Raw genomic sequence first — 115343 nt, 5'->3', positions numbered from 1 at the left:
ACGCATCCGCACCTCCATCGTCGGCGCGCAGGATCAGATCAAGGAAGAACTCTCCATCGTTGGAGAAGAGCTTTCCATGCGTCTCGCGACCAGCGGCGAAGCCTTTGCCTCGATGATCGACACGCGGTCTGCCGCCCTGCTGGAAAAATCGCGCATTTCTTCAGAAGCGATGGGCAGCCTCATCGCCGCCAAGACGGACAACCTTCTCAAGGCTCTGAACACGTCAGGCGCATCCATTTCCAACGAATTCGATCTGCGCCTGCACGATCTTAGCACGACGCTGGATGAGCGCGGCCGCCTGCTTCTGGACCAGTTCGCAACCCAGGCTTCCACCCTGAGCAGCGGAACGGAAAACCTCAATAAGTCGCTCGAAGAACGCACGCGTCTTCTCAATGATGTCCTGTCCAAGCGGACGCTGGAAATCGGCCAGAACATCGAGCGCGGTCAGGAAATCATCGGCGGTTCTCTCGACAACGTTCTCGATAAGCTCTCGGAAACGCTGGAACAGAAGGGCCTGTCCTTCCGCCAGAGCCTGCAGAGTTCTACCGACGATGCCATCATGGATCTCGATCTGCGCTCCGGCCTGTTCGAGGAAAAGCTGCAAACAACTGTTGGCCTCGTTAACTCGGCCTTCGATGAGCACGTTGCCGAATTCGCCACTGCATTCGATCAGCGCGCTGGCAGTCTCGATAGCAAGTTGATGGAAAGCCTCGCCCGGATCAATGAAACGGTTTCAGGCGGCACTGAGTCCATCGACGGCGTGCTGAACTCGGGTATCGATCGCCTCAACACCACTCTCACCGACCAGTCATTCGCTCTCGCCACCACACTTGGCACCGGCCAGGAAATGCTGGAAAGCTCGTTCGAAGGCCACACGCGTGAACTGAGCGACGCAATCGGCAAGCGCACGGCTGAAATCACCGGCGCATTCAACACGACACATGAGCAGATCGATACCGTTCTGGCCGAACGCAGCGCCGCCCTGTTTGGTGCGCTTTCCGCCAGCCAGGATCGTTTCGACACTGCCCTTGCCAGCCGCACCGAAGCCATCACGGGTTCTGTATCCGGCACGGCGCAACATCTTGCAGCCCTTCTGGAAGAGCGCGCCGCCGCCATCAACAACATTGTGGCCGATGTCGAACGCCGTCTGGCCGAGACCCTCGACAGCCGTGCAGCAGCCATCACGGGCGCCGTTTCTGGTGTTGAAGAGCGCCTGGCAGATACGCTCGACGTGCGCACCGCAGCCATCCAGCAGGCTGTTGCGGGCGTTGAAGACCGCATCGCGGACACGCTCGAAAGCCGTACCGCCGCCCTCGCCCATGTTGTGTCCGGCGCCGAAGAGCGGATCGCGGATGCTCTCGACAGCCGCACGATGGCGCTCGACATGGCGTTTTCGACCGCCGAAGAGCGCCTGTCGGAGACATTGGATAGCCGCACCACCACATTGACAAGCGCGGTTTCCGGCGTCGAAACCCGCATCGCGGAATCGATTGATAGCCGTACTGCAGCTCTGAGCAACGTCGTAGCCGGTGTCGAAGACCGCATCGCCGACGCACTCGACAGCCGCACCATGGCGCTCGATATGGCGTTTTCCACTGCCGAAGAACGCCTGTCAGAGACCCTGGATAGCCGTACAGTGGCATTGACCGGCGCGGTTTCGGGCGTAGAAACACGTATTGCAGAAACGCTTGATAGCCGCACGGCAGCTCTCAGCAGCGTCGTATCCGGTGTAGAAGACCGCATCGCGGACGCTCTCGATAGCCGCACCATGGCACTCGATATGGCGTTCTCCACAGCCGAAGAGCGTCTATCCGAAACATTGGACAGCCGCACCAACGCGCTGAATTCTGCGGTCGCTGGCGCAGAAGAACGCATTGCCGATACGCTTGACAGCCGTACCATGGCAATCGACATGGCGTTTTCGGGTGCCGAGGAGCGCATCGCAGAATCTCTCGACATCAGAACTGCGGCGCTGAACACGATCGTGTCCGGCGTTGAAAGCAGAATTTCCAATACGATTCAGACCGGAACAACCGCACTTTCCAACGCCGTCACAGGCGTGGAAGATCGCATCGCTGAAACGCTCGATAGCCGCACAGCCGCCTTGAGCAGCGTTGTCGCCGGTGTTGAAGAGCGGATTGCCGACACGCTCGACAGCCGAACCATGGCGATCGACATGGCATTCTCCGGCGCGCAAGAGCGCCTTGCAGAGACACTGGATGCGCGCACGACGTCGCTGTCCGGCATTGTCTCCGGTATGGAAACTCGCATCGCCGACACGCTTGACGGCCGCACCGCTGCCTTGTCCAGCGTCGTATCTGGTGTCGAGGAGCGTCTTGCCGATACGTTGGATAGCCGCACAATGGCTATCGACATGGCATTTTCTGGTGCAGAAGAGCGTATCGCAGCCTCTCTCGACAGCCGCACAGCCGCTTTGAACACCGTCGTTTCCAGCGCTGAAGAGCGCATTGCAGATACGCTCGATAGCCGGGCGATGTCCTTCGATATGGCATTTTCTGGCGCCGAGGAGCGTATCGCAGCCTCTCTCGATAGCCGCACTGCCGCTTTGAATACCGTCGTTTCCAGCGCTGAAGAGCGCATTGCAGATACGCTCGACAGCCGCGCGATGTCCTTCGATATGGCATTCTCGAGTGCAGAAGAGCGGCTTGCCGAAACCCTTGATGCCCGCGCATCTTCTCTCAGCAGCGTTGTTGCTGGCGTCGAAGGACGCATCGCCGACACGCTGGAAAGCCGCACATCTGCGCTTGCAAACGCAGTATCCGGCGTCGAGGACCGCATTGCCGACGCACTCGACAGCCGTGCTATGGCAATCGACATGGCGATTTCAGGTGCGGAAGAGCGCATCACGGAAACGCTCGATAATCGCACCGAGACCCTCACCCGGTCTGTCGCAAATGCGGAACAGCGTCTTTCGTCTACAGCCTCTACCATCGAGGAAGCGCTTTCCGTCGGACATCTTCGTCTTGACACCATGCTTGGCATCCAGGCCGATGCGATCACCAGAACGGTGGCGCGCAACAGTGGGCTGATCGAGGAAACCGTTGGATCAGCGGCAACGCGGATCGAAACCGCAGTAGAAGGCGGTGTGGGCCGCTTTGCGGGCACCATGGAAACCGGCGTTTCCCGCATCGAGAACAACCTTGTTTCATCGCACGACCTGCTGCGCGGCACACTCGACCAGCATCACTCCGCACTCAGCGAAACGCTTGGCTCTGCGCGGGAGCGCATCAGCGACCTGCTATCCGAGCAGTCCATGTCGATTGGCACAACAATCGCATCGAGCGCGAGCATGCTGGAAATGTCGCTTGAGAACCAGCAGGAGGCCATTCAGCGCACGATAGACGCCAGTGGCGCGACGCTTGAAGAGCGCATGCGCAACAGTGCGGGTGCCGTCGTCGAAAAAATCGATGAAGCCACCAGGGAAATTGGTGGCGCGGCTGACGCCCTCACCGCCCGCGTCGAGGAAACCGTCGGTCAAGTCGCAGTTCGTCTGGATCAGACTGGTGCGCGCCTCGAAAGCAACATCGACAGCTTGCAGACCCGTATCCAGACCGATCTCGGTAACGTCAACGCAACGATTGAAGATGCCGGTCGCAAGATTTCCGAAACGTTTGACGGTAAAACCGCAGAGCTTGTCCGCTCCAGCGACGATGCAACACAGCGCATCGCCGGCGTATTGGATAGCGGGACAGCCCGCATTGACGAGCGCCTCGGCACCATGGACCGCGCCCTGAATATCGGCCTCGAGAACGTCAACCGCACCATCGAAGGCAAGGCGACCAACCTCGCTGTCAGCCTGCGCGATGCGGTCGTGAATGCTGCCGAGACAATGGGTAGCGAAGCCCTTCGCTCTACCGAATTGCTGGCGAAAACAGGCAATGAATTTGCCGATCAGATTAAATCGCGCAACGATGAATTTGCCCGCGCCATCGAGCAGCGTTCCGATGAAATCGTTGGCCGTATGTCTGATGCCCAGGTTCGCATGTCGGGTCAGGCAGTTGCTGTCGCCCAGACCTTCTCCGAAGCTGGCAATGCCATCGTCAACAAGGTCGCAGAAGCTGAAGCCATTGTTCGCACACAGGTCGGCGCCATCTCAGAGACTTTGGCGGGCGTGGAAAGCTCTCTCGATGCACGTGGCGAATCCATCCGCTCGACACTCGATTCGCGGACACGTGAACTCAACTCCATGCTTGCCAGCCGCTCCGCCGAGCTGTCGCGTCTCATCGAAGAGAAGGCCAAGCCTATCGTCAATGAGTTCTCGACAATCGGTAACAATGCGGCTGAAAAGATCGTGACCGCCGCACAGCAGAGCGCGAACCTTCTGGTCGAAAGCAACAGCGGTATGGCTCAACTGGTCGAGCAGGCCATTGATGACTATTCCAAGGCGAGCAGCGATGCGGCAAACCGCTTGGTTGCCGCTACTCGTCAGAGCACGACGATGCTGAAAGAAACGCATTCCGGCATGACGAATGTCGTGACGGGCGCCGTTGATAACCTCAACGTTGCCGTTGCGCGTGCCTCTCAGGAATTCAAGGCGGCGGATCAGTCGCTCAGCACAGCGACCTCCAGCTTCTCGGATTCCGCTTCACGTGCCGCCGATATGGTGTCCAGCTCCAGCCGCCTGCTGGAAGGGAAGATCGACCGCCTCTCCAACATTTCGGGCCAGACTCTTACGCAGGTTGCAGGGATCGTCGATCGCTTCGAGGAACATTCATCCGTTCTGTCGCAGGCCTCGGAGCTCCTCAACGCCGCACAGACAAGCCTGGTCGGTACGCTGGAAGAACGTCAGGAAGCCCTGCGGACGTTGTCTGTTGGCTTGCTGACCCGTTCGGAAGAAATCGAAAACTCGATGCGCGATGTGATGGGCGTCGTTGAACAGACCCTCGCACAGGCTGAACAGCGTTCTGCCAACGTGGCAGGCAATCTGCGAAACAACCTCAGCACTTCATTCGATGACATTGGCCGCTCGCTCGACGAGACTGAACAGCGGGCAAAGTCTGCAGCCGAGAACATGCGCGGCGCACTTCAGTCTGCGGGCGAAGATGCAAGCCGCTCTATCGAAGGCACAATGGCTGAAGCCCAGAAATATTCTGACGCTTTGGTGAACCGTCTTCGCGGTGGCGTTGCAGCGTCCCTGTCCGACGTGGACAAGCTGCTCGGAAACGCAACTGACAAATCCAACGCTGCGGCTGAATCGATGCGCGAAACACTGCGTGAAGCGGTGGAAGAAGCGGTTCAGCGCTTTGCTGGTGCCACGGACGAGATCCGTCGCTCGAGCCTCGATATTCGGACTGAACTGGATTCGACTCGTGCCGAACTGAAGCGTGGTGCCTTCGACCTGCCAGAAGAAGCCAAGGAAAGCGCTGCCGCCATGCGCCGCGCCGTATCCGAGCAGATCAAGGCGCTGCAGGACATTTCGCAGCTGGTCGGTCGCTCGACGCAACAGCTTGAAATTTCCGAGCCCGCTGCGCGTGCGATTGCCGCAACAAAGACGGTCGCACCCGCCCAGCCACAGCAGCCACGTGTGGAACAACGGCGCCCAGAGGCCCCAACACCGTCTTCACCTGTCATATCTCGCCCTGCGCTTCAGCAGCCGGTTGCACAGCAGCCACGTCCAAGCGCGCCAGCTGAAGCCCGCGCCGTACCGCAGCAGCCAAGCATTTCTTCTGCGCCAGTTCAACGCCGGGAAGATGGCGGCGGCTGGATCAGCGATCTGCTGCGTGGCGCCTCCCGTGATGGTCAGGATGGCCAGACACAGCCTGCAACTGCCCCGCGTCAACAGGCAGAGCCACAGACAAGAGCTGCCGATGCCAGAAACCCGCGCCATGTGGTCGAGTCCCTGAACTCTCTGTCGGTGGACATTGCCCGTGCCATCGACCACGATGCGTCTGTCGAATTGTGGGGCCGCTATCAGCGCGGCGAACGGGACGTATTCACACGCCGTCTCTACACGCTGAAGGGCCAGCAGACCTTCGACGAGATCAAGCGCAAATACGATCGTGAGGTGGAATTCCGCACCGCAGTGGACCGCTACATTTCCGATTTCGAAAAACTGCTTGCTGATGTGGCACGCACAGACCGCGACAGGACAATCACGCAGTCATACCTCACCTCCGATACCGGCAAGGTCTATACGATGCTTGCACATGCGGCGGGTCGCTTTAGCTAAGTCGCTGGTATACGAATATAAAAAGCCCCTCTGGTCCGTCCAGAGGGGCTTTTTCTTTTGGAGCCTCATGCTGTCTTGAAGAAATACGCTCAGGGTTTTATATTGGCACTACGAGGACGACCTCGGCCATGATGGTGATAGCAGTCGGGACGGCCCGGAAAAATACGGGAGTTATCGATGCGCACGATCAAGGATCGTATCCGTCACGCCCTCAGCTTCGAAATCATCGGCCTAATCCTCATGATACCGCTCGGCGCTATCGTCTTCAGCATGCCCGCGGAAGATATCGGCGTGGTCGGCGTGGTCAGCGCCACGATCGCAACGGCTTGGAACTATATCTACAATCTAGGTTTCGACCATGCCATGCAGCGCGTGAAGGGTACGACACAGAAAACCACGCTTATTCGCGTTGTGCACTCCGTCTTGTTTGAGCTCGGCCTGCTTATTGTCCTCATGCCATTTATTGCATGGTACCTCGGGATCAGCCTACTGCACGCGCTGGTGATGGACATATCCTTCGCGCTTTTCTACGTCGTCTACGCCTTCGTTTTCAACTGGTGCTACGACAGGCTCTTTCCGCTCCCAGAATGGAATACAGCCTCCTCTGCAGAGCAGATCTAGCTGCTATCGGAACACCAATAGAAAACGCCGCGTACAGCTTCTGTACGCGGCGTTTTGTTTTCGAGCTGGCTTACACAAGAGCAGTAGAAGTGACGGACACTCCGACCGGCTCCTCTGCCATTTACAGTGACTTGAGCGTCCAGGCGACGATGTCACGGGTAGCGCCAGCAAACGCGCTGTCGATACCCTTGACCAGATTGGCGTTGCCGGAACCGTTGATACGCGCGCTGGAGCGGAACACTTCCTGCGCCCGAACAGTGCCGTTCTTGTCGTTCAGCAACTTAACCGAGATCTCGATATTGGCGACGTTCTTCGTCGTATCGACTTCGAATGCGCGAATATCCGTCACGACCTGATAGTCGATGGCGAGGCCCTGGCCAGGACGACCGACGCCGCCGAGTTTGCCTGTGTCTTCGAACGCTTCAACAAGCTTCGACTGCACCATGCGCGGCAAGCGGTCACTCCACTGCGACCCAGCGAGATACTGCATCTCGGATCCGGACAGACGCACCACAATGTTTTCACTGTCCAATGCCTTCAACGCGGTCGGATCCGCGATCAGCAACTGCCTTGAGCGCAGCGTTGGACCTTGCGTCACGGAAGTCGACGTCACGGAAAGATCGAATGTGTCATTCTTTGCACTGCCACCACAGCCTGCCAGCAAAGCTGCAAGCACAGGTAACATGACGATTGCTTTGCTGCCCGACCGGTAGGACGCCTGCCCGCGCATCAACGAAATTTTCAAAGTCGTACCTCCCGTCAACGCCTTGTACGGCCGTCATATTGTTTTACGTTTTCGCCACCGAAAATCAGGCGCTGCGGATCGCGATCGAAATTCGAAATGGTGTTGTTCAGATTGTCGACGGTCTGGCGAGTGCTGCCAATCAGCGCCTGGAAATCCTTCAAGCCGGAACCTGAGAAGCGCGCGAGATTGTCTGCAATCGGACCGATACGTGCGTTGAGATTATCAGCAACGGCTTTAAACGACGCCAATGTCTCACGAGCCTTGGAGAATAGCGAATTGGCATCATCGGTTCCAAGCAGTCCGTCAACTTTCGCCAAAATTCCATCGACGCGGCTGGAAGCGAGGTTCAGCTTGCGCGACATATCGGTGAAATCAGCAATTGCCTGATCGATATCCGGGCGGCGAGTGCCGACATCGTCCGCAATCTGGCGGAATGTCGACATCGCCTGACGCGCATCGGCCGTCGCCGTTGACACGTCATCGACCACGTTACCAATCTTCGACGGGTCAACCGAGGCCAGCAACTCGTCAGCCCTCTTCACCACGACCTGAACCTCGGAACTAGCCTGTTCGAAATTGCGCGAAGTGCGCTGCACCGTTTCCATCACGTCCTGAATGCCGCCAGATGAGGCCGCCACGTCCGACGTTACCTTATCGACATTGGTCAGAATCGAGTCGATCTTCTGTGAATCGACAGCCTTCACAAGGTCTTCAACCGCTGTGAGTGTGCTGTCGAGACGGACGGAGACCGACTGAACTGTCGTGGACAGTGAGCTGAGGCTGGAAATGAAATTCTCGATACCATCGGAATTGGAAGCCAGCGCATTGGAAAACTTCTCCGCATTGCGCACCGTCTGCGTCAAAGGCCCTCGCGCATCCTGCACAAAGCCCTGCAACTCACCGATAGCGCCATCGGCCCGGCGCAGAATCTTGTCTGCCGTTGCCAAAAGGTTCGTCACGCTGGAAAGGTCAGCCGTCAGTTCTGCAGGCACGCCGGTATCGAACGACTTCTGCAGGATACGCTCTTCATTGTTGCGGCCACCTGATAGTTCGATATAGGCAGCACCCGTCAGGCCCTGAATTTCAAGCACGGCGCGGGTAGATGGAAACACAGGCGCATCGGCCTGCACTTCTGTAAACGCAATCGAATAGGCCGGATCGTCGCGGTCAATCGAAAGGCCACGCACTGTGCCCACGGGAATACCGTTGAAGCGAACCGGCGAGCCAACGGACAGGCCGTTAGCGGAGCCCGGAATACGGATCGTCAATTGTGCAGTTGGACCGCCGCGTCCGAATTCCGCCATCCAGTACACGAAGCCGAAGGCGGCTGCGATGATGATCAGCGTGAAAATTCCGACGATGGTGTAATTTGCCTTGGTTTCCATGGCTATCCGTCACTCCCCGGAATGTGTTGCGTGCCGTCGGGAAGAACAACGGCGCGTGCCCGCTTTCCGCGGAAATATGATTGAACCCAAGGATCGTCGCTTTCGAACATTTCCTCAAGTGTGCCTTCAACAGCGACCTTCTTATCGCCAAGAACGGCAATGCGGTCGCAGACCGAGAACAGACTGTCCAGGTCGTGGGTGACCATGTAAACGGTCAAACCCAGCGAATCGCGCAGACGCGCAATCAGCATATCGAATTCCGCTGCACCAATAGGATCAAGTCCAGAGGTCGGCTCATCCAAAAACACCAGATCGGGATCCAGCGACAGAGCGCGCGCCAATGCAGCGCGCTTGATCATGCCGCCCGAAAGCTCTGACGGGTATTTGTCAGCCGCATCTGGAGCCAAACCGACCATCTCGATCTTGATGGCGGCAAGCTCATCCATCAGTTGCTGCGGCAAATCCAGATATTCGCGCATGGGAAGCTGAATGTTTTCTTTCACGGTCAACCCGGAAAACAACGCGCCCTGCTGGAACAGAACGCCCAGACGCGTGTCGAGCCCCATGCGCTCTTCGTCCGTCGCCTTGTCGTAATCCGTCCCGAGTATCTTGATGGTTCCGCCCTGACGCGGAAGAAGCCGCAACACGGCCCGCATCAGCACGGATTTACCGGCACCGGAGGGGCCGATGAACCCGAGTATTTCACCGCGGTAAACATCGAGATCAAGGTTATCGAGAACAACCTTGTCGCCAAACGCAACAGTCACGCCCTCAACCGAGAGAATGACTTCCCGGTCTGTTTTTTTCTTTTCGGTTTTCAATGCCTGCTCTTGCACAGCCTCTCCCTCAAAAATCGATGGCTGCGTAGAAGATGGCGAAGACGCCATCCACCAGGATTACAACGAAAATGGATTTGACCACGGAAGATGTCACGTGCTGGCCAAGCGACTCGGCACTTCCGCCAACCTTCATGCCTTCCACTGCCGCGACAATGCCGATGATAAGCGCCATGAACGGCGCTTTGATCATGCCGGAAGCAATTGTCGAAGCCTCAACGGCGGAATGCAGGCGAGATACGAATACTTCGAACGTGATGCCGGAATAAAGGAGCGAGACGACGGCTGCACCGAACAATGCGGCGAAGTTGGCGATGATCGTCAACAGCGGCAGTGCGATTGTTAGCGCTACCAGCCTTGGAAAAACCAAAACGCCTACTGGATTGAGCCCGATTACTTTTAGCGCATCGATTTCCTCGCGCATTTTCATGGAGCCGATTTCAGCGGTAATCGCGCTACCGGACCGGCCAGCAATCATAATGGCGGTCAAAAGCACGCCAATTTCACGCAATTGCAGAATGCCGACGAGATCGACAACGAAAACTTCAGCGCCGAAATATCTGAGCTGGAACGCACCCTGCTGGGCGATGATCGCGCCAATCAGGAACGACATCAAGAGGATGATCGGAACAGCGCGAACGCCCATGTGATCGATCTGGTTGACGATGGCCGCAGGAGAAACCCCGCGCCCGCGCCCCAGCTTCATCTGCGCACCGCGCACGGCCGAGCCGAGAATATACATGCCCGCCAGAAAGTCCGCACCAGCCTGAACCACGTTCTTGCCGATAGGATCGAATATGCGCTGAACGACACCGATCTTGTTGGTGTTCTTTGGCGGCAGTGGTGCCTGGTCCGGCAGGCCTGCAATGATCGCTTCGAAACGCTCATTTCCTTCAAACGCAACTTCTGTACCGGACTTGTCCATCCGGTTGCGCAGCCGCCGCAGAAGCCACGCACCCGTAGTGTCGATGTCTTCAACACCCGAAAGGTCAATCGTTACAGGTCCAGAGGGTTTTGAAGTCTCGATCTTCTCAATGTCTGCCAAAACCGGTGAGACATTGGCGTTGCGCCAGGAACCGCTCAGAACATAGCGCGCAGCGCCACGATCCGCGTTGTCATCCGCCGCGATCGCTGCCGGTTGCGCCTTTTGCTGTGCCTCAAGTTCTTGCATCTTGCTCCAAGCGAATGCAGCCTATTAATAAATGAGTAACGACTCATATCCATTGACGGATCACCAAGCCACAGGGATCACGTCAGATTCCGATCATTTGTTGTTGGCAACCGGGTTTTACATCAGACGAAAGGTTAATTTCGATGAGCCGTTACCTTGAAGCCACAGCAGAGGCCTTTCCCGTTGCCGGCAGTTTCACCATTTCTCGCGGAAGTCGGACAGAAGTGGTGGTCGTGGCGTGCACCATCACGGAAAACGGCTTCATCGGACGGGGCGAATGCGTACCTTACGCCCGCTACGGCGAATCAGTCGAGGGTGTCCTGGCGGATTTAAACGCCGTGTCAGGCGCGATCTCGAGCGGCATCGACCGCATAGAACTCCAGCGCCTCATGAAGCCAGGTGCCGCCCGCAATGCGGTGGATTGCGCCTCATGGGACCTTGAAGCCAAACAATCCGGCAAATCCGTTTCCGCATCGCTGCTTTCCGTAGAGCCGCAAGCCATTATCACAGCGTTTACGATATCGCTGGGCGATGCGGACACGATGGCGGCCAAGGCAGCGGAGAATGCATCGCGCCCGCTTCTGAAAATCAAGACCGGAACAGAGGATGACGCCTCGCGCCTTCGCGCTGTCAGGGCAGCGGCTCCCCACGCAAGCATCATCGTCGACGCAAATGAGGGATGGACGGAACACAATATTGAGCACCATCTTTCCGTCGCAGAGGAATTGGACATCGCGCTCATCGAGCAGCCCTTGCCTGTCGGCAAGGATTCTATCCTTTCGCGCATCAAGCGCCGGGTACCGATCTGTGCGGATGAAAGCGTTCACCACACGGATGATCTCGCGTCCTTAAGAGATCGATATGACGCCATCAACATCAAGCTCGACAAGACAGGTGGCCTGACCGAAGCGCTTGCTATGAAGCAGGAGGCAGAACGGCTTGGCTACACCATCATGGTTGGCTGCATGCTGGGCACCTCGCTCGGCATGGCGCCTGCCCTCATGCTTGCGCAGGACACGGCCTTTGCCGATCTGGACGGTCCGCTCCTGCTAGCGCGGGACCGCGTTCCGGGCCTTCGCTATGAAGGATCGCTGGTGTTCCCGCCAGAGCCGGAGCTCTGGGGCTGAACCTCACGCTGCCCGTTGGCCGATCAGCCCAGCGATGTTGACGGGCTCCAGCTCATGGACCGTCGTCTCAAGCTGCTCGTCGGACTTCATCCACGTAATTAGCTCAAAGGTTCCGTCGGCATTCTCGGCAACGGCTGTGCAGCTCTCCACCCAGTCGCCGGTGTTGATGTAGCGGATACCGTCTATGTCCTCCATCACCGCGTGGTGAATATGGCCGCAGATAACACCATCGACATTGTTGCGGCGGGCTTCATCTGCCACCACACGCTGAAACTCGCCAATGAAATTGACCGCATGTTTCACCTGAAGCTTGGCCCAGGCTGAGAAGGACCAGTATGGAAGGCCAACGCGGCGGCGCACGGCGGCGAGCAGAACATTTATGGCAATTGCCGCGTCGTAGGCCCAATCGCCCAGATAGGCTAACAGACGGGCATTGCGAACCACCACGTCGAACTCATCACCATGGATGACGAGGTACTTCTTGCCATCAGCTGCTTCGTGGATCATTCGCTCGGCAACTTCAATTCCGCCGAAATGGGTGCCGGGAAACTCACGGAGAAATTCATCATGGTTCCCCGGAATATATACGATGCGGGTACCCTTGCGCGCCTTGCGCAGAAGCTTCTGCACCACATCGTTGCAGCCCTGCGGCCAGTACCAGTTGCGGCGCAGGCGCCAGCCATCAATGATATCACCAACAAGGATTATCGTATCAGCCTCGTGATGGCGCAGGAAATCCAGAAGGAAATCTGTCTTGGCCGCCTTGGAGCCAAGATGCACATCTGAGATGAAAAGCGTTCTGAACTGCCTGGCTTCGGTTTGCGCGGCCATGGAATTGTTCCCTCTGTCTCGGCAACTTCTCCCTCTGCAAAACCAGACTCGTGTTTCAGCAAGATGACAAAGCGCCATTTCCGCTGATCGACGTGCTTTTTACGCAACTTCGAATGTACGGATTTTGCGCAGCCCAGATGAAATAAACGGCTGTACGCACTGCCTGATTGTTGTATGCAAAGGCCTCCCAGAAACTTGAAATAGAGCGGTGATAGAATGAGTTCTCAGGACACGGGCAAGACGCAAGACAAGAACCCCAATGCGGATCTGGAAGAACAGGCGCTTTTCTATCACCGTTATCCTCGCCCCGGAAAACTCGAAATCCAGGCATCCAAGCCGCTTGGCAACCAGCGCGATCTGGCTCTGGCCTATTCTCCGGGCGTTGCTGCCCCTTGCCTCGCCATTCACGAAAACCCTGAAATGGCTGCCGAATATACGGCACGCGCCAATCTGGTTGCTGTGATTTCCAATGGTACCGCGGTGCTGGGCCTTGGCAATATCGGTCCACTGGCCTCCAAACCAGTCATGGAAGGCAAGGCCGTCCTGTTCAAGAAATTCGCAGGCATCGACGTTTTCGATATCGAAATCGACGCACCCGGCGTCAATGACATGGTGTCGACCATTTCGGCGCTCGAGCCCACCTTCGGCGGCATCAACCTAGAAGACATCAAGGCACCGGAGTGTTTCGAAGTCGAGCGCCAGCTTCGCGCCAAGATGAACATTCCCGTGTTCCACGATGACCAGCACGGCACAGCCATCATCGTTGCGGCTGCCGTGACGAACGCGCTGGAGCTGGCTGGCAAATCAATAGGTGACGTTAAGATCGTTGCGTCGGGCGCGGGTGCCGCAGCCCTCGCCTGCCTCAACCTGCTAGTCGTGCTAGGCGCAAAGCGCGAAAACATCTGGGTGCACGACATTGAAGGCCTCGTCTATGAGGGCCGCAACACCTTGATGGATGAGTGGAAAGAGATCTACGCGCAGAAGACCGATAAGCGCGTCCTGAACGAAACCATTGATGGCGCCGATGTGTTTCTCGGCCTGTCTGCCGCTGGCGTTCTGAAGCCGGAGCTTCTGGCTCGAATGGCTGAAAAGCCTCTCATTCTGGCACTCGCCAATCCCAACCCCGAGATCATGCCGGAACTGGCACGCAGCGCGCGCCCGGATGCGATGATCTGCACCGGTCGTTCTGACTTCCCTAACCAGGTCAACAACGTTCTCTGCTTCCCTTATATCTTCAGGGGTGCGCTGGATTGCGGCGCGACGACCATCAATGAAGAAATGAAGATGGCAGCCGTTCACGCGATTGCGGAACTGGCGCGTGAGGAAGTTTCGGAAGTCGCCGCGAAAGCCTATAGCGACGAGACGCCAATCTTCGGACCGAACTATCTCATCCCCTCACCCTTCGATCCGCGCCTGATCCTGCGCATCGCTCCTGCGGTGGCACGCGCTGCTGCGGCAAGCGGCGTAGCGGCACGTCCTATCACCGACTTCGACGCCTATCTCGATCAGCTGAACCGCTTTGTCTGGCGCTCCGGCTTCATCATGAAGCCAATTTTCAATCTGGCGAAGACGGCAGAAAAGAAGCGCATCATTTTCGCAGAAGGTGAAGATGAACGCGTTCTGCGCGCCGCACAGGTGCTGCTGGAAGAAGGCACAGGCGTCCCTATCCTCATCGGCCGTCCGCAAATCATCGAGGCGCGCCTGAAGCGTTTCGGCCTTCGTATTCGCCCGAACGCAGACTTTGCCGTGGTCAATCCGGAAGACGATCCACGTTACCGTGACTATGTGGATGACTACTTTGCGCTGGTCGGTCGTGCCGGCATCAACCCGGAAGCGGCGCGCACGATTGTTCGTACCAACAGCACCGTCATCGGCGCTCTCTCGGTCAAGCGTGGCGAAGCGGATGCCCTGATATGCGGTCTCGAAGGTCGCTTCGACCGCCATTTGAAGGATGTGAACCAGATCATCGGCAAGAGCGAGGGTGCCCACACATTTGGCGGCCTCAGCCTGCTCATTACCCAGCAAGGCGCGATCTTCCTCACCGACACTTTCGTGAATTACGAACCTGCGGCTGAAGATCTGGCGGAGCTTGCAATCCTTGCAGCCAAGGAGATCAAACGCTTCGGCATCACGCCAAAGATCGCTCTCGTCAGCCATTCGAATTTCGGATCTCGCGATTCCGAAAGCGCACGCAAGATGCGCCGTGCCTTGCAAATGGTGCGCAGTGCAGCGCCAGAACTTGAGATTGATGGTGAAATGCAGGGCGGTTCCGCGCTTTCGGAATCGCTGCGCAAGCGTGCAATGCCCAACAGCTCCCTTTCTGGTGAGGCAAATCTGCTGGTCTTCCCGAACCTGGATTCGGCTAACATCACGCTCGGTGTTGTCAGGACGATGACCGAAGGCCTGCACGTTGGGCCAATCCTGCTGGGCTCGGCACTTCCCGTTCACATCCTGTCACCAACGGTGACATCGCGTGGCGTTGTCAATATGGCAGCGCTGGCTGCTGTGCAGGCTTCCCACCCCTCCGTGTAATCGGGGGTTAACATAATTTTGAACACGGCCTTGCCGCTTTGCGGTGGAGCCTTATGTTATCCTGAACTAAAGCACGTCATCCGCATCCTGCGGGTGACGATTACAGGATATGACCTGCACCATGGCAGGACAGGAAACGGACGGACCATTGATCCCGCGCCGACACCGCATGATCGGCACACTTGCCTTGCTCCTGCTGGCTGCGCCCGCAACGGTGCAGGCAAACGATGTGTGCGAGACGCTTCGCTCGCAGCTGGAACAGCCGCCAAGGCAGACATTTGGCAACACCGCTGAGGTACGGCGGATCGCCAATGCGCTGGCCCAACAGAACATCCTGATCCGCCGCATCAAGAACGACATGCGTGGCTACGGCTGCACATCGGGCAGCATCATCACCTATGGCAATCCCAATGCTGAGCTGTGTGGCGAGATTGGCTATGCGCTGGAGCAGGCAGAAGCCGAGCGGGACATGATCGCGCAAGATCGCGACCGTATGCTTGCCGAGCGGCGGAGCGAAAACGCGCAAGGCTCGCGAGACCGCATTCTGGCCGCTCTCAATGCGGAGGGATGCTACGACGAACAGCCGTCCTATAGCGCCACGGATCCATCTGAAAATCCCGACATGCAAGAGCCCATTGGCGGCTATGGCGCGGCAGACAATCAGGACTACGCACCAACGCCCGATATGCCGATGCAAGGAGGCTTGAGGACGCTCTGCGTTCGCACCTGCGACGGCGCGTTCTTTCCGATTTCATCAGATGCGACGCCGCTCGATTTCAAAGATCAGGCCGCGCAATGCGAAAGAATGTGCCCGGGCACCCAGACCGAGCTTTTTTATCATGAGCTTCAGGGCCAGGAGAGCGCGGATATGGTTTCTGCCAAAACCGGCCAGCCCTATGCTTCCATGCCAACTGCATTCGCTTATCGAAACAGCACCACGGCCAATCGTTCCCCCTCCTGCAGCTGCAATATGACCGCCAATGGCGACCCGATGAAGAAGCAGGATGGCGAGGAAAGCGGCCCGCAATCGACGCATGCGCAAAGCTCTGCCAGCATCACCACCATCCCGTCACCGAAAGGTGACACGGCGTCAAAACCAGCGGAGACCAAACCGGTCGAAAAGGCTGAGCCGATCCCTGAGCGCGATTATGATCCTGCTAAAAACAAGGTTCGAATTGTCGGACCCCAGTTCATGCAAGAAGAAGCCAGCCGGATTGATCTTAAGAACCCGGCTCTCCAAGGTGCCCAACCGCAGCAGCAGTAATTGGCAGAGCCCTGCCTTTACCTCTGGCCCCATCGGTCCTGAAAGACGAGGTCTTCAAGCGGCAGCCTTTGCCGCCAACCCTTCACGGCCAGTTCCGGCTCGGTGTACAGTTCATCAACCCGGCCAAGACAGAGCCACGCGACGATTTCGATGTAATCCGGGATCGTCAGAATCTCGCGAATATCGGCATCATGAAATATGCTGACCCAGCCCACGCCAACACCTTCTGCTCGCGCGGCGAGCCATAGGTTCTGTATGGCGCAGACGGTAGAGTATACATCCATACGTGGATTGTGGGTCCGGCCCAAAACAACGTCACCACCCCGCGTCGGATCGCAGGTCACACAGATGGAAAGCGGGGCTTTGCGAATGCCCTCAAGCTTGAGGCTACGGTAAAGATCCTGCTTCTCCCCGGCAAACATCTCAGCCGCTTCCGCATTGGCGCGGGAGAATGCCTCATAGGCCCGCTGGCGGGTGGCAGGGTTCGTTACGAGTGTGAAATTCCAAGGCTGCATGAAGCCGACCGAGGGCGCCGCGTGGGCAGCAGCGAGTAATTTCGCTACGAGATCATCCGGCAGTGGCTCCGGCAGAAACTGGTCGCGAACGTCGCGTCTGGTTTCAATCGCTCGGTATACCGCCGCCTTGTCTATGTCTGAAAATGCCTGTGCCTTCCGCACCGCATGTTGAAAATCATCATCCTGCATCGTCAATCCCCAACAATACAGGGCTTATGCCGCTTATCAATAAAACGCGCAAGCAAGCACTGCTTTTCCCGGATTGGTCGGAACCGCGACCCCGCCTCTCGCATTCTAGACGAAAAGGAGAATGCAGATGGATTGCTACACGGAATTGCGTCAACAGATCGGCCAGGACCTAGACACACTCAAAAGCTCCGAGGGGCCAAAGTCGATTTTCGAGCTGGCAGACGCCTATCTTCTGGCCGACGCAGACCTGACACGGCAGGTGGTGGAAGACATAATCAAACAGGAAGCCGACAAGCGCTCCATTGAAATTCACTGATCGAAACCAGATATCTAGGCGGGGACGGGCTGACAATTGGAGAGTATGCGGGTGATGTCATAACTGAGAATTCGCTCATCCTTATATGTATCAGCGTCGTTCTCGCCATTCTTGCGAGTATCATTCTCGCGTCGCGCCATCGCGACAAACTCATCATTAAAATCGCAACGACCGCTCTTCCGAAGAGCGATGACGCGACACCTCTCGACAGACACTGGACGGATATACGGCGCGGACAGAGCCAAGGAAATGCACTGTCACTGATCCAGTCGAATATGGCCGCCTTTGCAGCACGGGTGAATTCTGCACGCGCAGCAGGCCGAAGCCTCGATCTCATGTATTATATGTGGAATGCCGATCTCACCGGTCAGCTCATGATGCGTGAGGTTATTGCCGCAGCAGATCGTGGTGTTCGGGTCCGGTTGTTGCTGGATGATCTTGGCGTGTCTATTTCAGACCGCGCTTTCCAAGCCATAGATAGCCACCCCAATATCGAGCTCAGGCTCTTCAATCCAACAAAGGCTCGGGAAAATGTGTTCCGCCGAGGATTGGAAATGGTGCTGCGGTTTCGCAGCGTCAACCGGCGCATGCACAACAAGGCGTGGATTGCCGATGGCCGCATTCTGATCGTCGGTGGTCGCAACATTGGTGATGCCTATTTCGATGCTGCGGAACAGGCCAACTTCCGCGACTTCGACGTCATAGCGCGTGGTGACTGCATCTCCGATGCGGAGGAGATTTTCGACGATTACTGGAACAGCTCCGTTTCCGTGCCGGTCCGCTCACTTCTCGCCCGCCGCCCTTCCAAGCTCGCCAAGCTCAGACGCAAGATGGACATGCTGGCGTCAGGCGCTGCCGCTCGCCCCTATCTGGCGAAAGTTGAAAGCCAGCATCATTCCGGCAGTTTTTTGATGTCGGATAGTTTGCACTGGGTCGATAACGCCAAGGTGGTCGCCGATCCGCCAGAGAAGGCCGCCGGCAAGCGCCGCAGTGGCCACAATTTCCTGATGGAAACACTTCTGCCTGTCATGGAAGATACGGCACAGCAATTGAATATCACATCGCCCTATTTTATCCCCGGGCAGAAGGGCGTTGAAACCTTCTCTCGCCTCTCCGCCTCCGGCGCATCCGTTTGCATCCTAACAAATTCCTTAGCAGCAACAGATGTGGCAGCGGTTCACGCTGGATATTCGCGTTATCGCAGGCCGCTGCTCATCAACGGTATCAAGATCCACGAACTCCGCTCGTTGGCTGACCAGAACAAGTCCTTCTCCCTGCGCGGCTCAGGGCAAGCCAGCCTTCATACAAAGGCGTTTACACGCGACAGTGAGATCGGCTTCATCGGCTCGCTCAACTTCGACCCGCGGTCCATGTCGCTCAACACGGAAATGGGAATGCTGTTTTCCTCTCCTGAGCTCGTCGAAGAGATGGACGTGATTTTCAAAGAAGAAACCAGCCGTCAGATGAGCTTCGAACTGACGTTGTACGAGCGCAGAAATGTCACCTGGACAGGCATGGTCAAAGGCGTTCCCAAGCGATACCGCCGTGAGCCCTACGCCAGTTTCAGCCGGCGCCTCCTGGTCGGCGTTATGGGGCTTCTGCCACTCGAATCTCAACTCTGAACAAAACATGCAAAGTGAACTGATCGATTTTCCCTCTCAGGCATTTTAGCTCTATGGAAATTCAGGAGAAATCGATGTTCATCGCGCCGCCCGACCCCAAAACGAGCATTAAAATAGCGGAAATGTACCGCAGTGCCGAAAGCACTCACGGTTACCTGCCCAATATGTATCGCGCTTTTGGCCACCGTCCGGAAGTGATGGAAAGCTGGAGTGCGCTTCTCTCAAGCCTGCGAGGAAACATTGAACCACGCAGATATGAACTTGTGACGCTGGCCGCAGCACGAGAACTGAAATCATCCTACTGCATGCTAGCGCACGCCTCTGTGCTGGCGACAGAGGGGCTGGGTGCTGACGAGCTCGCAAGCATTGTAGACAACACAGAAAACGCGCCGCTGAATGAACAGGAGCGCGCAATCATGTTCTTTGCAACAAAAGTCGTGCGTGATGCGACGTCGATCACGCAAGCGGACATTGACGCGTTGAAAACCCATGCGCTGACTGACGCCGAAATTTTCGACATCGTGGCAGCAGCGGCTGCGAGATGCTTTTTCTCAAAAACACTTGATGCCTTGGGCACATCGCCGGATCAGGCCTACGTCGATAAGCTTGGGCCAGAGCTTTCTGAAAAGCTTGCGCTCGGGCGTCCGATTGAACGAGACGCCTGAGCGGATTTCGCTTTCGTCAGGCAGCAGCCTTTTTGCCGAGCAATTTTGCCGCCTGGATCTGAACCAGCGTATCGAGGTTCTGATTGACGCGGCAATAGAATTCCTCGTCGATGAAGGGGCGCAGCATGAAGTCATTGCCGCCGGCTTTCAGGAAACGGGCTGACAAGAGCCGGTTGTTCGATGAAGAAACGCCAATGATGCGCAATTCGTGCGAGCCACGCATTGTGCGAATGCGCCGCGTCAATTCAAAGCCATCGATATCAGGCATGTTGTAGTCAGTCACAACAAGGCCGATGTCAGGATTCTTTCGCAGGATTTCAAGCGCTTTTGCACCGTTTTCAGCAAGGCTGACGCGGAAATTGTAACGCTTCAGGCGGCTGGACAACAATGCGCGCGCGGTTGGGCTGTCATCAACGATCAACACGTGGTGGCGATGGTTCGTCAGGAACCGGCAAACGGATTCCGTCAACATATCGACGGCGAACACATTGTCCTTGAGAATATAATCGACCACTTCCTTGGTGATCAGCTTTTCGCGCGTATCTTCATGGAAGGTGCTCGTAAAAACGATTGTGGGAATGGATAGATCAACGAGGTATTCAAGAGCTTCGCCGTTTTCTGCGCCGGGCAGATTGATGTTGGACACAGCAAGTGTGACCTCTTCCGAAGAATGCTCATAGCATTCCTGCAGTTCTTCGAAGTTCCGGCAGATCTCTACAGTTAGACCAAGCAATTCATGCAGCCGTCCGCCGATCATTTGGGTGAAAACGTTTGAGTCTTCAGCAAGCAATATTCTTGTGTTTTCAAATGCGACGCCGGCATACTGCATGCCTGTTATACCTAGAAAATTCATAGTGCCCCCAAAGACCAAACCAGCTTTGAGATAGACAATACACTCTGATATTTTCAGAATAATTAATCCACAGCCGACTTGCGAACTATGGTTACCTATTCGCAAACCATTTTTTCTACCGATAAGCAGAAACTTCAGACCGTCATTAGCTTCAACGTGTCGACAACTTTCTGGAAATCGTAAGGCTTAGGAAAGAAAACGCTGCGGGCCGGAAGCGACTCGTCGGATGGTGTGTTATGCCCAGATGTGACGACAATACCAAGAGGTGTGTTGCCAGCCCTTGCCCAGTGCGCAAGTCCCACGCCATTCATGCAGCCTGGCATATCAACATCGGTAAACAGAACGTCGATGTCGGTGCGGCTTTCCATAATTTCTATTGCCTGATCGGCTCCGGTTGCCTCGACAGCGTCGAAGCCCGCATCCTCCACCAGATCAACCGCCATCATTCGTAAGAGCGGGTCGTCCTCCACGACAAGCACCACTTGTCTGGCATATGCGTTGCGCTGTCCCATGGCTACTACCACCTGTTTTTACATCCAAGCGTCGTATCGTCGAGAGTTCGTGACCTTGGATAGAACAACGCCCACCTGAGCCGCCTGTTCCTTCAGGTCCGGCTGAATCAGGCCTGATCGATCTCCAATATGGGACAGCAACGGCGAAATTCGCCCTATTTCATTCCTGTCAAAGCTCAGACTGAACGGGTGTGTCCTCCATCGACGCGCAAATTCTGACCCGTGATGTAACCCGCACTTCTCGATGCAAAAAAAACCAGTAACAGCGATTTTTTAGCTTTTCGCAGGACGCTGCTTCGGCGTTACCGCGCTACTTGAGCCACCCGGCAATGCGGCCCACCGCTTCGGCAATGTCGGACACCGAACCGGCATAGGAAAACCGCAATGCGCGGTGGCCTTCCAGCGGGTCAAAATCCATGCCGGGAGTAGCTGCTACGTCGATTTCCGCCAGCATGCGTTTGGCAAACTCCATGCTGTCATTGGAGTATCGGCTGGTATCGACATAGGCGTAAAAAGCGCCGTCCATCGGAGATGCCAGTGGTAGCCCAAGCTCCGGCAGGCGGGTCAACAGAAAGTCACGGTTGGTGCGATAGCTTTCCTTGTAGACATCCAGCTCCTCCTCTGCGGAAAAAGCCGCAGTGGCAGCCAACTGCGACAATTCGGGAGCGGAAATGTACAAGCTCTGCGCCAGACATTCGACGGGACGGATCAGCTTTTCCGGCAAAACCATCCAGCCGATGCGCCAGCCGGTCATGCAATAATATTTGGAAAACGAATTGATGACGATCGCATTGTCGCTCACCTCCACCGCACTCGTCTCGTCGCCAACAAACGTCAGGCCATGATAGATTTCATCTGAAATGAACGCGATATCGCGGCTGTCGCAATAGGACATCAGGCGCTTGAGTGCTTCGCGTCCGGTCACGGTTCCTGTCGGGTTTGCGGGGCTGGCCAGCAGCACACCCTTGAGCTTGCATCCAGCCTTGGTTTCGGCACGCTCTAGGCTGGCGGGCGTCAATGTATAACCCGTCTCGGCCGTTACCGGCACTTCAACGACCTTAAGCCCCAGCGCTTTGAGAATGTTACGATAGGCCGGATAACCCGGACGCGCGATGGCGACAGCGTCGCCGGGATCAAACAGAGCCAGAAAAGCAAGATTGAATCCAGCCGAGGAGCCGGTGGTCACCGCAATCCGTGCAGGATCCACGATCGCACCATGGCGCAGCCTGTAGCTGGCGGCGATGGCCTCACGAAGCTCGCGAAGGCCCAGAGCATCCGTATAACCAATGCGTCCATGCTTGAGAGCGGCCTCGGCGGCCTCCAGCGAAGCGCGTGGCGCGGAATGTGAAGGCTGCCCCACAGCCATGGAAATAACCGGGCGTCCTGCTTGTCTTCGCCTGTTTGCTTCCGCCAGAATATCCATGGCGTGAAATGGCTCGACAGCGCTTCGCTTGGACAACGTTATCAATGCATGCTCTTTCTTCGAAAACCGTCGGACATTTGCCGCATTATTGCGGTCTTCACAATGGCGGGATCGCAACGGATCGATTTAATTTGCGATGTCTGAATCGCAGCTAATAGGGTAGATGCGTGGGACTACAGAATCACCATTTTGCAACAAAACGATGAGGACCGACATGGCACCCTTCTTAAAATCCACGGCTTTTGCCTGCATGACGGCCCTTTCAACTGTTTTCATATCCCTGCCCGCGCACGCGCTAGATGAGCAGCAGAAAAAAGAATTCGGCGCTTTCATCAAGGAATACCTGATCGAGAACCCCGAAATTATGCTGGAGGTTCAGGAAGCGCTCGAGCGCAAGCAATATGAGACACGTAATGCCAAAGCTGCGGACGCCGTCGCTGGCAACGAGAAGGCATTGTTCCAATCGAAATATGACTTGTCCATTGGCAACCCGAACGGCGATGTCACATTGGTCGAGTTCTTCGACTACAATTGTGGCTATTGCAAACGCGCCATGGCTGACGTGGATACGATTTTGAAAACCGACAAGAATGTTCGTTTCGTCCTCAAGGAATTCCCGATCCTCGGGCCTGAATCGGTAGAGGCCCATAAAGTCTCCAACGCCGTCAAGTTAATCGCGCCGGAAAAATACCCTGAGTTCCAGCGCACCCTGCTTGGAAGCTCTGGCCGCGCCAATGAAGAAAGTGCCATTGAAGTCGCAACATCGCTTGGCCTGAAGGAAGCGGACATCCGTAAATCCATGGCTGAAAACAAAAATGATGCGCAGGTCAAAGAAGCCTATCAGCTTGCGACAGAGCTCGGCATCACCGGCACACCTTCTTACGTCATTGGTAATGAGGCCGTATTTGGTGCAGTCGGCGCGGCGCCGCTCAGCGAGAAAATTGCTAACATGCGGACATGTGGCAAGGCGACCTGCTCGTAATTCGGTGTAATTCGACGCGTAAGGCCCCGAAAATTAAGGACAACAAGTGGTTTGAGCGCTTCGGGGCTTTTCCTTCGCCGTTGCTCGGTCTATAGGTGGCGCTGATTTTTTGGCGGAACGACAAATGAGCAACACAATCTTCGTCCTCAATGGACCCAATCTCAACATGTTGGGAAAACGGGAACCTGGTATTTATGGCGGCAAGACGCTGAAGGACATTGAGAACGACTGTGTGAGAGCTGGCGAAGAGCTTGGCTTCTCCGTCGAGTGCCATCAGTCAAACCACGAAGGCGCACTGGTCGACCTGCTGCATGAGGCTGGCGAACGTGCGGCAGGTGTCATCATCAATCCCGGTGCCTATGGGCACACGTCAATTGCCTTGCACGACGCCATTCGCGCCATATCGGTTCCGGTCGTGGAAGTTCACATTTCCAACATACACGCACGTGAAGAATTCCGTCATAAATCGATGATAGCGCCAGCCGCCAAAGGCATGGTCTGTGGCTTCGGACCTTACGGCTACATCATGGCTCTCAACGCTTTGAAGAATATCACGGCATAAAAGAAACAATCAGAATAGGGTTTGTCATGTCAGAAAAGAAACACGGTATCGACAAGGAACTGATCCGCGACCTCGCGAACATTCTCAACGACACCGACCTTTCCGAGATCGAAGTCGAGCAGGACGATCTGCGCATTCGCGTCTCCCGTGCAGCACCTGCGCCGATTTACGCAACAGCACCCACACAGTACGCACCTGCTCCTGCCGCCGCACCAGTTGCTGCAGCACCCGCAGTCGCACCTGGCATGGCCGCTCCTGCTGCCCCTGCCCGCAACCCGGCCAACACGGTCACGTCGCCCATGGTTGGCACCGTCTACCTGTCGTCCGCTCCTGGCGCACGCCCGTTCGTTGAAGTCGGTGCCACCGTCAAGGAAGGCCAGACGCTTCTGATCGTTGAAGCCATGAAGACCATGAACCAGATCCCGGCTCCAAAGTCTGGCAAGGTGACAGAAATCATCGTGAACGACTCGCAGCCAGTGGAGTATGGTGAAGCCCTCGTGGTCATCGAATAAGGGCTCATTTCATGGTATCCAAGATCCTCATCGCCAATCGCGGCGAAATCGCCCTTCGCGTTCTGCGCGCTGCAAAGGAGCTCGGCATTCCAACTGTTGCCGTGCACTCCACGGCTGACGCAGATGCCATGCATGTGCGCCTTGCCGACGAAAGCGTCTGCATCGGCCCACCGCCTTCGCGTGACAGCTACCTGAACATCCACCAGATCGTTGCCGCCTGCGAAATCACAGGCGCTGACGCCGTTCACCCCGGTTACGGCTTCCTCTCTGAAAACGCGAAGTTTGCGGATATCCTGGATGCGCACGGCATCACCTTCATCGGGCCGACCGCCGACCACATCCGCATCATGGGCGACAAAATCACTGCCAAGCAGACCGCTCTTGAACTCGGAATTCCCGTGGTTCCCGGCTCTGATGGCGAAGTGAAGCCTGAGAACGCCCTGGAAATCGCCCGTAAGATCGGCTTCCCCGTTCTCATCAAGGCAACAGCCGGTGGTGGCGGACGCGGCATGAAGGTTGCGAAAGACGAATCGGAAGTCGAAGAAGCCGTTTCCACGGCACGTTCCGAAGCGCTTGCCGCTTTCGGTAACGACGCCGTCTACATGGAAAAATATCTCGGCAAGCCGCGCCATATCGAGGTGCAGGTTTTCGGTGACGGAGAAGGCAAGGCCATTCACCTGGGTGAACGCGATTGCTCGCTTCAGCGCCGCCACCAGAAGGTTCTCGAAGAAGCCAATTCACCCGCGTTGACGGTTGAGCAGCGCATGAAAATCGGCGAGATTTGCGCTGATGCCATGCGCAAGCTGAAATATCGCGGTGCCGGCACCATCGAGTTCCTCTATGAAAACGGCGAATTCTATTTCATCGAAATGAACACCCGTCTTCAGGTGGAGCATCCGGTCACGGAAGCCATTACCGGTATGGATCTTGTGCAGGAGCAGATTCGCGTTGCGTCCGGCCAGGGCCTTTCGGTCACGCAGGATGAGGTCAAGTTCAATGGCCATGCCATCGAATGCCGCATCAACGCTGAAGACCCACGTACTTTCGTGCCATCTCCGGGTACGCTAACCTATTTCCACACGCCCGGCGGTCTCGGCGTTCGTGTCGATTCAGGCGCTTATCAGGGCTACAAGATCCCGCCCTACTACGACAGCATGATCGGCAAGTTGATCGTCCACGGTCGCACCCGTGACGAGTGCATTCGCAGACTGCGTCGCGCGCTTGACGAGTTCGTCGTTGACGGCATCAAGACGACATTACCGCTGTTTCAGGATCTTCTACAAAACGAAGACATTCTGAAGGGCGACTACGACATTCACTGGCTGGAAAAATATCTGGCCGGCGACGCGAAGTAAGAGATGGGAAGGCGCAGCAGAAATAACGATATAGACGTCGATATTCTGCTGCGCGCCTACTCTATCGGCCTATTTCCCATGGCCGATTCGGCAGATGACCCGGAACTGTTCTGGGTCGAGCCGGAAATGCGGGGCATCATCCCGCTTGATAATTTTCATGTTTCCAAGAGCTTGGCCAAAGCCATTCGCAAAAGCCAATTTGAAATCCGCTTCGATACGAATTTCGAAGGCGTGATGGCCTCATGCGCTCAGGAAGCGCCCGACCGCCCGAGCACCTGGATCAACAAAACAATCCGTCGCCTTTACACCGAACTTCATGAGATCGGCCACGCCCACAGCGTGGAAGCATGGGACGGCGATGAGCTAGTCGGCGGTCTTTATGGGGTGTCTCTGGGCTCTGCATTTTTTGGCGAGAGCATGTTTTCCAGACGCACGAACGCATCGAAAATCTGCCTCGTACATCTGGTCGAGCATTTGAACAAAAAAGGCTTCACGCTGCTCGACACGCAGTTCACGACAGATCATCTGAAAACGTTTGGCGCCATCGATGTTCCCAAAGCGGAATATGCGAAAATGCTGGAACCAGCGGTTAACCGCCCAGATCTCGACTTTTAAGATGTCAGATTATTTGCTCGCGGCCGCCGGTGCGGGCACATCCGATTCTTGCTTGCAGTTGGTCAGCCACACGTCATAGATCGGGTGCTCAACGGCATTGAGGCCGGGGCTGTCTGCAAACATCCAGCCCGTGAATATCCGCTTTATCTTGCGATCAAGCGTGATCTCATCGACTTCGATAAATGCATCGATCTTCTGCGCTTCGGTGTCGTCACGCGAATAGCAGACTTTGGGCGTAACCTGAAGCGCGCCGAACTGCACCGTCTCATTCAGATAAACGTCAAACGACGTGATGCGACCTGTGATTTTGTCGATACCGGAAAAAACCGCAACGCGATTTTCAATTCGGGCGGCGGAAGCGGGAAATGCAAAGCCAGCGATTGCCGAGAGCGTCAGAACCGACATAGCCAGTGCACGCAAAGAACCATCTCGCGTGAATTTTCCCATATGGATCCGTCTCCAGAAATATTGCCCCCGCGACGTTAGCGGAAGTTCAACGCCTACAGGCGGAATGTGGCAAAAACGGGTGACAATGACGCGCTGAGATCAGAGACAGGCGCGCCACGCACCAAGGCAATCAGTTACCGGGTGTCCAGGCGTCGTAGTCGCCCGTTACGCGTGGACGCTCGCCTGCGACGGCCAGAGAACCCTGGGGGCGATAGGCCTGCGACGTGCCAGTCATGTTCGGCTGGTGCGGCTTCTGCCATTCGCGCGCCGTGTAGTTTTCCTGGCTTGGCGGAACATCCGTGCGGTAATGCATCCAGCCATGCCAGCCGGGCGTGATTGCAGACGCGTCGGCATAACCGTTATAGATCACCCAGCGGCGCGGCATGCCCCAAGACGTCGTGCCGCCCTCATAGTAGGTATTGCCCAACTCATCCTGTCCCACCTTCTTACCGAAACGCCAAGTGTGAAAGCGTGTTCCGATTGTCTGGCCGTTCCACCAGGTGAAGATTTGCGTCAGGAGAGTCTTCATTGTCAATTCCTCGGCTGTGAGTGCACCGCAGCGATCAAATGTGCGCAGCACAGCACAAGCTTATGCCGCTCCACGCATCAATTGTCCAGTATTTCCAACATTCAGTGTCGCTATTTCAGCAGGATCCTGACGCCAGACTGGTCGATCTTTGCGGTTATCTTGTCAGCGTCTTTTCCATGGCAATACCGGGCAAACCTGCTACCCCTGCCATCCGCTCGACTCGATCAACCTCCGTGAAGCCCAGGCCCTCGTAGAAAGCTATCGCGACCGAATTTTTTGGCTCGACCTCAAGACGCATGATCTCTGCATCCGGAAAACATGTTTCCAGTTCTGCAAAGATATCGCGCCCGACACCCTGCTGCTGGAAATGGGGATCGACATAGAGCTGATGCAGCAGCGCGGTCTTCGACATGTTGCTCGACATGGCGGCATAACCCATTCCGCCAATGCGCTTTCCATCGTCAGCGACCAGAAACTCGCCACCCTTTTTCTGAACGCGCTCTTTCATCGCGGCTGGCGAGTGCCACTCGGTAATCAATTGACTAACCCGCGGCGCGCCATAAATCGCATCATAAGTGGCATGCCAAGTACGAGCCAGAAGCGCCCTCACCGGCTCGATATCGCGCTCACTGGCGGTGCGTATGAAAAACACCATGAACCTCCGTCGCAGAATGAAAACGCCGGGAATACTCCCGGCGCAAAGAATGTTTTTGACTGCTTTGTTCCCTCGCCGTCATCACCGGGAAAAGTCCCGGCACAACGGCTAGGGCACGTTCTATTCCTCGATACCCAGCTTGGCCTTCACCAGATCCTGAACGGCCTGCGGGTTAGCCTTGCCACCTGTGGCCTTCATCACCTGCCCAACGAACCAGCCGGCCAGCGTCGGCTTTGCCTTGACCTTCTCAACCTGATCTGGGTTCGCCGCAATGATTTCATCCACGGCCTTCTCAATGGCGCCCGTGTCCGTGACCTGCTTCATGCCTCTGGTATCAACGATCTCAGCCGGGTTGCCGCCTTCGTTCCAGACGATTTCAAACAGATCCTTGGCAATCTTGCCAGAGATAGTGTTCGCCTTGATGAGATCGATAATGCCACCAAGCTGATCGGCAGAAATCGGTGTTTCTTCAATGCTCTTGCTGGACTTGTTCAACGCGCCCAGAAGATCGTTGATGACCCAGTTTGCAGCGATCTTGCCATCGCGTCCTTCGGCCACCAACTCGTAATAATCAGCAATAGCCTTTTCAGAAACCAGGATCGATGCGTCATAGACGGACAGGCCAAGCTCACGCACGAAACGCGCCTTCTTGTCATCGGGCAGTTCCGGCAGGTCTTTGCCCATCTTTTCGATGAAGGCATCGTCGAATTCCAGAGGCAGCAGGTCCGGGTCCGGGAAATAGCGGTAGTCATGCGCGTCTTCTTTTGAGCGCATCGAGCGTGTCTCACCCTTGCCGGGATCGAACAGGCGGGTTTCCTGATCGATAGAACCGTCATCTTCGAGAATCGCAATCTGGCGGCGTGCCTCGTATTCAATGGCCTGACCGATGAAGCGGATGGAATTGACGTTCTTGATTTCGCAACGCGTACCGAACTCGCCGCCCGGCTTGCGGACAGAGACGTTCACGTCGGCACGCATGGAGCCTTCGTCCATGTTGCCATCGCAGGTGCCGAGGTAACGCACGATGGACCGCAGCTTCGTCATATAGGCTTTGGCCTCGTCAGATGAGCGCATGTCAGGCTTCGACACGATTTCCATCAGTGCAACGCCGGAGCGGTTCAAATCCACGTAGGACATTGTCGGATGCTGGTCGTGCATGGACTTGCCCGCATCCTGCTCCAGATGGAGGCGCTCGATGCCGATCTCGATATCTTCGAAGTTGCCCTGACGGTCAGGACCCAGCGAGATGATAATCTTGCCTTCGCCAACGATGGGGTCCTTGAACTGCGAAATCTGATAGCCCTGCGGCAAATCGGGGTAGAAATAGTTCTTGCGATCGAAGATGGAGCGCTTGTTGATCTGCGCCTTGAGCCCGAGGCCGGTACGCACGGCTTGCGCCACACATTCCTCGTTGATGACGGGCAGCATGCCGGGCATGGCGGCATCAACCAGAGACACGTTGGAATTCGGTGCATTCCCGAATGTCGTGGACGCGCCGGAAAACAGCTTGGAATTGGAAAGAACCTGAGCGTGAACTTCCATGCCGATGACGATTTCCCAATCGCCGGTCGCGCCGGGAATGAAGCGTTTTGGGTCTGGTGTGCGCACGTCTACAAGGGTCATATCAAGCTCATAAAATACGGAATTTCTGTCTATGCTGAGGTAGAACAATTGGCACCGAGGCGCAAGGCTTGTCGCGCCGCACAGGCCGAGGCCTCCCGATTTCGACACACCGGGCACCAATTTTTTACAATTTTCACGTCCATTGCCAGCATGATGACCCTCGCATTGGCACTCGCCACCTACCTTGCTTTCAACATCCTAGTCTTCATCACCTATTGGTGGGACAAGCAGGCAGCCAGAAATGGCGGCTGGCGCGTGCGCGAAAGCACGTTACTGTGGCTTGCTTTTCTGGGTGGAAGTGTGGGCGCGGTGCTGGCGCAGAGATTGCTGCGTCATAAAACCCACAAGGAGCCGTTTCGCAGTTACCTGCTCGCAATCATCGTGCTTCAGATCGGACTCATCCTGTCCCTGCTGACTGCTGCGAACTGGAAGAACTGAAGGCAATGGCTCAAAAGCCGAAGCCATAACCCGTCACATTCATGTCAATGAGTTGTTTTTGCAAACCGACAGACTGAACTTCACGATCAAGCTTGGTTGAATACTTCATCGAGAACCAGTTGACACTGTAACCGTGTTTTCTGAAGAAAGAGACTGCCTGAACGTTCTGTGCATGACTTTCAAGCTCGGCAACGGGCAAGCCGCGCTCCACGATCTGCTGTTCGAGTTTGGCCAGTAACGCTGTGCCAACACCTTGACGTTGGTGGGCCGGATCAACCCAGAAATCGCTGATCATCTCATCGAAATGTTCGCGGGCAGCCCAACCGACAACGACACCCCGCACCTCTGCGAGCGTTATCGCCTGCCAAGTTGAAAATGCGAAACTCTCGAATGCTGCGCGCGCATTGTCACGCAATGCTTCCGTCACGCCAATTGCCGAAGTGGCGTTTACCCAGGCACGCAGCCCAATATTTGCCAGCAGGACTGCATCCGCTTCCTTGGCCGAACGAATAAGGATCACAAGCTATCTCCATCTGTGGTTCGGAAGCCGCGCAGATAAAGCTTGGGTGAAAGCCGCCGCCTTGCAGCGACAGCCTTCGCTTTCAAATCAAGCAAAACGCCGATCAGGTCCGCTCGATGCGGATGACCTGCGGCTCATTGACCAGATACTTCTCGCTCTTGATGGCTTTGACGGCCTTGCGGATCGCATCTTCCATCGTCGCATGAGTCACGAGGATGATGGTTTGCGAGCCACCTTCGCTTTGAACGCGCGAATGCTGCACGATGGATTCCAGCGATATGTTGTTTTCCGCCATGCGTGTCGCGATGCTTGCAAAAACGCCGGCCCTGTCTTTCACCGTCAAGCGAATGAAATAGCCGCCCTCATGGCTCTTCATCTTGGCGCGGCGGTATTCCGTCAAGGATTTGGCAGGGCGACCGAGAACCGGCACCTGCTGCGCGCCAGGGCGGCTCTTGGCAATATCGGCGATATCACCGAGCACGGCAGATGCCGTCGCGCTACCGCCTGCGCCGGGACCGACCATCAGCAACTCACCGAGAATATCCGATTCGACGGCAACGGCATTGGTCACGCCATCAACCTGCGCAATGACAGAATCCAATGGCACCATGGTGGGGTGAACGCGCTGCTCGATACCGGATTCGGTCACCTGCGCCACGCCAAGCAGCTTGATGCGATAACCGAGATCGGCAGCAGCCTGAATATCCTCGATGGAGATATTCGAAATGCCTTCGAGATAGATATCGTCAGCCGAAATCTGGCAGCCAAAGGCCAGTGTCGTGAGGATTGCAAGTTTGTGGGCAGTATCGTTGCCCTCGATATCGAATGCAGGATCGGCCTCAGCATAACCCAGGCGCTGCGCTTCCTTCAGGCAGGCCTCAAAGGACAGCCCTTCCTTTTCCATCTTGGTCAGGATGTAATTGCAGGTGCCGTTCATGATGCCGTAGATGCGCGACACATTGTTGCCGGTCAGTGATTCGCGCAAAGCCTTGATGATAGGAATGCCGCCAGCCACTGCCGCTTCGAAGTTCAGCAGCGCACCTCTCTCTTCCGCGAGAATGGCCAGCTCGACACCATGTTTGGCAAGCAGCGCCTTGTTGGCCGTAACAACGTGAATACCGCGAGACAATGCTGCGCGCACTGCCTTTTCAGCAGCACCGGAAGCGCCACCAACGAGTTCAACCAGAACATCGATTTCGGCATTTTTAGCCATGTCTTCGGGCGTATCGAACCAAGTAATACCGGCAAGATCCAGACCGCGATCACGCGAACGATCACGTGCGCTGACTGCAATAATCTCGATTGCGCGTCCGCAGGTAATCGCAAGTTCGTTGCTTCTCTGCTGGAGGATGCGCACGAGCGAAGAGCCGACAGTGCCGAGTCCCGCTATGCCGATTCTCAATGAATCTGCCATTGGTATATTCCTGATTTGCTGACATGGAGAGGCGGCCAGAAGCGGCCACCCGGTTGGTGCCCTTAACGGTGGGCGTTAAGCGAAACGACGTTATGCAATGTGTCGTCCGCGGTCGCCAGAAAGCGCTTCAAATTCCGCGCTGCCTGGCGAATTCGGTGCTCGTTCTCAACCAGAGCCAAGCGAACGTAATCGTCGCCCATTTCACCGAAGCCCACACCGGGAGCAACGGCGATATCGGCCTTCTCGACCAGAAGCTTGGAAAACTCCAGCGATCCCAAATGGCGGAACTTCTCTGGAATTTTAGCCCATGCGAACATGGTGGCGGCTGGCGGCGGAACCTCGAAGCCTGCCTTGCCAAATGTATCGACCATCACATCACGGCGACGGCGATAAACGCTGCGTACTTCTGCGATATCGGAACCATCACCGTTCAGTGCATGGGTCGCAGCAACCTGAATTGGCGTGAATGCGCCATAGTCCAGATAGGATTTCACACGCGTTAGCGCGCTAATCAGCCGCTCATTGCCAACGGCAAAGCCCATGCGCCAGCCGGGCATGGAGAATGTCTTGGACATGGAGGTGAATTCGACAGCGACGTCCATGGCTCCGGGCACTTCCAGAACCGAAGGCGGCGGGTTGTTGTCGTCGAAATAGATCTCGGAATAGGCAAGGTCCGAAAGCACGATCAGATCATGCTTCTTGGCGAAGGCAATGATATCCCGATAGAAATCCAGCGACGCAACATGCGCCGTTGGGTTGGACGGATAGTTGATGATGAGCGCAAGCGGCTTCGGGATGGAGTGACGCACAGCGCGCTCCAGGGGGCCGAAAAAGGTTTCATCCGGCTCTACATTCATGGAGCGAATAACGCCGCCTGCCATCAGAAAGCCGAACGCATGGATCGGATAGGTCGGGTTTGGACACAGAATGACATCGCCCGGCGCGGTAATGGCCTGCGCCATGTTGGCGAAGCCTTCCTTTGAACCAAGGGTGGCAACAACCTGTGTATCGGGATTGAGCTTCACGCCAAAGCGGCGAGCGTAATAGCCGGCCTGCGCGCGGCGAAGGCCAGGAATGCCCTTGGACGAAGAATAGCGATGCGTGCGCGGGTCCTGAACCACTTCGCACAGCTTGTCGACAATGGCCTTTGGCGTCGGAAGATCGGGATTGCCCATGCCAAGGTCAATGATGTCAGCACCACCCGCTCGCGCGCTCGCTTTCAAACGGTTGACCTGTTCGAACACGTATTGCGGCAGACGCTTGACCTTGTGAAACTCTTCCATCTTTTCCTCGTGGACATGAACCGAACGACCGGCTCACAAAAGCATTCGTTTTTTGATTCCAGATACAGCCGACACGAACAAATCGGGCCTGTAAAACTGAGTGTAACGTATGTGCTGGAAAACACGAATTTGTTTTCGCAGCAACCGGCTTGTTTGCAGGCTTGGCGCCACCGCGCCAAAACCTGCATAACGCGAGTTTTTTCCAAATTGCAAGGCAAGCCACCGCGTTTGGCGGCGCAACCTGCCAATCAGCCGCGCTCACCATTCACAATTACAGATCGGATCACAGAAAGCACCCGCTCCGGCTCAATGTTGGTGCAAACCTGCTGGCTTGGATATCCATCCCAGTTACCGGGTGGAAAGCCCACGCCATCCGGCTTCTGGATGGTCTGGCCATCAGCAATACCGCCGCACACGACGCGGACAGCACCACTGCGCGTCTCGAATAGTTCAGGATTGGTCAGATAGACGCAAGCGCATGAGTCGTGAACGACCATGCCATCACCGGTGCGCTGGCTGTAAAACTCGATGTAGAATTGCGATAGATCAGACAGAAGCTGGACATGGGCACCGCCCTCTTTCGCCATATCAGCCATGAATTTCGATGTCATCACAGTGCGTGTGGTCACATCGAGGCCGACGATGGTCACAGGCCATGGCGCTGTAAACACCACATCTGCGGCTTCCGGATCCCCGTGAATATTGGCCTCGGCGGCAGGGCTGACATTGCCATTGATATCAAACGCGCCACCCATGATGATGACGCTCTTCACCAGAGATGCAAAGTCAGGTTCTTCACGCAAAGCCAAAGCGAGGTTCGTCATGCGCCCCACAGCAATAAGCGTCACTTCACCCGGATTTGCCCTGACCGTATCAATGATAAATCTGTGCGCCGGACGGGGATCGAGTGGCAGGTCGATGGAGGCAGGCACGCCAATATTGCCAAGTCCGTCGTCGCCGTGAATGAATGTTGGCCAGTGGCCTTCAGGACGCTCGGGATTGAATGTCACGCCTGCGCCTTTTGCCACAGGTGCCGTCATCTCCCAATGCTGCTTCAGAAACAGCGCGTTGCGCGTCGTAATATCGAGCGGCGCGTTGCCGAAAACAGTCGTCACGCCGACAAGGTCAATATCGGGATGCCGATGCAGAAAAAGCAATGCCATTGCGTCATCGATGCCGGGGTCCGTGTCGAAAATAACCTTGTGCATGGGGTAATCCTTGAAATCGCCTAGAGTAGAATCGCCCAATAAAAGACGACACAGGGCCAGCACCATAAACGGCGATACGGATGACGCAATGCCCACGACGTATCAGAGGAAAAGCATTGCAAGGCTGACGATTAGGTGACAGAAGCGAGCAGCCTCATCGCCCTTTCGGAATACTTACCGTGCACGAATTAGCTCTCAATGTTTTGGTGATTCTCTTTTTCGTCGCGATCTTTGCAGGCTTTGTGGATTCTATTGCTGGTGGCGGCGGTCTGATTGCCATTCCGGCAATGCTGATTCTGGGTATTCCACCGCTGGAAGCCCTGGGAACCAACAAGCTTCAAGCGCAATTCGGCTCTGCCTCGGCAACCATTGCCTATGCCCGCCGGGGGCATGTCGATCTGAAAAAACAGTTCCCGATGGCGCTGATGGCATTCATTGGCGGCATATTTGGCGCGATGACGGCCTCTTTCGTGCCGCCGGATACGCTTCGCATGATCATGCCGTTTCTTCTGATCATCATTGCGCTCTACTTTGCCTTCAAACCGAACCTCAGCGATCTCGATAGCCACCAGAAAATCGCGCCATTCGTTTTCGGCGTGACGATTGTTCCGCTGATCGGTTTCTATGATGGTGTGTTTGGCCCAGGCGCTGGCTCGTTCTACATGCTTGCATTCGTCGGCGTCGCCGGGTTCGGCATGCTGAAAGCCACCGCCCACACAAAGCTTCTGAACTTTGGCTCGAATTTCGGCAGCTTCCTCGTCTTCACCTTCAGCGGCGCGATTTTATGGAAGCTCGGCCTTGTCATGGGGTTCGGACAATTCCTGGGCGCTCAGATGGGATCGCGTCTTGCCATGAGTAATGGTGCGAAGATCATCCGGCCTTTGCTCGTCATCTCGTGCCTTGCAATGGCGTCAAAGTTGCTGTTCGACGCTGGCGCAGCGTCCTTTATCAGCCAGTTTTTTCAGAGCCTGTTCGGGGCTTGACCGCCTCAACTGTTTTCCATGACGACCATTGCATGGACTTCTTGAAGAACGACCACGGCACCTATGATTTCATTGTTGGCGGCCCGCAATGGGCTCATGCGACAACGGGTCTTGTACTCGTCCTGATCGCGCCTTCCGAGATGAAGGTAATCCACGAGTTGACCTGAAAAACACCGGTCGAATGCGGGTTTCGCCATAGCTTCAAAGCTTTTTTCGCCAATAAACTCAGAAACGTGCCGACCAACGACAGAGAGCTGTGAATAGCCAAGAAACTCAGCATTGATGCGATTGGCATAGAGATAGCGATAATCTCTCGTAATAACGGCGATACGGTCGGGCAAGCTGTCCAGTATGGCTTCATTGAACAGCGGCTGAGCCTGCGCATTGAACGCAAGGCAGTTTTCCTTTTGAACAAGCAACTGATCGCAGCTGTCGTAACCTTCGTTCGCGCCGCGGAAATAACGATCAATCAGCATCGACATCGCTGCACTGCGACGCGTCACGCTGGATCTGTCATCTGCTTCATCGCGGATGAGACCATTCAGGAACTGCAATTGCCTGTAGGCATCCTCACGCGTGCGCGCACGATAGGAAAGGATATCCGCAATCATGGGCTCCAGCTCACGATCAAGCAGCCGGACCAGATCATCATGGCCGTTGGCAACGGCCTGTTTAAGCTGAACACATTTCAGCGAAAACGCATCGAAGAGCTCAATCAATGGAGTCTCCATCCTATAACAGACATTTCCTGCAACTGCCCAAAGTTCAGCAAAATGGCACCGCCGATCTCAGACATAGGGAGCAGAACGCATTCTCCTCAAAAACAGTTCCATTGAAAAACCGATTTATTTTATATACCACTTGGCAAATAAATTTGAGTGGACTTTCCCGATCAACTTTAAAGCGCGAAACAAAGATAAAGATTAGCGGCATTTATAAACCAGTTGTATTTGCAGCATCAACACTAACGTATCATGATGCGTCAATACACTATTTTTTACCTGTTGATGGGCGGAATCGATATCGATACCGCAGCATTTTCCTACGCTACGCGAGGCACGGGAATGCGATAGTCATCGCAATAACCTCACGTCACGCAACATCTTGCAGGCAAATAAGTTCGAACGCGGTCTATACGACCGAAGGATTACGCGACCACCCTGTTTCGGCGATCCGCAAGTTCCTTGACGGTGATGATTGCGCCGACGAGTTTGTAGGAAGGGGAAAAGCAGGGAGACATTTCGTAGGAGCGCACGACAGTACGTCCGTCAATCGTTTCTGCATAAGTGTATTTTGCGGGCTGACCTTTGAAGCAAGCGTCCAGCTTTTCCCGCAGGGCTTGCTGGAAATGATGTACCCCGATGAATTCGGCAATATGCCGCCCAACGAGATCGTTTGTTGTCGCGTCATAGCAATTCGCATTGATGGCGTTGGTGTAATTGATGCGATAACCGGGCGAAACAACGAAAACACGCGCATCCAGATCGTCGAGCTTGTCCTCGTCCAGAATGACGTAGGGGCTCCATGTTGTCGATTCGCCATCCGGCGCCACGCCATCGTACGGAAGTCCGGCACCGATATAGCGATCGACCAGCTTGCGCAGAAGTTCCGAGTTGCGCTGCACGCAGCCAGTGTCTTCCGCTTCTTCATTCAATAGATCGATAGCAAAGCGAAACTGCTCCAGCACCTCAGCAGAGCTCATGGTTTGACGGCTCGTAATGCCTTCAAGCAAAGTATCGAGTTCACGATCAAGATTCGTTATAGTCTGAGCATCATTACGACCAACGGCGCCTTTCAGCTCCGAATATCGTTGCCAGAACAAGTCAATCAACGCTTTCAACTCGATACTCCCCCGGCTGATCCAATGCCATTCGCATGTTCAATACGCTCAGGCCCAGCGGTACAAGACTGGTATAATGCGCCACTGTTAAAAAAAGACGTAACGAGAATGCCGCACTGCACATAGAATAAATAACACACGCATGGCGGTTTTAACAAATCCTAGAAATTGTGACGAATAAGGTGCAGTCACAACTTACAGAACTTTGCTCGCGTGCCTCGATATGCGGCGGTCTTGTTAAATGCTATTCTTGATATGCCACCGGTCGTGATACCACAACCATTGGCCTGGGTATTCACGCACCCAGCTCTCAACCTTGTCGTTAAGAAGCTGCGCAGTCTTCTGAACGTCGACACTGCCGTTTTCGTTCAACGGTATCTCGACTTTAGGTTCGATTTCCAACCGATAACGGTTATCGGGAAGGCGAACACAGCGGGCGGGAAACACATCACAACCGAACTGCCGAACAAGCTTTGCAAGCAATGGGTTGGTCAACACGTCGTTGCCGAAGAATTTCGTGGGCAATCCCTTTCGGAATTTCTGGTCCACCAGGACACCGATCCCACCGCCCTTTTCCAGCTGACGCGCCAGCGCAAAGGATGAACCGGCGTGGGATGGTACGAGGTTGCCCATGCGCTCTTTGCGAAAATCAAAGATACGTTTCGCAACATAGGGATTGTTGGGTGGGCGGAACAACACCGTCACATCTAGCCCGAAGGCGGAACCTGCGACAGGAAGAAGTTCGAAATTGCCGGAATGCGCCGTAAAGACGATGAACGGACGCGGGTTGTCGCGCAGTTCCAGAAACGTTTCGGTGCCGATAACCTCAACCCTGCCCGGCTTTGGATTGGCCGGATCAAAGTCGAAGAGGCGATCGAGAAACACATATTCTGCCGCCAGGCGACCCATATTGCCCCAGCTGTCGAGCGCAATCTCGACCCGCTCTTCTTCCGACTTCTCCGGATAAGCGCGCTTCAGGTTCACCAGCATCAGCTTGTGACGAGAGGTTTTGGGACCAATCTTACGCGCAAGCCTATCTGCGAACCGGATGGCCGGATCGGCAGGAGCAAGTTTCAGGAGGTTCAGAGCGCTGAATGCAAGCGTCGCATTCAGCCACTGACGAAAGTTTTCGAGCGCCAGAACAGCGCGCGTTATCAACATTTTCAAAAGAATCAATCCATCCGTAGGACGATTTTGCCGAAGACCTGACGGCTTTCCATCCGCTCCAGCGCCATCTCGATAGTATCGAAGGTTACTTCGGTATCGATGACCGGATGCACAAGGCCACGCGCCATCTTTTGCATCGCATCTGCCATGTTTTCCATACGGCAGCCAAAGGAACCCAGCAATTTCAACTGCTGTTGGAACAGCATCATCAAATTGATTTCCGAGGAAACGCCTGATGTCGAGCCACACGTGACAAGGCGTCCACCGCGCTTGAGGCAGAACATCGAACCGGCCCAGGTGTCTTTGCCGACATGTTCGAAGACGACATCGACGCCCTTCTTCTTGGTCAACTTGCGCACCACGCCTTCAAAACGATCAACGCGGTAGTTGATAACGTGATCGGCGCCAAGTGCTTTGGCGCGTTCGATCTTGTCATCAGAACCCACCGTGGTGATGACGGTGCAGCCCATCTTCTTGGCAAGCTGGATCGCAGCGGAACCAATACCGGAACCGCCAGCATGGATCAGGATCGTTTCACCGGGCTGAAGCTTGGCGTTGTCGAACAGCATGTGTTCGACAGTCCCGAACGTTACGGGTGCAAGAGCCGCAGCCACAGCGTCGATGCCGGGCGGTGCAAGTACGAGCTGCCGGGCGGGAATGTTGATCTTCTCCTGCGCAAAGCCATCTAGGTGAAAGCCGTGCACACCCGCCACGTTTTCGCAGAGGTTATCCCGACCGGCCACACAGTGATGGCAGCGCCCGCAGGTACGAGCTCCGTAAATGGATACCAATTGCCCAGGCAAGACATTGGACACGCCGGGGCCGATAGCCTCGACAACGCCCGATGCTTCCGCACCGATTGTCAGCGGCATCTTGCGTTTGGCAAATGCCATGCCGCGCCAGCCCCATACATCGATATGGTTGAGCGCAACAGCCTTGACCCGAAGCGTTACTTCGCCAGGAGCCGGTGCTTCAGGCTCGGGCAATTCCACTCTCTCAAGCTTACGATCATCAACGAGTTGCAAAGCGCGCATAGTAAAAAGTCCTTCGCCCGAAGGCGCTAAAGATTTGGATGTGAGAGACCGATTAAGCCGGTTCCCGCGTCATGACAAGGCTTGCGTTCTGGCCACCGAAGCCAAATGAATTGGAAAGCACAGCAGTTACCTGAGCATCGCGCTTCACATTCGGCACCACGTCCAGCGCAATCGTCGGGTCAGGGTTGGTGTAGTTGATCGTCGGCGGAACAGTGCCGGTCAGCATCGTCTGCAACGAAAATACGGCTTCGACCGCACCCGCCGCTGTCAGCGTATGGCCAATCATCGATTTGTTGGAGGACACCGGGATCGACTTCAGCCCCTCGCCAAAAACAGCCAGCATGGAACCATATTCCATCTTGTCGTTTTCGGGTGTGGAGGTGCCGTGCGCGTTGATATAGTTGATATCGCCCTCTGCCACACCAGCATCGGCAAGAGCCGCGCGAATGGTGGCGATGGCGGGGCCGCCATCTGGTGAGGAACGCGTGCGGTGGAAGCTGTCAGCCTTTTCGCCAGCGCCCTTGATGATGCCGAGAACCTTCGCACCGCGAGCAATAGAGGATTCCAGCGATTCCAGAACAAGCGTTGCAGCGCCTTCCGCGATCACGAAACCATCCCGGTCCTTGCTGAAGGGCTTGGATGCCTTTTCCGGTGGATCATTCTGCGTAGAGAGAGCCGACAGCAGCGAAAAGCGGATAAGAGCTTCAGCACTCACCGAACCATCCGTCGCAACGGTCAAGGCACGCTCGGTGCGGCCCTGCCGGATGGCCTCGACGCCAAGCTGTATCGCGGTTGCACCTGATGCGCAGGCGGTGGACAGTGTCACTGGCAATCCACGCGTACCGAAGCGATCTGCCAGACGCTCGGAGATGGCGCCAAACAGAGCCGCCTCCTGAAATTCGGGATCTGGACGCTCTCGCAACGCAGCCATAAAGCGATCATAGGCATCGCCCGGCTTGTCAGCAGGCGGAGAACGGTCGCCCAGCTCGAAGCGGGCGCTCCATTCCGGCTCAATCGGCGGTGCAGCCAGAAACAATGGGCCGTTGAAATCGCCAGAAAGCCCAGCCTGCGCCAACGCTTCGATGGTGGTTTCACGGGCAAACGCATAGGAGCGCTCGACGGAGTTGGGCTTGGGGATCTCGATGAAATCCACCGTGCCGCAAATCTTCGTGGACAGATTGTCCGTGGGGAAGCGAGTGATTTTATGGATGCCGGATTTGCCTGACGTCAGCGCATCCCAATTGTCTTTCAGCCCTTGGCCAAGAGATGTGAGGATGCCCATGCCGGTAACGGCAACGATGGGGCGACCGAGGTGATCCTTGAAATTGCTGGATGCCATGGTGTCTACTCCTCAAATATCTTTGGAAAGAACGGCAACGCCTTCGCCGCGAACATGGCCAACCGTCGTTACCACCGCCTGAAACGCGGCAGACGCCATTGGCTTCTCAGCGGAACTATCGAAAGCGGGAACCTTCGCATCGGTGTTGAGCGCAAGTGCTGCGAGCGCAAGGCCCAGCGGAAACTGGGCTTCAAGCCCATGGCCTGTAAACCCGCCAAAACCACGGATGGCGGCGTGCGGTAGAAGCTGCGCAAGCACATGGCTTTCGCTTGTCGTAACAGCGCCGTAGCCGCTGGCACCCGAAAAGACGACGGTGTCGGCAGCATCCTTAGCAGGTGCCAAAAGCCGCTCGAACCTCTGTTCGAACTTCCCATCTTCGCGAGAACCACGATCCCCTTCGATGGCGTCGATTCGGGCATAGATCTTTGCGCCACGGGCCTCTGCGCGTTTGCGCGATTCCAGCACGAGGAATGCACCGACAGAGCCAGTGATCATGCCACCGCCCTCACCCTCAGCCCGCGACCAGAGCGGCTGCCATTCGCCTTGCGCATGGGCACCGATGGCCTCGAACAGCAACGTCATGTCAGGACGCTCGGCGGCAAAAGCGCCACCCACCAGCGCGTGGCTCGATTCGCCGGAACGGATCCGGTAGAATGCGGTTTCAACAGCAGAAATGCCCGCCGCTTCTTCACCCATAAATGTGCGCGAGGAACCTGTGACCTTGTGGACGATGGAAATGTTACCGGCCATAAGGTTTGAAAGCTGCGCAAGAAACAGGGTTGGACGAAGCTCGGTTGTGAGCTTCTCGTTCAACATGACTTCGCGATCGTTGCGCTTCATGCCCTCGTCAATGATGAGCGTATCGACATTGATATCGCGCTCGCCACCGCCAGCCGCCACGATCATATCCATCGTGCCACATGCTTCTGCGTCGTCTTTCAGACCCGCATCATCTAGCGCCAGACCGGCCGCGAATACGCCGAGACGCTGCCAGTTTTCCATCTGGCGCTGATCTTTGCGTCCAATCTGGCTGGACCAATCGATCTCTGGCAGGGGATGGATCGGGTAAGGCGCGAACTTTTCGGTTTCGACAATCGCTTCCGGGGCAGCACTTGCGCAGAGCAAGGCGATATGGGCATCGATACCGACGCCATGACAGGTCACGATACCGACCCCGGTGATCACCACATCATTGTCAGACTTCATTATCCGTCATCCTTCGTCGCTTGCCGGTCATCAAAAACAGGCCAGCCTACCAAAGCGGTGAAAACCGCACGTGCCATGCGGAATAATGCTCACGATGAAGCTTTGCAATGGCGAAGGCCCAAAGAGCCCCAGCTATGCATCAATTTTCACCTGTTGAATGTTATGAATCGAGCAGTTTGCCCGCTCAGACAGACGTATCCGCCGCAATCGCCGCCATCAGGCCGACTTCTTCGGCGCGCTTTTTCACGATTGGGCCCAGCGGAATTTCGCTGAATGGCATTGTGCGCAGCTTCAATTGCGCGTCGCACACCTTCTTGCCGTCAGATGTGATTTTGGCTTTTGTCACCGCAAAGCCGGATCCGTCGTGTTCGAGATAGGCCTCGATATCGAGCACTGCATTTGGCTCGACGAAAGTGCGCATCTTCGCACCATCAACGGTCATCAGAAACGGCATCGCGGCAAAATCGGTCATCGCCAGAACCAGCATTCCGGAGGCCTGGGCCATGGTCTCGATCAGGAGAACACCGGGAACAAGCGGCATTCCGGGAAAATGCCCCTCAAAGACAGGGCTGTTCTGCGGCACGACGGAGCGAGCCTTCAGTATACGCGCAGAACGATCGATGGATTCGATACGGTCCACCATCTGGAAATATTCTAGAAGCATGTTCCGTCCGTAGAATGTTTGAGTTGCGGATAGCGCGCAGAACCACCGCTATGGTGGTCAAGACTGCACGCCCGCTTTGCAGAAAGGCCCGCCTCATGGACGGGCCATCCACAATCAGCCCTTGGCTGCTTTCAACTCGTCAATCTTTGCGCAGAGGTTCTTCAGAACGAAGTATTCCTCGGTCGAAACCTTGCCTTCGTTAACTTCCTGCGTCCACTGTTCCAACGGGATCTTGATGCCGAATTCCTTGTCGATCGCAAAGACGATGTCGAGGAAGTCGAGGCTATCGATGCCCAGATCGTCAATCGTGTGGCTTTCAGGCGTAATGGTTTCGCGTTCGATTTCGCTTGTGTCAGCGATAATATCTGCAACCTTATCGAATGTAGCTGTCACGCCAATATTCCTTCGTGTCTCTTTATGTATGACGCTCCACATAGGGAACTTGCGCAAAAAAGCCAATGGTTTCGTGGAGTATCCTCGAATTTTCAGAGCAAAGTGTTGCTTAAACAGCAACCGAATGCCGCCCGCGACCGTTCGAAAGATAGGTATCGAACGTGGCCGCGATGCTTCTGGCAAAGGGCTTGCCCGCATCTGACAATCTGAAAATGCCGTCTTCGATGACAACAAGACCATCGCGATCTCGCATTGCGAAGTCTCTGGCCTCAGTTGCCACACCATATCCCACGGCGCCATACATTTCACAAAGAGCTGTCAGGTCGAGAGCGAAATCACACATGATCTTCTCAATGACGAAGCCACGCACCCGGTCCTCGTCTGATAGCGCAATGCCGCGCACCACGCAAAGACCATCACCATCCGCCATACGCTCATATTCACCGGTGGCCGGCATGTTCTGCACATAGCCCTGCGGCAATTTGCCAATGGCGGATGCGCCAAGCCCGATCAGCGCATCTGCGCAATCATCCGTATAGCCCTGAAAGTTTCGCTTGAGAGCACCGTCCTTCAGCGCCACCGCAAGCTTGTCATCTGGCTTTGCAAAATGGTCGATACCAACTGCAAGATATCCTGCTGCAACAAGCATATCTGCCGCCATCGTCATTTGCCGGTATCGCTCCATAACATCCGGTAGCGCGTCCTCTGGGATCATCGTCTGGTGTTTCTTCATCCATGGCACGTGGGCGTAGCCGAAGAGCGCGATACGGTCGGCGTCAAGCGAGATGATCTGCTCAACTGTGTCGCGCAGCGTATCAAGCGTCTGATGCGGAAGGCCGTAGAGAATATCGCAGTTGACCGAATGAACGCCCCTCGCCCGCACTGCGTCCACGACCGATTTCGTCTGATCGAAGGTCTGGATGCGGTTGATTGTCTGCTGCACCTTCTCGTCAAAATCCTGCACGCCCAGACTGGCCCGCGTCATGCCGATGGCGGCCAAGGCGTCGTAACGCCCCTCGTCCAGATCATTGGGATCCATCTCGACGCTGATTTCGACATCGGGCGCAAAATGGAATGAGTCGCGCAGACAATCCATCAATGCCTTGAGGTCATCAGGCTTGACCATGGTCGGCGAGCCGCCGCCAAAATGCACAGCCGCTACCCTGGCGTCTCGCGATAAATGCGCGCCAACCTTTAAAACCTCCCGATGCAAGGATTTCAGGTAGGTCGCAATCGGCTCATATTTCAATGTGTGCTTGGTGTGACAGGCACAAAACCAGCACAATCGGTCACAATAGGGAATATGAACATAGAGGGAAATACTGTTCGATTTATCTAATTTTCCAAGCCACGAAGTATAGATGGACGAATCAACCCCATCATGGAAGTGTGGTGAAGTAGGATAGCTCGTATAGCGCGGAACAGCGGCACCATATTTGTGAATGAGATGCTCGGTCAAAACGCAATTCCCTCTTAGCATATATCAATTCTGCGACTATAAATTACAGGCTGCGACAGTTTGAAACTTTGACTTCGATCAATTCGAGGCGTAAAGATTGTCATCTCAAAGCCGTGGGGGATTACGGCTTGTCGGGGTGGGACGAATGCATACCAAGCGATTGGTATCACAGCTTTGCCGCGACCTTCAGGATCGGGAAGCACTATGGACACGTTACAGCGAAGCATACACAACTCCGACCTTCCAGTGGTATGTCGGTCCTGTGAAGCACGGCATGGCGGTCTCTGCGGCGTCTTGCTTCCGCAACAACTCGTCGAGTTGAACAGGCATTCCAGCCGCAGGAAAATTGAACTCGGCCACGAAATGCTCGGCCAGGGCGAGCAGGTGGAATATTACGCCAACATTCTCAAAGGCGTGGTGAAACTATCCAGAGTCATGGCCGATGGCCGCCAGCAGATCGTCGGCCTGCAGTTTGCACCCGATTTCCTCGGACGCCCTTTCATTCACGAAAGCAGCATGACGGCAGAAGCCGCGACCGAAGTGGAAATCTGCAGCTTTCCACGCCGCATTATCGACCGCATGGTTGGCGAGATTCCAAGCATGGAGCGGAAGCTTCACAGCCAGTCTCTGAAAGAACTCGATGAGGCGCGCGACTGGATGCTGACACTGGGCCGCAAGTCGGCGCAGGAAAAAGTCGCCAGCTTTCTCTACCTGATCGCGACTCACATAGACCCGGAAAACGAGGACAAATCCTGCTTTGATTTGCCATTGTCACGCGCCGATATCGCAGACTTCTTGGGCCTGACTATCGAGACCGTCAGCCGCCAAATGACGAAGCTGCGCAAAGAGGGTCTGATCAAGATCGAGAACAATCGCCATATCACCGTGCCCGATATGCTTTCGCTCAACATGGCTGCGGGAAATGACTGACAGCCAGAATGTGCCTAGAGCAAAACTGGTAACGGGCTTTCCGTCGGGAATTGTGTAGAAACAATGAGTTATTGTGTTGTCGGTGAACCCGCGTTCACCGGAACCAAACTAGCGAATCTGCATGGTGTAGCTAGACATCATGGACGGTGCCTTGGCTGGTTCGGGGTGGAATAATGACGCCCCGACGATCAAACCGACAATGATACACTTCATGGTTACGCCCCCCAGCGCTTGCGATGTTTTTTACCTCGCTTGGCTGAAACTATAACCCGGAAGTTGCATATGCCCGTTTAAAAAAAGCGGTTAGCGGCTGGCTTATACAAAGCGTAGAATCATAAGCGGGACGATAACGTCCCGTTAAGATTTGTCTTATTGCGAAGCTGCGGGGGTCGCCACAGGCTTTTGCTGCTCCGAGAGCGCACGCAACTCGGCAACCCGGCGTTTGTATTCCTTCTCGGAAATCTGGCCCTTGCTCCGGGCGTTTCCAAGCCGCGTCATGGTTGTTTCCATCGAGGTGGCTTCGTCGTCCTGCATCTGCGGCAGAGCGGCTGTCATAGGCGTGGCGAAGGTTGGATAGGTTCCCGTGTCACGCTTTTGCGAAACGGGAGAAGCATCAACCTTGCGCGGCCCAACGACCTCAGCCGCCGGACGCTTCATGTTGGCGGGTGCAACAACGGGTTCAAGGTTTTGGCAACCGGCCAGAAGCGGCAGCGCAAGGCCAAAAACGGAAAAGACAGTTGCCGCTCTTACGCTCACCATATGCTTGCCCATGCCTTGTCCCGCCTGTAACGAATTATTCAAATACACAACGCCGTGATCCATAGCGTCTCTGTCGCTGGAACTTGTATTCGTTTTCATGCAGAATGTGCAAACACAAAAATGCACCGGAGTACAATGTATGGCAGGCACTGACGGCGGGGGGAGAGACGAAGGAGACAAGCGAAAGGGCTTTGATCCTAAATCCGCCGAAGCCTACGTGGTGCGGGATCCGCAGGCCTTTGCCATGAACGTGGCCAAGGCACTGGAAAATCTGGGAAAAGCCGCTTCGGAATGGATTGCTCCGCGCGAGCGTGGAGAAATTCCCCAAACCAGCGCCAGCCCCATGAGCGATCTGTTTCAAACATTATCCGATGTCGCTGAATATTGGATGGCAGAGCCAAAGCGCTCTGTCGAAGCCCAAACACATCTGCTCTCCAGCTACTTCGACATCTGGCAAAAGTCCGTCTCTCAACTCTCTGGCGACGATGCAAACTCGCAAGAAAAGCCCGACACACAGCCACGGCACAAGCGTTTTGCAGATGAGGAATGGCAATCGAACCCGTTCTTTGACGCGTTGCAGAAAGTGTACCTCGTAACCGCCGCATGGGCAGAGCGCATGGTAACGGATGCGGAGGGGTTGGACGACAAGACCCGCCAGAAAGCGCGGTTCTATATGCGGCAGGTGACGGAAGCGATTTCGCCGGCCAACTTCGCATTTACCAACCCCCAGGTCTTTCGTGAGACGGTGGCGACAAGCGGCGCAAACCTGGTCAAAGGCATGGCCCAACTGGCCGAAGACATGGCGGCGGGCAATGGCAACATCAAACTGCGCCAGACCGATTACAGCAAATTCGTCATCGGCCAGAATATTGCCGTCACCCCCGGCAAGGTCATTGCCCGCAGCGATCTCTGCGAAATCATCCAATACGCACCTTCAACCGAAAAGGTTCTGAAGCGGCCCCTTTTGATCATTCCGCCATGGATCAACAAGTTCTACATTCTCGATCTCAACGCCCGCAAATCCTTCGTCAAATGGTGCGTCGACCAGGGTCATACCGTGTTCATGATCTCCTGGGTAAACCCGGATGCGCGCCATGCGGAAAAAGGGTGGGACGACTACACAAGGCAAGGAATCGAATTCGCGCTGGACGCGATAGAACAGGCAACCGGCGAAAAGCAGATCAATGCGGTCGGCTATTGCATCGGCGGAACGCTGCTTGCCTCCACGCTTGCGCTGCATGCCCAGCAGAAGAACAAGCGCATTCGTTCGGCCACGCTGCTCGCAGCACAAACGGATTTCACCAATGCCGGCGATCTGAAGGTCTTCATAGACGAGCAGCAATTGGCCGCACTCGACGCCCATATGAAGGCCGTGGGGTATCTGGATGGTACGATTATGGCCAGCGTCTTCAATATGCTAAGGGCATCCGACCTGATCTGGCCCTATGTCGTCGATAATTATCTGCGCGGGGCGCAGCCCCCACCCTTTGACCTTCTCTACTGGAATTCCGATTCGAGCCGCGTGGCTGCTGCCATTCACTCGTTTTATCTGCGCAACTGCTATCTGGAAAACAATCTGGCAGAAGGGCGCATGCAGGTGGCAGGCAAGGTGGTCAATCTCAAGGATATCGAAATACCGATCTACGACCTCGCCGCCCGGGACGACCATATCGCGCCCGCCAAATCCGTGTTCGCAGGTGCGGATCTTTTCGGCGGTCCGGTCGAGTTTGTGCTCAGCGGCTCCGGCCATATCGCAGGTGTCGTCAATCCGCCTGAGATGGCCAAATATCAATATTGGACAGGCGCATCACCATCCGGTGACTTTGATGCCTGGCACCAGGCAGCCGAGACCCGCAAAGGCTCTTGGTGGCCGCATTGGCAAATGTGGATTGAGGCACGTGACAAACGCAGGGTCGCCGCCCGCATACCCGGCGATGGCGCCCTGCCCGCCCTTTGCGATGCGCCTGGCACTTATGTCCTTGAATAAGCGCGAAGCGCGCACAACACTGCGCCATGATCTTTGATTCTCCGCTCATTCCAGCGACGCTCATCTCACGCTACAAGCGTTTCCTCTTCGATGCCGTGCTGGAAGACGGCACCCCGATTACCGGCTCCTGCCCCAACACCGGTTCCATGCGCGGTTTGACAGCGCTGGGTTCTCGCGTGTGGCTGTCGCAACATGACAGCCCGACCCGCAAATACAGGCACTGTCTGGAACTGGTGGAAGCGGATGGCACAATCGTCGGCATCAACACAGGCATGCCAAACAAGCTGGCAGAAGAAGCCATAAGTGAGAACCGAATCCCATCATTAGCCGGCTATTCAACCTTCAGGCGCGAGCAAAAATACGGCATCAACTCGCGAATAGATTTTCTGCTGTCAGCGCCGGGCAGGCCGGACGCTTATGTGGAAGTGAAGAACGTTCATTTCATGCGCCAGCAGGGCCTTGCAGAATTTCCAGATACCGCCACCAAGCGTGGTGCAAAACACCTTGAAGAACTGGGCGATGCGGCACAGGCGGGCTATCGCGCAGTCATGCTCTACCTCATCCAGCGCGGAGATTGCGACCGCTTGCGCATCTGTGGCGATCTCGATCCGGTCTATTCCTCCGCTTTTCAGAGGGCCATGCAGCGCGGCGTGGAAGCTTACGCCATAAAATGCAGCATCTCATCGCGGGAAATCATTGCAAATGAGATGGTGGCAATAGACGACGGGCACCAAGCTGCTTTATAAAACAAAGCATTAAAAGACAAGAAAGCTTAACCATGGTCACTTACATCGACGCAGCAGCGGCCCCATCCCGGAACACCGGCGTCATCCGGTTGTACAATGCCGAAGACTTCAAAGGCATGCACAAAGCCAGCCAGTTGACGGCACGCTGCCTCGATGAACTGGCCGCTATTGTCAAACCCGGCATCACAACGAACGCCATTGACCACTTCGTTTTCGAATTCGGCATGGACAACAACGCCCTGCCCGCAACGCTGAACTATCGCGGCTATACAAAATCCGTCTGCACATCCATCAACCATGTGGTCTGTCACGGTATCCCAGATGACAAACCTCTGCGCGAAGGAGACATCGTCAATATCGATGTGACCTATGTTCTGGATGGCTGGTACGGCGATTCCAGCCGCATGTATCCCGTCGGCCAGATCAAGCGCGCTTCCGAACGTCTCCTTGAAGTGACATATGAATGCCTGATGCGCGGCATTGCAGCCGTCAGGCCCGGTGCCCGCACAGGTGCCATCGGCGCTGCAATTCAGGCCTATGCGGAATCGGAGCGCTGCTCTGTCGTGACGGATTTCTGCGGCCATGGCGTCGGTCGCCTGTTCCACGATACGCCCAATATTCTGCACTATGGCAAGGAGACGGATGGGCCGGAAATGCGCGAAGGCATGATCTTCACCATCGAACCGATGATCAATCTGGGCAAAGCAAATGTAAAGGTGCTGTCGGATGGCTGGACGGCTGTTACGCGCGACCGTTCGCTTTCCGCGCAGTATGAACACGCGGTGGGCGTGACGGCCACGGGGTGTGAGATTTTCACCCTCTCGCCAGGCGGCTTGCATCGCCCCGGCCTGCCCCCGCTCTGAACGCAAGAGAGACGATGCCGATGGCAAAACGCCCCGCTGATCAGAAAACGATAGTCGAGACCAGAGACGGCGCAACCGGCGGCTTTGCCGAAACCAGTGATGAACGGGGCTTTTTTTCCGAAGCCCGGCAGTCACCGAGAAAAATGAGAGTGGAGCCAGCACCGGCGGTTCATGCAGATGCCGCGCACTACCTCGGCCATCGCGAGCGACTTCGCGCGAAATACCGCGACCATGGCGATGCGGCGCTTGCCGACTATGAATTGCTGGAGCTCTTGCTGTTTCGCCTCATTCCCCGCCGGGACACAAAGCCAATCGCCAAGGCACTGATTAGCCGCTTTGGTACCTTTGGAGGCGTGCTTGGCGCGCCCATACCGCTGCTGCTGGAGGTCAAAGGCGTCGGTGAGGCTGTCGCGCTTGACCTCAAACTCATCGCTTCTGTTTCCCAGCGCATGCTGAAAAGCGAAATCCGCAACAAGCAAGTGCTCGGCTCATGGTCTTCCGTCATTGATTATTGCCATGCCGTCATGGCGCATGAAGCCCGCGAGCAATTCCGCATTTTGTTTCTCGACAAGCGCAATGTGCTGATCGCAGACGAGGTTCAGGGGCAAGGCACCGTGGATCACACGCCGGTCTATCCCCGCGAGGTCGTGCGGCGGGCGCTGGAACTATCCTCCACCGCTATCATTCTCGTTCACAATCACCCCAGTGGCGACCCTACCCCATCCCGTGCTGACATCGATATGACCAAGACCATCATCGATACGGCAAAACCTCTCGGCATCTCCGTGCATGATCATATCATCATCGGCAAGGATGGGCATGTCAGCTTCAAGGGCCTGCGCCTGATCTGATCATTTGAGGGTCGTAAAAAAATCGGCCCCCGACGCTGGATCTCCAACATTCGGGGGCCGGTTCAAGCTTAAAAAGCTTTCGTGCTGAAATCAGCCGTTGACTACCGCCAGACGCTTTTCATCCCGACCACTTTTCATACGCTCGGACAGAAGGAACGCCAGTTCCAGAGCCTGATCGGCGTTGAGGCGTGGGTCGCAATGGGTGTGGTAACGGTCAGACAGCGAGTCTGCCGTAACAGTGCGCGCACCGCCGGTGCATTCCGTCACATCCTTGCCGGTCATCTCGATATGGATGCCGCCTGGATGCGTGCCTTCGGCGCGGTGAATCTGGAAGAAGCTCTCGACCTCAGACAAAATGCGCTCGAACGGACGCGTCTTGTAATGGTTGAGCGTGATCGTGTTGCCATGCATAGGATCGCAGGACCAGACGACCTTCCGGCCTTCTTTTTCGACGGCGCGGATCAGCTTTGGCAGGCTCTCGGCAACCTTGTCATGACCGAAACGGCAGATCAGCGTCAGGCGGCCCGCTTCATTGGAAGGGTTCAGCGCGTCGATCAGCTCGATCAGATTATCCGGCTGCAAGGACGGGCCGCACTTCAGACCAATCGGGTTCTTGATGCCGCGGAAATATTCCACATGGGCATGGTCCAGCTGGCGCGTACGGTCGCCAATCCAGAGCATGTGGCCCGATGTTGCATACCAGTCGCCGGAGGTCGAATCGATGCGGGTCAGCGCTTCTTCATAACCAAGCAGCAGCGCTTCGTGGCTAGTGAAGAAATCTGTTTCGCGCAGGCTTGGCTGGTTTTCAGACGTGATACCAATGGCCTTCATGAAGTCCATTGTTTCAGAAATGCGGCTGGCCAGCTTGCGGTAACGATCTGCCTGTGGGCTATCCTTGACGAAACCGAGCATCCACTGGTGCACATTTTCAAGGTTGGCATAGCCACCCATGGCAAAGGCACGCAGAAGGTTCAGCGTCGCGGCAGACTGGCGGTAAGCGTCCAGCTGACGCTCTGGGTTCGGAACGCGCGAAGCTTCGTTGAACTCGATGCCATTGATGATGTCACCGCGATAGGACGGCAGGTTGACGCCATCCTGGGTCTCCATGTTGGACGAGCGCGGCTTGGCGAACTGACCGGCGATGCGGCCAACCTTCACGACAGGAAGCTGCGCGCCATAGGTCAGAACGACGGCCATTTGCAGAAACGCACGGAAGAAGTCGCGGATGTTATCAGCGCCATGCTCCAGAAAGCTCTCAGCGCAATCGCCACCCTGCAACAGGAATGCTTCGCCTTCGGCAACACTGGCAAGCTGCTTCTTCAAGCGGCGCGCTTCACCGGCAAACACCAGTGGCGGATAGGTTGCCAACGTTGCTTCCGTCGCAGCAACTGCCGCCGCATTCGGATATTCGGGAACCTGCTGGATCGGCTTGTGCCTCCAACTGCTCGGTGTCCAATTCTGTGCCATGTTCTTCTCGCCTGTGACGCCACCAAATAAAGGAGGCAGCAACTACCCCTGTTAATCGCGCGCTTATAAACATTTTCACCCCAGCTTGCAAAGGCCAAGTTCGCCGCGATTCGTCCAGTTTGCCATCACCTTTCGGCCCACAATGCCCTTCTAGGCAGGAGGAAAGTCTAGGTAGCTTTCAAAACACCTTCTCCAGCCGCACTTTCTGCAGTTCAACCTGCATGGTCTCAGACCATTGCGGGCCCCGCCATACAATATGAAAGCCGCAACGTTCGTAGAGCCGGATAGCATTGATGTTTTGGGCATGCGTCGCGATCTTGGCGACAGGAATGTGAGAGCTGCGCATCTGGTCTAGGAAATGGTCAACGATTGCGCGTCCGATGCCCCTGCCCTGAAAGTCGGGATCGATCCAGATATCGGAAATGTAGTCGGCGTCCCCTTCGCATGCACCCCAGCCAACGAGTATGCCATCGATTTCAACAATGGCCACATCGCACTGGGTCTGTAGGGCAAAGGTCTCAACTTCACCGCTAACACGCTCGATGACAACAGGATCGAGATAGGCGCCTTCGAACGCACTGCTGGATTTCCAGGCACCAAAACCAACAAGGCCGACCGCAATGCGATCGGCCTCTGTCATGGCTCGAATTTTTAGCTCGCTTACCACCACTTCGCAGGGGTGAACTTGCCTGCTGCCTGCTCGATTGCGTAGGCCGTCTTGAAGAGGGTTTCTTCCTCGAACGGCTTGCCGATGAGCTGGAGGCCGAGGGGGAGGCCTTTGCCGTCCAGGCCGGCAGGGACGGACATGGCGGGGAGACCGGCCATGTTGACGGTGATGGTGAAGACGTCCTGAAGGTACATCTTGACGGGATCTGCCGCCAGTTCCTTGTCGCCGATTTCGAAGGCCGAGGATGGGGTGATAGGGGCCAGAACGGCATCGACGCCTTCATGGAAGACGGTTTCGAAGTCGCGCTTGATGAGCGTGCGCACCTTCTGGGCTTTCAGGTAATAGGCATCGTAATAACCGGCCGAGAGCACGTAGGTGCCGACCATGATGCGGCGTTTGACTTCCGAGCCGAAACCTGCGGCGCGGGTCTTTTCATACATGTCGGCAATGTCCTTGCCATCGACGCGCAGGCCGTAGCGAACGCCGTCATAACGGGCAAGGTTGGACGAGGCTTCAGCAGGCGCTACGATATAATAGGCAGGCAACGCATATTTGGTGTGCGGCAGCGAGATATCGACAATCTCTGCACCGGCATCCTTCAGCCAAGCAATGCCCTGCGCCCAAAGCTTTTCGATTTCTTCCGGCATGCCATCAACGCGGTATTCCTTGGGAATACCGATCTTGAGGCCCTTCAGCGACTGACCGATGGCCTGTTCGTAATCCGGCACAGGCAGATCCACCGAGGTCGTGTCCTTGGCGTCAACGCTCGCCATGGATTTCAGCAGAATGGCGGCATCGCGCACATCGCGGGCAATGGGGCCAGCCTGATCGAGCGAGGACGCGTAAGCGGCAATGCCCCAGCGCGAAACGCGGCCATAGGTTGGCTTGATGCCGACAGTGCCGGTAAAGGCTGCGGGCTGGCGAATGGAGCCGCCGGTATCTGTGGCAGTGGCACCGGCGCACAGATGCGCGGCAACGGCTGCTGCAGAACCACCGGAGGAACCGCCAGGCACGAGGTTCTTATCCGAACCATTGGCGCGCCACGGGTTGACGGTTGGGCCGTAATAGGAGCTTTCGTTGGACGAGCCCATGGCAAACTCATCCATGTTGAGCTTGCCGAGCATGACGGCACCGGCATCCCACAAGTTCTGGGTGACGGTGGATTCGTATTTCGGCTTGAAGCCATCCAGAACATGCGAGCAGGCCTGCGTGTGCACGTCACGAACGGCAAAAAGGTCCTTCACGCCAAGCGGAATACCTTCCAATGCGCCAGCCGCGCCAGCAGCACGCTTGTCATCGGAGGCCTTAGCCATGTCGCGCGCCATATCGGGCGTCAGCGCCACATATGCGTTCAGCTTTTCATTGGCCGTTTCGATGGCGGACAAATAGGCATTCGTCAGTTCAACTGAGGTGAATTCCTTGGCGCCAAGTTTGTCGCGGGCTTCGGCAATGGTCAGGCTGGTCAGGTCGGTCATATCGGCAACGGCTTTCGAATTATATCAATCGGACGGGCGGGAGCAAACCGGCTATAGGCTTACTCGACCACCTTCGGGACGAGGAAGAAATTGCGGTCCGTGTTCGGCGCATTTGCGACGATATCCTCGGCCTTGGCTCCATCGCTCACCACGTCAGTGCGCTTCTTCATGGCAACGGGCGTGACGGATGTCATCGGCTCGACGCCATCGACATTCACTTCCGAAAGCTGCTCCACGAAACCGAGAATGCCATTCAACTCGCCCAGCATCTTCTGGGCTTCGTCTTCGCTGACGGCAATACGGGCAAGGCGCGCAACGCGCTTTACGGTGGCAAGATCGACGGACATGGTTCTACTCCAGTCAAGAATTTTCCTACCCGCTATAATGACCGCGCCCGAAGTTCGCAACTATCATCGCTGCCAGAAACAGGTGAAGAAATAAAATTCCCCTTATACGGGAACAATTAATTTATGCGCGAGTTTTTGGCGTGAGCCATTTGGGCCATCATTTATACATACGTCATTTACAACAGGACGTGCCTGAGTTGCTATTCAACTTTTTTAGCGGCCAAGATTGTTCTCGAGTATGCTGCTTCGACAGGGCCTAAAAATGAATTTCGACATATCCAAAGTGCGCCATCCCAAGGAGAAGCTTTATGGGCTTCTCACCAAGCTCATAGGGTCGTTCGCCTGGCTAGTCATCGCTTGCTTGCTGGTAGTTACCTCCGCACTTTTCGTGGTCGCATTTTACGCACTGATTATATGGTTTTTCTCCTATATCTTCAAATCACTGGTAAGTGCATACATGATGGGACACCACGTGTTGATCAGTGAAAAACAATTTCCCCACGTGCACAAGATGGTAGCCGAGAGCGCAAAGAAGCTGGGACTGCGAGAAACGCCACAGGCGTTTGTATACAATTCCGCCGGCGTGATGAATGCTATGGCTCCGACGCTTGTCGGCCGTACTCGTTACATCTGGCTAACATCCGCGCTGATCGATGCCGACAGTGACGAGCAAGTGAGATTCGTGATCGGCCACGAGTTGGGCCACCATGTCGCGGGCCATCTAGACAAGGCGCTGAATTTACTGCGCCTGCCCGGCCTGCTCATTCCGTTTCTAGGACAAGCATATTTGCGTGCGCGTGAACTCACCTGCGACCGTGTTGGCCTATTCGTTTGCGGGGATATGACGGCATCGCGCACAGCCCTTCAGATGCTAGCCTGCGGCAGTGCCAAGCTGAACAAGCAGATGAACCCCGATGCTTTTGAAGAGCAGGAAAAGATGGTACCCGCCATTGCCGGGTTTTTCCTGAAAATCGTCTCATGCTACCCGCGCCATACACGCCGCGTCGCCGCGCTGGGTGAGTGGAAGAATGCGTTGAACGATATGCAGCCCCCCAACATCTGACCCGGTCCAGATTGCCGGCGTTGAGGCTCAGAAGGCCTGAAACACGTAGACGAATAAAGCCCGATACGCTCCATGCATACCGGGCTCGCTTAATTTTAAAACGTCAGCGTCTGCCCGACGCTTGGCGCGTCAACGCGGGCAGCCGAGCCTTCCATGCCTGTGATGAATTTCTCAGGCGTCTGGTCGACGATCGGGAATGAGCCGTAGTGGCAGGGGATGACATTGCGGAACTTGAAGAAGCGCTGGCAGGCAAGTGCCGCGACCGCGCCGCCCATGGTGAACCGGTCACCAATGGGAACGAGGCCGATATCGGGCTCATGCAACTCATGGATCAGCGCCATGTCGGAGAAGATATCTGTATCACCCATGTGATAGACGGTTGGGCCATCTTCGAAATGCAGCATCAGGCCATTTGCGTTGCCCAGTGCGTGGCTGACGCCGTCTTCTGTGATCTGCGCGGATGAATGCAGCGCATTGGTGAAGGTGACGGAAAATCCGTCAAATCCAACCGTGCCGCCGGTATTGCCCATTTCGAGCTTCGAAACGCCCTTTGAGCCCAGCCATGCGGCCAGATCGGCATTGGCCAGCACGGTTGCGCCGGTGTCCTTTGCCAGCTGGATCGTATCGCCCACATGGTCGCCGTGACCGTGGGTCAGCAGAATGTGGGTAATGCCGTTGGCGGCGTCCTTGGCATCCTGCCCGGCAAAGCTGGGGTTTCCGGTGAAAAACGGGTCGATGAGGATTTTTGCCTTGCCCGTTTCGAGACGGAATGCGGAATGGCCAAGCCAGGTCAGTTTCATGGAGGTTCTCCTTTGTGTTACCGATATATTATGACATAGGACGGGCTATACAACTGGACCGTCTTAAATTCTGGAGTGATAAATGGCAGCCGATGACGACGAATATGTGTACGACGAAGCGTCAGGTGAATGGCGTCCTGCATCAGAGGTTGCTGCCCAGGCTGCCAAGGCAAACGAGGTTCGCGATGCAAGCGGCACGCTTTTGGTTGATGGTGATTCCGTTACCCTGATCAAGGACTTGAAGGTCAAGGGTGCGGGCACGACGTTGAAGCAGGGCACGGTCATAAAGTCCATCCGCCTCACGGAAAATCCTGAAGAGATCGATTGCCGTCACGATGCCATCAAGGGCCTCGTGCTGCGCACCGAATTTGTACGCAAACGCTGAGACCGACCCATGGCGACGTTGACGATTGAGGAACTGGCGACTTTTCTGCAGCCGGGACAGGCTATTGCGGGGCTGGACCTGGGCACCAAGACCATCGGCCTTGCCATGTCGGATCTTTCACGGCGTTTCGCCACCCCTCGCCCGGTGCTGAAGCGCATCAAGTTCACGCAGGATGCAGAGCTTTTGCTGGACTTTGCGGCGAAGGAAAAGGTGGCGGCCTTCATCATCGGCCTGCCCACCAATATGGATGGTTCCGCTGGGCCGCGTGTTCAGGCAACGCGGGCTTTCGTGCGCGCCATGAGCGACAAGACTGCCCTGCCCTTCGTCTATTGGGACGAGCGGCTTTCAACCGTCGCGGCAGAGCGGGCTTTGCTGGAAATGGATGTGTCGCGGGCCAAACGGGCGCAGCGGATCGATTCGGCCGCTGCGAGCTTCGTTCTTCAAGGTGCGCTGGACAGGCTTTCGGCCCTTGGACGCGCGGACGTTGTCTTCGAAGACTGACGCTTACGCCACCATGCGGCGATTTCTTTTCTCTTCCGAAACGCGATGATGGCCATGACGATGAGGCTATCCATCGCGATGGCGCGTGCCACCAGCGGCGGAATGGTTTCCGGTGGGATGCCGAGGATGTTTCCGTAAATCTGGAACACAAGATCATGCGACTGGCGCGTGAGCATGAAGAAGCCGAAGCTCATATCGTTGTAGGACAGCCCGTACCAGGCACCCAGAAACGCAACGGGACCAGCCCAGAGAATCAGAAACCACTTCATGCCATCTGCTCCCGTGAAAAGACCGGTTCGGGCGCAATCGCGAGAACGGCCCAGCGCAGGCAGGCCATGAGGCACAGGTTCACCGTCGGAACATCAATGTCCAACGGCAGCAATGCGAAGAACGTCATCATGACGATCAAGGATATCCATCGGGTCACGGCGGTTCCTTTTCACACGCCCACAGGCGCATGGTTAATGATTTCTTAACACAATGATCCCGTCACTCCAGACGAGCAAATGGAAGTTGGACTTATGGTTAACAAACGGCGTAGGGCTGTGGATAAGCTCTCCGCTTGAGGCATTAACGCGCGAGCAGCCATTTAAGGGCACGTGATGCCGAGCGAGTTTGAATGCGCTCTCTCAACCGTAAACGCCGCGAACGATTCGTTTCACGGCTGTGCCGATTTTGTCCCAATCCTTGGGCGTTTTCAGCGCAACGCCGGCAAACTGTCCTGATGTGACCGACGAGATGACAAGATGCTGGATAGCCGCGAAGATGACGGCGTTGACGGTGGCCGTATCCACACCCTTCGGGGCCTGAAGCGAGCCGCGCATCTTTTCCAGCCACTTGGCCAACGCCTTGGCGCGGGCATCGGCCAGTTGCGTGACCTGCGGGGAGTTTTCGCAAACCTCCCAGGCAATGATCTTGCACACAAGCGGATCGCTGCGCAGCGCCTCAATATAATAGAGCGCCAGCTTTTCCATGAGATCGCCATAAGTCAGCAGAAACATGCCGCCGGTATCTTCGGGAATACGATCCTTGACCCAGGAACCCAGGTCTTCGCCGATGGCCGCAACCAGACCCTCCAGCCCGCCAAAATACCGATAAATCAGCTGCTTGTCGCAGCCCGCGCGGCGCGCCACGGCATTGATGCCGAAGCCCTGAAACCCCTCCTCCGCGAGCAGCGTTTTTGCGGCATTGAAAATGGATTTTTCGGTCGCTGCGCGATCCCGGATGCGTTTTTCGGAAACAGCCTCGCCAGAGGTCTCATTGATTGCCAGCATGTTCCCGCAACTCTCCGCGTGGTGACGTTACCAACGGAGTTAGCAAAGGGTTAATTTCTCGGCAATGTGCGAGGAGCCCGGAAGGCGAAGGAATGTGTGGATGAGTTGAAGAAGCGGCGCTTGCGACGAAAGATTGCCTCGAAAACGGCTGAAAGCATCAGGCGCTGCGGCGGAATGCGAGCGGGGTCTGCCCTACCACATCCCGGAACGAGCGCCCCAGCTGGCTTGCGCTGCCAAAGCCGCAGGCGGTGGCGATCTCTGAGATAGATAGCCGCGTTTTCGCCAGCATCGACTGCGCCCGCTCGATCCGCTTGCGGATGACGAACTGATAAGGCGGCTCACCGAACGTGGCCTTGAAGGCACGAGAGAAGTGAAACCGCGTCAAGCCAGTGATTGCGGCGAGATCATCAAGGCCGATATCGGATGAGAGATTAGCCTCAACATAATCCGTCAACAGACGGCACTGCGTCTTGCCAAGCTGGCCGGACCCGCCAACCTTTGCGGTGTTTTGCGCGCCCAGCCGCACCATTTCCAGAGCAGCGGTAAGCCCAATGGTTTCCGAGTATACTTTCGAGGATGGCCGTTCGTGATCAGCCATGATTTGGCCGAGCTTACGCATCGTTGAACCAAGTTCCCTGTCCTGAAAGTAAATATTCGCCCGCAGCTCCACACGCGCGAACTCCGCCTGCAACTCCTCCTCCATGACTGCGGGATCAAAGCAGACGACTGTAAACGCGTTCAGGCGATCCACCGGTTTTGCCCAGCCTTCAATGGTCTGCCCCATGGGGACATAAGTCATCAGATCCCGAAGGTCCGTGGCAGCAACAGGCCGTTCGCCGGAAACTTCCATCTCCCCGTCAAGCAGTACCAGATCATGATGCGCCAGATAGTGACTTTCACCCTCCCAGCGAAACTCATATTCGGCAGGCAGATGAAGCCGGGAATATTGCACGGATACACCGCGCCAGCTTTTCGCCGTGTGGACTTCTGCAGGGGGGCTAGCATCGGAGAAGGTTAAGTGCAGCTCGTCATTTCGTTTCATAGTCTTTTTCACGCACTCTTGGTTGCAAGCCACTTTTGCGGCGCAATAAACACTCGGACTAATTGTGCTAATAAAAACAATACCTTACGTAGCGTGACGTATAAAAAATTTACCTGTGATTCAGGTCTTATCGTTAGGTTATCAGATAATAAGTTTCTAACGCAAGCAGCCTCCCCAAGCAGCTGATGAACGTGGAAACAATGCGACTTTACCAGACATGGAGAATGGAATGCTGGGTTTCGGCGGTGCGGACGCGAAGGCCGTGCTTGATGCGATGAGCAAGTCTCAGGCGATTATCGAATTCAAGACCGATGGTACAATTCTTAAGGCAAACGAAAATTTCTGCCGCGTGCTGGGTTACCATTTGCACGAAATCGTCGGGAAACACCATAGGCTGTTTGTCGACCGTCTGGAGGCAGACTCGCCCGATTATCGCGGCTTCTGGGCCAAGCTTGGTCGTGGAGAGTACGAAAGCCACCAGTTCAAGCGCATTGCCAAGGACGGCAAGGAGGTCTGGATTCAGGCTTCCTACAATCCTATTTTTCGTGGTGGCAAGCCATACAAGATCATCAAGTTTGCGACTGATATTACGGCCCAGAAACTGAGGAGTGCTGAAGACAGTGGCACGATGAGTGCCATTTCCCGCGCGCAGGCCACCATCGAGTTTACGCCCGATGGCGAGATCCTGAACGCGAACGAAAACTTTCTGAATGCCCTCGGCTACCAGCTCTCGGAAATCAAAGGCCGAAAACACGCGATGTTTTGCGAGCCTGCCTACACCCAGAGCGCGGAGTACAAGCAGTTTTGGCAAAAGCTGGCGGCCGGAGAATTCGTGGCCGGGGAGTTCACGCGTCTGGGTAAGGGCGGTAATAAAGTCCACATTCAAGCCTCGTACAATCCCATCTTCGACATGAATGGCAAGGTGCTAAAGGTCGTGAAGTTTGCGACCGATGTGACCGAACGCGTCAATAATGTCGATCAGTTGGCCAACGCTCTCAAGGGTCTGTCCGAAGGCGACCTGACACAGCAGATTACCAGCCCCTTCCTGCCTGCGCTGGAGCGCCTGCGGCTTGACTACAACTCGACTTCGGAAAAACTGCGCAGCACACTGGAGACCGTTGTTGAAAACGCTGGTGCGATTTCAACGGCATCCCGGCAGATTCAGACCGCTTCCAATGCGTTGGCAAAACGAACGGAGCAGCAGGCGGCATCCGTGGAGGTGACGGCGACGGCGCTTAAGGAGATCACCACCACGGTTGCCGAGTCCAGCAACCGCGCTCACGAAGCCGGGCAGATGGTACGCAAGACGAAGGAAAATGCCGAATACTCTGGCAAGGTCGTCAATCAGGCTGTCGAGGCCATGGGCAAGATCGAGCAATCGGCAGGAGAAATTGCCAGCATCATCGGTGTTATCGATGAAATCGCCTTCCAGACCAACCTGCTGGCGCTGAATGCTGGCGTTGAGGCCGCACGCGCTGGCGAGGCTGGCAAAGGTTTTGCCGTTGTCGCCCAGGAAGTGCGTGAACTTGCGCAACGCTCTGCAAGGGCTGCCAAGGAAATCAAGGCTTTGATCAACGCATCCAACGACCATGTGAAGAACGGCGTGTCTCTGGTGGGTGACACCGGCGCAGCTCTTCAGGAGATTGTTGGACAGGTCGTGGAGGTCGACGGCAATGTCAGTGCCATTGTCGAAGGCTCTCAAGAACAGGCGACGGGTCTGAAAGAGATCAATATCGCCGTCAACAATATGGATCAGGGCACGCAGCAGAATGCTGCAATGGTTGAAGAGACCTCTGCCGCGGCCCATACACTGGCGGATGAAGCGGCCCGCCTGCTAGCGTTGATCGGAAAGTTCAACATTGGTGCCCGCAACAGGGCTCAGCGCCCGGCATCTGCCGCTCCGGCGCGGCCTGTGAAGAAGACTGTTTCCTATGCCACCAGTGGCAACACAGCCCTCAAACAGCAAGAGAGCTGGGAAGAGTTCTAAAACGCGCAGCTTGTAGTCAAAAAGGCAGTTTCACATTCACATAACGCCTGCCTTTTTTCATTTTATAAGCACCGTACACCTCGTGAAGACTTGCAGTTTTACCTTGCCGGTGAATGCTGAAAAACGACGATTTGGCACGCATCCAACAATTGCAAGATAATGGAAACACCGCGAATTTTGGTTATCATCGTGAAGTCGAGATGCATGCAGACATGTCGGAATCGGAAAGCTTCAAGAATAAATTCGCCCTGTCGTTGTATCTGCTAGCACGCTAAATAATAACGAGCTGATTTTTCAGCAAATAAAGGCTAAAATCAGCAATAAAAGCACCGATCAACTGATTATTTATAGCTTGTAAACACATCTACGTAACAATCATCGAATGAAGCAAGGCTTGCTCTGCAGCGTCTGATGGACATCAGAAACGCGGCGAGTTCATAAGACGTGGGAGAATGGAATGCTGGGTTTTGGCGGTTCAGACGCGAAGGCCGTTCTTGATGCTATGAGCAAGTCTCAGGCAATTATCGAATTCAAGATTGATGGTACAATTGTTACCGCAAACGAGAATTTCTGTCGGGCGCTCGGTTATCAATTGCACGAAATCGTTGGGAAGAACCATAGGTTGTTTCTCGATCCCACAGAGGCAAATTCGCCCGACTATCGCGACTTTTGGGCCAAGCTCGGTCGTGGAGAATACGAAAGCCGTCAGTTCAAACGTATTGCCAAAGACGGTAAGGAAGTCTGGATTCAGGCGTCCTACAACCCGGTTTTTCGTGGAGGCAAGCCTTACAAGGTCGTGAAATTTGCGACTGACATCACCGCAATCAAGCTAAAAGCGGCGGAAGACGCAGGCATATTGAATGCGCTTTCCCGCGCACAGGCCACCATCGAATTCACGCCTGATGGCGAGATCATTGACGCGAACGAAAACTTCCTGAACGCCCTCGGCTACCAGCTTTCCGAAATCAAAGGCAAGAAACACGCTGTTTTCTGCGATCCTGCTTACACTCAGAGCGCGGAATATCGCCAGTTCTGGGCCAAGTTGGCATCAGGAGAATTCGTGGCAGATGAATTCATGCGTCTCGGCAAGGGCGGCAAGAAGGTCTATATACAGGCCTCCTACAACCCCATCTTCGACATGAATGGCAAAGTGTTCAAGGTCGTGAAGTTCGCGACCGATGTGAGCGAGCGTGTCGCGAATGTGAAGCAACTGGCCGACGGTCTGCAGAGCATGTCCGAAGGCGACCTGACGCAGAAGATTGCCGTGCCTTTCCTTCCCGCTCTGGAACGGTTGCGGACTGACTTTAATTCGACATCAGCCAAGTTGCGCAAAACGCTGGAGACAATTCTCGAGAACGCCGGAGCGATTTCTGCAGCATCGAGCCAGATTCAGACCGCCTCCAATGAGTTGGCCAAACGGACCGAGCACCAGGCGGCATCAGTTGAAGAGACGGCTGCGGCGCTCGAAGAAATCACCACGACTGTCTCCGATTCCAGCAACCGCGCACACGATGCCGGTCAGTTGGTGCGCAAGACCAAGGAAAATGCCGAGTATTCCGGAAAGGTCGTCAGCCAGGCTGTCGAGGCCATGGGCAAAATCGAGCAATCGGCTGGCGAGATCGGCAACATCATCGGCGTCATCGATGAAATCGCCTTCCAGACCAACCTGCTGGCACTGAATGCAGGCGTTGAGGCGGCACGCGCTGGCGAAGCCGGCAAGGGCTTTGCCGTTGTCGCACAGGAAGTGCGTGAACTCGCGCAGCGATCTGCCAAGGCGGCCAAGGAAATCAAGGCGCTGATCAACGCCTCCAACGCCCACGTGAAAAGCGGAGTGTCTCTGGTCGGTGACACCGGTGCAGCTCTTCAGGAGATTGTGGGGCAGGTCGTGGAGGTCGATGGCAACGTCAACGCCATCGTTGAAAGCTCGCGCGAACAGGCAACTGGCTTGAAAGAGATCAACATCGCCGTCAACACGATGGACCAGGGCACGCAGCAGAATGCGGCAATGGTTGAAGAGACATCCGCAGCCGCCCATACGCTCGCAAATGAAGCGGCCCGTCTGTTCGCGTTGATCGGAGAGTTCAATATTGGCGTTCGCAACGCGGATCAGCGCTCTGCCGTCTCCGCACCAAGCCGTCTTCCAGCCCCCTCCTCAGCGCCCGCTCCGGCGCGGTCCATGAAGAAGACTGTTTCCTACGCCACCAACGGAAATGCGGCTCTCAAACCCCAGGAGAGCTGGGAAGAGTTCTGATACACACAGCTTGAATGAGAAAAGGCAGGTGCACATTGATCGTGCACCTGCCTTTTTGTGTTTTCAAAGCGCTGCCGGTCACACTGTAACCGGCGGCGCCTCGGGTTTTAGTTTGCCGGTGGGTAAAGCAGATCGATGATGTAGGACGCATCGAATCGGCTATCCAGCATGCCATAGGTGTGGCGGAAACCGCCTGCTAGGCGCGTTTCGAGGAAAGCATCGGCAATGCGACCGGCACCGATGCGGCAAAGCTCGGCAGCGGCAGCGGCCAGCGCGAACTGTTCCACCAGCATGCGGGCTGCACCCTCATCACGTTCGCACAACGCAATGGCGGCGCGCAATACATCGGTGGTTTTCTTGCCTGAAGGCCCGAGATCGCGTTCCAGCACTTCGAAGACGAGATCAAAGAGATCGCGACCGCGCTGGAGAACACGCAGCACATCCAGTGCCATGACGTTGCCGGAACCTTCCCAGATCGCATTGACGGGCGCTTCGCGATAATGGCGGGCGATGGGGCGGTCTTCGATGTAACCGTTGCCGCCGAGGCTTTCCATGGCTTCGTAAATCAAGGGAGGCGCAATCTTGCAGCACCAGTATTTGACGACAGGCGTCATCACACGGGCATAGGCCGCCTCTGCCGGATTGTTCCGAGCACTATCGAACGCCGCAGCCAGACGGAAGGACAAGGCGGTTGAAGCGGCCACATCCAGCGCCATATCGGCCAGCACACGCGTCATGATGGGCTGCGCGACGAGCGCCTTGCCGAAGACGTTGCGCCCACGGGCATAGTGAACGGCTTCCGCCAGCGATGCGCGCATCATGCCCGAGGAGGCCAGCGCGCAATCAAGCCGGGTCAATGTGACCATATCCAGAATGGTGCTGATGCCGCCACCGGGCTCGCCCAGCAGATAGCCGAACGCATCGGTGAACTCGACTTCGGCTGACGCATTGGAGCGGTTGCCGAGCTTGTCTTTCAGGCGCTGGAAATGCAGGCCATTGGCCGAACCGTCTTCCAGAAAGCGCGGCACGAGAAAGCAGCCCATGCCATCGCCCATCTGGGCCAGCATGACGAAACCATCGCTCATGGGCGCAGACAGGAACCATTTGTGGCCTGAGAGGCGGTAGATGCCCTCACCCACGCGCTCTGCCGTGGTGCGGTTGGCGCGCACATCCGTGCCGCCCTGCTTTTCCGTCATGCCCATGCCGATGGTGACGGCTGTCTTCTGCATGGCAGGCTTCTGCGACGAATCATATTTGCGTGAGAGAACCTTGGGAGCCCACTCTTTCTGCACGCGGGGGGATGACATCATCGCGGCGACGGAAGCATGGGTCATTGTCAGCGGGCAGAGGTGCCCTGCTTCCAGCTGTGCGGTGAGATAGAATTTGGTGGCGCGGGCCTTGTGCTCGTTGCCGCGGGTTTCGGGCGTATTCTCCCACGCGCTGCTGTGCAGGCCCGAGGACATGGAGCGGCGCATGAGTGCGTGCCAGGCGGGGTGGAACTCCACCTGATCCAGCCGCTCTCCGCGTGGGCCGTGGGTGTGCAGTTTCGGCGCGCTGACATTGGCCATGCGGGCCAGTTCCTGCGCTTCCGAGGAGGTCACATAGCGGCCGATCTGGTCAAATTCATCTCGCAGCGGGCGCGAAAGACTGGATGTCAAATCCACAATCAGCGGGTCTGTGCGATAGGCATTGATTCCAGACCAGAGGCTAGGCTGGTTCAAATCGGCGAGCTGTTCTTCTGTCCGGTTCATATTCGTCATCGCGTGGCTATATCGGGATTCGTATTTTATTGCGTGTATTAGGTCTGCCCCGGCTTATCCCATGCTTGCCGACAAAGCCACCTGTCTTTATAGACCCGATAACCAAAGCCAGAGCGCCGGGACAGGCGCTGTTGTGACCCGGAGGACATATTCCATGGTCTATTATCCCCACCGCCACCTGCTTGGCATCAAGGGGCTTTCCCATCAGGATATCACCACTCTTCTCGACAAAGCCGACGAGGCTGTGAAAATCAGCCGCCAGCGCGAGAAGAAGACATCGACCCTGCGCGGGCTGACCCAGATCAACCTGTTTTTCGAAGCCTCGACCCGCACGCAATCATCCTTCGAGCTGGCTGGCAAACGCCTCGGCGCTGACGTGATGAACATGTCGGTGGGCAATTCATCGGTGAAGAAAGGCGAGACGCTGATCGACACGGCCATGACGCTGAATGCCATGCGGCCAGACGTGCTGGTGGTGCGCCATTCTTCTGCGGGTGCTGCCGCCCTTTTGGCGCAAAAGGTGGCATGCTCGGTGGTCAATGCAGGCGATGGCCAGCACGAACACCCGACGCAGGCGCTTCTCGATGCGCTGACCATCCGCCGTGCCAAGGGCACGCTTTCTGGCATGACGGTGGCGATCTGCGGCGATGTGCTGCATTCGCGTGTTGCCCGCTCCAACATCATTTTGCTGAACCAGATGGGTGCGCGGGTGCGGGTTGTTGCGCCGCCGACACTGCTGCCTTCCGGCATCAACCAGATGAGCGTGGAAGTGTATCACGACATGAAGGAAGGCCTTGCTGGCGCCGATGTGGTGATGATGCTGCGGCTGCAACGCGAGCGTATGTCCGGTTCCTTCGTGCCTTCGGTACGTGAGTATTTTCACTACTACGGGCTGGATGCCGAAAAGCTGAAAGCGGCCAAGGAAGACGCGCTGGTGATGCACCCCGGCCCGATGAACCGTGGCGTTGAAATTGCCTCTGAAGTGGCCGATGGCCCGCAGAGCGTGATTGAAAGCCAGGTGGAAATGGGTGTGGCCGTGCGCATGGCCGTTATGGAAACCCTTCTTCTGTCTCAAAACCAGGGAGAGCGCGTATGACCGCCGCAACCGTTCTCAAAAATGTTCGCATCATCGATCCATCCCGCAATTTGGATGAGGTCGGCACGATCATCATCGGCGCTGACGGCACGATTCTGGCCGCAGGCAAGGATGCGCAGAATCAGGGTGAACCCGAGGGTGCTGTTGTCCGTGACTGCCGCGGCGTGATTGCAGCGCCGGGTCTGGTGGATGCCCGCGTGTTTGTGGGTGAGCCGGGTGCGGAACACCGCGAAACCATCGAATCCGCCTCACGCGCTGCTGCAGCAGGTGGCGTGACCAGCATGATCGTGATGCCGGATACCGACCCCGTCATCGACGACATCGCCCTTGTGGAATTCGTGAAGAAGAAGGCCCGCGACAAGGCACTGGTCAATATCTATCCGGCAGCGGCGCTGACAAAGGGTCTGCGCGGCGAGGAAATGACCGAATTCGGCATGCTGCGGGAAGCCGGGGCCGTTGCCTTCACCAATGGTCGCAAGGCGATGCCGGATACCGCCGTGCTGCGCCGCGCCATGACCTATGCGCGAGAACTGGGCGCGGTGATTTCACTGGAGACCCGCGACCCCTATATCGGCCATGGCGACATGAATGAGGGCCTGTTTGCGAGCTGGCTGGGCCTTTCAGGCATTCCCAGAGAAGCCGAAATCATTCCGCTGGAACGGGATCTGCGCATCGCCGCGCTGACCCGTGCCAACTACCACGCCGCCAAGATTTCCGTGCGGGAATCGGCGGAAGCGATGGCCCACGCAAAATCGCGGGGCGTGAAGGCGACCTGCGGCATTTCCATCAACCATCTGACGCTGAACGAAAACGATATCGGCGAGTACCGGACCTTCTTCAAGCTTTCCCCGCCGCTGCGTTCTGAAAACGACCGCATGTTCATGGTGGATGCGCTGAAGGATGGCACCATCGACATCATCGTCTCGTCGCATGATCCGCAGGATGTGGACACCAAGCGCCTGCCATTCTCGGATGCGGCCAGCGGTGCCATTGGCCTTGAGACCATGCTGGCGGCGGCTCTTCGGCTCTATCACAGCGATCAGGTGCCGTTGATGCGCCTCATCGATGCGCTTTCCACCCGCCCCGCGCAGATCTTCGGGCTGGACGCCGGAACGCTGAAACCGGGCGCGAAGGCGGATATCACGCTGATCGATCTTGATGAGCCATGGCTGGTTTCCGAGAAAAATCTCGTGTCGAGGTCCAAGAATACACCGTTTGAAGATGCACGCTTTACCGGCCGCGCCGTTGCAACCTATGTTGCAGGCAAGCTGGTCTATTCCAACCAATAAAAGACTCGACGGGACTGAGGGGACATCCATGACCGCATTGACTGTTTGGGAAACCGCGCCAGCATTGCTGGCGCTCGCCGCTTTGGTGGGGTACCTGCTGGGTTCAATCCCATTCGGCCTCATCCTGACCCGCGCAGCCGGTCTGGGTGACGTTCGCAAGATCGGCTCCGGCAATATTGGTGCGACCAATGTGCTGCGCACCGGCAACAAGAAGCTGGCAGCCGCCACATTGCTGCTGGATGCCCTGAAGGGCACGGCAGCCGTGCTGATCGCCAATGCCCTGTGGGGTTACGAGGCCTCACTGGTTGCAGGTTTCTTCGCCTTTCTCGGCCATCTGTTTCCCGTATGGCTGAGTTTTAAAGGTGGCAAGGGCGTTGCCGTCTATATCGGCGTTCTCCTGGGGGCTGCACCATTGATGATGCTGGCCTTTGCGGCGATCTGGATCGCTACCGCCTATATCACAAAATACTCATCTCTTTCCGCACTGGTTGCAATGCTTGTCATTCCGGTTGCATTGTGGATATTAGGGCCTGAGAAGACGGCTCTGCTGGTGACGCTGCTCAGTGTGATCTCCTGGTATATGCACCGAGAAAACATCAAGCGGCTGCTGGCGGGGACGGAAAGCAAGATCGGGAAGAAGGGCTGAGGCGCAAGCGTCTTGCCCTGATGGGGGCAAGACATGCCGCATGACGGCGAAACGAAGCGCGGCATCGCGCTTAACGACCGACAACGCATTGCCTGGCTTCGGCTCATTCGCAGCGACAATATCGGTCCGGTGACGTTCCGGGAATTGATCAACCACTTCGGCAGCGCGGAAAAGGCGCTGGACGCCCTGCCCGATCTGTCTCGCCGGGGCGGATCGGCGCGCAGCCCGCGCATTGCTTCCGTTTCAGAAGTTGAACGGGAGATCGAAGCCGCCGAACAATTTGGCGCTCGATTCGTGGGCATTGGCGAGCCGGATTATCCACCGGCACTGCGCGAAATCGATGGCGCACCGCCGATCATTTCCATGAAGGGCTCAGGTCGCACGGCGGTCCGGCCTTCCATCGGCATCGTCGGATCACGCAATTCCTCCATCAATGGTTCGAAGTTTGCGGCCATGCTGGCGCGCCAATGCGGCCAGGCAGGCTATACGATTGCCTCGGGCCTTGCTCGCGGCATCGATGCGGCGGCCCACGCTGCCAGCCTTTCAACCGGCACAGTCGCCATGCTGGCAGGCGGGCTGAACAGGCCCTACCCGCCTGAAAACCTGCGGCTTCTAGATGAGATCTATGACAATGGCGGGGCCAGCATCAGTGAAATGCCGTTTGGCTGGGAGCCGCGCGCCAGAGATTTTCCGCGCCGAAACCGGCTGATTGCAGGCGTTTCCATGGGCGTTCTGATTGTGGAGGCTGCGGACCGCTCAGGTTCGCTGATTACCGCGAGACTGGCCGGTGAATTCGGACGGTTGGTTTTTGCGGTTCCGGGGTCACCACTGGATGCGCGATGCCACGGCACCAACCGGCTGATCAAGGATGGAGCGATGCTGGTGACGGAGGCGGCGGACATTCTGAACGCGCTGCGACCACTCATGGAGCCATCCCTGCCATTCCAGCACATTGCCAAGGAAAGCGCCGAAGATATGGAGATTTCACCGCCCCGTGACGATGACCGCAGCATCATCGCATCTGCACTCGGACCCTCGCCGGTTGAGACGGATGACATTATTCGCCACACCGGCCTGCCCGCCTCGACTGTTTATCTCGTGCTTCTGGAGCTGGATATAGCGGGGCGTTTAAATCGGCATTCCCAGGGGCGGGTTTCGATCAATATGGCTGACTGAGAGCTTGCGACGACCAGTTTTAATGTCTTCTGCCTCAATGTAAGCCATTTCAATCAGGTAAAGCAGCATGTCGGCACCCTCTACCTTTGCGACATACCGCAACTCTGAAAGCATCTGACTGATATAAGCAATGTTTGGCGGTATCTGCGCGTCTTTGCCCTTGTTGCTATTGTCTGCATTCACACCCATGTTTACCCCGATCAACCCGACAAAACGCGATGTCTTCCAAAGAGCATCACCCCATGCAGGCAACCATAACTTGTTTATCCTGAATTGCAATATGCAATCCAGTCGCCACAAGGTTGCATAACGGTGTAATGGCAGAAAAACGTTGCTTGCCTCTTGACCGAAGCGCATTACCTGTCCATGTCGAAATAAAGGTCGCGCCGCTGATGGCTGAAAAGCTGTGGTGCATGTTAACGGGCAAGTTCCGAAAGAAGAAAATATGACTATCGTCGTCGTCGTAGAATCCCCGGCAAAAGCCAAGACGATCAATAAGTATCTCGGCTCCGGCTATAAGGTGCTCGCATCGTTTGGCCACGTTCGCGATCTTCCCGCCAAAGATGGCTCCGTGCTTCCCGATCAGGATTTCGAAATGACATGGGAGGTCGATCCGGCCTCGCAAAAGCGCATGAAGGAAATCTCAGATGCCGTGAAGGCATCCGACGGATTGTTTCTCGCAACCGACCCGGATCGCGAAGGTGAAGCCATTTCCTGGCACGTCCTCGATCTCCTGAAAAAGAAGAAGGTGCTTGGCGACAAGCCGGTGAAGCGCGTCGTGTTCAACGCCATCACCAAGAAGGCCGTTCTGGATGCGGTCGCTGATCCGCGCGATATCGATATTCCCTTGGTGGATGCCTATCTTGCCCGCCGTGCGCTGGATTATCTCGTCGGCTTTAACCTGTCCCCGGTTCTGTGGCGCAAGCTGCCCGGTGCGCGCTCGGCTGGCCGCGTACAGTCGGTATCGCTGCGCCTCGTCTGCGACCGCGAGTCGGAAATCGAACGCTTCGTTTCCGAAGAATATTGGAACATTTCCGCCCTTCTGAAGACGCCGCGTGGCGATGATTTTGAGGCAAAGCTGGTCTCTGCCGATGGCAAGCGCCTGCAAGCCAGATCGGTCAAGACCGGCGATGATGCGAACCGCCTGAAGACGCTGCTGGACGGCGCGACCTACACCGTGGATACGGTTGAGGCGAAGCCCGTCAAGCGTAACCCCGGCCCTCCCTTCACGACATCGACGCTGCAACAGGCGGCCTCTTCGCGCATGGGCTTTTCAGCCTCGCGCACCATGCAGGTTGCCCAGCGCCTTTATGAAGGTATCGACATTGGCGGCGAGACCGTCGGTCTGATCACCTATATGCGTACCGATGGTGTGCAGATGGCACCTGAGGCTATTGATGCTGCCCGCAGCGCCATTGGCGAACAGTTCGGCGCCCGTTATGTGCCGGAAAAGGCGCGCATCTATTCCACCAAGGCCAAGAACGCCCAGGAAGCGCACGAAGCGATCCGCCCGACCGATTTCAGCCGCACGCCCGATCAGGTCAAGAAGTACCTAGATGCCGACCAGTTGCGTCTGTACGAACTGGTGTGGAAGCGCGGCATTGCCAGCCAGATGGCCTCAGCCGAAATCGAGCGCACGACGGTTGAGATTCTGGCCGAAAACAAGGGCGAGAAGGCAGGCCTTCGCGCTGTGGGTTCGGTCATTCGTTTCGATGGCTTTATCGCCGCCTATACCGACCAGAAGGAAGATGGCGAGCAGAGCGACGACGGTGATGAAGATGGCCGTCTGCCGCAGATCAATGCGCGGGAAGACCTTGCCAAGCAGAAGATCAATGCCAGCCAGCACTTTACCGAACCGCCACCGCGTTATTCGGAAGCATCGCTGATCAAGAAAATGGAAGAGCTCGGCATTGGCCGCCCTTCCACCTATGCGGCAACGCTGAAAACGCTAAGCGACCGCGAATATATCATTGTCGACAAGCGCAAGCTCATCCCGCATTCTCGCGGGCGGCTGGTTACGGCGTTTCTGGAAAGCTTCTTCACCAAATATGTGGAGTATGATTTCACCGCCGATCTGGAGGAAAAGCTCGACCGTATTTCCGCCGGTGAGCTGGACTGGAAGCAGGTTCTTCGCGATTTCTGGAAGGACTTCTACGCCCAGATCGAAGACACCAAGGAATTGCGCGTTACCAATGTGCTGGATGCGCTGAACGAGGTTCTGGCACCGCTGGTGTTCCCAACCCGCGAAGACGGTTCCGATCCACGCATCTGCCAGGTTTGCGGAACGGGCAACCTTTCGCTGAAGCTCGGCAAATACGGCGCCTTCGTTGGCTGTTCCAATTATCCCGAATGCAACTTCACGCGCCAACTGAACTCTGACGGTGCGGAAGCCGATGCTGCCGCGCTCAATGAGCCGAAGGCGCTGGGTGCAGACCCGCACACCGGCGAAGAGCTGACATTGCGCTCTGGCCGTTTCGGACCTTACATTCAGCGTGGCGATGGCAAGGAAGCCAAGCGGTCGTCGCTGCCCAAGGGCTGGAAGCCTGAAGACATCGACCATGAAAAGGCGCTGGCGCTGATCAACCTGCCGCGTGACATCGGCCAGCACCCGGAATCCGGCAAGATGATTTCGGCAGGCTTGGGTCGCTATGGACCGTTCCTTTTGCATGATGGTGGCTATGCCAATCTGGAAAGCATCGAAGACGTGTTCTCCATTGGCCTGAACCGTGCCGTGACCGTGATTGCCGAGAAGAAGGCATCGCCCGGACGTGGCCGTTCCTCGACACCGGCGGCATTGAAGGAACTGGGCGACCACCCCGATGGCGGCGCGATTACCGTCCGGGATGGCAAATACGGGCCTTATGTGAACTGGGGCAAGGTCAACGCGACCATTCCCAAGGCGCAGGCTCCCGACACTGTGACGCTGGACGAAGCCCTTGTGCTGATTGCCGAGCGCATTGCCAAGACCGGCACCGGCAGCACAGGCAAGCCCGTGAAAGCCAAGAAAGCAGCTGCGCCTAAAAAAGCAGCCAAGGCTGAGAGCGCCGATGGCGAGACGAAAGCCAAGGCCAAGCCGAAGGCGGCAGCGAAACCAAAAGCGGCTGCAAAGCCGAAAACAGCAGCCAAACCAAAGGCTGCTCCAAAAGCGAAGAAGGCAGAATCTTGAGCAAAGCACCGCGTAAGACATCCGGCTCGGCGGGCGATGGCTTCGGCCGTACCGGTCGCGGAAAAAAAGTCCTCGAGTCTGCGGGCATCATCCATGGTGAGGTTCCGCCGCGCGACGTGCTGCTGAAATTTATCGCCGAGCATCCCGATCAGGCCTCCAAGCGCGAAATCGCCAAGGCTTTCGGGCTGAAGGGTGAAACGCGCATCATTCTCAAGGCTCTGCTCAAGGAGCTTGAGACCGATGGCATGGTGCACAAGAGCCGCAAATCCCTGATGAAGCCGGGTGGTCTGCCGCCGGTGACGGTGCTTGATATCACCACGCGCGACAAGGATGGCGGCCTGATTGGCCGGCCTGCCGAATGGCCTGACGATCAGGGTGCTGCTCCTGCCGTCACCATCCGGCAATCCTCTGCCGACCGCAACAAGGGCAAGGTTCCTGTTGGCGGTCTGGGCGACCGGGTGCTTGCGAAGATATTCCCCTCGAAAGAGCCGGGTGGCCCTGCCTATACGGCGCGGATCATCAAGCTGATCGACAGACGTCAGGGCGGTTCGCTCGGTGTGTTCAAGGAAACACCGGGTGGCGGTGGCCGTCTGATGCCGGTCGAGCGACGCGGCGAAGAAATGGTCATCGATCCCGATGGCGTTGGTGGTGCCAAGGACGGCGATCTGGTGGAGGTGGAAACCTCACGCAACAGCGGGCGTTATGGCCTGCCACGCGCCAAGGTTCTGTCGGTGGTCGGCTCTGTCGCATCGGAAAAGGCGATCTCGATGATCGCCATCCATGCCCACGGCATCCCGCATATTTTCCCATCCGACGCACTGGCGGCAGCGGATGCTGCAAAGCCTGCGACGATGGCGCACCGTGAAGACTGGCGCAAGCTGCCGCTCATCACCATCGACCCGGCTGACGCAAAAGACCACGATGACGCGGTTTATGCCGAGCTTGATCCATCTCCCGACAATCCTGACGGCGTGATCGTGACCGTTGCGATTGCCGACGTATCCTATTACGTCCGCACTGGTTCAGCACTGGACCGCGAAGCCTTGAAGCGCGGCAATTCTGTCTACTTCCCCGACCGCGTCGTGCCGATGCTGCCGGAGCGGATTTCTAACGACCTCTGCTCGCTGAAAGAAGGGCTGGATCGCCCGGCCATCGCGGTTCGCATGGTGTTTTCGAAGGAAGGCCGCAAGGCCAGCCATACGTTCCATCGCATCATGATGAAGAGTGCGGCCAAGCTTTCCTACCAGCAGGCGCAGGCGGCAATCGACGGCAACCCCGACGACAAGACCGGCCCGATGCTGGAGCCGATCCTGCGGCCCCTGTGGCATGCCTACGAGATCATGACGATTGGCCGTGACCGCCGCCAGCCGCTTGAGCTGGATATGCCGGAACGCAAGATCATTCTGAAAGCGGACGGCACGGTTGACCGTGTGCATGTTCCTGAACGTCTCGACGCGCATAAGCTGATCGAAGAGATGATGATCCAGGCCAATGTGTGCGCTGCCGAAACGCTTGAGCTGAAAAAGCAGCCACTGGTCTACCGCGTGCACGACGCGCCGACCATTGCCAAGCAGGAAGTGCTGCGCGAGTTTCTGACCACCATCGGCTTTTCGCTGGTCAAGGGTGGGCAGGTTCGCGCCAATTCCTTCAACGGCATTCTGGCCCGCGCGCTGGATACGCCGCACCAGATCATTGTAAACGAGATGGTGCTGCGCTCTCAGAGCCAGGCGATCTACAGCCCTGACAATATCGGCCATTTCGGCCTCAACCTGATGAAGTATGCGCACTTCACCTCGCCAATCCGCCGGTATGCCGACCTGATCGTGCACCGGGCGCTGGTTGGTTCGCTGGGTCTGGGTGAAGGTGGAATCACCCCGCAGGAAGAAGCGACGCTTGCCGATATCGCTGCGGAAATCTCGACCTTCGAGCGCCGTGCGATGGCAGCCGAGCGTGACACGGTAAACCGGTTGATCGCGCACCACCTTTCCGAGCGTGTGGGCGAGGAATTCGAGGGACGCGTAGGTGGCGTAACCAAGGCAGGACTATTTGTCGCGCTTCCACAGTTTGGCGCTGACGGATTTATTCCTATATCTACGCTGGGTCGGGACTATTACATCTATGATGAGGCGCATCAGGCGCTGACGGGTGAAAAGTCGGGACTTGGATACCAGTTGGGCGATACCATTCAGGTGCGTCTGGCAGAAGCGGTGCCCCTGGCCGGTGCCTTGCGGTTCGAAGCGTTGAGCGAAGGCAAGAAATTGCCGGCAGCGACACGCTCGTTCCACAAGACGACACGGCGCAGCGGCGGACCGACACCGGGCACGAGACCACCACGCAGACGTAGATAGGCCTGCAAAAGCAAGGATGAGGCGCATGACGACGATCGAGACGCAGACAGTGCAGTATGGCGGCACGCCGGAAGTTCGTCCTCTCGGGCGCTCCATCAAACGCGGCATGCTGAGCCGTTGCCCGGCCTGTGGCAACGGCCATCTGTTTCGTGCGTGGCTAAAGCCGGTAGACGAGTGCGCGTCTTGCGGTGCTGACATGCACCACCAGCGCTCGGACGACCTGCCGCCCTATATTTCTATTACCATTCTCGGCCACATTGCTGTTGGTGGCTTCATGATGACCGATACGGTATTTCTGGTGCCTATGTGGGTTCACTTCGCGATCTGGGTGCCGATCACGGTTCTCGTCGCGCTGCTGACGATCCAGCCGATCAAAGGCGCGGTCATTGGCTGGCAGTGGGCCTTGCGTATGCATGGGTTTGATAATGAGCCCCAAAAAGAACAGATCGATGGTTCATCTCTTTGATCGGACCCGGCCATTGTGACGCTCGACCAGCCCGCTGAAAAAGCGCCATATCTGCGCCCGAAAGATGCAGCGTCGATCCTGCTCATGGATAGGTCTACGCAGATCATACGTGTGCTGATGGGAAAGCGTTCCAGTGCGCATGTGTTCATGCCAGACGTTTACGTCTTTCCCGGCGGTAAGCGCGACCGTGAAGACAGCACCCTGCCCTTTGCCGGCGATCTGCACCCTGTCGTTCTCGACAACCTCATGCGCGCATCGTCGAAAACGGTGTCGCAGAGGCGTGCACGCGCGCTTGCGCTTGCGGCCCTGCGGGAATTGCACGAGGAGACGGGCTTACGTTTTCAAAGCGATGAGCAAGGAAACGGCGGGCCTGATTTGTCTTGCCTCCGCTTCGTCGCACGCGCCATCACCCCACCTGGCCGGATCAGGCGATATGACACCCGCTTTTTCTGCTGTTTTACGGATGAGGTGGGCATAGACCCGGCAGCGGCCAGAGATTCAGATGAGCTGCAAAATCTCGAATGGCTTGACATCAAGGACAATTCCGGTGTGAACATGGCGCCCATTACGCGCTTAGTTCTCGAAGATGTCACAAAGTTCGTGATAGGTGATCCTTCATTGCAATTCGAGAGCCCGGTGCGACAATATTTTGAGCGTCGCGGCACGTTTACTCGTGGCTTTCTATAAAGGTCTACATGTCCCATCCGACTAGTGACGCCGATGATATTCACTGGCCCTCACTCATAGCCGCCATATCCGCCATCAGCGCCGTGGGCATCGCCATCGGCCTGGGGCTGCCGCTTTTGAGTATCATCCTTGAGAAGCGCGGCATCTCTTCAACGATGATCGGCCTCAACACCGCCATGGCGGGCGTTGCAGCCATGATCGCGGCACCCATGACCAGCAGGCTGGCGCATGAATTTGGTGTTGCGCGGACCATGATGACGGCCGTCGTCGTTTCTGCCATCAGCGCGCTTGGGTTTTATTTCGCAGAAGCGTTCTGGATGTGGTTTCCGCTGCGAATCGTCTTTCACGGCGCAACCACCATGCTGTTCATCCTCTCTGAATTCTGGATCAACGCCGCAGCGCCACCCAAACGGCGCGGCTTGGTGCTGGGCATGTACGCCACCGGCATGGCCGTTGGCTTTGCAGGCGGTCCATTGCTGTTTTCAGCCATAGGCAGCGAGGGAATCACCCCTTTCCTTCTAGGGGCGGCCATCATCCTTATGGCGGCGATTCCAATTTATCTCGCACGCCATGAGAGCCCCAGCCTCGATGAAAAGCCCAATCACCATTTCGTCCGCTACATCTGGCTGGTGCCGATGGCCTCTGCTGCCGCTTTTGTCTACGGCTCTGTGCAGGCGGGCGGGCTTTCGCTCTTCCCGGTCTATGCGACTCGCGAAGGTTTCAGCGAATCACAGGCGGCCTTGCTTCTCACAGTCATGGCCATCGGCAACATGGCGTTCCAGATCCCCATTGGCATGCTCTCAGACCGCATCAAGGACAGGCGCGTCCTGCTGGGCCTCATGGCGCTCACAGGCGTCATAGGCACGCTTGCGCTGCCTTTGCTGGTGGATAACTGGATGCTGCTCTCATCGATGCTGCTGCTATGGGGAGGGTGCGTATCGGGCATGTATACGGTGGGTCTTACTCACCTCGGCTCTCGCCTCACCGGCTCTGACCTTGTGGCCGCCAATGCTGCCTTCATCTTCTGTTACGCCATTGGTACCATTGCCGGGCCGCAGACGGTGGGTATCTCCATGGATATTGCCGGACCAGACGGTTTTGCATGGGCTTTGGCGATGTTTTTCGGGCTATACGTGGTGCTTTCCATTGCGCGTTCGGTTTTCGGATCAAATCGGACTTGACTTTTCAGGCGCGATCCGTAGTTTCGCGCCAGATTTAGCCGGGGTCCAACAGGGCCGCGGACTCACTATTTGTTAAAGGCAGGACGACCATGGCGAAAGCTACAACAATCAAGATCAAGCTGCTGTCGACGGCCGACACCGGTACTTTCTACGTCACCACAAAGAACAGCCGTACATTCACGGACAAGATGACGAAGACAAAGTACGATCCAGTCGTACGCAAGCACGTTGAATTCAAGGAAACGAAGATCAAGTAATCTTCTATCCATGAACTGCCAAAAACGCGCCCTCAGAGGCGCGTTTTTTGTTGCGCGCATTTAGGCCACCGCGCCTGCCCTTTTACAGCCCAGCACAGCACTTCAGGGCGCCCGCCAGATGTGGGCGCACACGGAAACGCGACACGAGCCAAGCGTTATAGGGAGAGAGTGTGTGTGTGAGAGATGAGAGAGAAAAGTGGGTCGACCGGGACAGCAATGACAGTACGAGGAACCATTCAAAGCATCACCGGTCGACCAACCCCAAGACCCAGGAATGCGGCGGACCTGAGCACCATGGGGTAACTGAAGCATATAAGCTTTTCCTGAAGAAAAGCAGATGTCCAAATTACCGATCTATCGTCATGATTGCAGCGGTTTAAGTTGTCTACAAGTGCAGATAGTTGTTTTGTGAGTGGACTATCGCGTAACACTCGAACTAAATCAACAGATTATTAATCAAATCGCTGTGTTGTCTCTGGATATGGTTAAATATCCCAGGATGATACGGAATTTCCGTCCAATTAAAGCATTACAACGCACAGTAAGTATTATTAATAGTTAAATCAAACAGCTTCTTCTTAATCAGAGAAGTTAAATTATACTGTCGACAGACAAAACTTGTCCCTTCCCCGGTACTGACCAGGTGAAACCAAGTTTCTGTTTCTGTGATGAGTTGAACGTCACTCAGGCGGCAGAAGCGACGACACGGTTGCGCCCGGCTGTCTTCGCCTCGTAGAGCGCCATGTCCGCCTGCCGCATCAGCGCCTCAGGGGTTTCCACCGATTGCGCATTGGTGGCGATGCCGAGCGATGCTGTGATGTGCAGCTCGCGGCCTGAACGCAGCGTAAAGGGCGCGCCTTCGATGATCGAGCGCAGTCGCTCGGCCACGGCAGCGGCCATATCAACAGGCGTATCCGGCATGACCACGACGAATTCTTCGCCGCCGTACCGGCAGGCCAGATCCGCGCCACGAACGGTCGAGCGCAGTCTTGAAGCAAATTCCCTTAGAACCTCGTCGCCCGCATCATGCCCGTACGTGTCATTCACGTCCTTGAAGCGGTCTATATCCGTGATGCAGACGGACAGAGGGCGCTGGCGTGCAGCAGCGCGGGTGAACAGCACCTTGAGGTGGTTGTCGAGGTAGCGGCGATTGTTGAGCCCTGTGAGAGCGTCTATCACGGCCATTTCGATTGTCTGGTCCAGATTTTCCCGCAGCTTGGTGTTGAAGCGCTTGCGCTTGATCTGCGTCAGCGTGCGCGCCACAAGCTCATTGGGGTCAATAGGGCGAACGATATAGTCGTTGATACCCAGTTCAAGGCCGCGGACGATCATGGCCTCGTCGCCCTGCTCCGTGACCAGAAGCAGCGGAAGAAATCTTGTTCGCTCCAAAGAGCGCAGCTGCGAGCAAAGGCGCAATGGATCGAAATTTTCGAAGTTCGAATTGACGATGACCATTTCATAGTCGTTCTCGGCCGCCTCAAACAGAGCCGCTGCCGGTTCGCTGATAGCGAAAACCTCAGCAACAGGCTTGAGAGCCTTGATGATGCGCTCCTGCGAGCTTGGTCGCTCGTCGATCAACAGGACGCGGCCTGGCTTTTCGATCTGCGCGCTTTCGGAAATAGGATCACCAGCATTGATGTTTTGAGCGGTCTTCACGCGCGCGCGCAACTCGTCACTCATCGTCTTCAGGCGCACTAGGCTCTTGACGCGGGATATCAGTTGCAGATCGTTGACGGGCTTTGTCAAAAAGTCATCGGCACCGGCTTTCAGACCGCGCACGCGATCTGCGGGCTGGTCGAGGGCGGTGACCATGACCACGGGAATATGCGCCGTCACAGGGTTTGCCTTAAGCCGCTCGCAGACTTCAAAGCCGTCCATATCCGGCATCATGATGTCCAGAAGGACAATATCGACCTGCTCTGTCTGGCAGATGGCCAAAGCCCGCGCGCCATTATCTGCACACAGGACGTCAAAATATTCCGCTGAAAGCCTCGCTTCAAGAAGCTTTACGTTTGTTGGAATGTCATCGACGACCAGAATTCTCGCAGTCATTTGCCTAGCCCCGACTTAAACGTCGCCCAGATATGTTTTGATGGTCTCAATAAATTTTGGCACAGAAATAGGTTTTGAAACATAGGCTTCGCATCCACCCTGGCGAATGCGTTCCTCATCACCCTTCATGGCGAAGGCCGTGACGGCGATGACGGGAATGACGTGGAGTTCGTCGTCTTCCTTCAGCCATTTGGTCACTTCCAGCCCGGATACTTCCGGCAACTGAATGTCCATGAGAATGAGGTCAGGCCGGTGCTTGCGTGCCAGTTCAAGTGCTTCCATGCCATTGCGGGTCTGGATGGTTGTATAACCAGACGCCTCGATCAGGTCGCGAAAGAGCTTCATATTCAGCTCATTGTCTTCAACTATCATGACCTGTTTGGGCATGCGATCAGTCCTTGTTTCACTTTGAAACCAGTTCGTAGACATATAGTGTGCCTGAGAAGCGATTCCATTGTCCCCGAAGCATGCACGCTATGGGGATTTGGTTGAGAAATAGGTAACTTCAGTAAACAAATGTTGCACGAAACAAAAAACAGCGGACGCGCGCCCAAAGACAGTCATGAAACGGCGGTTGCCATACTTGGCTGGCTTGCCAGCGAGCCGGATATGCTTGCACGATTTCTGGCTCTCACCGGCTTGCAGCCCAACATGCTGCGACAGGCCGTCAACGATCCCGGTTTTCTGGCGGGCCTCGTAGACTTTCTGATGAGCCACGAACCGGACCTCATGGCGTTTTGCGAGGCGACCGGCACAAAGCCCGAAGATGTTGAGGCGGCGTGGCATAAGTTCTCCGGACCGGGCCTGGGATCAGGCGAGTTTTGAGCCAGCGGCGTCTCTCCATCTCTTGAGACTATACCCATAACATACTATGGTGCGAAACGTTCACTCTTTGTTTCGAGCCATGGCCGCAATACCTTCGCACTACGATCCCGGTTTCTGCCGTGACTGTCTGGCTGGCCAGCCGGTGGGTACAAGACGTTGCCTGCGATGCGGCAGCCCTCGCCTCGTCTATCACGCCGAACTCTACGATCTCTCCATCGCCCATATCGATTGCGATGCTTTTTATGCCTCTGTGGAAAAGCGCGACAACCCCGAACTCGCAGACAAGCCGGTGATTATAGGCGGTGGCAAGCGCGGCGTCGTTTCCACGGCCTGCTACATTGCCCGCATTCATGGTGTTCGTTCTGCAATGCCCATGTTCAAGGCGCTGGAGGCCTGCCCGCAGGCCGTGGTCGTGCGGCCAGACATGGAGAAATACAGCCGGGTCGGAAAACAGATCCGAAGCATGATGGAGGATTTGACACCGCTGGTGCAGCCTGTTTCCATCGATGAAGCGTTCCTCGATCTTTCCGGTACCGAGCGCTTGCACCACGACCCGCCTGCCCGGGTGTTGGCCGGTTTTGCCCGCCGGGTGGAGAAGGAGATCGGCATTTCTGTCTCCGTCGGTCTTTCCTATTGCAAGTTTCTGGCAAAGGTAGCGTCCGACCTGCAAAAGCCGCGGGGCTTTTCAATAATAGGGGAAAAAGAGGCGATGGAGTTTCTTGGTCCCCGCCCGGTGACGACGATATGGGGTGTGGGCAAGGCCTTCGCCGCGACGCTGGAAGGGGATGGCATCCGCACAATCTCGCAACTACAGCAGATGGATGAAGGCGGCCTGATGCGTCGCTACGGCACCATGGGACAGCGCCTGTATCGCCTTTCCCGGGGCATTGATGACCGCGATGTGCACATCAACGATCCTGCAAAGAGTGTCTCTGCCGAAACAACGTTTTTCAACGACATATCCCGCCATGACGAGCTGGTTTCCATTTTAAGGTCACTCTCGGAAAAAGTGGCGTGGCGGCTGAAGAAGAACGAGGTGGCGGGCCATACGGTCGTTCTCAAAATGAAGACGTCCGACTTCAAATCCCGCACCCGCAACAAGCGGCTGGAAGACCCGACGCAACTGGCCGACAGGATATTCCGCACCGGGATTTCGCTGCTGGAAAAGGAAACTGACGGGACCAAGTTCCGCCTGATCGGCATTGGCGTAACCGACCTCTGCAAGGGAGATTTGGCCGACCCGCCTGACCTCGTTGATATCAATGCCGGACGCAGGGCGGCAGCGGAAGCCGCGATGGACAAGCTGCGCGACAAGTTTGGCAAGGGTGCTGTTGAAACAGGTTATACATTCGGCACCAAAAAATAGTCGTCCGACACGCAGGCGTGATGACTATTTAAAAGTTTCCTTAAATTCCGACCGTTATGGTTGCGCATCAAGACGCCGCGCATGGTTTGGCCGGTTGTCAGGCTCCCCCATGTCTTTTCCGAAAAGCCATGATTTGTAATGCGTTGGAGTGACACATGATGTTGCGTGCCTTTGTCGGAGCATGTCTCCTTTCCACCTCTCTTCTGGTGCAGACGGCCTTGGCGGGTGATACGCGCAGCTTGCAGGTCATTATTTCCAAGAGCGAGCAAACGCTGTCTCTCTATGATGGCGGGGCGTTGATTGCGACATCGAAGGTCTCTTCCGGCAAGACCGGTCATGAGACGCCGAGCGGCATCTTCTCGATCCTCGACAAACGGAAATATCACGAATCAAACATCTACTCGGCCGCGCCCATGCCGTTCATGCAGCGGCTGACATGGTCCGGCATTGCGCTGCATGAGGGGCATGTGCCTGACTATCCCGCTTCCCATGGCTGTGTTCGCCTGCCAGCCAAATTCGCGAAAAACCTGTTCGGCATGACGGCGCGCGGTGTGCATGTGATCATATCGGATGCCGATGTCGTGCCACGCTCCATCGAGCACCCTGCCCTTCCCCAACCGCACAGCACGCAGGACAAAGGTCTGATGTTGTCCGATGTGGAGCTGCGCCCTTCAAACTTCGATGCGTCACTGAAGCTGGTTGAGGTGGCTGTCTACGAGACAACAAGCTCGGTGAAACCCAAAGCATCGAGGCCGACCAACCTTTCGCCGCTTCGCGTCCTCATCACCCGCCGTGGCGAGCGTGAAAAAATCATCGACGTGCAACGTCTTCTGACCGCTATCGGCTTCGATGCAGGCGTGGCGGATGGCTATTCGGGGCAGATGACGATCAGCGCCGTGAATGGCTTCAAACGCTGGAAGAACATGAAGACGACAGGCCCGCTTTTGAGCGATGAATTCATAGATGCGCTTTATGAGTCTGCGGGTGCGGACGCAGCGCCCAATGGGCAGATCATGGTGCGCAGGGATTTTCAGCCGTTGTTTGAGGCACCCATTCACATCAAGGACCCCCACGTTGCGCTGGGCACTCACTTCTTCGAGGTGGTGGATATGGATGGCGACAAAGCGAAGTGGAACGGACTGACATTGGAGAACCATCTTCCCGCGGCTGCACGCAGGCGCCTCGGCATAGATGTGGCGGATGCGCCCGGCCTGCTGAACCCACTTAAGGCGGTGCTGGATCGTCTCGAAATTCCCGTTTCAATCCGCGCAGAACTTGAGGCTAACCTTACGACCGGCAGTTCCATCACCATTGCGGATCTGAGCCATGGGTTAGAGACTGGCAAGGGCACGGATTTCATCACCCTGACTCGCGACGGGCCGATCTGACAGGCTGCACGCCCTGCGGGAACGAAGTGGAGTGGCAGGCGTTGCAATGGCTCGACATGACAACGTGGAGAGCCAGCAGATGAACTTCAAATATATCGCCGCAGCCCTTCTTGGACTCGCTTGCGTATCGGCGGCGGAAGCGCCGCAGAACTCCAGGGTCTATGCAGGCCCTGACGTGACGAGCGATCCTATCATATTGGACATTTTTGATCGCGCCGTGATGAAATGCACAGCGGAAGCCAGCACACCGCCACGCGGGACGGCATACACCACATCGACCTATCACACTGTCGCGGTCAGAGCATGCCTTTCGCGCCAGGGCTTTGTTGACCGGGGCGGCTATGCCTACCCGTATACCCGCCTGTTTTAAGTGTCAGATCAGTTCAACATCCACGACGCCGGGTGCGGAGCGGAATGCAGCGCCAATCTCAGGTGAGATGCGATACTTTCCGGGCAGTTCGAGTTCAATCTCGCGCTGCCCGTCGTCTTTGATCAACACGAAATACACCGCACCATCGCCGCGGTTGAGGTGATGCGCCAGAGTCTTCATCGGGCCGGAATCGCGCAGATAAACCCGCAGTGCTTTCTGCATCTGCACCGAGCGTTCTTCCAGCGATTGCGCCGTCTGAATGCGCAGTCCGATGCCCTCAGGGCGCTCTTCGGCCTGAACGGTGATGACAAGCGACTTCCCGACCTCCAGCAAATCCCGGTACTGGGCCAGACCTTCGGAAAACAGCACGGCCTCATACTGGCCGGATGCATCCGAGAAGGTGATGATACCCATCTTGTTGCCGGTTCTGGTTTTGCGCTCCTGCTTGCCGGTGACGGTGCCAGCCAAGCGACCGGCAGTCGCGCCCTGTTTCACCGAAGCGGTAAAGTCTGCGATGTTTTGCACGCGCAGCTTATCCAGAATGGCGCGATACGTATCCAACGGATGCGCTGTGAGGTAAAAGCCGAGAACCTGATATTCGCGCAGCAGCTTTTCCGAGGCAAGCCATGGCTGGAACGCTGGCAGCACCAGTTTTTCCGGTCCACTCGCCCCGCCTGAACCGAACATATCGTGCTGGCCGCTGACGCGCCGGCTTTGCGCCAGTTGCGCGTAACCAATGATGCGGTCCAGCCCGCCGATGAGTTCGGCGCGATCCCTGCCGAAACAATCGAAAGCGCCTGCATTGATGAGGCTTTCCAGAACGCGGCGGTTTACCTGCTTGGGATCGATGCGCAGGCAGAAATCTTCAAGGCTCGCAAACGGCGTCTCGCCGCGTACCTCAACGATGTGATCGACCGCGCCTTCACCCACGCCCTTCAGCGCAGCCAGCGAATAATAGATGCGGTTTTCGCCCGGCTCGAAACGGCGGTGGGATGTCTGGACCGATGGCGCAACGATCTCGATGCCCATGCGGCCCGCATCCTGACGGAAGTCGTTGACCTTTTCCGTATTGGCCATATCCAGCGTCATGGATGCCGCCAGAAACTCGACCGGATAATGCGCCTTCATATAGGCCGTCTGGTAGGAAACGATGGCATAGGCTGCGGCGTGGGACTTGTTGAAGCCGTAATTGGCGAACTTCGCCAGGAGATCGAAGATGGTGTTGGACTGCGCCTTGGAGACATCGTTGCGCATCGCGCCTTCAACGAAGCGCTCGCGCTGCTGGTCCATCTCCTCCTTGATCTTCTTACCCATGGCGCGGCGCAGAAGGTCGGCTTCACCCAGCGAATAGCCGGACAGAACCTGGGCGATCTGCATCACCTGTTCCTGATAGACGATAACGCCCTGGGTTTCCTTCAGCAGATAATCGATGGTCGGATGGATCGACTCGATCTCTTCTTCGCCATGCTTGCGGGCGTTATAAACCGGGATATTCTCCATCGGACCCGGGCGATACAGCGCCACCAGCGCAATAATATCCTCGATGCAGTCAGGGCGCATGCCGATCAGCGCCTTGCGCATACCAGCACTTTCCACCTGAAACACGCCGATGGTTTCCCCGCGCGACAGCATCTCGTAGGTTTTCTCGTCCTCAAGCGGAATGGCGGCCAGATCAACCTTGATGCCCTTGCGCGCGACGAAATCCACCGCGACCTTCAAAACGGTGAGCGTCTTCAGACCCAGAAAGTCGAATTTGACGAGACCGGCGCTTTCCACCCATTTCATGTTGAACTGGGTGACCGGCATGTCTGAGCGCGGATCGCGGTACATTGGCACCAGCTTGGAAAGCGGGCGGTCTCCGATGACGATACCGGCGGCGTGGGTGGAGGCGTGGCGGTAAAGCCCCTCGATCTTCTGGGCGATATCCAGAAGGCGAGCGACGACGGGCTCCTTGTCCGCCTCTTCCTGAAAGCGCGGCTCTTCCTCGATGGCCTTGGACAAAGGCGTGGGATTGGCCGGATTGTTGGGCACAAGCTTGCAGATGCGGTCCACCTGCCCATAGGGCATTTCCAGCACGCGCCCGACATCGCGCAGCGCCGCACGCGCCTGCAACGAACCGAAGGTGATGATCTGCGCGACCTGTTCGCGGCCATATTTCTTCTGAACGTAACGAATGACTTCTTCGCGGCGATCCTGACAGAAGTCGATATCGAAGTCGGGCATGGATACGCGTTCGGGGTTCAAGAAGCGTTCGAACAGAAGGGAGAAACGAAGCGGATCGACGTCCGTGATGGTCAGCGCATAGGCAACCAGCGAGCCCGCACCCGAACCACGACCGGGGCCGACGGGGATATCCTGAAGCTTGGCCCATTTGATGAAGTCGGCAACGATGAGGAAGTAGCCCGGAAACTTCATACGCTCGATAACGCCGAGTTCGAAATCCAACCGGTCGCGATATTCCTGTTCGGTATAGCCCGGCGCCATGCCGAGCGCCGACAGTCTGTGCTCAAGACCCTCGACGGCCTGACGGCGCAACTCCGCACCTTCTGCACGATCAGCCTCGTCAGGATCATCACTCGCGCCGGTAAAGCGCGGCAGGATCGGCCCGCGCTTTTTCAGCACATAGGAGCAGCGCTGCGCGATCTCGATGGTGTTCTCAAGCGCTTCGGGCAGATCGGCAAATAGCGCCATCATTTCTTCGCGGCTTTTGAGATAATGATCGGGCGTCAGGCGGAAGCGGGTGTCATCGGACACGATGGCGTTATGGGCGACCGCCATCAGAGCATCATGGGCGTCATAATCAGCACGCGATGGGAAGAACGCCTCGTTGGTGGCAACCAGAGGCAGGTCATGCTCATAGGCAAGTGCCACCATGCGCCGTTCGTGGGCGCGGTCAAAATTGCCCTGCCGCTGCAGTTCGATATAGAAGCGATCACCGAAAAGCTCTTTCAGTGTCAGCAGGCGTTTTGTGGCCTGAGCCGCATGGCCCTCTCTCAGCGCCATGTCGATAGGCCCGCCGGAGGCGCCGCTGAGCACGATCAGCCCGGAATTATCCCCCTGATCCAACCATTCTTTCGTGATGCACACGGAAGGGCCAGTGTCCTCTCCATCGAGATAGGCACGGCTGATGAGGTCAACGAGACGCTCATAGCCTTTTGCATCTGCCGCCAGAACGACGATGGCTGGCAATTTTGCGAGACTATTGTTGCCGCGCTTATCATCGCCAGCGTCCTGCAGGTCGATAGACATCTGGCAACCGATGATCGGCTGGAGGCCTTCGTCACGAGCCTTTTCGGAAAACTCGAGAGCGACAAACAGATTGTTGGTATCGGTAATGGCAATGGCAGGCTGACCATCGCCCACAGCCTTGGACATGATCTTTTTCAAGGGCAAGGCTCCCTCGAGCAGGGAGTAAGCGGAGTGAACCCGCAAGTGCACGAAGCCGGGCGTCTGCATGTCTTTTCCAGCGTCTGCGCCGGTGACTGTAATATCGCCCATCTCGTAAAATCCCGTCATTCTGAGTCACGGGATTTTCGGCTTTTCCTTGGCCAGAGTCTACAGGCTTGGACAAGGTTTACACGTCATTTCTGACGGAAACGACAGTCACACTTCACATGGAAGTGAGGATGACACCGAAGCTGGCAACGAAGACGGCGATGGAAGCGAATGCAGCAATGTCACGGATGATGTCGGTCATTTGTCTCTCCATACTCTCTATGTTCTAACTTTGTTCCCATTTAGTTCTGATGTCAACGTCTTTTTCGACTCTCGTAATATGAACGCATCGCGACTCTCGCGGGTTCCCCCTTCGAGAGCCCGCACGCCGTTGGTGAATTTGGGATAGAGCGCAGCCTACGTCCCCCGCGCGCGCAGGCGCAGCCGAAGCGATCAGATGCCGGCCTTAAAAAATCGACGCCACAAACGCCAACAGGCACATCCTTTCTCAGAGGATATGCCTGTCGTGGTCTTGGTAGATTATGGCAGTAAACGGGACGCGTCAGAACTCGACGATCTTGCCTTCGCTCAATGTGACGCGGCGGTCCATGCGGCCTGCAAGCTCGTGGTTGTGCGTTGCGATGAGGGCTGCAAGACCGGACTGGCGGACCAGCGCCTCCAAGGCACCGAACACATAGGAGGCCGTTTCCGGATCAAGGTTGCCGGTCGGCTCATCGGCCAGAAGCAGAAGTGGCGCGTTGGCGACCGCACGGGCAATTGCCACGCGCTGCTGTTCGCCACCCGACAGTTCCGATGGGCGGTGATCGCCACGATGGCCGATGCGCATATAATCCAGAAGCGCGCTGGCGCGCTCCTTAGCCTCGGCATGCGGCAGCCCGGAAATGAGCTGCGGCATCATGATGTTCTCAAGCGCGGTGAATTCCGGCAGGAGATGGTGGAACTGGTAGACGAAGCCGATATCGCTGCGACGGATGGATGTGCGCTCTTCGTCTGAGAGATTGTCGCAAAGCCTGCCATTGATCGAGACCTCGCCAGCATCCGGGTGTTCCAGCAGGCCAGCCAGATGCAGCAAGGTGGATTTGCCCGTGCCTGATGGCGCGACGAGTGCGACAATCTCTCCGCTTTTCAGCTCAAGATCAGCATTCTTCAAAATGGAAAGGCTGTGTTCGCCCTGCCCGTAAGTCCGTTCCACGCCCTTGAGCCGCAACGCTGTTTTCTGTGCCATTGTATGATGCGGTCCTTATTCGTAACGCAGGGCCTGAACCGGGTCGAGCTTGGAGGCCCGCCAGGCCGGAAAGATCGTTGCCAGAAATGACAGTGTCAGCGCCATGATGACCACGGTCATCGTCTCGCTGAATTCCATTTCTGCCGGAAGCTGGCTGAGGAAATAAAGCTGCGGATCAAACAGAACCGTGCCGGAAATCCAGGAGAAGAACTGCCGGATCGATTCCACGTTAAGACAGACGAGCACGCCAAGGCCGACGCCCGCGAATGTGCCAACAATACCGATTGCCGCACCCGTCATGAAGAAAATCCGCATGATGGAGCCGGCGCTGGCACCCATGGTGCGCAGGATAGCGATGTCGCTGCCCTTATCCTTCACCAGCATGATGAGGCCGGAAATGATGTTAAGCGCCGCCACCAGCACGATGAGCGTCAGAATCATGAACATGACATTACGCTCTACCTGAAGGGCAGAGAAGAAGGTCTGGTTTCGCTGTCTCCAGTCGGTGATATAGACCTGCCGTCCAGCCGCCGTTTCCACCAACGGCCTGATTCCATCCACATTATCCGGGTGGGTGACGAAGAGTTCGATCGACTGGACGATGCCTTCAGCGTTGAAATAAAGCTGCGTTTCAGAAAGCGGCATATAGATCATCGAGGCATCATACTCGGACATTCCGATTTCGAAGACGCCTGCGATCGTATAGGATTTGACACGCGGATTGACGCCCATCGGCGTCACGTCACCTTCTGGTGATATCAGGGTAATCTGGTCGCCAGCTGTGACGCCAAGCGATGATGCAAGGCGGGAGCCGACGAGGACGCCCTGCCCTGACATGAAGCCGACCAGATCTCCGACCTTGATGTTGCCTGAGACTTCCTTGATCTTTTCGATGTCTTCGACGCGCACACCGCGCACCAGCGCACCGCTGCCAGCACCGCCGCGACCGGATGCAAGCGTCTGGCCTTCCACCAATGGCAGCGCCATGGTGACGCCAGGAACAGCGGCGAATTTCTTCGTCAGTTCGTCATAGTCCTTCAACGGCGCGTCGATGGGCTGCACGATCATATGGCCATTGATGCCGAGAATACGTGAAATCAGCTCGGTGCGGAAACCATTCATGACCGCCATGACGATGATCAGCGTCGCAACGCCAAGCATGATGCCGACGAAGGAAAACCCTGCGATGACGGAGATAAACGCTTCCTTGCGGCGCGAGCGCAGGTAGCGCCAAGCCACCATGCGCTCGAAGGCCGAAAATGGCCGGGCGCCTTGGTCCTTTGCGGATGGGCCTGCACCGGTATCAGCCTCGGCTTTTGCCATGTCTTCTCCTTGTTGGCTTCTCAGCCAAGTACCCTGTTCATTGCCGCTTCAACGGTCACGGTTTCGCGTGCGCCGGTCTTGCGGGTCTTAACTTCAACTTCACCAGCCGCGACGCTGCGTGGACCGACGATGATCTGCATCGGCACGCCGATGAGGTCAGCCGTCGCAAACTTCTGGCCAGCGCGATCGTCCGTGTCGTCGTAGAGAACATCCTTGCCGGCGTTGCTCAGCGAATAATACAGCTTCTCACAGGCTGCATCACAGGCGGCATCCCCAGCCTTCATGTTGATAATGACGACATCGAACGGAGCAACCGATTCTGGCCAGATGATTCCGTTTTCATCATGCGATGCTTCAATGATGGCAGGAACAAGGCGTGTAGGGCCAATGCCATAGGAACCCATGTGGACAAGGTGCTCCTTGCCATCTGGCCCCTGCACTTTCGCACCCATTGGCTCGGAATATTTCGTGCCGAAATAGAAGATGTGACCGACTTCGATACCGCGCGCCGAAAGACGCTCGCCTTCGGGAATGGCGTTGAATGCGGCTTCATCATGCATTTCAGATGTCGCGGCGTAGTCAGTTGTCCACTCGTTGAAGACGCCCTGCAAGCCATCAACATCGTCAAAATTCGTATCATCAGACGGAATGCCGCGGTCCAGAAAGCTCTTGTGGCAGAATACCTCGGACTCGCCCGTATCGGCCAGAATGATGAATTCATGGCTGTGATTGCCGCCAATCGGGCCGGTATCAGCCCGCATCGGAATGGCGCGCAGGCCAAGACGAGAGAAGGTGCGCAGGTAAGCCGTGAACATCTTGTTATAAGAATGGATCGCGTCTTCCTTGGTCAGATCGAAGGAATAGGCATCCTTCATCAGGAACTCACGCGAGCGCATCGTGCCAAAACGTGGACGCACCTCGTCGCGGAACTTGAGCTGAATGTGATAGAGGTTCAGCGGCAGGGTCTTGTAAGACTTCACATAGGACCGGAAGATATCAGTGATCATCTCTTCATTGGTCGGGCCGTAAAGCATCTGACGATCCTGACGGTCCTTGATGCGCAGCATTTCCTTGCCGTAATCATCATAGCGACCGCTCTCCTGCCACAGCTCTGCCGTCTGAAGCGTCGGCATCAGAAGCTCGATGGCGCCGGAGCGATCCTGCTCTTCCCGCACGATCTTGTTGACCTTATCCAAAACGCGCTTACCCAGCGGCAGCCAGGAGTAGATGCCCTGGCTCTGCTGGCGGACCATGCCCGCACGCAACATAAGGCGGTGCGAGACAATCTCGGCTTCCTTGGGGTTTTCCTTGAGGATGGGCAAAAAGTAACGGCTGAGACGCATGGTGGATTCCATTTTGTGACGAAGCCTGGCATTTACGCGGGAATCGCCGGAATAACGGGATATTTGCGCCGTACATAGCGGTTTCCGAACCAGAAGGAAACCCGCACACCAAGGTCTTGACGCCACCAAACTCCGAGTTCTGCCAGCGTTTTCAAGAGATCGTGCACACATGTTGAAAAAACGGAATTTCAGCCTTGCAAAAGCCCCTGACAAACCCAATTCGTGTCAGTTTTACGACAGCTTTTAGACAGATTTCGCCTCTGATCGGCCACAGGAGGAATAATTTTGCCCCGTACATGCGACATATCGCGCCAGGAGGATTTTTTTGCCGACTGTAACAAATTTACAAAAAATCGGATGACAAGGTCTAATGTTTGGGCTAGTTTCAGCTCACAAAAGAGGCAGGGAGTTTAAATTCTTGTCTATTTCGCGGTCAGTCTTGGGAGGATGAGATCTTAGGCGCGTTCATTCGCTGCCCCGGTAACGGTTACAGATCACGCGAAACTGAAAAACAAGGCTGAAAAGCCTTGTTTTTTTTTGCTTTTTTGCCGGAGCAGCAAATCGGCACAACCAATCAAGGCAAATTTGTGATTGTCAATTTGCAGTTTATCCGTCTGAGGCTGTATGCCGTCTCTACATGACAGCGGGATGACAGAAATCAGTCATAAACCGGGATAATGCGTGGCAAGTCATCCATGGTGAAACCGACGTACCAGGTGACCGCGTACCAGATTGCACAGACTGCAAGAGAAATCAGCGTTGTCAGCAGCACGATCTTCCCGCCCCGGAAGCGGGCCGGTGCACTGGCAACGGTGCCGAGCGCAACATTGCCATCGTCAGACTGTGTGCGCAGTCCAATTGGCAGGACCACGAACAGGATGGTCCACCAGACGATGAAAAAGACGGCAAAGGCCGAAATCCACTGCATGCACTCATCCTCCTGCGTCGTTTGACGCCTTTTCGCGATGCAGATCAAACCCGCTTCGGGTTTCAGATCTGTTCAAGCTCTATCAATGTACCGAAAAAATCCTTCGGGTGAAGAAAAAGCACCGGCTTTCCATGGGCGCCGATCTTCGGCTCTCCATCCCCTAACACACGCGCACCCTCTGCCTTGAGGTGATCGCGCGCGGCGATGATATCTTCCACTTCATAGCAGATATGGTGCATTCCGCCCGCTGGGTTCTTTTCGAGAAACGCCGCAATGGGCGATTTTTCACCCAACGGTTCCAGCAATTCCACCTTGGTATTGGGAAGCTCTACGAACACGACCGTCACGCCATGTTCCGGCAAAGGCTGGGGCTGCGAAACCGCAGCACCCAGTGTGTCACGATAGGTGGAAACTGCCGCAGCCAGATCCGGCACGGCAATTGCGATATGGTTGATACGACCAAGCATGCTTACCCTTCCAAATAGCTGCAACCGATCTTAAACCTTGGTGACGAACACCGTGACGATTGGCTTCTTGCCCCAGACCTGATTGGCAGCGGCGCGAACAGCGCGGCGCACCGATTCCTGCACCATATTCAAATCCTTGCGGCGCGCACGCGGAATGCTTTCGACCGCACCCAGGACGGCATCATAGAGCGTGTCTTCCATGGCTTCGCCTTCATCATCGAATTCCGGCAGGCCGAATGGAATGACATCGGGATCGCCCAGGAAATCATAGCGGCTGTCCAGCAGGACATTGATGGAGACGTGACCGGCGAAGGAGAGCTTCCGACGATCGCCAATGCCCATTTCTTCGAAATCGCCCAGCAGACGGCCATCCTTGAAGATACGGCCATGCGGCGCATCGTCGATCACCTCGGCTGGACCGGGCGCAAGGCGCAGAATATTGCCGTTGCGGACCTTCGGAACCTGCCCGATGCCAGCCTGCTCTGCCAGTTCCTTCTGCGCCACCAGATGCGCGGCTTCACCATGGACCGGAACCAGAATCTGCGGCTTCACCCACTCATACATCTGCAAGAGTTCGCTGCGACGCGGGTGGCCGGACACGTGAACCAGCGCTTCATTATCCGTGATGATGTGAACGCCCTGCTCTATCAGGCCGTTCTTGATGTCCTGAATACCCTTTTCATTGCCGGGAATGGCGCGGGATGAAAACACCACCGTATCGCCAGCCGCCAAGGCAACATTGCGCATCTCATCGCGGGAAAGCTTTGCCAGCGCCGCACGCGCTTCGCCCTGAGAGCCGGTCAGGATAATGACAACCTTGTTGCGCGGAATATAACCAAATTCATCTTCGGCGAGGAACGGCTTAATGCCTTCCATGATGCCGAGATCCTGCGAGACATTGACCACTCGCTTCAGCGAACTACCGAGCAACAGCACTTCACGGCCCGCACGTTCAGCCGCCTGGGCAATAGAGCGAATGCGCCCGACATTGGACGAGAAGGTTGTGACCGCGACGCGGCCTTCGGCATTTTCGATGATCTGACGCAGGCCTTCGGAGACCTGCTCTTCGGAAGGAGAGACACCATCGCGCAGCGCGTTGGTGCTATCGCACATCATGGCCAGAACGCCTTCTTCACCGATGGCTCGGAAGCGTGCTTCATCGGTAAACGGTCCAAGCGATGGCGCGTGGTCTATCTTCCAGTCGCCCGTATGCACGGCATTGCCGAGCGGCGTGCGGATGACGAGCGACATCGGCTCAGGAATGGAGTGGTTGACGCCGACAGCTTCGATCTCGAACGGACCGACATTGATACGATCACCCGCCTTGAACGGCGTGATGGGAATTTCTGCGCGGGTTCCCTCGTAATTGCGCTTGGCTTCCAGCATGCCCGCGGTGAAGCCGGACGCATAGACCGGAACTTTGAGGCTCGGCCAGAGGTCGTTTAGCGCACCATAGTGGTCTTCATGCGCGTGCGTGATGATGATGGCTTTGAGGTTTGCGAGCTGCGCTTCAATAAAGCTGATATCGGGCAATACGAGATCGATGCCTGGCAGATCAAGCCCTGCGAATGTTACGCCGCAATCCACCATGATCCATTGACGCTTGGACGCCGGGCCGTAGCCATAGAGCGCCAGGTTCATGCCAATTTCGCCGACGCCGCCCAGCGGCAAGAATACGAATTCGTCTTTTGTCGTCATTACTGTGTTCGTCCAATCATGCCTGGCAACGTCACGTGCAAGGACGTGCGAGAGCGAGGCGATAAGCATCGGTTTTCATCAATCACACCGAGATGGCCGATGCATGGCCAAGCGGGCGCCCTGCATTTACCGAGCAGCAGGAATGCTCCAGATTACAATGTCGAACCTCGGCGCTTTAACGCACCGTGCAGTTCAACCGAAAAACACGTCGCCAGCGGCGATGGCGCGGGTAGGACCGCCATCTTCTTCCAGCAGCAGAAAACCCTTATCATCAATTCCGGCAAAACGCCCGTGGATAGAACGATCCGGCAAATTGACTGTGATCGGCTCTCCGATGCCACAGGCCGCAGCACGCCACAGGCGCATGACATCTGCCACGCCCTGCCCACGGTTCCACATCTGCAAGATATGCGCCGCCTCACGGAAAAGATGGGCAAAAAGCTCATCCGGGCCGCATGTTGCACCGTGTTCACCAAGGCGCGTAACGGGATAAGCCGGATCTGCGGGCATATGGGCGATATTGATGCCGATGCCAATGACGAGCGCTGAGCGCCCATCCGGCAATGTCTCCGCTTCCATCAAAATGCCGCAGGTTTTCTTCCGGCCAATGAGAATGTCGTTCGGCCATTTAATCTCGAGTCGTGCAGACCCAACTGGTAGCACCGAGCCCACAGCACGATAAACCGCCAGCGCGAAGGCCAGCGGCAGAGAGCCAATATGCTCCATGGGAGCCGCATCAATGAGAAGAAGGGAGGCATAGAGATTGCCGGGCTCTGACACCCATGGTCTGCCTCGGCGGCCGCGCCCGCCGGTCTGCCGGATGGCGGTAACCCAGAGATTGCCGCCATCACCTGCCCTTGCCCGGGCAAAACACTCTATATTGGTTGATGACGTTTCCGCCACCGCCTCGTGCCAGAAGTCATCCAATGACACCCGGCCCGTTTTCATGCGTGTGTCGCTCAAAAGAACGTCTTTGCTGCAACGCTTACCGCGTTGCCCAGCATACCGCCGAAGAGAATGAAGCCGAGCACAAAGAGGCCAGAGAGCGCGTAAACGACACGCAGTTCAATCGCTGCCTTTTCAAAGCCACCCTTGGCTTCATCAAACCACATGACCTTGACGATGCGCAGATAGTAATAGGCACCGACAACCGAAGCGATGACGCCAATAACCGCAAGCGGGTAAAGATGCGCCTCGATGGCTGCGAGGAAAACATAGTATTTTCCGAAGAAGCCAGCCAGCGGCGGAATGCCAGCGAGCGAGAACATCATGATGGTCATGACCAGCGCCATGATCGGGTTGGACGACGCAAGGCCTGCGAGATCATCGATATCTTCGACATTGCCAATGTCCTTGCGGCGCATGGCAAGAATGCAGGCGAAAGTACCAAGCGTCATGCCCATGTAGACGGCCATGTAAAGCAGCACGCCAGCAACGCCAGCCTCGCTGCCAGCCGCAAGGCCTACAAGCGCATAACCCATATGACTGATGGAGGAATAGGCCATCAGACGTTTGATGTTGCGCTGGCCAATAGCCGCGAAGGCACCGAGCAGCATGGACGCGATGGAGATGAAAACGACGATCTGCTGCCAATCAGCAAAGACAGGCTGGAACGCATCAATCACGATACGGACCAGGATAGCCATAGCGCCGACCTTAGGCGCAGCAGCCAGGAAGGCCGTAACCGTCGTTGGTGCACCCTCATAAACATCGGGCGTCCACATGTGGAATGGAACCGCAGAAATCTTGAATGCAAGACCAGCAAGCACGAAGACCAGACCGAAGACGAGACCGAGCGAGCGTGTCTCAGACGAGAGAACGGCCGCAATTTCATTGAAGCCGGTATTGCCGGTGAAGCCATAGACCAGCGACATGCCGTAGAGCAACATACCGGAAGACAGTGCACCCAGGACGAAGTACTTCAGACCGGCCTCTGTGGAGCGCAGGCTTTCGCGGTTGATGGCACAGATGACGTAGAGCGCAAGCGACTGGAGCTCCAGCGCCATGTAGAGCGAGATCAGGTTATTGGCCGAAATCATCAGGAGGATGCCGAGCGTTGCAAGAACCAGCAACACCGGGAATTCGAAGCGCCCGATAGGCTCGACCCGGCTATGGCCGACAGACAGGATCATGGCGACAATGGCACCGATCAGTGCCAGGATCTTCATGAAATTGCCGAAGGCATCGGCCACGTAAACACCGCCAAAGGCTTCGCCATTGGCAGGTGCAAAGATGATCCACAGACCAACGACGACCAGAAGTGCTACGGCAAGACCCGTAACTGTGTTGGTCGACTTGTCCCCGGAGAAGACCCCAATCATAAGCAGCACCAGAGCGCCGACCGCAAGGATCAGCTCGGGCGTCGCGATGCGCAGACTGGCAAAAAGAATTTCAGCGGTCATGTCCTACGGGTCCTGTCGTCAGTTCAGAGAAAGCGCAACATTCTGCGCTGCCTGCAATGCGGCCGTATAATTATTGATCAAAAGGTCCACCGACGCTGCCGTAGCATCGAAAACCGGTGCCGGGTAGACGCCGAAGAAGATCGTCAGCGCCACCAGCGGATACAGCATAAGCTTTTCGCGGGTAGAAAGGTCGAGCATAGCCTTAAGGCTTTCCTTCTCCAGCGCACCGAAGATAACGCGGCGGTAGAGCCACAGCGCATAGGACGCGGAGAGGATAACACCAGTCGCGGCAAACAGTGCAACCCAGGTATTGGCCCGGAACACGCCGATAATCGTCAGGAATTCACCCACGAAGCCGGATGTGCCAGGCAGACCGACATTGGCCATGGTGAAGACCATGAAGGCAACGGCATATTTCGGCATGTTGTTGACGAGACCTCCGTAAGCGGAAATCTCGCGTGTATGGAGCCGGTCATAGACCACGCCAACGCAAAGGAACAACGCGCCCGAAACGATACCATGCGACAGCATCTGGAAGATGGCACCCTGCACGCCCTGAACATTGGCCGCGAAGATACCCATCGTTACATAACCCATATGGGCAACAGACGAATAGGCGATCAGCTTCTTGATGTCGTCCTGCATCATCGCAACCAGCGAGGTGTAGATGATGGCGATGACAGACAGAGTGAAGACGAACGGCGCGAAGTAATCCGATGCAATCGGGAACATGGAAAGCGAGAAGCGGATGAAACCATAACCGCCAAGCTTCAGCATGACACCCGCCAGAATGACGGAACCAGCGGTCGGTGCCTGAACGTGGGCATCCGGAAGCCAGGTGTGGACAGGCCACATCGGCATCTTCACCGCAAAGGCTGCGAAACAGGCAAGCCAGAGCCACGTCTGCATGCCAGCCGGAAAGCCGTGCTTCAACAGCAACGTCATATCCGTGGTGCCAGCCTGCCAGTACATCGCCATGATCGCGAGCATCGTCAGAACCGAGCCGAGAAGCGTATAGAGGAAGAACTTATAGGATGCGTAGACGCGATCCTTGCCGCCCCAGACGCCGATGATGATGAACATCGGTATCAGAGTCGCTTCGAAGAACACGTAAAACAGAACCGTATCCAGCGCGACAAAAACGCCGATCATCACGACTTCCAAAAGCAGGAAGGCGATCATGTATTCCTTGATACGCTTCTCAATCGAATTCCAGCTGGCCAGAATGCAAAAGGGCATCAGAAATGTCGTCAGGATCACGAACAGCATCGAGATGCCATCGACGCCCAGATGATAGGCAGCGAGATCACCGAACCATGCATGCTTCTCAATCATCTGGAAGCCGGGGTTCGAATTGTCGAAGCCGATCCAGATGAACAGGGAGACGACGAAGGTAAAGACGGTCGTCAGCAGCGAGACGTTGAGAACGTTACGGCGACCGAATGGGCCATTCGCGTTTGTCAGAAGCAAGAGCACCACGCCGACGAGCGGCAGAAAGGTGACCGTTGAAAGAATAGGCCAATCGGTCATCAGAGGGCACTCCCGAGCATCATCCAGGTGACAAGCCCGGCAATGCCGATTAGCATTGCGAAGGCATAATGATAGAGGTAGCCGGATTGCAGACGAACGACGCGGTTGGTCACATCAGCCACGCGCGCGGCAATACCGTTGGGTCCGTAGTGGTCGATGACAGCAACATCGCCCTTTTTCCACAGGAAGCGACCGAGCGCTTTCGCGGAACGAACAAAGAGGAAATCATAAAGTTCGTCAAAGTACCACTTATTGAGCAGGAACTGGTAAAGGCCATGGTGGGTCTTTGCCAGACGCTTCGGCGTCTCAGGCGACTTGATATACATGTACCAGGCCGTCACGAAACCAAGTGCCATGGCGAAGAACGGGCTCCACTTGACCCACAAAGGCACGTGGTGGAACTCCTCCAGAATCTCATTGGACGGAAGCGTAAACAGGGCGCCCTTCCAGAATTCCGAATATTCATGCCCGAAGAAGTGGCCCTCTAACGCAACGCCCGCAAAGATGGCACCAACTGTCAGAATGAACAGCGGAATCAGCATAACCATCGGCGATTCATGCACATGGTGCATGACATCAGCAGATGCACGCGGCTTGCCGAAGAACGTCATGAATGCCAGGCGCCAGGAATAGAAGCTCGTGAACAGCGCGGCGATGACCAGAAGCGTGAAGGCGAAGCCTGCAACTGCATTGTGCGATGCATAAGCAGATTCGATGATCACATCCTTGGAGAAGAAGCCTGCGAAACCGAACATGGTGCCCGGAATACCAACGCCTGTCAGCGCCAGTGTACCGATTGTCATCGTCCAGAAGGTAATAGGAATGTGCTTTCGCAGACCACCCATGTGACGCATGTCCTGCTCACCATCCACCGCGTGAATGACGGAGCCTGCACAAAGGAACAGCAACGCTTTGAAGAAGGCGTGCGTGAAGAGATGGAACACGGCTGCGCCATAGGCGCCGACCCCGAGTGCAACAAACATGTAACCGAGCTGCGAACAGGTCGAATAGGCAATGACGCGCTTGATGTCGTTCTGAACAAGGCCGACGGTGGCTGCAAAGAATGCGGTGATCGCGCCAATCAGAGTAACGAAGGTCAGTGCATCTGGCGACAGTTCAAAGATCGGCGACATGCGTGCGACAAGGAACACACCGGCCGTGACCATTGTTGCAGCGTGAATGAGTGCCGAAACAGGTGTCGGGCCTTCCATCGCGTCGGGTAACCAAGTGTGCAGCAGGAACTGAGCAGACTTACCCATCGAGCCCATAAAGAGCAGAAGGCAAACGCCTGTCAACGCATGGGCCTTGTCCAGCTGCATGCCAAACAGATTGATGACGACATCGGTAGAGGCAGCGCCATCGGCAGGCAGGTAGGTGCCTGCAGCAGCAAAGATCGTCTCGAAGTTCACCGAACCGAACAGCACAAAAAGACCGGAAATGCCGAGAATGAAGCCAAAGTCACCGACGCGGTTGACGATGAAGGCCTTCATGGCCGCAGCCGAAGCAGAAGGCTTCTTGAACCAGAAGCCGATCAGCAGGTAGGACGCCAGGCCAACACCTTCCCAGCCGAAGAACATCTGCAACAGATTGTCAGATGTAACCAGCATGAGCATGGCGAAGGTGAAGAGCGACAGATAGGCAAAGAAGCGCGGACGGTGCGGATCGTGGTGCATGTACCCGATGGAGTACACGTGAACCAGGGTCGACACGGTGTTGACGACGACGAACATCACAGCCGTCAAGGTATCGATGCGGAACGCCCATTCGACGTCTATGCCACCGGACTGGATCCAGCGCAGCACAGTGACCTTGATGACTTCGCCGGCTTCATGGCTCAGAAGCGCGACATCGAAGAAGACGATCCACGACAAGATCGCGACGACGATCATCAGGCCGGTGGTGACATATTCCGAAGCCTTGGCGCCGATAGCGCGGCCGAAAAGGCCAGCGATCAGGAAGCCGATCAGCGGAAGAAAGACGATAGCTTTGTAGATCATAGCCTTATCAGCCCTTCATCATATTGACGTCTTCCACGGCAATGGAACCGCGGTTGCGATAGAAGACAACGAGTATTGCAAGACCAATGGCAGCTTCCGCAGCAGCAACGGTCAGAATGAACAGCGCAAAAACCTGGCCAACAATATCGTTCAGGAAGGACGAGAACGCGACCATGTTGAGGTTGACCGCAAGAAGGATCAGTTCGATCGACATCAGGATAACGATGACATTCTTACGGTTGAGAAAGATACCGAAGATGCCGATCGTGAAGAGGACCGCGCTGACCGTGAGGTAATGGGAAAGACCGATTTCCATAATATGTTTTCCTTGGATCCGTTCGCGCCTTAGATGCCCTGACCCGGCTTGACCTTGACTGTCGTGACAGCGGTCTTGGGATCGCGACCGACCTGGGTGGCAATATCCTGCCGCTTGATATCTGTGCGGTGGCGAAGTGTCAGCACAATTGCGCCGATCATCGCAACCAGCAGCACCAGACCGGCCAACTGGAAGAAGTAAACGTAGTTGGTGTAGAGCACGTCACCGAGTGCTGCCGTATTGGCGCGCTCTGCCGGGTTGGGAATTGGCATGGTGATGGATTTCGCTGCCTGCGGGTTAAGCACGCTGCCGCCAACGACGATGATCAGCTCGGCCGCCAGAATGATCCCGACCAGCGCACCGATCGGAGCGTATTGCAGAACGCCAGAGCGAAGTTCTGCAAAGTCTACATCCAGCATCATGACGACGAAGAGGAACAGCACCGCCACAGCGCCGACATAAACGACCAGCAGGATCATGGCCAGGAATTCTGCACCCGTCAGCAGGAAAAGCGCCGCCGCGTTGAAGAATGTCAGGATGAGGAACAACACCGAGTGAACGGGGTTCTTCGAAGCGATGACCATAAACGCTGACGCAACTGCGACGAAGGCGAATATGTAAAAGAATACAGCGTGCAGACCCATGTTGGTGCCTTTTTGTCCTCACCGGACAAACACGGCCGAAAAGCCGTATGCCCGTTTTATTCCCGTCAGCGAAAACCGACAGGCAGTGACTGTTTTACCCACGTCGAAGCAGTGCTTCGATACAAGGATGTGCCTTAACGGTAAGGCGCATCCAGAGCAAGATTGCGAGCAATTTCCCGTTCCCAACGGTCGCCGTTATCAAGAAGCCGCTGCTTGTCGAAATACAGCTCCTCACGGGTCTCGGTTGCGAATTCGAAATTCGGCCCTTCAACGATAGCATCGACCGGGCAGGCTTCCTGGCAGAAGCCGCAATAAATGCACTTTACCATGTCGATATCGTAACGAACCGTGCGGCGCGTGCCATCGTTGCGGCGCGGGCCTGCTTCGATGGTTATCGCCTGGGCAGGACAGATGGCTTCGCACAGCTTGCAAGCGATGCAGCGTTCTTCGCCATTGGGATAACGACGAAGTGCATGCTCACCCCGAAAGCGCGGGCTGACCGGGCCTTTTTCGAATGGATAGTTCACCGTTGCCTTCTGTTTGAAGAAGTGGCGCATCGTCAAGAAGAACGCGCCTACGAATTCCTTGAGAAACAGCGAATTGACGGCTTGTGAAAGACTGGCCATCTCAACCTCCAAATCTGCAAGCGAGGACTGCGGACATCTTATGCCCCCGCCGTCAGCTTGAGTACGAATGCAACAATAATAACCATGGCGAGTGACAGAGGCAGGAAGACCTTCCAACCAAGACGCATCAACTGGTCATAGCGGTAACGTGGGACGAATGCCTTAACCAAGCCGAACATGAAGAAGACCATGCCGCCCTTCAGGATGAACCAGATGATACCCGGCACCCAGTTCAGGAACCACACATCAACGATCGGCAACCAGCCACCCAGGAAGAGGATGGTCGTCAGGCAGCACATCAGAACGATGGCAGCATATTCGCCCAACATGAACATCATGTACGGAGTGGAGCCATACTCCACCATGTGACCGGCGACAAGTTCCGATTCAGCCTCAGGCAAATCGAACGGTGGACGGTTTGTTTCCGCCAGCGACGAGATGAAAAAGATGATGAACATCGGGAACAGCGGCAACCAGTGCCAATCCAAGAAGGATGACGGCAAGCCAAGCGATGTGCCGATGCCGGTGTGCTGAGCGTTGACGATATCTGTCAGGTTCAACGAACCAACGCAGAGCAGAACGGTGACAATAACGAGGCCGATGGAGACTTCGTAGGACACCATCTGTGCGGCAGAACGAAGCGCGCCGAGGAAAGGATATTTCGAGTTCGACGCCCAGCCACCCATGATGATGCCATAGACTTCGAGCGACGAGATCGCGAAGATGTAGAGAATGCCGACATTGATATTGGCAATCACCCAACCATCCGCAAACGGGATGACGGCGTAAGTCGCAAGCGCCAGCGTCACGGCAACCAGCGGAGCCAGCAGGAACACTGCCTTGTTGGCGCCCGATGGGATGACCGGCTCTTTCAGAATGAACTTCAAAAGGTCGGCGAACGACTGGAAGAGACCGAAAGGACCAACAACGTTGGGACCACGGCGCAACTGTACGGCAGCCCAGATCTTACGGTCTGCGAGAAGAAGGAAGGCGATCGACACCAACAGCAAAACGAGAAGCAGCAGAGACTGGCCGACAATAATCAGCGCTGGCCAGACGTAGCTCCAGAAAAACGAGTCCATAATCCCCTACCCTTACTCTGCCGCAGCCTTGAAGTTGTTGCGGGCCAATGCGGAACACTCGGCCATGACAGCAGACGCTCTCGCAATCGGGTTCGTCAAATAAAAGTCCTTTACCGGCGAAGCAAAGCCCGCGTTGGACAAAGTTCCAGCCTTTGTAGCCAGCGCCTCGAGATCAGCCCCGTTGGCAACAGCAATCTCATCGGCATCAGCCATATGCGGATGCGCGAGGTAAAGCTGAGCGCGCAGCGCCGAAAGCGAATCGAATGTCAGCTTCTGGCCGAGAACGTCGGAAAGTGCACGCAGGATTGCCCAGTCTTCACGGGCTTCACCCGGCGCAAACCCGGCGCGATTGCCCATCTGCACGCGGCCTTCGGTGTTGACCCAGATACCAGATTTTTCGGTATAGGCAGCACCAGGCAGAATGACATCGGCAGCCATTGCGCCAGCGTCACCATGCGACCCGATGTAAACGGTGAGCTTTGCTGCCTTGGCAGAAAGGTCGATCTCATCTGCACCCAGAAGGAAAAGAACCTCCGAAGATGCGACGATGGACGCTGCGTTGGCAGACTTGTCTGCAGGAACGAAACCAATGTCCAGACCACCAACGCGAGCAGCAGCCGTGTGAAGAACAGAGAAGCCGTTCCATTCAGCAGATACAGCGCCTACGGAAACGGCGAGCTTTGCTGCAGCGCTCAGAACAGCCGCGCCATCTTCGCGTGACAAGGCACCCTGCCCTACAATGATGAGCGGGTTCTTCGCGGCCTTCAGCTTTTCGATGAAGCTATGTTCACCGCTGACCAGATCAGACAAAGTATCCGTTCCAGAGCCGAGATATTCGTAATCATAACGCAATTCGCCAGCTTCGCCGATCACACCAATCGGGAAACCGCCGCGACGCCAGCGCTTGCGAATGCGTGCGTTGAGAACAGCACCTTCGAAACGTGGGTTCGAGCCGATGATGAGAAGAGCGTCGGAATTTTCGATGCCTTCGATGGTGGCGTTGAACAGATAGCTCGCACGACCCAGCGATGGATCAAGCGCTGCGCCATCCTGACGGCAATCGACATTTGTGGAACCGAGAGACGCCAGCAGCGACTTCAGCGCAAACATTTCTTCAACTGTCGACAGGTCGCCAGCAATTGCGCCGATCTTTTCGCCCGATGTCGAAGCCATAGCAGCCTTGATAGCGCCGAAAGCCTCACCCCATGTGGCTGGCTGCAAGCGGCCATCCTTGCGGACGTAAGGCTTGTCGAGACGCTGCGTTTTCAAGCCATCCCAGATGAAGCGGCTCTTGTCGGAAATCCACTCTTCGTTGATTGCCTCGTTGACACGCGGCATGACGCGCATAACTTCGCGGCCACGGGTATCCACGCGGATCGCAGAACCAAGGGCATCCATCACGTCGATGGTTTCGGTCTTGCCGAGTTCCCATGGACGCGCGGTGAAGGCGAATGGCTTCGATGTCAGCGCACCAACCGGGCAAAGATCAACGACGTTACCCTGAAGCTCCGACGTCATCGCCTGCTCGAGATACGTCGTGATTTCGGCATCTTCGCCACGGCCGATCAGGCCAAGTTCAGAGATGCCAGCAACTTCGGTGGTGAAACGAACGCAGCGCGTGCAGTGAATGCAGCGGTTCATGACCGTTTTGACGAGCGGCCCGATGTACTTGTCCTCAACAGCGCGTTTGTTCTCAGAGTAACGCGAGCCAGGAATACCGAAAGCCATGGCCTGGTCCTGAAGGTCGCATTCGCCGCCTTGGTCGCAGATGGGACAATCGAGCGGATGGTTGATGAGAAGAAATTCCATCACGCCTTCTCGGGCCTTCTTGACCATAGGCGTGTTGGTGAAAACTTCTGGCAGTTCGCCATTGGGGCCTCCGCGAATATCGCGCACGCCCATAGCGCACGATGCCGCAGGCTTTGGCGGCCCGCCCTTCACCTCGATGAGACACATGCGGCAATTGCCCGCGACCGACAAACGCTCGTGGAAACAAAAGCGAGGAACTTCGGCACCAGCCTCCTCACACGCCTGCAACAGCGTGAAATGATCTGGGACTTCGATCTCTTTACCGTCAACCTTGAGCTTTGTCATGGTCCTACTTACGTCCTGTTGCCTGTCCGTCCCGCACCGTCTCATGCGTTCCGCAACAAATCCTGATGACATCGAGCAGACTCAAAATCCGCAAGACGCTTTAACGATATAAGGGACCGGTACACCCGATCCCCGCCTCTCGCAACACCCTTCGGGCGTTACTTTGGCCGGTGTTACTCGGCAGCCTCAAGCACAGCGCCGTCATCCATGGCCCTGTAGGTATATTCGTCGATCCGCTTTTCGATTTCCGGACGGAAATTGCGAATCAATGCCTGAACTGGCCATGCAGCAGCATCGCCAAGCGCACAGATAGTGTGGCCTTCGATCTGCTTCGTAACTTCAAACAGCATGTCGATTTCGCGCTTCTGCGCGTTGCCCTTGACCATGCGTTCCAGCACGCGCCACATCCAGCCCGTGCCTTCGCGGCAAGGGGTGCACTGACCACAGCTCTCATGCTTGAAGAACGCCGCGATGCGGGCAATGGCCTTGATGACGTCGGTGGACTTGTCCATGACGATCATGCCACCCGTGCCGAAGGAGGACTTTACTTCACGCATGCCATCGAAATCCATGATGGCATCCTTCATGTCCTCACCGCGAACGATGGGGCACGATGCGCCGCCTGGAATGACGCCGAGAAGATTATCCCATCCGCCACGAATGCCACCACAGTGACGCTCGATCAGTTCCTTGAACGAAAGGCCCAAAGCATCTTCGAAGGTGCAAGGACGCTCGACATGGCCTGAAACCATGAACAGTTTCGTGCCGACATTGTTCGGGCGGCCTATGGAAGAAAACCACGATGCGCCACGACGTAAGATAGTCGGGGCAACGGCGATGGACTCGACATTGTTGACCGTCGTCGGGCACCCATAGAGGCCCATATTGGCCGGGAATGGCGGCTTGAGGCGCGGCTGGCCCTTCTTGCCTTCCAGGCTTTCGAGCAGCGCCGTTTCCTCGCCGCAGATATAGGCACCTGCGCCGTGGTGAACGTAGATATCGAAATCCCAACCGTTCTTGTTGTTTTTGCCCAGCAGGCCGGCATCGTAGCACTCGTCGATTGCGGCCTGAAGCGCTTCGCGTTCGCGCATATATTCACCGCGAACATAAATATAAGCCGTATGCGCACTCATGGCGAAACCGGCGATCACGCAGCCTTCGATCAGCGTGTGCGGATCGTGGCGCAGGATTTCGCGGTCCTTGCAGGTGCCTGGTTCGGATTCGTCGGCATTGACGACCAGATAGTGAGGACGGCCGTCGCTTTCCTTCGGCATGAAGGACCATTTGAGGCCAGTCGGGAAGCCCGCACCACCACGACCACGAAGGCCGGACGCCTTCATTTCGTTGATGATCCAGTCACGACCCTTTTCGATGATCTGCTTGGTGCCATCCCAATGTCCGCGCGCAAGAACGCCTTTCAGAGAGGTGTCCTTGAGGCCGTAGAGATTGGTAAAGATGCGATCCTGATCTTTTAACATGCTTGACCTCTCACTGCGGCTTCTTGCCGGAGTTTTCCTTCTCGACAGCCTTGACGTTCGCCTCTGCTGCCTTCGGGTCCGTTACGGGTGTCTTGAGCTTCGGATCAGTCTCCGGCGCGTCGGTTTTCGGCTTTGCAGCATTGGAAGGCGGCGTTGGCGCTGCGGCGTCGGCGGCTGGCGCTTCCGCTGGCTTATCGAGGTTGGAACGATCCGGCTTTGTCTCTTCCGTCAAGGTGGTGAGACCACCGATCGGAGCGGACAGATGGCGGTCGATCTGCGGACCTGGCTTGACGGTATCGCCCTTGCCTGCCTCGAATGTATCAATGATTTCTTCCAGCCGCTCCGGCGTCAGGTCCTCATAGGCATCCTTGAAGATGATGACCATAGGGGCGTTGACGCACGCACCCTGACATTCCACCTCTTCCCATGAAAGCGTACCGCTTTCATTGGGCGTGAGCGGATCATGGTGGATCTTGTGGCGACAGACATCCATCAGCGCTTCAGAGCCGCGTAGCATGCAGGGCGTTGTGCCGCAGACCTGAATATGCGCACGGGTACCAACTGGTTTCAGCTGGAACTGCGTATAGAAAGTCGCAACCTCAAGCACGCGGATATAAGCCATATCCAACATGTCGGCGATCTTCTCGATGCAGGCGCGGGTGACCCAGCCATCCTGCTCCTGAGCGCGCATCAGCAGCGGAATGACCGCTGACTGCTGGCGTCCCTGAGGATACTTCTGGATCGTTTTTTCCGCCCACGCGCTATTGTCCGCGTTAAACGCGAACCCGGTGGGCTGGAACTGGTCTTCGGCTAGTCGACGAACGGACATACTACCTCACGCCCCATCAGTTTAACGACTCGCACCGCGATCTCGTCACCGTGACGAATTCGCAGGCATAGGCCGTTTTGTCTTTTTGCATGAACACAATGAATTTTCCGCCATTGGGAAGAGACGATTTGATCTCGTATCCCTGTGACAGAAGTTGCTTGACAGAAGATGAACCGCCGCCTGCCTGCGAAGAAACACCCACATCCGCCGTCTGGGCGAATACGGGTGCCGTCGCGGCAACAAAAGCCGATATGGCCAGCGGCAATCGCATCAGCGGTCAACCTCCCCGAACACGATATCCAGAGAGCCGAGAACAGCTGTCACGTCAGCAAGCTGATGACCTTTGCAAAGGTAATCCATGGCTGCCAGATGTGCAAAGCCAGGAGCGCGGATCTTGCAGCGGTAAGGCTTGTTCGAACCATCCGCGACGACATACACGCCGAACTCGCCCTTGGGCGCTTCGACCGCTGCATACACTTCGCCGGCGGGAACGTGATAGCCTTCAGTGTAGAGTTTGAAATGGTGGATGAGCGCTTCCATCGAACGCTTCATCTCGCCACGCTTTGGCGGAACAACCTTGCCATCGAGCGATGACACGGCGCCAACGCGGTGCTTGCCCTGCAAAAGCTCAACGCACTGCTTCATGATCTTGATCGATTCGCGCATTTCCTGCATGCGGATCAAATAACGGTCATAGCAATCGCCGTTCTTGCCCACAGGAATGTCGAATTCGAGATCGGAATAGCACTCGTAAGGCTGTGCGCGACGCAAATCCCATGCAGCGCCTGAGCCGCGAACCATGACGCCTGTAAAGCCCCATGCAAATGCATCTTCAAGCGACACGACGCCAATATCGACGTTACGCTGCTTGTAGATGCGGTTCTCGGTCAACAGACCCTCGACATTGTCAAGGAACGTGATGAAGGGATCGCACCACTTGCCGATATCATCGACAAGCTCTGGCGGCAGGTCCTGGTGAACGCCACCCGGACGGAAATAGGCAGCATGGAGACGTGCGCCGGAAGCCCGCTCGTAAAATACCATGAGCTTTTCGCGCTCTTCGAAACCCCAGACCGGCGGCGTCATGGCGCCAACGTCCATAGCCTGGGTCGTGACGTTCATGATGTGCGAAAGAATACGGCCGATTTCCGAGAAAAGAACGCGGATCAACTGGCCGCGCATCGGGATTTCAAGACCAAGCAGCTTCTCGACGGCGAGCGCGAAAGCATGCTCCTGGTTCATCGGCGCGACGTAATCAAGCCGGTCGAAGTAAGGCAGGGCCTGAAGATAGGTCTTGCTTTCGATCAGCTTTTCCGTGCCGCGATGCAACAGGCCGATATGCGGATCAACGCGCTCAACGACTTCGCCGTCGAGTTCAAGAACGAGACGCAACACACCGTGCGCAGACGGGTGTTCCGGGCCGAAGTTGATCGTAAAATTGCGGACGTTATGCTCTGTCATGGCTTTGCCTTTTCATCGCCCGGAAGAACATAGTCTGTTCCTTCCCAAGGGGAGAGAAAGTCGAAATTGCGAAATTCCTGCTTCAGCTCGACCGGCTCGTAAAGAACGCGCTTCAGAACATCGTCATAGCGCACCTCCACAAAGCCCGTGAGCGGAAAATCCTTGCGCAGCGGATGACCTTCAAAGCCGTAATCGGTCAGAATGCGGCGCAGGTCTGAATGGCCTTCAAACGGAATGCCATACATGTCCCAGGCTTCGCGTTCGAACCACTCCGCACCAATAAAGACTGACGTTGCCGATGGAACGGCTTCGTCTTCGGCGACCTGAAGCTTGACGCGAACACGCAAGTTCTGGCGCGGCGATAGCAGATGATAGACAACGTCGAAACGCTTTTCGCGTGTCGGCCAGTCAACGCCACAGATATCGATAATGTTCACAAAACCGCACTGCACGTCATCGCGCAGGAATGTCAGAAGCGCGATGATGCGCTCCGGCGTCGTGTTCAGCGTCAGTTCGCCATAGGCAATGGCCGACGATTCCAGCAGGGAACCGCGCGCTTCATTGATGTAGGCGGCAAGATCATTAAGAGCTTCGCTCATTGCTTCTCTGTCCTCTGCCCTTAACGCTCGATCGTACCGGTACGCCGGATCTTCTTTTGCAGCAGCAGCACGCCGTAAAGCAGCGCTTCTGCCGTGGGGGGACAGCCCGGCACGTAAATATCGACCGGCACCACGCGGTCACAGCCACGCACTACGGAGTAGGAGTAGTGGTAATAACCGCCGCCATTTGCGCAGGAGCCCATCGAAATGACGTAACGAGGCTCAGGCATCTGGTCATAGACCTTGCGGAGCGCAGGCGCCATCTTGTTGGTCAGCGTACCGGCTACGATCATGACGTCAGACTGGCGCGGCGAAGCGCGCGGAGCCACGCCAAAGCGCTCCATGTCGTAACGCGGACCGGAAGCCTGCATGAGACCTTCGACAGCACAGCACGCCAGACCGAACTGCATCCACATCAAGGAGCCGGTACGGGCCCAGGTGATGAGTTCGTCCGTGGATGTAACGAGAAAGCCCTTATCGGCCAGCTCGTCGTTGATTTCAGTAAAGTAGCCATCATCACTGCCAACAGGCTTGCCTGTGGCGGGATCGATAATGCCCTTGGGCTTTGGTGCGACAAGCGTGTCGTTTTGAACTACGCCCATTCCAGTGCCCCCTTCTTCCATTCATAAATAAAGCCGATGGTGAGAACGCCCAGGAAAACCATCATGGACCAGAAACCGAACCAACCGATTTCACCGAAGGACACGGCCCACGGGAACAGGAAAGCGACTTCAAGGTCGAAGATGATAAACAGGATCGACACCAGATAGAACCGAATGTCGAACCTCATGCGCGCATCATCAAACGCATTAAAGCCGCACTCGAAAGCGGATAGCTTTTCCGGATCGGGGTTCTTGTAGGCAACAGCGAAAGGCGCAATCAACAGCGCCAAACCGATGACAAGCGCGATACCAATGAAGATTGCGATCGGAATGTAGGAACTGAGGAGTTCAGTCATTGTCTCTTCCTTGCCCGACCGAGCGTCGAGCATGCCGTTATGGTCAGTGGAATCCATAGGGCCGAAATATGTTGCAACGCCGCTGTGGTTATCGCAGCCACGCTCTCTCTGCAAGAGATTAAGTGCCATTTCAAGCCAATCGTGACTTGGACACCAAATTCTCTTGCCCCATTATATGCACACAAAACCCTAAAGATACCGCTAACCGCTTCAATCGATTAGACAATATTCGTTTTGCGCACCATACCCAATCGTCGCAAATTTTTGTCCACAATGGAACAAAAAAATGGCGAAAAATTCCATCCAGACTTGAGCCTGATTGACAAGAAATTTGGCGGGAAATGCAATGTGACAAAAGGATGCAGTCAGCACATTAAGCGAAGCAAAAAGCGACATCGCGGAAGCTTCTTAACAGAGCTGACAAAAGGCAAAAATACCCTTGGGCACCTTGCGAAGTCTTACGATTGGATCTGGAGGAGAATAAAATGGCGCGAGTGACGGGGCTCGAACCCGCGACCTCCGGCGTGACAGGCCGGCACTCTAACCAACTGAGCTACACCCGCGCATTTTAAGGATCTTTCAGATCCGTAGACTTCGAGGAAGGAATGGCGCGAGTGACGGGGCTCGAACCCGCGACCTCCGGCGTGACAGGCCGGCACTCTAACCAACTGAGCTACACCCGCACATTCCTTAAAAGACTGGCCGAAACCCGCCTTACGAACTTGCCTCTGCAGTTCGTTGAGCGGCTAACTAAGGCGTTCGTGTTTGAGTGTCAAGCAAGTTTCACGACAAAAGAATAAGCTTGTGCATTTTGCATTCACAAACTTCCGTAGATGCCCGGTTTCCCGGCATTTTCGCTCAACGCTTTTTTTTTACAAAGACCCGCAATAGTTTTCCACAGGCGTCCCGATCTGCTTTCGGAAGCGAATCCCTGCGACCTAATCGACGGGTCGACAAGACATTATGCGGATGATGTTCATCGTTGCGCGCTTTCAGCTCTTTCTGACATGCGGCGCAAAGATGGATTCGCGCAAAAAGTGGTCAGCGTCAGATAGGTAAGCGCCGCAGCCTGCCCTGCCCTCATATAGAGGCAATCAGCGGAAAAATCTGCATATCCGGCTCAAAGCCCTAGGAAGCAGGCTTTTCGGGGCTAAAATACGGCCGTCCAGATGGGGCCTATCCACACAAAAAACAAAAAAAAACAAAAAACTTCACAAAAGCACTTGCGGTTTTTTTCCGATCCTAATAGATCACGGCCACCGACGCGGCGGACATGATCTGCAAGACGCGAAGGGCGATTAGCTCAGTTGGTAGAGCGCCTCGTTTACACCGAGGATGTCGGGAGTTCGAGTCTCTCATCGCCCACCATTAACCCCTAAAATTTTTAATATTATCCAGATACTCCGCAAGCACGGATGGTATTTGCTATTTGTCCCTGCTTTTACTGCTTTTCAGATATGGCGTGGCAATTCCTCTTCCGCCATTGCGTTCGGACCTAGGGCGACAAGGGCTGATTCCAGGTTCTCGGGCGTGGCTTTGGTGCGCGCGTGTCGGCCTATGCTGGAAATGAGGGTTATGCCTGATGTCTGCGAGAGCGTTTTCTGCCAGTTATCCGGCTGGGGCGCGCTGTGGCGGATGGTGATCAGGTAGATTTTTTCCGGGTTGGTCATCGCGCCCTCCATTTAGGGACACTTATCGCACGAATCTGCCATCCGACACAGGAGCGAGTCGGATGGCATGTGTTTGCGTGTCGCCCTTATTGAGCGCGGCTGAGGCCATCTCCCTGATATTGCTGCGCCAGATCGATGGAAAGCGCTGCATCCTCCAGAATGGCGCGCGCATATTTGGCGCGTGCGGATGTTCTTGCCAGGTTTTTGTAAATCACATCTCGCGACAGAAGAACTGCAAGTGCGCCTGTAGTGACGGGCGTTGCCATGGAGGTGCCGGACATGTCTGCATAGGGCGCCGGTTCCGACTCATCGGTCGGAACGGTGGATATGACAGCCGAGCCTGCCGCTGTAACCGTAACCTGTCGCCCGATGTTGGCGTAGCTTGGCAGGAAAAGGCCACCCTTGCCGTATCGATCCAGTTGCGATGGCATTGTGAAATTGGCAAGGTTGCCAGCGGGAAAGGTGCCGGGCATACCCACAGCCGAGACGGCAACAGACAAGGGATAGCTTGCCGGCGCCAGCACCGCCTGGCCAAAATTATTGCCAGCGGCGCAAATGCACAGGGTGCCGCTTCCATAGGCAGCCAGTACCGCATCATATTCGATGATGGAAGGTTGGCCGCCAAGGCTGAGATTGATGATATCCACCTCATGAGCATTGACCATCGCGTCGATTGCGGCGGCAATATCGCCCTGGTTTGCCCCTTTGTTCGGCGCAAACACGCGGGCAGTGAAAACATCAGCACCCGGCGCAAGACCCGCGAAATCGGCACCACCGACTGGCGGGCGGGCGCCAATAAGGCCTGACACATGAGAACCATGCCCCAGAACATCTGCCGTGGCGTCTGGTCCGGGCTGAAAAACACCATCGATAAAGGCCCCGGCGGCGACAATGTGATCGAGATAGGGGTGCGGCCCCAACCCCGAATCGATAACGCCAACACGAATGCCAGCCCCTGCCTGCGGATCGAAGGTGTTGATTCCCGCAAGGCGATGCCACCAACCCAGCGGCCCGGATGTTGGCAGCCGAGCAAGATCAACCATCCCACCCGATACGGGTTGAACCACCATACCCGACCACACTCGCCCACGCGGTGATATCTGTGCCGTTACCGGCTGCCACTGCGCCATGTCGAATGGCAGGGTGGCCAGACCCTGCGCATCCGTTGATGCGCTGACGCTGCTGCTGCTCGGTTGCGCACCAGCTTGGACTGCAAGCAAGCTCAACTCGACAGTGGCATTGGCAACCGGTGAACCCGCCGAGGTGACGCGGAAGGTAAAGACAGGCGTTGCCGCCGAGGCATTGCTGTTGGAAGGCATCTGCTCTGAAAGTGGAGGCGGAGCTTCAGGGCTACCCCAGGGCGCAAGCCGCAGGGATGCAGGCCAGCGCAAAAATTCCCGCTCCATAATGGTATCCGGCGCAAGGTCGCGCATTTTCGCTTGCAACTCTTCTTCGTCTGCCTCGACGACGAGAACCCGGCGCACATCCTCGCGCTCCATGCCGTTATCGCTAACGATATCCATAGAGCCGCCCAGGGCACGGCTCAGACGCTCACTGAAGTTGCTCTTTGCCGAACGGCGGGCGCGCCCTGCCCTGTACGGCGCCATGCGATGCGAAATGATGAAACGGCTGGGAGGAGAGTTGGGGTTATCGGGGCCATCGCCCGTATTTTCAGTTGTATCGGAGGTCATGATTTTCGTCTCCTAAAACACCATGGGGATTACTGGAATTGCCTAAACCGGCGGATGTTCATTGTAATGCTAATACACGCGATCCGACAGTCAGTTTTTACATACTCGTAATAAATGTAGTTTTTAATTGCACAACCTAAAAAAGTACAGTAGGAAAATTCCCGTCAAAGGCGAGTTGTTGGCAAGCGAGGCAATTACCGGTGGTTGCACTTGGCTGGCTGCACTTTCCAGACATGTCACAAAACCCCCTTCAACTGTGAATTCGGGAATTGATCGATGACTTTTACTTCTTATTGGGGTTGCCAACCGGCAGCTCAAACAGTCGTAGGCCCAACGGCCTACCTGCATTGCCCACAGACAAGCCTCTATGGCTGCCACACTGCGGTTCAGCATTGCCCGCCAGCGGCAGAACAGGGCACGCCTGTCGGGCCAACGGCCTACTGGCATTGCCCGCAAACAAGTCTTATGGGTTGCCAGACTGCCGTGCAGGGCTGCGGTTTACCAACCACCGCACCTCAGCAGCAGCAGAATGTGACGCTGACGCCAGTTTGCCAGATCACTAACATCACACCGGTTTGCTCAACGGGAATTCCGTTCGTTTGCAATGGCGCAGCCGCCTATGCTGCACCTCAGCAGCAGCAGAACGTGACGTTGACACCCGTGTGCCAGATCACAAACATCACACCGGTTTGCTCCACAGGCATTCCGTTCGTATGCAACGGCGCAGCCGCATATGCTGCTCCTCAGCAACAGCAGCAGAACGTGACGCTGACGCCAGTGTGCCAGATCACGAACATCACGCCCGTTTGCTCCACAGGAATTCCGTTCGTATGCAACGGCGCAGCCGCATATGCTGCTCCTCAGCAGCAGCAGAACGTGACGCTGACGCCAGTGTGCCAGATCACGAACATCACGCCAGTTTGCTCCACAGGAATTCCGTTCGTTTGCAATGGCGCAGCCGCCAATGCTGCACCTCAGCAGCAGCAGCAGAACGTGACGCTGACGCCTGTTTGCCAGATCACGAACATCACAC

At 56.3% G+C, this 115343-nt stretch carries 104 protein-coding genes, 3 tRNA genes and 2 pseudogenes (1 of these 109 running past the window's edge); 41 read left to right on the top strand and 68 right to left on the bottom strand.

Annotated elements, in window-relative coordinates:
- Positions 1-6190 carry the 3' portion of an apolipoprotein A-IV repeat region-like domain-containing protein gene (locus tag IFT53_RS19865; protein ID WP_192066440.1) on the top strand. 809 nt of this gene lie to the left of the window's left edge, so only the last 6190 of its 6999 coding nucleotides appear in the window; its start codon lies off the left edge, out of view; it ends in the stop codon at positions 6188-6190.
- 177 nt (positions 6191-6367) lie between these two features.
- The gene (locus IFT53_RS19860; protein WP_042619584.1) at positions 6368-6811 is read left to right on the top strand and encodes a PACE efflux transporter; all 444 of its coding nucleotides are present in this window, start codon (positions 6368-6370) and stop codon (positions 6809-6811) included.
- Positions 6812-6932: 121 nt separating this feature from the next.
- Here the strand turns inward: IFT53_RS19860 and IFT53_RS19855 are convergent, their stop codons facing one another.
- Genes IFT53_RS19855 through IFT53_RS19840 form a run of 4 tightly spaced genes read right to left on the bottom strand, consistent with a single transcriptional unit; the run spans position 6933 to position 10948 of the window.
- Entirely contained in the window at positions 6933-7541 is a 609-nt protein-coding gene (locus IFT53_RS19855; RefSeq protein ID WP_192066652.1) for an ABC-type transport auxiliary lipoprotein family protein, read from the bottom strand.
- A 29-nt stretch (positions 7542-7570) separates the two neighbouring features.
- The gene (locus IFT53_RS19850) at positions 7571-8941 is read right to left on the bottom strand and encodes an MlaD family protein (protein ID WP_192066441.1); all 1371 of its coding nucleotides are present in this window, start codon (positions 8939-8941) and stop codon (positions 7571-7573) included.
- 2 nt (positions 8942-8943) lie between these two features.
- Entirely contained in the window at positions 8944-9777 is an 834-nt protein-coding gene (locus tag IFT53_RS19845) for an ABC transporter ATP-binding protein (protein ID WP_446737697.1), read from the bottom strand.
- 10 nt (positions 9778-9787) lie between these two features.
- On the bottom strand, positions 9788-10948 hold the full coding sequence (locus tag IFT53_RS19840; RefSeq protein ID WP_192066445.1) for an ABC transporter permease: 1161 nt from the start codon (positions 10946-10948) through the stop codon (positions 9788-9790).
- 143 nt (positions 10949-11091) lie between these two features.
- Here IFT53_RS19840 and dgcA point away from each other — a divergent pair, with 143 nt between their 5' ends.
- Positions 11092-12075 (top strand): N-acetyl-D-Glu racemase DgcA, encoded by a 984-nt coding sequence (gene dgcA / locus IFT53_RS19835; protein ID WP_192066446.1) that lies wholly within the window; start codon positions 11092-11094, stop codon positions 12073-12075.
- A gap of 3 nt (positions 12076-12078) precedes the next feature.
- Here the strand turns inward: dgcA and IFT53_RS19830 are convergent, their stop codons facing one another.
- Entirely contained in the window at positions 12079-12906 is an 828-nt protein-coding gene (locus IFT53_RS19830) for a UDP-2,3-diacylglucosamine diphosphatase (RefSeq protein ID WP_192066448.1), read from the bottom strand.
- 216 nt (positions 12907-13122) lie between these two features.
- Between IFT53_RS19830 and IFT53_RS19825 the strand changes: the two genes are divergently transcribed.
- Both IFT53_RS19825 and IFT53_RS19820 read left to right on the top strand, forming a co-directional pair.
- On the top strand, positions 13123-15438 hold the full coding sequence (locus tag IFT53_RS19825) for an NADP-dependent malic enzyme (RefSeq protein WP_042619591.1): 2316 nt from the start codon (positions 13123-13125) through the stop codon (positions 15436-15438).
- A 121-nt stretch (positions 15439-15559) separates the two neighbouring features.
- Positions 15560-16702 carry a DUF2865 domain-containing protein gene (locus tag IFT53_RS19820; RefSeq protein ID WP_192066450.1) on the top strand — a complete coding sequence of 381 codons (1143 nt, stop codon included), beginning with the start codon at positions 15560-15562 and terminating at the stop codon, positions 16700-16702.
- Between the two features lie 17 nt (positions 16703-16719).
- On the opposite strand, the gene bluB is transcribed toward IFT53_RS19820, so the two are convergent.
- Positions 16720-17406 (bottom strand): 5,6-dimethylbenzimidazole synthase, encoded by a 687-nt coding sequence (bluB, locus tag IFT53_RS19815; RefSeq protein ID WP_192066452.1) that lies wholly within the window; start codon positions 17404-17406, stop codon positions 16720-16722.
- Between the two features lie 127 nt (positions 17407-17533).
- On the opposite strand from bluB, the gene IFT53_RS19810 reads away from it, so the two are divergent.
- The 3 genes from IFT53_RS19810 to IFT53_RS19800 all read left to right on the top strand — a co-directional run bounded on the left by IFT53_RS19810 (position 17534) and on the right by IFT53_RS19800 (position 20009).
- The gene (locus tag IFT53_RS19810) at positions 17534-17722 is read left to right on the top strand and encodes a hypothetical protein (RefSeq protein WP_042619593.1); all 189 of its coding nucleotides are present in this window, start codon (positions 17534-17536) and stop codon (positions 17720-17722) included.
- A 59-nt stretch (positions 17723-17781) separates the two neighbouring features.
- Entirely contained in the window at positions 17782-19344 is a 1563-nt protein-coding gene (locus IFT53_RS19805; protein WP_192066653.1) for a phospholipase D-like domain-containing protein, read from the top strand.
- 74 nt (positions 19345-19418) lie between these two features.
- Positions 19419-20009, top strand: a complete 591-nt coding sequence (locus tag IFT53_RS19800; protein WP_192066453.1) for a carboxymuconolactone decarboxylase family protein — start codon at positions 19419-19421, stop codon at positions 20007-20009.
- A 16-nt stretch (positions 20010-20025) separates the two neighbouring features.
- On the opposite strand, the gene IFT53_RS19795 is transcribed toward IFT53_RS19800, so the two are convergent.
- The 4 genes and pseudogenes from IFT53_RS19795 to IFT53_RS19785 all read right to left on the bottom strand — a co-directional run bounded on the left by IFT53_RS19795 (position 20026) and on the right by IFT53_RS19785 (position 22797).
- Positions 20026-20862, bottom strand: a complete 837-nt coding sequence (locus IFT53_RS19795; protein WP_042619596.1) for a response regulator — start codon at positions 20860-20862, stop codon at positions 20026-20028.
- A gap of 134 nt (positions 20863-20996) precedes the next feature.
- Complete coding sequence (locus IFT53_RS19790; protein WP_042619597.1) at positions 20997-21374, bottom strand: response regulator; 378 nt, start codon at positions 21372-21374, stop codon at positions 20997-20999.
- A 176-nt stretch (positions 21375-21550) separates the two neighbouring features.
- Positions 21551-21634: pseudogene (locus IFT53_RS23825) on the bottom strand (SDR family oxidoreductase); the annotation flags it as partial.
- 50 nt (positions 21635-21684) lie between these two features.
- On the bottom strand, positions 21685-22797 hold the full coding sequence (locus IFT53_RS19785) for a pyridoxal phosphate-dependent aminotransferase (protein ID WP_082249972.1): 1113 nt from the start codon (positions 22795-22797) through the stop codon (positions 21685-21687).
- Between the two features lie 214 nt (positions 22798-23011).
- On the opposite strand from IFT53_RS19785, the gene IFT53_RS19780 reads away from it, so the two are divergent.
- The 5 genes from IFT53_RS19780 to aat all read left to right on the top strand — a co-directional run bounded on the left by IFT53_RS19780 (position 23012) and on the right by aat (position 26823).
- Positions 23012-23779: a DsbA family protein gene (locus tag IFT53_RS19780; protein WP_042619599.1), complete on the top strand. Its 768-nt coding sequence runs from the start codon at positions 23012-23014 to the stop codon at positions 23777-23779.
- Positions 23780-23903: 124 nt separating this feature from the next.
- Positions 23904-24341: a type II 3-dehydroquinate dehydratase gene (aroQ, locus tag IFT53_RS19775; RefSeq protein ID WP_192066455.1), complete on the top strand. Its 438-nt coding sequence runs from the start codon at positions 23904-23906 to the stop codon at positions 24339-24341.
- A gap of 26 nt (positions 24342-24367) precedes the next feature.
- Positions 24368-24853, top strand: a complete 486-nt coding sequence (gene accB, locus IFT53_RS19770; protein WP_042619601.1) for an acetyl-CoA carboxylase biotin carboxyl carrier protein — start codon at positions 24368-24370, stop codon at positions 24851-24853.
- A gap of 11 nt (positions 24854-24864) precedes the next feature.
- Positions 24865-26208 carry an acetyl-CoA carboxylase biotin carboxylase subunit gene (accC, locus tag IFT53_RS19765; RefSeq protein ID WP_042619602.1) on the top strand — a complete coding sequence of 448 codons (1344 nt, stop codon included), beginning with the start codon at positions 24865-24867 and terminating at the stop codon, positions 26206-26208.
- Between the two features lie 3 nt (positions 26209-26211).
- Positions 26212-26823 carry a leucyl/phenylalanyl-tRNA--protein transferase gene (aat, locus tag IFT53_RS19760; protein ID WP_192066472.1) on the top strand — a complete coding sequence of 204 codons (612 nt, stop codon included), beginning with the start codon at positions 26212-26214 and terminating at the stop codon, positions 26821-26823.
- 9 nt (positions 26824-26832) lie between these two features.
- Here aat and IFT53_RS19755 read toward each other — a convergent pair whose 3' ends face one another.
- The 4 genes from IFT53_RS19755 to gatB all read right to left on the bottom strand — a co-directional run bounded on the left by IFT53_RS19755 (position 26833) and on the right by gatB (position 30077).
- Positions 26833-27270 carry a DUF2155 domain-containing protein gene (locus tag IFT53_RS19755; RefSeq protein WP_042619604.1) on the bottom strand — a complete coding sequence of 146 codons (438 nt, stop codon included), beginning with the start codon at positions 27268-27270 and terminating at the stop codon, positions 26833-26835.
- A gap of 130 nt (positions 27271-27400) precedes the next feature.
- Positions 27401-27799, bottom strand: a complete 399-nt coding sequence (locus IFT53_RS19750; protein WP_042619779.1) for an NADH:ubiquinone oxidoreductase subunit NDUFA12 — start codon at positions 27797-27799, stop codon at positions 27401-27403.
- A gap of 154 nt (positions 27800-27953) precedes the next feature.
- Positions 27954-28451 (bottom strand): GNAT family N-acetyltransferase, encoded by a 498-nt coding sequence (locus tag IFT53_RS19745; RefSeq protein WP_192066655.1) that lies wholly within the window; start codon positions 28449-28451, stop codon positions 27954-27956.
- A 123-nt stretch (positions 28452-28574) separates the two neighbouring features.
- The gene (gatB, locus tag IFT53_RS19740) at positions 28575-30077 is read right to left on the bottom strand and encodes an Asp-tRNA(Asn)/Glu-tRNA(Gln) amidotransferase subunit GatB (RefSeq protein ID WP_192066474.1); all 1503 of its coding nucleotides are present in this window, start codon (positions 30075-30077) and stop codon (positions 28575-28577) included.
- A 48-nt stretch (positions 30078-30125) separates the two neighbouring features.
- Here gatB and IFT53_RS19735 point away from each other — a divergent pair, with 48 nt between their 5' ends.
- Entirely contained in the window at positions 30126-30515 is a 390-nt protein-coding gene (locus tag IFT53_RS19735) for a DUF1294 domain-containing protein (protein WP_244656551.1), read from the top strand.
- A gap of 10 nt (positions 30516-30525) precedes the next feature.
- On the opposite strand, the gene IFT53_RS19730 is transcribed toward IFT53_RS19735, so the two are convergent.
- The 4 genes from IFT53_RS19730 to IFT53_RS19715 all read right to left on the bottom strand — a co-directional run bounded on the left by IFT53_RS19730 (position 30526) and on the right by IFT53_RS19715 (position 34940).
- The gene (locus IFT53_RS19730) at positions 30526-31035 is read right to left on the bottom strand and encodes a GNAT family N-acetyltransferase (RefSeq protein WP_192066477.1); all 510 of its coding nucleotides are present in this window, start codon (positions 31033-31035) and stop codon (positions 30526-30528) included.
- Between the two features lie 103 nt (positions 31036-31138).
- The gene (locus IFT53_RS19725; protein ID WP_192066479.1) at positions 31139-32449 is read right to left on the bottom strand and encodes a homoserine dehydrogenase; all 1311 of its coding nucleotides are present in this window, start codon (positions 32447-32449) and stop codon (positions 31139-31141) included.
- A gap of 62 nt (positions 32450-32511) precedes the next feature.
- Entirely contained in the window at positions 32512-33732 is a 1221-nt protein-coding gene (locus tag IFT53_RS19720) for an LL-diaminopimelate aminotransferase (protein ID WP_192066481.1), read from the bottom strand.
- A 248-nt stretch (positions 33733-33980) separates the two neighbouring features.
- Positions 33981-34940, bottom strand: a complete 960-nt coding sequence (locus IFT53_RS19715; protein WP_192066483.1) for a nucleoside hydrolase — start codon at positions 34938-34940, stop codon at positions 33981-33983.
- Positions 34941-35119: 179 nt separating this feature from the next.
- On the opposite strand from IFT53_RS19715, the gene IFT53_RS19710 reads away from it, so the two are divergent.
- Positions 35120-35923: a TSUP family transporter gene (locus IFT53_RS19710; protein ID WP_192066485.1), complete on the top strand. Its 804-nt coding sequence runs from the start codon at positions 35120-35122 to the stop codon at positions 35921-35923.
- Between the two features lie 5 nt (positions 35924-35928).
- Here the strand turns inward: IFT53_RS19710 and IFT53_RS19705 are convergent, their stop codons facing one another.
- The 9 genes from IFT53_RS19705 to hemN form a co-directional block, all read right to left on the bottom strand.
- Positions 35929-36642 (bottom strand): PAS domain-containing protein, encoded by a 714-nt coding sequence (locus IFT53_RS19705; protein WP_042619782.1) that lies wholly within the window; start codon positions 36640-36642, stop codon positions 35929-35931.
- 428 nt (positions 36643-37070) lie between these two features.
- Positions 37071-37625 (bottom strand): hypothetical protein, encoded by a 555-nt coding sequence (locus IFT53_RS19700; protein WP_311272072.1) that lies wholly within the window; start codon positions 37623-37625, stop codon positions 37071-37073.
- Positions 37626-38000: 375 nt separating this feature from the next.
- A complete protein-coding gene (locus tag IFT53_RS19695) occupies positions 38001-38924 on the bottom strand; it encodes a lipid A biosynthesis lauroyl acyltransferase (protein WP_446737700.1) in 924 nt (307 codons plus the stop codon).
- 11 nt (positions 38925-38935) lie between these two features.
- The gene (locus tag IFT53_RS19690) at positions 38936-39964 is read right to left on the bottom strand and encodes a zinc-binding dehydrogenase (protein ID WP_042619613.1); all 1029 of its coding nucleotides are present in this window, start codon (positions 39962-39964) and stop codon (positions 38936-38938) included.
- 52 nt (positions 39965-40016) lie between these two features.
- The gene (locus tag IFT53_RS19685) at positions 40017-41303 is read right to left on the bottom strand and encodes a beta-ketoacyl-ACP synthase (protein WP_192066488.1); all 1287 of its coding nucleotides are present in this window, start codon (positions 41301-41303) and stop codon (positions 40017-40019) included.
- A 12-nt stretch (positions 41304-41315) separates the two neighbouring features.
- Positions 41316-42512, bottom strand: a complete 1197-nt coding sequence (locus IFT53_RS19680) for a beta-ketoacyl-ACP synthase (protein ID WP_192066657.1) — start codon at positions 42510-42512, stop codon at positions 41316-41318.
- A 181-nt stretch (positions 42513-42693) separates the two neighbouring features.
- Positions 42694-43173 (bottom strand): 3-hydroxyacyl-ACP dehydratase FabZ family protein, encoded by a 480-nt coding sequence (locus IFT53_RS19675; RefSeq protein WP_192066490.1) that lies wholly within the window; start codon positions 43171-43173, stop codon positions 42694-42696.
- Between the two features lie 114 nt (positions 43174-43287).
- Positions 43288-43566 (bottom strand): acyl carrier protein, encoded by a 279-nt coding sequence (locus tag IFT53_RS19670; protein WP_042619617.1) that lies wholly within the window; start codon positions 43564-43566, stop codon positions 43288-43290.
- Positions 43567-43675: 109 nt separating this feature from the next.
- A complete protein-coding gene (gene hemN, locus IFT53_RS19665) occupies positions 43676-45025 on the bottom strand; it encodes an oxygen-independent coproporphyrinogen III oxidase (RefSeq protein WP_192066492.1) in 1350 nt (449 codons plus the stop codon).
- A gap of 204 nt (positions 45026-45229) precedes the next feature.
- Here hemN and fnrN point away from each other — a divergent pair, with 204 nt between their 5' ends.
- On the top strand, positions 45230-45955 hold the full coding sequence (gene fnrN / locus IFT53_RS19660) for a transcriptional regulator FnrN (RefSeq protein WP_042619619.1): 726 nt from the start codon (positions 45230-45232) through the stop codon (positions 45953-45955).
- A gap of 369 nt (positions 45956-46324) precedes the next feature.
- Here fnrN and IFT53_RS19655 read toward each other — a convergent pair whose 3' ends face one another.
- Entirely contained in the window at positions 46325-46726 is a 402-nt protein-coding gene (locus IFT53_RS19655) for a hypothetical protein (RefSeq protein WP_244656370.1), read from the bottom strand.
- 127 nt (positions 46727-46853) lie between these two features.
- Here IFT53_RS19655 and IFT53_RS19650 point away from each other — a divergent pair, with 127 nt between their 5' ends.
- The 4 genes from IFT53_RS19650 to radC are packed head-to-tail and all read left to right on the top strand — an operon-like array spanning position 46854 to position 51161.
- Positions 46854-48701: a PHA/PHB synthase family protein gene (locus tag IFT53_RS19650; protein ID WP_192066493.1), complete on the top strand. Its 1848-nt coding sequence runs from the start codon at positions 46854-46856 to the stop codon at positions 48699-48701.
- Positions 48702-48727: 26 nt separating this feature from the next.
- Positions 48728-49447, top strand: a complete 720-nt coding sequence (sfsA, locus tag IFT53_RS19645; RefSeq protein WP_192066495.1) for a DNA/RNA nuclease SfsA — start codon at positions 48728-48730, stop codon at positions 49445-49447.
- Positions 49448-49479: 32 nt separating this feature from the next.
- A complete protein-coding gene (gene map / locus IFT53_RS19640) occupies positions 49480-50310 on the top strand; it encodes a type I methionyl aminopeptidase (protein WP_192066497.1) in 831 nt (276 codons plus the stop codon).
- Between the two features lie 20 nt (positions 50311-50330).
- Complete coding sequence (radC, locus tag IFT53_RS19635; RefSeq protein WP_192066499.1) at positions 50331-51161, top strand: RadC family protein; 831 nt, start codon at positions 50331-50333, stop codon at positions 51159-51161.
- 90 nt (positions 51162-51251) lie between these two features.
- Here radC and IFT53_RS19630 read toward each other — a convergent pair whose 3' ends face one another.
- The 4 genes from IFT53_RS19630 to gatC form a co-directional block, all read right to left on the bottom strand.
- Positions 51252-52628, bottom strand: coding sequence for a class II 3-deoxy-7-phosphoheptulonate synthase (locus IFT53_RS19630; RefSeq protein ID WP_192066501.1), 1377 nt, complete (start codon positions 52626-52628; stop codon positions 51252-51254).
- Positions 52629-52806: 178 nt separating this feature from the next.
- A complete protein-coding gene (locus IFT53_RS19625; RefSeq protein WP_192066503.1) occupies positions 52807-53268 on the bottom strand; it encodes a GNAT family N-acetyltransferase in 462 nt (153 codons plus the stop codon).
- A gap of 20 nt (positions 53269-53288) precedes the next feature.
- Complete coding sequence (gene gatA / locus IFT53_RS19620; protein WP_192066504.1) at positions 53289-54770, bottom strand: Asp-tRNA(Asn)/Glu-tRNA(Gln) amidotransferase subunit GatA; 1482 nt, start codon at positions 54768-54770, stop codon at positions 53289-53291.
- Between the two features lie 59 nt (positions 54771-54829).
- Positions 54830-55117: an Asp-tRNA(Asn)/Glu-tRNA(Gln) amidotransferase subunit GatC gene (gene gatC, locus IFT53_RS19615; RefSeq protein WP_192066506.1), complete on the bottom strand. Its 288-nt coding sequence runs from the start codon at positions 55115-55117 to the stop codon at positions 54830-54832.
- 262 nt (positions 55118-55379) lie between these two features.
- Between gatC and IFT53_RS19610 the strand changes: the two genes are divergently transcribed.
- The gene (locus IFT53_RS19610) at positions 55380-56180 is read left to right on the top strand and encodes a M48 family metallopeptidase (protein WP_192066508.1); all 801 of its coding nucleotides are present in this window, start codon (positions 55380-55382) and stop codon (positions 56178-56180) included.
- A gap of 95 nt (positions 56181-56275) precedes the next feature.
- Here IFT53_RS19610 and IFT53_RS19605 read toward each other — a convergent pair whose 3' ends face one another.
- On the bottom strand, positions 56276-56980 hold the full coding sequence (locus tag IFT53_RS19605) for a metal-dependent hydrolase (protein WP_192066509.1): 705 nt from the start codon (positions 56978-56980) through the stop codon (positions 56276-56278).
- Positions 56981-57062: 82 nt separating this feature from the next.
- On the opposite strand from IFT53_RS19605, the gene IFT53_RS19600 reads away from it, so the two are divergent.
- Positions 57063-57365 carry an alkylphosphonate utilization protein gene (locus IFT53_RS19600; RefSeq protein WP_042619628.1) on the top strand — a complete coding sequence of 101 codons (303 nt, stop codon included), beginning with the start codon at positions 57063-57065 and terminating at the stop codon, positions 57363-57365.
- Between the two features lie 9 nt (positions 57366-57374).
- Positions 57375-57866, top strand: coding sequence for a Holliday junction resolvase RuvX (gene ruvX / locus IFT53_RS19595; protein ID WP_192066511.1), 492 nt, complete (start codon positions 57375-57377; stop codon positions 57864-57866).
- On the opposite strand, the gene IFT53_RS19590 is transcribed toward ruvX, so the two are convergent.
- The 4 genes from IFT53_RS19590 to IFT53_RS19575 form a co-directional block, all read right to left on the bottom strand.
- Positions 57806-58135, bottom strand: coding sequence for a DUF6105 family protein (locus tag IFT53_RS19590; RefSeq protein ID WP_192066513.1), 330 nt, complete (start codon positions 58133-58135; stop codon positions 57806-57808). The two genes, ruvX and IFT53_RS19590, sit on opposite strands and share 61 nt — an antisense overlap.
- Complete coding sequence (locus IFT53_RS19585) at positions 58132-58293, bottom strand: hypothetical protein (RefSeq protein WP_155398983.1); 162 nt, start codon at positions 58291-58293, stop codon at positions 58132-58134. Before IFT53_RS19585 ends, IFT53_RS19590 begins: the two co-directional genes overlap by 4 nt.
- 202 nt (positions 58294-58495) lie before the next feature.
- Entirely contained in the window at positions 58496-59140 is a 645-nt protein-coding gene (locus IFT53_RS19580) for a TetR/AcrR family transcriptional regulator (protein WP_192066515.1), read from the bottom strand.
- 157 nt (positions 59141-59297) lie between these two features.
- On the bottom strand, positions 59298-60182 hold the full coding sequence (locus IFT53_RS19575; RefSeq protein WP_192066516.1) for a helix-turn-helix domain-containing protein: 885 nt from the start codon (positions 60180-60182) through the stop codon (positions 59298-59300).
- Between the two features lie 229 nt (positions 60183-60411).
- On the opposite strand from IFT53_RS19575, the gene IFT53_RS19570 reads away from it, so the two are divergent.
- Complete coding sequence (locus IFT53_RS19570; protein ID WP_192066518.1) at positions 60412-62169, top strand: methyl-accepting chemotaxis protein; 1758 nt, start codon at positions 60412-60414, stop codon at positions 62167-62169.
- A 457-nt stretch (positions 62170-62626) separates the two neighbouring features.
- A complete protein-coding gene (locus IFT53_RS19565) occupies positions 62627-64420 on the top strand; it encodes a methyl-accepting chemotaxis protein (RefSeq protein WP_192066520.1) in 1794 nt (597 codons plus the stop codon).
- 107 nt (positions 64421-64527) lie between these two features.
- Here the strand turns inward: IFT53_RS19565 and IFT53_RS19560 are convergent, their stop codons facing one another.
- Entirely contained in the window at positions 64528-66180 is a 1653-nt protein-coding gene (locus IFT53_RS19560; RefSeq protein WP_192066522.1) for an acyl-CoA dehydrogenase family protein, read from the bottom strand.
- A gap of 154 nt (positions 66181-66334) precedes the next feature.
- Between IFT53_RS19560 and IFT53_RS19555 the strand changes: the two genes are divergently transcribed.
- The 4 genes from IFT53_RS19555 to dprA are packed head-to-tail and all read left to right on the top strand — an operon-like array spanning position 66335 to position 70387.
- Positions 66335-67276 carry an aspartate carbamoyltransferase catalytic subunit gene (locus IFT53_RS19555; RefSeq protein WP_042619635.1) on the top strand — a complete coding sequence of 314 codons (942 nt, stop codon included), beginning with the start codon at positions 66335-66337 and terminating at the stop codon, positions 67274-67276.
- Positions 67273-68565 (top strand): dihydroorotase, encoded by a 1293-nt coding sequence (locus IFT53_RS19550; protein ID WP_192066523.1) that lies wholly within the window; start codon positions 67273-67275, stop codon positions 68563-68565. The genes IFT53_RS19555 and IFT53_RS19550 overlap by 4 nt, the downstream gene beginning before the upstream one ends.
- Before the next feature lie 28 nt (positions 68566-68593).
- A complete protein-coding gene (gene plsY, locus IFT53_RS19545; protein WP_192066525.1) occupies positions 68594-69211 on the top strand; it encodes a glycerol-3-phosphate 1-O-acyltransferase PlsY in 618 nt (205 codons plus the stop codon).
- A 33-nt stretch (positions 69212-69244) separates the two neighbouring features.
- The gene (dprA, locus tag IFT53_RS19540) at positions 69245-70387 is read left to right on the top strand and encodes a DNA-processing protein DprA (RefSeq protein WP_192066527.1); all 1143 of its coding nucleotides are present in this window, start codon (positions 69245-69247) and stop codon (positions 70385-70387) included.
- Here the strand turns inward: dprA and IFT53_RS24195 are convergent.
- Positions 70340-70744, bottom strand: coding sequence for a hypothetical protein (locus tag IFT53_RS24195; RefSeq protein ID WP_446737696.1), 405 nt, complete (start codon positions 70742-70744; stop codon positions 70340-70342). The genes dprA and IFT53_RS24195 overlap by 48 nt on opposite strands.
- An 88-nt stretch (positions 70745-70832) precedes the next feature.
- Between IFT53_RS24195 and topA the strand changes: the two genes are divergently transcribed.
- The 6 genes from topA (at position 70833) to rpmG (ending at position 78492) form a co-directional block, all read left to right on the top strand.
- On the top strand, positions 70833-73553 hold the full coding sequence (gene topA, locus IFT53_RS19530) for a type I DNA topoisomerase (protein ID WP_192066529.1): 2721 nt from the start codon (positions 70833-70835) through the stop codon (positions 73551-73553).
- Positions 73550-75901 (top strand): ribonuclease R, encoded by a 2352-nt coding sequence (rnr, locus tag IFT53_RS19525; protein ID WP_192066531.1) that lies wholly within the window; start codon positions 73550-73552, stop codon positions 75899-75901. Before topA ends, rnr begins: the two co-directional genes overlap by 4 nt.
- A 25-nt stretch (positions 75902-75926) precedes the next feature.
- Positions 75927-76367, top strand: coding sequence for a DUF983 domain-containing protein (locus IFT53_RS19520; protein WP_192066532.1), 441 nt, complete (start codon positions 75927-75929; stop codon positions 76365-76367).
- 51 nt (positions 76368-76418) lie between these two features.
- Positions 76419-77054, top strand: a complete 636-nt coding sequence (locus IFT53_RS19515; RefSeq protein WP_244656379.1) for an NUDIX domain-containing protein — start codon at positions 76419-76421, stop codon at positions 77052-77054.
- Between the two features lie 8 nt (positions 77055-77062).
- Positions 77063-78235 carry an MFS transporter gene (locus IFT53_RS19510; protein WP_192066534.1) on the top strand — a complete coding sequence of 391 codons (1173 nt, stop codon included), beginning with the start codon at positions 77063-77065 and terminating at the stop codon, positions 78233-78235.
- A gap of 89 nt (positions 78236-78324) precedes the next feature.
- On the top strand, positions 78325-78492 hold the full coding sequence (gene rpmG / locus IFT53_RS19505; RefSeq protein WP_003496403.1) for a 50S ribosomal protein L33: 168 nt from the start codon (positions 78325-78327) through the stop codon (positions 78490-78492).
- 684 nt (positions 78493-79176) lie between these two features.
- Here rpmG and IFT53_RS19500 read toward each other — a convergent pair.
- Positions 79177-80544 (bottom strand): PleD family two-component system response regulator, encoded by a 1368-nt coding sequence (locus IFT53_RS19500; protein ID WP_192066535.1) that lies wholly within the window; start codon positions 80542-80544, stop codon positions 79177-79179.
- Positions 80545-80559: 15 nt separating this feature from the next.
- On the bottom strand, positions 80560-80931 hold the full coding sequence (locus IFT53_RS19495; RefSeq protein ID WP_042619642.1) for a response regulator: 372 nt from the start codon (positions 80929-80931) through the stop codon (positions 80560-80562).
- Between the two features lie 129 nt (positions 80932-81060).
- Here IFT53_RS19495 and IFT53_RS19490 point away from each other — a divergent pair, with 129 nt between their 5' ends.
- The 4 genes from IFT53_RS19490 to IFT53_RS19475 all read left to right on the top strand — a co-directional run bounded on the left by IFT53_RS19490 (position 81061) and on the right by IFT53_RS19475 (position 84493).
- A complete protein-coding gene (locus IFT53_RS19490) occupies positions 81061-81369 on the top strand; it encodes a DUF3572 domain-containing protein (RefSeq protein ID WP_192066537.1) in 309 nt (102 codons plus the stop codon).
- Between the two features lie 79 nt (positions 81370-81448).
- On the top strand, positions 81449-82735 hold the full coding sequence (locus IFT53_RS19485) for a DNA polymerase IV (protein ID WP_192066539.1): 1287 nt from the start codon (positions 81449-81451) through the stop codon (positions 82733-82735).
- A gap of 155 nt (positions 82736-82890) precedes the next feature.
- The gene (locus IFT53_RS19480; RefSeq protein ID WP_192066540.1) at positions 82891-84123 is read left to right on the top strand and encodes a L,D-transpeptidase family protein; all 1233 of its coding nucleotides are present in this window, start codon (positions 82891-82893) and stop codon (positions 84121-84123) included.
- A gap of 46 nt (positions 84124-84169) precedes the next feature.
- Positions 84170-84493 (top strand): hypothetical protein, encoded by a 324-nt coding sequence (locus IFT53_RS19475; protein WP_244656371.1) that lies wholly within the window; start codon positions 84170-84172, stop codon positions 84491-84493.
- A 3-nt stretch (positions 84494-84496) separates the two neighbouring features.
- Here IFT53_RS19475 and dnaE read toward each other — a convergent pair whose 3' ends face one another.
- From dnaE to IFT53_RS19350, 25 genes and pseudogenes are all read right to left on the bottom strand, one after another.
- Positions 84497-87991, bottom strand: a complete 3495-nt coding sequence (dnaE, locus tag IFT53_RS19470; protein ID WP_192066542.1) for a DNA polymerase III subunit alpha — start codon at positions 87989-87991, stop codon at positions 84497-84499.
- 499 nt (positions 87992-88490) lie between these two features.
- On the bottom strand, positions 88491-89174 hold the full coding sequence (locus IFT53_RS19465) for an ABC transporter ATP-binding protein (RefSeq protein WP_042619647.1): 684 nt from the start codon (positions 89172-89174) through the stop codon (positions 88491-88493).
- A gap of 15 nt (positions 89175-89189) precedes the next feature.
- Complete coding sequence (locus IFT53_RS19460; RefSeq protein WP_192066544.1) at positions 89190-90497, bottom strand: lipoprotein-releasing ABC transporter permease subunit; 1308 nt, start codon at positions 90495-90497, stop codon at positions 89190-89192.
- A gap of 20 nt (positions 90498-90517) precedes the next feature.
- Positions 90518-91840, bottom strand: a complete 1323-nt coding sequence (gene proS, locus IFT53_RS19455; RefSeq protein WP_192066546.1) for a proline--tRNA ligase — start codon at positions 91838-91840, stop codon at positions 90518-90520.
- 658 nt (positions 91841-92498) lie between these two features.
- Positions 92499-92768 (bottom strand): DUF1467 family protein, encoded by a 270-nt coding sequence (locus IFT53_RS19450; protein WP_192066548.1) that lies wholly within the window; start codon positions 92766-92768, stop codon positions 92499-92501.
- A gap of 62 nt (positions 92769-92830) precedes the next feature.
- Complete coding sequence (mce, locus tag IFT53_RS19445; RefSeq protein ID WP_192066550.1) at positions 92831-93235, bottom strand: methylmalonyl-CoA epimerase; 405 nt, start codon at positions 93233-93235, stop codon at positions 92831-92833.
- A 30-nt stretch (positions 93236-93265) separates the two neighbouring features.
- A complete protein-coding gene (locus IFT53_RS19440; protein ID WP_192066551.1) occupies positions 93266-94933 on the bottom strand; it encodes a ribonuclease J in 1668 nt (555 codons plus the stop codon).
- Positions 94934-95125: 192 nt separating this feature from the next.
- Positions 95126-95881: a biotin--[acetyl-CoA-carboxylase] ligase gene (locus IFT53_RS19435; protein ID WP_192066664.1), complete on the bottom strand. Its 756-nt coding sequence runs from the start codon at positions 95879-95881 to the stop codon at positions 95126-95128.
- 11 nt (positions 95882-95892) lie between these two features.
- Positions 95893-97335 carry an NADH-quinone oxidoreductase subunit NuoN gene (gene nuoN / locus IFT53_RS19430; protein ID WP_192066553.1) on the bottom strand — a complete coding sequence of 481 codons (1443 nt, stop codon included), beginning with the start codon at positions 97333-97335 and terminating at the stop codon, positions 95893-95895.
- 18 nt (positions 97336-97353) lie between these two features.
- The gene (locus IFT53_RS19425; RefSeq protein ID WP_042619653.1) at positions 97354-98865 is read right to left on the bottom strand and encodes an NADH-quinone oxidoreductase subunit M; all 1512 of its coding nucleotides are present in this window, start codon (positions 98863-98865) and stop codon (positions 97354-97356) included.
- Positions 98865-100862 carry an NADH-quinone oxidoreductase subunit L gene (nuoL, locus tag IFT53_RS19420; protein WP_192066555.1) on the bottom strand — a complete coding sequence of 666 codons (1998 nt, stop codon included), beginning with the start codon at positions 100860-100862 and terminating at the stop codon, positions 98865-98867. Before nuoL ends, IFT53_RS19425 begins: the two co-directional genes overlap by 1 nt.
- Positions 100863-100869: 7 nt before the next feature.
- Positions 100870-101178: an NADH-quinone oxidoreductase subunit NuoK gene (nuoK, locus tag IFT53_RS19415; RefSeq protein ID WP_042619655.1), complete on the bottom strand. Its 309-nt coding sequence runs from the start codon at positions 101176-101178 to the stop codon at positions 100870-100872.
- A gap of 29 nt (positions 101179-101207) precedes the next feature.
- The gene (locus IFT53_RS19410; RefSeq protein ID WP_042619656.1) at positions 101208-101822 is read right to left on the bottom strand and encodes an NADH-quinone oxidoreductase subunit J; all 615 of its coding nucleotides are present in this window, start codon (positions 101820-101822) and stop codon (positions 101208-101210) included.
- Positions 101823-101956: 134 nt separating this feature from the next.
- Entirely contained in the window at positions 101957-102448 is a 492-nt protein-coding gene (gene nuoI, locus IFT53_RS19405; RefSeq protein WP_042619657.1) for an NADH-quinone oxidoreductase subunit NuoI, read from the bottom strand.
- A 38-nt stretch (positions 102449-102486) separates the two neighbouring features.
- Entirely contained in the window at positions 102487-103530 is a 1044-nt protein-coding gene (nuoH, locus tag IFT53_RS19400) for an NADH-quinone oxidoreductase subunit NuoH (RefSeq protein WP_192066557.1), read from the bottom strand.
- Between the two features lie 12 nt (positions 103531-103542).
- On the bottom strand, positions 103543-105624 hold the full coding sequence (gene nuoG, locus IFT53_RS19395) for an NADH-quinone oxidoreductase subunit NuoG (protein WP_192066559.1): 2082 nt from the start codon (positions 105622-105624) through the stop codon (positions 103543-103545).
- Positions 105625-105797: 173 nt separating this feature from the next.
- On the bottom strand, positions 105798-107102 hold the full coding sequence (gene nuoF / locus IFT53_RS19390) for an NADH-quinone oxidoreductase subunit NuoF (RefSeq protein ID WP_067652768.1): 1305 nt from the start codon (positions 107100-107102) through the stop codon (positions 105798-105800).
- A gap of 25 nt (positions 107103-107127) precedes the next feature.
- Positions 107128-107931, bottom strand: a pseudogene (nuoE, locus tag IFT53_RS19385) (NADH-quinone oxidoreductase subunit NuoE); the annotation flags it as partial.
- A gap of 16 nt (positions 107932-107947) precedes the next feature.
- Positions 107948-108202 (bottom strand): hypothetical protein, encoded by a 255-nt coding sequence (locus IFT53_RS19380; protein WP_042619662.1) that lies wholly within the window; start codon positions 108200-108202, stop codon positions 107948-107950.
- Complete coding sequence (locus IFT53_RS19375; RefSeq protein ID WP_042619663.1) at positions 108202-109392, bottom strand: NADH-quinone oxidoreductase subunit D; 1191 nt, start codon at positions 109390-109392, stop codon at positions 108202-108204. The genes IFT53_RS19380 and IFT53_RS19375 overlap by 1 nt, the downstream gene beginning before the upstream one ends.
- Positions 109389-109991, bottom strand: a complete 603-nt coding sequence (locus tag IFT53_RS19370; RefSeq protein WP_192066562.1) for an NADH-quinone oxidoreductase subunit C — start codon at positions 109989-109991, stop codon at positions 109389-109391. The genes IFT53_RS19375 and IFT53_RS19370 overlap by 4 nt, the downstream gene beginning before the upstream one ends.
- Positions 109992-110011: 20 nt before the next feature.
- Positions 110012-110593, bottom strand: a complete 582-nt coding sequence (locus IFT53_RS19365) for a NuoB/complex I 20 kDa subunit family protein (RefSeq protein ID WP_192066564.1) — start codon at positions 110591-110593, stop codon at positions 110012-110014.
- Positions 110584-110949, bottom strand: a complete 366-nt coding sequence (locus tag IFT53_RS19360) for an NADH-quinone oxidoreductase subunit A (RefSeq protein ID WP_192066566.1) — start codon at positions 110947-110949, stop codon at positions 110584-110586. Before IFT53_RS19360 ends, IFT53_RS19365 begins: the two co-directional genes overlap by 10 nt.
- 486 nt (positions 110950-111435) lie before the next feature.
- Positions 111436-111512, bottom strand: a tRNA-Asp gene (locus IFT53_RS19355).
- A 43-nt stretch (positions 111513-111555) separates the two neighbouring features.
- Positions 111556-111632 (bottom strand) — tRNA-Asp (locus tag IFT53_RS19350).
- Between the two features lie 609 nt (positions 111633-112241).
- Here IFT53_RS19350 and IFT53_RS19345 point away from each other — a divergent pair.
- Positions 112242-112317, top strand: a tRNA-Val gene (locus tag IFT53_RS19345).
- A gap of 83 nt (positions 112318-112400) precedes the next feature.
- Here IFT53_RS19345 and IFT53_RS19340 read toward each other — a convergent pair.
- Positions 112401-112619, bottom strand: coding sequence for a hypothetical protein (locus IFT53_RS19340; RefSeq protein ID WP_192066567.1), 219 nt, complete (start codon positions 112617-112619; stop codon positions 112401-112403).
- An 86-nt stretch (positions 112620-112705) separates the two neighbouring features.
- Positions 112706-114310: a S8 family serine peptidase gene (locus IFT53_RS19335; RefSeq protein WP_192066569.1), complete on the bottom strand. Its 1605-nt coding sequence runs from the start codon at positions 114308-114310 to the stop codon at positions 112706-112708.
- 276 nt (positions 114311-114586) lie between these two features.
- Here IFT53_RS19335 and IFT53_RS19330 point away from each other — a divergent pair.
- Positions 114587-115343 (top strand): hypothetical protein (locus tag IFT53_RS19330; protein ID WP_192096954.1); only part of this gene is annotated, 757 nt, incomplete at its 3' end.

This window comes from Rhizobium sp. CFBP 13644, assembly GCF_014842165.1.
GTDB lineage: Bacteria > Pseudomonadota > Alphaproteobacteria > Rhizobiales > Rhizobiaceae > Agrobacterium > Agrobacterium tumefaciens_C.
The sequence above is the reverse complement of the archived record's forward strand: the minus strand, read 5'-3'. Positions and strand labels throughout refer to the sequence as shown.

Bases quoted from the DNA above. Each gene is read 5' to 3' on its own strand.
- IFT53_RS19850 (WP_192066441.1), bottom strand. From the start codon at position 8,941: ATGGAAACCAAGGCAAATTACACCATCGTCGGAATTTTCACGCTGATC.
- map (WP_192066497.1), top strand. From the start codon at position 49,480: ATGGTCACTTACATCGACGCAGCAGCGGCCCCATCCCGGAACACCGGC.
- accC (WP_042619602.1), top strand. From the start codon at position 24,865: ATGGTATCCAAGATCCTCATCGCCAATCGCGGCGAAATCGCCCTTCGC.
- IFT53_RS19555 (WP_042619635.1), top strand. From the start codon at position 66,335: ATGGTCTATTATCCCCACCGCCACCTGCTTGGCATCAAGGGGCTTTCC.
- IFT53_RS19360 (WP_192066566.1), bottom strand. From the start codon at position 110,949: ATGACTGAACTCCTCAGTTCCTACATTCCGATCGCAATCTTCATTGGT.
- IFT53_RS19750 (WP_042619779.1), bottom strand. From the start codon at position 27,799: ATGAAGACTCTCCTGACGCAAATCTTCACCTGGTGGAACGGCCAGACA.
- IFT53_RS19550 (WP_192066523.1), top strand. From the start codon at position 67,273: ATGACCGCCGCAACCGTTCTCAAAAATGTTCGCATCATCGATCCATCC.
- gatA (WP_192066504.1), bottom strand. From the start codon at position 54,770: ATGACCGACCTGACCAGCCTGACCATTGCCGAAGCCCGCGACAAACTT.
- IFT53_RS19510 (WP_192066534.1), top strand. From the start codon at position 77,063: ATGTCCCATCCGACTAGTGACGCCGATGATATTCACTGGCCCTCACTC.
- IFT53_RS19520 (WP_192066532.1), top strand. From the start codon at position 75,927: ATGACGACGATCGAGACGCAGACAGTGCAGTATGGCGGCACGCCGGAA.
- IFT53_RS19725 (WP_192066479.1), bottom strand. From the start codon at position 32,449: ATGGCAGATTCATTGAGAATCGGCATAGCGGGACTCGGCACTGTCGGC.
- aat (WP_192066472.1), top strand. From the start codon at position 26,212: ATGGGAAGGCGCAGCAGAAATAACGATATAGACGTCGATATTCTGCTG.
- rpmG (WP_003496403.1), top strand. From the start codon at position 78,325: ATGGCGAAAGCTACAACAATCAAGATCAAGCTGCTGTCGACGGCCGAC.
- IFT53_RS19855 (WP_192066652.1), bottom strand. From the start codon at position 7,541: ATGCGCGGGCAGGCGTCCTACCGGTCGGGCAGCAAAGCAATCGTCATG.
- IFT53_RS19370 (WP_192066562.1), bottom strand. From the start codon at position 109,991: ATGAGCGAAGCTCTTAATGATCTTGCCGCCTACATCAATGAAGCGCGC.
- IFT53_RS19475 (WP_244656371.1), top strand. From the start codon at position 84,170: ATGGCTCGACATGACAACGTGGAGAGCCAGCAGATGAACTTCAAATAT.
- IFT53_RS19580 (WP_192066515.1), bottom strand. From the start codon at position 59,140: ATGCTGGCAATCAATGAGACCTCTGGCGAGGCTGTTTCCGAAAAACGC.
- IFT53_RS19590 (WP_192066513.1), bottom strand. From the start codon at position 58,135: ATGAAGTGGTTTCTGATTCTCTGGGCTGGTCCCGTTGCGTTTCTGGGT.
- IFT53_RS19825 (WP_042619591.1), top strand. From the start codon at position 13,123: ATGAGTTCTCAGGACACGGGCAAGACGCAAGACAAGAACCCCAATGCG.
- proS (WP_192066546.1), bottom strand. From the start codon at position 91,840: ATGCGTCTCAGCCGTTACTTTTTGCCCATCCTCAAGGAAAACCCCAAG.
- IFT53_RS19335 (WP_192066569.1), bottom strand. From the start codon at position 114,310: ATGACCTCCGATACAACTGAAAATACGGGCGATGGCCCCGATAACCCC.
- mce (WP_192066550.1), bottom strand. From the start codon at position 93,235: ATGCTTGGTCGTATCAACCATATCGCAATTGCCGTGCCGGATCTGGCT.
- IFT53_RS19480 (WP_192066540.1), top strand. From the start codon at position 82,891: ATGATGTTGCGTGCCTTTGTCGGAGCATGTCTCCTTTCCACCTCTCTT.
- IFT53_RS19755 (WP_042619604.1), bottom strand. From the start codon at position 27,270: ATGGGAAAATTCACGCGAGATGGTTCTTTGCGTGCACTGGCTATGTCG.
- IFT53_RS19600 (WP_042619628.1), top strand. From the start codon at position 57,063: ATGGCAGCCGATGACGACGAATATGTGTACGACGAAGCGTCAGGTGAA.
- IFT53_RS19375 (WP_042619663.1), bottom strand. From the start codon at position 109,392: ATGACAGAGCATAACGTCCGCAATTTTACGATCAACTTCGGCCCGGAA.
- nuoG (WP_192066559.1), bottom strand. From the start codon at position 105,624: ATGACAAAGCTCAAGGTTGACGGTAAAGAGATCGAAGTCCCAGATCAT.
- IFT53_RS19715 (WP_192066483.1), bottom strand. From the start codon at position 34,940: ATGCACAAGGTTATTTTCGACACGGACCCCGGCATCGATGACGCAATG.
- nuoF (WP_067652768.1), bottom strand. From the start codon at position 107,102: ATGTTAAAAGATCAGGATCGCATCTTTACCAATCTCTACGGCCTCAAG.
- dnaE (WP_192066542.1), bottom strand. From the start codon at position 87,991: ATGGGCGATATTACAGTCACCGGCGCAGACGCTGGAAAAGACATGCAG.
- IFT53_RS19340 (WP_192066567.1), bottom strand. From the start codon at position 112,619: ATGACCAACCCGGAAAAAATCTACCTGATCACCATCCGCCACAGCGCG.
- nuoK (WP_042619655.1), bottom strand. From the start codon at position 101,178: ATGGAAATCGGTCTTTCCCATTACCTCACGGTCAGCGCGGTCCTCTTC.
- IFT53_RS19610 (WP_192066508.1), top strand. From the start codon at position 55,380: ATGAATTTCGACATATCCAAAGTGCGCCATCCCAAGGAGAAGCTTTAT.
- IFT53_RS19490 (WP_192066537.1), top strand. From the start codon at position 81,061: ATGTTGCACGAAACAAAAAACAGCGGACGCGCGCCCAAAGACAGTCAT.
- nuoN (WP_192066553.1), bottom strand. From the start codon at position 97,335: ATGACCGCTGAAATTCTTTTTGCCAGTCTGCGCATCGCGACGCCCGAG.
- IFT53_RS19435 (WP_192066664.1), bottom strand. From the start codon at position 95,881: ATGAAAACGGGCCGGGTGTCATTGGATGACTTCTGGCACGAGGCGGTG.
- IFT53_RS19790 (WP_042619597.1), bottom strand. From the start codon at position 21,374: ATGGGACAGCGCAACGCATATGCCAGACAAGTGGTGCTTGTCGTGGAG.
- fnrN (WP_042619619.1), top strand. From the start codon at position 45,230: ATGGACACGTTACAGCGAAGCATACACAACTCCGACCTTCCAGTGGTA.
- IFT53_RS19500 (WP_192066535.1), bottom strand. From the start codon at position 80,544: ATGACTGCGAGAATTCTGGTCGTCGATGACATTCCAACAAACGTAAAG.
- IFT53_RS19495 (WP_042619642.1), bottom strand. From the start codon at position 80,931: ATGCCCAAACAGGTCATGATAGTTGAAGACAATGAGCTGAATATGAAG.
- IFT53_RS19860 (WP_042619584.1), top strand. From the start codon at position 6,368: ATGCGCACGATCAAGGATCGTATCCGTCACGCCCTCAGCTTCGAAATC.
- IFT53_RS19575 (WP_192066516.1), bottom strand. From the start codon at position 60,182: ATGAAACGAAATGACGAGCTGCACTTAACCTTCTCCGATGCTAGCCCC.
- IFT53_RS19565 (WP_192066520.1), top strand. From the start codon at position 62,627: ATGCTGGGTTTTGGCGGTTCAGACGCGAAGGCCGTTCTTGATGCTATG.
- IFT53_RS19800 (WP_192066453.1), top strand. From the start codon at position 19,419: ATGTTCATCGCGCCGCCCGACCCCAAAACGAGCATTAAAATAGCGGAA.
- IFT53_RS19425 (WP_042619653.1), bottom strand. From the start codon at position 98,865: ATGACCGATTGGCCTATTCTTTCAACGGTCACCTTTCTGCCGCTCGTC.
- aroQ (WP_192066455.1), top strand. From the start codon at position 23,904: ATGAGCAACACAATCTTCGTCCTCAATGGACCCAATCTCAACATGTTG.
- radC (WP_192066499.1), top strand. From the start codon at position 50,331: ATGGCAAAACGCCCCGCTGATCAGAAAACGATAGTCGAGACCAGAGAC.
- IFT53_RS19460 (WP_192066544.1), bottom strand. From the start codon at position 90,497: ATGGCAAAAGCCGAGGCTGATACCGGTGCAGGCCCATCCGCAAAGGAC.
- IFT53_RS19465 (WP_042619647.1), bottom strand. From the start codon at position 89,174: ATGGCACAGAAAACAGCGTTGCGGCTCAAGGGCGTGGAACGGACTTAC.
- IFT53_RS19780 (WP_042619599.1), top strand. From the start codon at position 23,012: ATGGCACCCTTCTTAAAATCCACGGCTTTTGCCTGCATGACGGCCCTT.
- gatB (WP_192066474.1), bottom strand. From the start codon at position 30,077: ATGACCCTTGTAGACGTGCGCACACCAGACCCAAAACGCTTCATTCCC.
- IFT53_RS19485 (WP_192066539.1), top strand. From the start codon at position 81,449: ATGGCCGCAATACCTTCGCACTACGATCCCGGTTTCTGCCGTGACTGT.
- IFT53_RS19675 (WP_192066490.1), bottom strand. From the start codon at position 43,173: ATGCTTCTAGAATATTTCCAGATGGTGGACCGTATCGAATCCATCGAT.
- IFT53_RS19450 (WP_192066548.1), bottom strand. From the start codon at position 92,768: ATGCAGTGGATTTCGGCCTTTGCCGTCTTTTTCATCGTCTGGTGGACC.
- topA (WP_192066529.1), top strand. From the start codon at position 70,833: ATGACTATCGTCGTCGTCGTAGAATCCCCGGCAAAAGCCAAGACGATC.
- nuoL (WP_192066555.1), bottom strand. From the start codon at position 100,862: ATGATCTACAAAGCTATCGTCTTTCTTCCGCTGATCGGCTTCCTGATC.
- IFT53_RS19650 (WP_192066493.1), top strand. From the start codon at position 46,854: ATGGCAGGCACTGACGGCGGGGGGAGAGACGAAGGAGACAAGCGAAAG.
- dprA (WP_192066527.1), top strand. From the start codon at position 69,245: ATGCCGCATGACGGCGAAACGAAGCGCGGCATCGCGCTTAACGACCGA.
- IFT53_RS19655 (WP_244656370.1), bottom strand. From the start codon at position 46,726: ATGGGCAAGCATATGGTGAGCGTAAGAGCGGCAACTGTCTTTTCCGTT.
- sfsA (WP_192066495.1), top strand. From the start codon at position 48,728: ATGATCTTTGATTCTCCGCTCATTCCAGCGACGCTCATCTCACGCTAC.
- IFT53_RS19720 (WP_192066481.1), bottom strand. From the start codon at position 33,732: ATGGAAGAGTTTCACAAGGTCAAGCGTCTGCCGCAATACGTGTTCGAA.
- dgcA (WP_192066446.1), top strand. From the start codon at position 11,092: ATGAGCCGTTACCTTGAAGCCACAGCAGAGGCCTTTCCCGTTGCCGGC.
- IFT53_RS19810 (WP_042619593.1), top strand. From the start codon at position 17,534: ATGGATTGCTACACGGAATTGCGTCAACAGATCGGCCAGGACCTAGAC.
- IFT53_RS19410 (WP_042619656.1), bottom strand. From the start codon at position 101,822: ATGGGTCTGCACGCTGTATTCTTTTACATATTCGCCTTCGTCGCAGTT.
- IFT53_RS19820 (WP_192066450.1), top strand. From the start codon at position 15,560: ATGGCAGGACAGGAAACGGACGGACCATTGATCCCGCGCCGACACCGC.
- nuoI (WP_042619657.1), bottom strand. From the start codon at position 102,448: ATGGCCAGTCTTTCACAAGCCGTCAATTCGCTGTTTCTCAAGGAATTC.
- IFT53_RS19625 (WP_192066503.1), bottom strand. From the start codon at position 53,268: ATGACAGAGGCCGATCGCATTGCGGTCGGCCTTGTTGGTTTTGGTGCC.
- IFT53_RS19695 (WP_446737700.1), bottom strand. From the start codon at position 38,924: ATGTTGATAACGCGCGCTGTTCTGGCGCTCGAAAACTTTCGTCAGTGG.
- IFT53_RS19570 (WP_192066518.1), top strand. From the start codon at position 60,412: ATGCTGGGTTTCGGCGGTGCGGACGCGAAGGCCGTGCTTGATGCGATG.
- plsY (WP_192066525.1), top strand. From the start codon at position 68,594: ATGACCGCATTGACTGTTTGGGAAACCGCGCCAGCATTGCTGGCGCTC.
- IFT53_RS19630 (WP_192066501.1), bottom strand. From the start codon at position 52,628: ATGGCACAGAATTGGACACCGAGCAGTTGGAGGCACAAGCCGATCCAG.
- nuoH (WP_192066557.1), bottom strand. From the start codon at position 103,530: ATGGACTCGTTTTTCTGGAGCTACGTCTGGCCAGCGCTGATTATTGTC.
- IFT53_RS19795 (WP_042619596.1), bottom strand. From the start codon at position 20,862: ATGAATTTTCTAGGTATAACAGGCATGCAGTATGCCGGCGTCGCATTT.
- IFT53_RS19605 (WP_192066509.1), bottom strand. From the start codon at position 56,980: ATGAAACTGACCTGGCTTGGCCATTCCGCATTCCGTCTCGAAACGGGC.
- IFT53_RS19380 (WP_042619662.1), bottom strand. From the start codon at position 108,202: ATGCGATTGCCGCTGGCCATATCGGCTTTTGTTGCCGCGACGGCACCC.
- IFT53_RS19700 (WP_311272072.1), bottom strand. From the start codon at position 37,625: ATGAGCTCTGCTGAGGTGCTGGAGCAGTTTCGCTTTGCTATCGATCTA.
- IFT53_RS19440 (WP_192066551.1), bottom strand. From the start codon at position 94,933: ATGACGACAAAAGACGAATTCGTATTCTTGCCGCTGGGCGGCGTCGGC.
- accB (WP_042619601.1), top strand. From the start codon at position 24,368: ATGTCAGAAAAGAAACACGGTATCGACAAGGAACTGATCCGCGACCTC.
- IFT53_RS24195 (WP_446737696.1), bottom strand. From the start codon at position 70,744: ATGCGCTTCGGTCAAGAGGCAAGCAACGTTTTTCTGCCATTACACCGT.
- gatC (WP_192066506.1), bottom strand. From the start codon at position 55,117: ATGTCCGTCGATCTTGCCACCGTAAAGCGCGTTGCGCGCCTTGCCCGT.
- IFT53_RS19840 (WP_192066445.1), bottom strand. From the start codon at position 10,948: ATGCAAGAACTTGAGGCACAGCAAAAGGCGCAACCGGCAGCGATCGCG.
- IFT53_RS19830 (WP_192066448.1), bottom strand. From the start codon at position 12,906: ATGGCCGCGCAAACCGAAGCCAGGCAGTTCAGAACGCTTTTCATCTCA.
- IFT53_RS19690 (WP_042619613.1), bottom strand. From the start codon at position 39,964: ATGCGCGCTTTGCAACTCGTTGATGATCGTAAGCTTGAGAGAGTGGAA.
- ruvX (WP_192066511.1), top strand. From the start codon at position 57,375: ATGGCGACGTTGACGATTGAGGAACTGGCGACTTTTCTGCAGCCGGGA.
- IFT53_RS19365 (WP_192066564.1), bottom strand. From the start codon at position 110,593: ATGGGCGTAGTTCAAAACGACACGCTTGTCGCACCAAAGCCCAAGGGC.
- IFT53_RS19560 (WP_192066522.1), bottom strand. From the start codon at position 66,180: ATGACGAATATGAACCGGACAGAAGAACAGCTCGCCGATTTGAACCAG.
- bluB (WP_192066452.1), bottom strand. From the start codon at position 17,406: ATGCAGGATGATGATTTTCAACATGCGGTGCGGAAGGCACAGGCATTT.
- IFT53_RS19785 (WP_082249972.1), bottom strand. From the start codon at position 22,797: ATGGATATTCTGGCGGAAGCAAACAGGCGAAGACAAGCAGGACGCCCG.
- IFT53_RS19685 (WP_192066488.1), bottom strand. From the start codon at position 41,303: ATGGCATCCAGCAATTTCAAGGATCACCTCGGTCGCCCCATCGTTGCC.